Annotated in this window: 107 protein-coding genes and 2 tRNA genes (2 of these 109 only partly in view); 59 read left to right on the top strand and 50 right to left on the bottom strand. The window is 67.2% G+C overall.

Translation table 11 applies throughout. From position 1 onward, the window contains the following. Positions 1-382, bottom strand: the 5' portion of a protein-coding gene (locus ACF66B_RS06970; protein ID WP_111430838.1) for an aminotransferase class I/II-fold pyridoxal phosphate-dependent enzyme. 827 nt of this gene lie to the left of the window's left edge; only the first 382 of its 1,209 coding nucleotides appear in the window; it begins with the start codon at positions 380-382; its stop codon lies off the left edge, out of view. A 224-nt stretch (positions 383-606) separates the two neighbouring features. On the opposite strand from ACF66B_RS06970, the gene cynS reads away from it, so the two are divergent. After that, on the top strand, positions 607-1,059 hold the full coding sequence (gene cynS, locus ACF66B_RS06965; RefSeq protein ID WP_392664455.1) for a cyanase: 453 nt from the start codon (positions 607-609) through the stop codon (positions 1,057-1,059). A 102-nt stretch (positions 1,060-1,161) separates the two neighbouring features. Here the strand turns inward: cynS and ilvD are convergent, their stop codons facing one another. Together ilvD and ACF66B_RS06955 are read right to left on the bottom strand one after the other, a co-directional pair. Next, the gene (gene ilvD, locus ACF66B_RS06960; RefSeq protein WP_111430839.1) at positions 1,162-3,012 is read right to left on the bottom strand and encodes a dihydroxy-acid dehydratase; all 1,851 of its coding nucleotides are present in this window, start codon (positions 3,010-3,012) and stop codon (positions 1,162-1,164) included. A 115-nt stretch (positions 3,013-3,127) separates the two neighbouring features. Continuing rightward, positions 3,128-3,955: a methyltransferase domain-containing protein gene (locus tag ACF66B_RS06955; RefSeq protein ID WP_111430840.1), complete on the bottom strand. Its 828-nt coding sequence runs from the start codon at positions 3,953-3,955 to the stop codon at positions 3,128-3,130. Between the two features lie 126 nt (positions 3,956-4,081). Here ACF66B_RS06955 and ACF66B_RS06950 point away from each other — a divergent pair, with 126 nt between their 5' ends. Continuing rightward, complete coding sequence (locus ACF66B_RS06950; RefSeq protein WP_162683344.1) at positions 4,082-4,765, top strand: helix-turn-helix domain-containing protein; 684 nt, start codon at positions 4,082-4,084, stop codon at positions 4,763-4,765. 6 nt (positions 4,766-4,771) lie between these two features. On the opposite strand, the gene ACF66B_RS06945 is transcribed toward ACF66B_RS06950, so the two are convergent. From ACF66B_RS06945 to ACF66B_RS06910, 8 genes are all read right to left on the bottom strand, one after another. Beyond that, a complete protein-coding gene (locus ACF66B_RS06945) occupies positions 4,772-5,842 on the bottom strand; it encodes a 2'-deoxycytidine 5'-triphosphate deaminase (protein ID WP_111430842.1) in 1,071 nt (356 codons plus the stop codon). A gap of 26 nt (positions 5,843-5,868) precedes the next feature. Then, a tRNA-Pro gene (locus tag ACF66B_RS06940) sits at positions 5,869-5,945 on the bottom strand. A 65-nt stretch (positions 5,946-6,010) separates the two neighbouring features. Beyond that, positions 6,011-6,613: a MerR family transcriptional regulator gene (locus ACF66B_RS06935; RefSeq protein WP_111430843.1), complete on the bottom strand. Its 603-nt coding sequence runs from the start codon at positions 6,611-6,613 to the stop codon at positions 6,011-6,013. Between the two features lie 16 nt (positions 6,614-6,629). Further along, positions 6,630-6,932 (bottom strand): integration host factor subunit alpha, encoded by a 303-nt coding sequence (ihfA, locus tag ACF66B_RS06930; protein WP_111430844.1) that lies wholly within the window; start codon positions 6,930-6,932, stop codon positions 6,630-6,632. Between the two features lie 106 nt (positions 6,933-7,038). After that, positions 7,039-8,016, bottom strand: a complete 978-nt coding sequence (locus ACF66B_RS06925; RefSeq protein ID WP_111430845.1) for a beta-ketoacyl-ACP synthase III — start codon at positions 8,014-8,016, stop codon at positions 7,039-7,041. Beyond that, on the bottom strand, positions 8,013-9,104 hold the full coding sequence (gene plsX / locus ACF66B_RS06920) for a phosphate acyltransferase PlsX (protein ID WP_392664448.1): 1,092 nt from the start codon (positions 9,102-9,104) through the stop codon (positions 8,013-8,015). The genes ACF66B_RS06925 and plsX overlap by 4 nt, the downstream gene beginning before the upstream one ends. A 63-nt stretch (positions 9,105-9,167) precedes the next feature. Next, positions 9,168-9,374 (bottom strand): 50S ribosomal protein L32, encoded by a 207-nt coding sequence (gene rpmF, locus ACF66B_RS06915; RefSeq protein ID WP_111430847.1) that lies wholly within the window; start codon positions 9,372-9,374, stop codon positions 9,168-9,170. A 172-nt stretch (positions 9,375-9,546) separates the two neighbouring features. Then, the gene (locus tag ACF66B_RS06910; RefSeq protein ID WP_392664445.1) at positions 9,547-10,155 is read right to left on the bottom strand and encodes a YceD family protein; all 609 of its coding nucleotides are present in this window, start codon (positions 10,153-10,155) and stop codon (positions 9,547-9,549) included. A gap of 72 nt (positions 10,156-10,227) precedes the next feature. On the opposite strand from ACF66B_RS06910, the gene ACF66B_RS06905 reads away from it, so the two are divergent. The 15 genes from ACF66B_RS06905 to ftsH all read left to right on the top strand — a co-directional run bounded on the left by ACF66B_RS06905 (position 10,228) and on the right by ftsH (position 22,657). Next, positions 10,228-10,683, top strand: a complete 456-nt coding sequence (locus ACF66B_RS06905; protein WP_111430848.1) for an outer membrane protein assembly factor BamE — start codon at positions 10,228-10,230, stop codon at positions 10,681-10,683. A gap of 34 nt (positions 10,684-10,717) precedes the next feature. Further along, positions 10,718-11,134 carry a tol-pal system-associated acyl-CoA thioesterase gene (gene ybgC, locus ACF66B_RS06900; protein ID WP_111430849.1) on the top strand — a complete coding sequence of 139 codons (417 nt, stop codon included), beginning with the start codon at positions 10,718-10,720 and terminating at the stop codon, positions 11,132-11,134. Between the two features lie 88 nt (positions 11,135-11,222). Continuing rightward, positions 11,223-11,531, top strand: a complete 309-nt coding sequence (locus tag ACF66B_RS06895; RefSeq protein ID WP_111430850.1) for a hypothetical protein — start codon at positions 11,223-11,225, stop codon at positions 11,529-11,531. Between the two features lie 2 nt (positions 11,532-11,533). Next, positions 11,534-11,788, top strand: coding sequence for a hypothetical protein (locus ACF66B_RS06890; protein ID WP_111430851.1), 255 nt, complete (start codon positions 11,534-11,536; stop codon positions 11,786-11,788). Continuing rightward, the gene (locus ACF66B_RS06885; protein WP_111430852.1) at positions 11,789-12,070 is read left to right on the top strand and encodes a hypothetical protein; all 282 of its coding nucleotides are present in this window, start codon (positions 11,789-11,791) and stop codon (positions 12,068-12,070) included. Further along, positions 12,070-12,618 (top strand): phospholipase D family protein, encoded by a 549-nt coding sequence (locus tag ACF66B_RS06880; RefSeq protein WP_162683345.1) that lies wholly within the window; start codon positions 12,070-12,072, stop codon positions 12,616-12,618. Before ACF66B_RS06885 ends, ACF66B_RS06880 begins: the two co-directional genes overlap by 1 nt. Continuing rightward, positions 12,608-13,876 (top strand): phospholipase D-like domain-containing protein, encoded by a 1,269-nt coding sequence (locus ACF66B_RS06875; RefSeq protein ID WP_162683346.1) that lies wholly within the window; start codon positions 12,608-12,610, stop codon positions 13,874-13,876. Before ACF66B_RS06880 ends, ACF66B_RS06875 begins: the two co-directional genes overlap by 11 nt. A gap of 295 nt (positions 13,877-14,171) precedes the next feature. Beyond that, positions 14,172-14,876, top strand: a complete 705-nt coding sequence (tolQ, locus tag ACF66B_RS06870; RefSeq protein ID WP_111430855.1) for a protein TolQ — start codon at positions 14,172-14,174, stop codon at positions 14,874-14,876. Between the two features lies 1 nt (position 14,877). After that, positions 14,878-15,357, top strand: coding sequence for a protein TolR (gene tolR / locus ACF66B_RS06865; protein ID WP_111430856.1), 480 nt, complete (start codon positions 14,878-14,880; stop codon positions 15,355-15,357). Further along, positions 15,357-16,532: a hypothetical protein gene (locus tag ACF66B_RS06860; RefSeq protein WP_111430857.1), complete on the top strand. Its 1,176-nt coding sequence runs from the start codon at positions 15,357-15,359 to the stop codon at positions 16,530-16,532. Before tolR ends, ACF66B_RS06860 begins: the two co-directional genes overlap by 1 nt. Then, positions 16,526-17,854 (top strand): Tol-Pal system beta propeller repeat protein TolB, encoded by a 1,329-nt coding sequence (gene tolB / locus ACF66B_RS06855; protein WP_111430858.1) that lies wholly within the window; start codon positions 16,526-16,528, stop codon positions 17,852-17,854. Before ACF66B_RS06860 ends, tolB begins: the two co-directional genes overlap by 7 nt. 53 nt (positions 17,855-17,907) lie before the next feature. Continuing rightward, positions 17,908-18,435, top strand: a complete 528-nt coding sequence (gene pal / locus ACF66B_RS06850; RefSeq protein WP_111430859.1) for a peptidoglycan-associated lipoprotein Pal — start codon at positions 17,908-17,910, stop codon at positions 18,433-18,435. A gap of 32 nt (positions 18,436-18,467) precedes the next feature. Further along, a complete protein-coding gene (locus tag ACF66B_RS06845; RefSeq protein WP_111430860.1) occupies positions 18,468-19,361 on the top strand; it encodes a tetratricopeptide repeat protein in 894 nt (297 codons plus the stop codon). Beyond that, positions 19,358-20,647 carry a tRNA lysidine(34) synthetase TilS gene (gene tilS / locus ACF66B_RS06840; protein WP_392664439.1) on the top strand — a complete coding sequence of 430 codons (1,290 nt, stop codon included), beginning with the start codon at positions 19,358-19,360 and terminating at the stop codon, positions 20,645-20,647. The genes ACF66B_RS06845 and tilS overlap by 4 nt, the downstream gene beginning before the upstream one ends. Positions 20,648-20,728: 81 nt before the next feature. Continuing rightward, positions 20,729-22,657 carry an ATP-dependent zinc metalloprotease FtsH gene (gene ftsH / locus ACF66B_RS06835; RefSeq protein ID WP_111430861.1) on the top strand — a complete coding sequence of 643 codons (1,929 nt, stop codon included), beginning with the start codon at positions 20,729-20,731 and terminating at the stop codon, positions 22,655-22,657. Between the two features lie 196 nt (positions 22,658-22,853). On the opposite strand, the gene ACF66B_RS06830 is transcribed toward ftsH, so the two are convergent. Further along, positions 22,854-23,615: an SDR family oxidoreductase gene (locus tag ACF66B_RS06830; RefSeq protein WP_111430862.1), complete on the bottom strand. Its 762-nt coding sequence runs from the start codon at positions 23,613-23,615 to the stop codon at positions 22,854-22,856. A gap of 249 nt (positions 23,616-23,864) precedes the next feature. On the opposite strand from ACF66B_RS06830, the gene ACF66B_RS06825 reads away from it, so the two are divergent. From ACF66B_RS06825 to ACF66B_RS06775, 11 genes are all read left to right on the top strand, one after another. Then, complete coding sequence (locus ACF66B_RS06825; RefSeq protein WP_111430863.1) at positions 23,865-25,241, top strand: GntP family permease; 1,377 nt, start codon at positions 23,865-23,867, stop codon at positions 25,239-25,241. After that, positions 25,238-25,747, top strand: coding sequence for a gluconokinase (locus ACF66B_RS06820; RefSeq protein ID WP_392664436.1), 510 nt, complete (start codon positions 25,238-25,240; stop codon positions 25,745-25,747). The genes ACF66B_RS06825 and ACF66B_RS06820 overlap by 4 nt, the downstream gene beginning before the upstream one ends. Before the next feature lie 253 nt (positions 25,748-26,000). After that, on the top strand, positions 26,001-26,609 hold the full coding sequence (locus tag ACF66B_RS06815; RefSeq protein WP_111430865.1) for an MOSC domain-containing protein: 609 nt from the start codon (positions 26,001-26,003) through the stop codon (positions 26,607-26,609). A gap of 59 nt (positions 26,610-26,668) precedes the next feature. Further along, the gene (locus tag ACF66B_RS06810) at positions 26,669-27,001 is read left to right on the top strand and encodes a chorismate mutase (protein WP_111430944.1); all 333 of its coding nucleotides are present in this window, start codon (positions 26,669-26,671) and stop codon (positions 26,999-27,001) included. Next, the gene (gene folD / locus ACF66B_RS06805) at positions 26,991-27,887 is read left to right on the top strand and encodes a bifunctional methylenetetrahydrofolate dehydrogenase/methenyltetrahydrofolate cyclohydrolase FolD (RefSeq protein WP_111430866.1); all 897 of its coding nucleotides are present in this window, start codon (positions 26,991-26,993) and stop codon (positions 27,885-27,887) included. Before ACF66B_RS06810 ends, folD begins: the two co-directional genes overlap by 11 nt. 65 nt (positions 27,888-27,952) lie before the next feature. Next, the gene (locus ACF66B_RS06800) at positions 27,953-29,329 is read left to right on the top strand and encodes a replication-associated recombination protein A (RefSeq protein WP_111430867.1); all 1,377 of its coding nucleotides are present in this window, start codon (positions 27,953-27,955) and stop codon (positions 29,327-29,329) included. Positions 29,330-29,422: 93 nt separating this feature from the next. Beyond that, positions 29,423-29,809, top strand: a complete 387-nt coding sequence (crcB, locus tag ACF66B_RS06795; protein WP_111430868.1) for a fluoride efflux transporter CrcB — start codon at positions 29,423-29,425, stop codon at positions 29,807-29,809. Next, on the top strand, positions 29,806-30,852 hold the full coding sequence (locus ACF66B_RS06790) for an RluA family pseudouridine synthase (protein ID WP_111430869.1): 1,047 nt from the start codon (positions 29,806-29,808) through the stop codon (positions 30,850-30,852). Before crcB ends, ACF66B_RS06790 begins: the two co-directional genes overlap by 4 nt. Continuing rightward, positions 30,849-31,529, top strand: a complete 681-nt coding sequence (locus tag ACF66B_RS06785) for an HAD-IA family hydrolase (RefSeq protein ID WP_111430870.1) — start codon at positions 30,849-30,851, stop codon at positions 31,527-31,529. The genes ACF66B_RS06790 and ACF66B_RS06785 overlap by 4 nt, the downstream gene beginning before the upstream one ends. After that, a complete protein-coding gene (locus ACF66B_RS06780; RefSeq protein ID WP_111430871.1) occupies positions 31,526-32,230 on the top strand; it encodes an ATP12 family protein in 705 nt (234 codons plus the stop codon). The genes ACF66B_RS06785 and ACF66B_RS06780 overlap by 4 nt, the downstream gene beginning before the upstream one ends. A gap of 144 nt (positions 32,231-32,374) precedes the next feature. Further along, a complete protein-coding gene (locus ACF66B_RS06775) occupies positions 32,375-33,160 on the top strand; it encodes an amino acid ABC transporter ATP-binding protein (RefSeq protein WP_111430872.1) in 786 nt (261 codons plus the stop codon). 140 nt (positions 33,161-33,300) lie between these two features. Here ACF66B_RS06775 and ACF66B_RS06770 read toward each other — a convergent pair whose 3' ends face one another. After that, positions 33,301-34,362: a glycosyltransferase family 2 protein gene (locus tag ACF66B_RS06770; RefSeq protein ID WP_392664433.1), complete on the bottom strand. Its 1,062-nt coding sequence runs from the start codon at positions 34,360-34,362 to the stop codon at positions 33,301-33,303. A 273-nt stretch (positions 34,363-34,635) separates the two neighbouring features. On the opposite strand from ACF66B_RS06770, the gene ACF66B_RS06765 reads away from it, so the two are divergent. Next, positions 34,636-35,622, top strand: coding sequence for an NAD-dependent epimerase/dehydratase family protein (locus ACF66B_RS06765; protein ID WP_111430874.1), 987 nt, complete (start codon positions 34,636-34,638; stop codon positions 35,620-35,622). Positions 35,623-35,710: 88 nt separating this feature from the next. Beyond that, positions 35,711-37,426 (top strand): ABC transporter ATP-binding protein, encoded by a 1,716-nt coding sequence (locus tag ACF66B_RS06760; RefSeq protein WP_162683348.1) that lies wholly within the window; start codon positions 35,711-35,713, stop codon positions 37,424-37,426. Positions 37,427-37,493: 67 nt separating this feature from the next. Here the strand turns inward: ACF66B_RS06760 and ACF66B_RS06755 are convergent, their stop codons facing one another. Genes ACF66B_RS06755 through ACF66B_RS06745 form a run of 3 tightly spaced genes read right to left on the bottom strand, consistent with a single transcriptional unit; the run spans position 37,494 to position 41,117 of the window. Continuing rightward, complete coding sequence (locus ACF66B_RS06755) at positions 37,494-38,414, bottom strand: DMT family transporter (protein WP_111430876.1); 921 nt, start codon at positions 38,412-38,414, stop codon at positions 37,494-37,496. A gap of 44 nt (positions 38,415-38,458) precedes the next feature. Next, positions 38,459-39,721, bottom strand: coding sequence for a DUF2254 domain-containing protein (locus tag ACF66B_RS06750; RefSeq protein ID WP_162683349.1), 1,263 nt, complete (start codon positions 39,719-39,721; stop codon positions 38,459-38,461). Positions 39,722-39,731: 10 nt separating this feature from the next. Then, positions 39,732-41,117, bottom strand: coding sequence for an aminotransferase (locus ACF66B_RS06745; RefSeq protein WP_111430878.1), 1,386 nt, complete (start codon positions 41,115-41,117; stop codon positions 39,732-39,734). Between the two features lie 178 nt (positions 41,118-41,295). Here ACF66B_RS06745 and ACF66B_RS06740 point away from each other — a divergent pair, with 178 nt between their 5' ends. Next, a complete protein-coding gene (locus ACF66B_RS06740; protein ID WP_111430879.1) occupies positions 41,296-42,906 on the top strand; it encodes a 5'-nucleotidase C-terminal domain-containing protein in 1,611 nt (536 codons plus the stop codon). 2 nt (positions 42,907-42,908) lie between these two features. On the opposite strand, the gene ACF66B_RS06735 is transcribed toward ACF66B_RS06740, so the two are convergent. The 5 genes from ACF66B_RS06735 to ACF66B_RS06715 form a co-directional block, all read right to left on the bottom strand. Next, on the bottom strand, positions 42,909-43,250 hold the full coding sequence (locus ACF66B_RS06735) for a hypothetical protein (protein WP_111430880.1): 342 nt from the start codon (positions 43,248-43,250) through the stop codon (positions 42,909-42,911). Between the two features lie 53 nt (positions 43,251-43,303). Then, positions 43,304-44,308 (bottom strand): DUF6492 family protein, encoded by a 1,005-nt coding sequence (locus ACF66B_RS06730; protein WP_111430881.1) that lies wholly within the window; start codon positions 44,306-44,308, stop codon positions 43,304-43,306. Then, complete coding sequence (locus ACF66B_RS06725) at positions 44,308-44,967, bottom strand: GcrA family cell cycle regulator (protein ID WP_111430882.1); 660 nt, start codon at positions 44,965-44,967, stop codon at positions 44,308-44,310. Before ACF66B_RS06725 ends, ACF66B_RS06730 begins: the two co-directional genes overlap by 1 nt. A gap of 201 nt (positions 44,968-45,168) precedes the next feature. Next, complete coding sequence (gene rlmJ / locus ACF66B_RS06720; RefSeq protein ID WP_111430883.1) at positions 45,169-45,948, bottom strand: 23S rRNA (adenine(2030)-N(6))-methyltransferase RlmJ; 780 nt, start codon at positions 45,946-45,948, stop codon at positions 45,169-45,171. A gap of 57 nt (positions 45,949-46,005) precedes the next feature. Next, positions 46,006-46,431 carry an EF-hand domain-containing protein gene (locus ACF66B_RS06715; protein ID WP_162683350.1) on the bottom strand — a complete coding sequence of 142 codons (426 nt, stop codon included), beginning with the start codon at positions 46,429-46,431 and terminating at the stop codon, positions 46,006-46,008. Positions 46,432-46,634: 203 nt separating this feature from the next. On the opposite strand from ACF66B_RS06715, the gene ACF66B_RS06710 reads away from it, so the two are divergent. Then, positions 46,635-46,958 carry a 2Fe-2S iron-sulfur cluster-binding protein gene (locus ACF66B_RS06710; protein WP_111430884.1) on the top strand — a complete coding sequence of 108 codons (324 nt, stop codon included), beginning with the start codon at positions 46,635-46,637 and terminating at the stop codon, positions 46,956-46,958. 38 nt (positions 46,959-46,996) lie between these two features. Here the strand turns inward: ACF66B_RS06710 and ACF66B_RS06705 are convergent, their stop codons facing one another. Together ACF66B_RS06705 and ACF66B_RS06700 are read right to left on the bottom strand one after the other, a co-directional pair. Continuing rightward, positions 46,997-47,632, bottom strand: coding sequence for a DUF1109 domain-containing protein (locus ACF66B_RS06705; protein WP_111430885.1), 636 nt, complete (start codon positions 47,630-47,632; stop codon positions 46,997-46,999). Continuing rightward, positions 47,629-48,177, bottom strand: coding sequence for a sigma-70 family RNA polymerase sigma factor (locus ACF66B_RS06700; RefSeq protein ID WP_111430886.1), 549 nt, complete (start codon positions 48,175-48,177; stop codon positions 47,629-47,631). Before ACF66B_RS06700 ends, ACF66B_RS06705 begins: the two co-directional genes overlap by 4 nt. Before the next feature lie 240 nt (positions 48,178-48,417). Between ACF66B_RS06700 and ACF66B_RS06695 the strand changes: the two genes are divergently transcribed. The 10 genes from ACF66B_RS06695 (at position 48,418) to ACF66B_RS06650 (ending at position 60,019) form a co-directional block, all read left to right on the top strand. Further along, a complete protein-coding gene (locus tag ACF66B_RS06695; RefSeq protein ID WP_111430887.1) occupies positions 48,418-49,266 on the top strand; it encodes a YiiX/YebB-like N1pC/P60 family cysteine hydrolase in 849 nt (282 codons plus the stop codon). Between the two features lie 99 nt (positions 49,267-49,365). Next, complete coding sequence (locus tag ACF66B_RS06690; protein WP_111430888.1) at positions 49,366-50,130, top strand: NAD kinase; 765 nt, start codon at positions 49,366-49,368, stop codon at positions 50,128-50,130. A 105-nt stretch (positions 50,131-50,235) separates the two neighbouring features. Further along, positions 50,236-50,703: a carboxymuconolactone decarboxylase family protein gene (locus ACF66B_RS06685; RefSeq protein ID WP_111430889.1), complete on the top strand. Its 468-nt coding sequence runs from the start codon at positions 50,236-50,238 to the stop codon at positions 50,701-50,703. Then, positions 50,693-51,598 (top strand): sigma-70 family RNA polymerase sigma factor, encoded by a 906-nt coding sequence (locus ACF66B_RS06680; protein ID WP_111430890.1) that lies wholly within the window; start codon positions 50,693-50,695, stop codon positions 51,596-51,598. The genes ACF66B_RS06685 and ACF66B_RS06680 overlap by 11 nt, the downstream gene beginning before the upstream one ends. A 177-nt stretch (positions 51,599-51,775) precedes the next feature. After that, the gene (locus tag ACF66B_RS06675; RefSeq protein ID WP_111430891.1) at positions 51,776-52,903 is read left to right on the top strand and encodes an AI-2E family transporter; all 1,128 of its coding nucleotides are present in this window, start codon (positions 51,776-51,778) and stop codon (positions 52,901-52,903) included. A 5-nt stretch (positions 52,904-52,908) separates the two neighbouring features. Continuing rightward, positions 52,909-53,598, top strand: a complete 690-nt coding sequence (locus ACF66B_RS06670) for a DnaA/Hda family protein (RefSeq protein ID WP_111430946.1) — start codon at positions 52,909-52,911, stop codon at positions 53,596-53,598. Positions 53,599-53,683: 85 nt separating this feature from the next. Then, positions 53,684-55,912 carry an RNA degradosome polyphosphate kinase gene (locus tag ACF66B_RS06665; RefSeq protein ID WP_111430892.1) on the top strand — a complete coding sequence of 743 codons (2,229 nt, stop codon included), beginning with the start codon at positions 53,684-53,686 and terminating at the stop codon, positions 55,910-55,912. 86 nt (positions 55,913-55,998) lie between these two features. Continuing rightward, positions 55,999-57,525 (top strand): Ppx/GppA family phosphatase, encoded by a 1,527-nt coding sequence (locus ACF66B_RS06660; RefSeq protein ID WP_162683351.1) that lies wholly within the window; start codon positions 55,999-56,001, stop codon positions 57,523-57,525. Between the two features lie 439 nt (positions 57,526-57,964). Next, positions 57,965-59,305, top strand: coding sequence for a proline--tRNA ligase (gene proS, locus ACF66B_RS06655; RefSeq protein ID WP_111430894.1), 1,341 nt, complete (start codon positions 57,965-57,967; stop codon positions 59,303-59,305). A 180-nt stretch (positions 59,306-59,485) separates the two neighbouring features. Beyond that, positions 59,486-60,019 carry a CBS domain-containing protein gene (locus ACF66B_RS06650; protein WP_111430895.1) on the top strand — a complete coding sequence of 178 codons (534 nt, stop codon included), beginning with the start codon at positions 59,486-59,488 and terminating at the stop codon, positions 60,017-60,019. A gap of 29 nt (positions 60,020-60,048) precedes the next feature. Here ACF66B_RS06650 and pcaD read toward each other — a convergent pair whose 3' ends face one another. Beyond that, positions 60,049-60,840: a 3-oxoadipate enol-lactonase gene (pcaD, locus tag ACF66B_RS06645; RefSeq protein ID WP_111430896.1), complete on the bottom strand. Its 792-nt coding sequence runs from the start codon at positions 60,838-60,840 to the stop codon at positions 60,049-60,051. A 197-nt stretch (positions 60,841-61,037) separates the two neighbouring features. On the opposite strand from pcaD, the gene ACF66B_RS06640 reads away from it, so the two are divergent. After that, positions 61,038-61,967: an AEC family transporter gene (locus tag ACF66B_RS06640; protein WP_162683352.1), complete on the top strand. Its 930-nt coding sequence runs from the start codon at positions 61,038-61,040 to the stop codon at positions 61,965-61,967. Positions 61,968-61,984: 17 nt separating this feature from the next. Here ACF66B_RS06640 and ACF66B_RS06635 read toward each other — a convergent pair whose 3' ends face one another. Further along, the gene (locus ACF66B_RS06635; RefSeq protein WP_111430898.1) at positions 61,985-62,278 is read right to left on the bottom strand and encodes a hypothetical protein; all 294 of its coding nucleotides are present in this window, start codon (positions 62,276-62,278) and stop codon (positions 61,985-61,987) included. A gap of 112 nt (positions 62,279-62,390) precedes the next feature. Next, positions 62,391-62,804: a 30S ribosome-binding factor RbfA gene (rbfA, locus tag ACF66B_RS06630; RefSeq protein ID WP_111430899.1), complete on the bottom strand. Its 414-nt coding sequence runs from the start codon at positions 62,802-62,804 to the stop codon at positions 62,391-62,393. A gap of 59 nt (positions 62,805-62,863) precedes the next feature. Here rbfA and dapB point away from each other — a divergent pair, with 59 nt between their 5' ends. The 3 genes from dapB to ACF66B_RS06615 all read left to right on the top strand — a co-directional run bounded on the left by dapB (position 62,864) and on the right by ACF66B_RS06615 (position 65,962). Beyond that, on the top strand, positions 62,864-63,703 hold the full coding sequence (gene dapB / locus ACF66B_RS06625) for a 4-hydroxy-tetrahydrodipicolinate reductase (RefSeq protein WP_111430900.1): 840 nt from the start codon (positions 62,864-62,866) through the stop codon (positions 63,701-63,703). 91 nt (positions 63,704-63,794) lie between these two features. After that, a complete protein-coding gene (locus ACF66B_RS06620; protein WP_111430901.1) occupies positions 63,795-65,051 on the top strand; it encodes a multidrug effflux MFS transporter in 1,257 nt (418 codons plus the stop codon). Then, positions 65,048-65,962: a DMT family transporter gene (locus ACF66B_RS06615; RefSeq protein WP_111430902.1), complete on the top strand. Its 915-nt coding sequence runs from the start codon at positions 65,048-65,050 to the stop codon at positions 65,960-65,962. Before ACF66B_RS06620 ends, ACF66B_RS06615 begins: the two co-directional genes overlap by 4 nt. A 6-nt stretch (positions 65,963-65,968) precedes the next feature. On the opposite strand, the gene ACF66B_RS06610 is transcribed toward ACF66B_RS06615, so the two are convergent. From ACF66B_RS06610 to ACF66B_RS06600, 3 genes are all read right to left on the bottom strand, one after another. Continuing rightward, on the bottom strand, positions 65,969-66,340 hold the full coding sequence (locus ACF66B_RS06610; RefSeq protein ID WP_111430903.1) for a DUF4870 domain-containing protein: 372 nt from the start codon (positions 66,338-66,340) through the stop codon (positions 65,969-65,971). 51 nt (positions 66,341-66,391) lie between these two features. Beyond that, the gene (locus tag ACF66B_RS06605; protein ID WP_111430904.1) at positions 66,392-67,243 is read right to left on the bottom strand and encodes a universal stress protein; all 852 of its coding nucleotides are present in this window, start codon (positions 67,241-67,243) and stop codon (positions 66,392-66,394) included. 127 nt (positions 67,244-67,370) lie between these two features. After that, on the bottom strand, positions 67,371-68,852 hold the full coding sequence (locus ACF66B_RS06600) for a SulP family inorganic anion transporter (protein ID WP_111430947.1): 1,482 nt from the start codon (positions 68,850-68,852) through the stop codon (positions 67,371-67,373). A 288-nt stretch (positions 68,853-69,140) separates the two neighbouring features. On the opposite strand from ACF66B_RS06600, the gene ACF66B_RS06595 reads away from it, so the two are divergent. After that, positions 69,141-69,779: an MSMEG_1061 family FMN-dependent PPOX-type flavoprotein gene (locus ACF66B_RS06595; RefSeq protein ID WP_111430905.1), complete on the top strand. Its 639-nt coding sequence runs from the start codon at positions 69,141-69,143 to the stop codon at positions 69,777-69,779. A 168-nt stretch (positions 69,780-69,947) separates the two neighbouring features. Here ACF66B_RS06595 and ACF66B_RS06590 read toward each other — a convergent pair whose 3' ends face one another. Then, entirely contained in the window at positions 69,948-70,811 is an 864-nt protein-coding gene (locus ACF66B_RS06590; RefSeq protein WP_111430906.1) for an NAD(P)-dependent oxidoreductase, read from the bottom strand. Positions 70,812-70,908: 97 nt separating this feature from the next. On the opposite strand from ACF66B_RS06590, the gene ACF66B_RS06585 reads away from it, so the two are divergent. Then, positions 70,909-73,368, top strand: a complete 2,460-nt coding sequence (locus ACF66B_RS06585; RefSeq protein WP_111430907.1) for a penicillin acylase family protein — start codon at positions 70,909-70,911, stop codon at positions 73,366-73,368. Between the two features lie 46 nt (positions 73,369-73,414). On the opposite strand, the gene ACF66B_RS06580 is transcribed toward ACF66B_RS06585, so the two are convergent. The 3 genes from ACF66B_RS06580 to hemB all read right to left on the bottom strand — a co-directional run bounded on the left by ACF66B_RS06580 (position 73,415) and on the right by hemB (position 75,840). Then, complete coding sequence (locus tag ACF66B_RS06580) at positions 73,415-73,975, bottom strand: YSC84-related protein (protein WP_162683353.1); 561 nt, start codon at positions 73,973-73,975, stop codon at positions 73,415-73,417. Between the two features lie 163 nt (positions 73,976-74,138). Then, positions 74,139-74,795 (bottom strand): LysE family translocator, encoded by a 657-nt coding sequence (locus tag ACF66B_RS06575; protein ID WP_111430909.1) that lies wholly within the window; start codon positions 74,793-74,795, stop codon positions 74,139-74,141. A 49-nt stretch (positions 74,796-74,844) separates the two neighbouring features. Next, positions 74,845-75,840 (bottom strand): porphobilinogen synthase, encoded by a 996-nt coding sequence (hemB, locus tag ACF66B_RS06570; protein ID WP_111430948.1) that lies wholly within the window; start codon positions 75,838-75,840, stop codon positions 74,845-74,847. 181 nt (positions 75,841-76,021) lie between these two features. Here hemB and ACF66B_RS06565 point away from each other — a divergent pair, with 181 nt between their 5' ends. The 4 genes from ACF66B_RS06565 (at position 76,022) to ACF66B_RS06550 (ending at position 79,323) form a co-directional block, all read left to right on the top strand. Beyond that, on the top strand, positions 76,022-76,438 hold the full coding sequence (locus ACF66B_RS06565) for a CopG family transcriptional regulator (RefSeq protein ID WP_111430910.1): 417 nt from the start codon (positions 76,022-76,024) through the stop codon (positions 76,436-76,438). Positions 76,439-76,464: 26 nt separating this feature from the next. After that, positions 76,465-77,559, top strand: a complete 1,095-nt coding sequence (locus ACF66B_RS06560; RefSeq protein ID WP_111430911.1) for a PHB depolymerase family esterase — start codon at positions 76,465-76,467, stop codon at positions 77,557-77,559. A gap of 1 nt (position 77,560) precedes the next feature. Then, the gene (locus ACF66B_RS06555; protein ID WP_111430912.1) at positions 77,561-78,715 is read left to right on the top strand and encodes a C45 family autoproteolytic acyltransferase/hydolase; all 1,155 of its coding nucleotides are present in this window, start codon (positions 77,561-77,563) and stop codon (positions 78,713-78,715) included. Between the two features lie 110 nt (positions 78,716-78,825). Continuing rightward, complete coding sequence (locus ACF66B_RS06550; RefSeq protein ID WP_111430913.1) at positions 78,826-79,323, top strand: hypothetical protein; 498 nt, start codon at positions 78,826-78,828, stop codon at positions 79,321-79,323. A 10-nt stretch (positions 79,324-79,333) separates the two neighbouring features. Here ACF66B_RS06550 and ACF66B_RS06545 read toward each other — a convergent pair whose 3' ends face one another. Genes ACF66B_RS06545 through ACF66B_RS06535 form a run of 3 tightly spaced genes read right to left on the bottom strand, consistent with a single transcriptional unit; the run spans position 79,334 to position 85,991 of the window. Beyond that, positions 79,334-80,224 carry a transglutaminase family protein gene (locus tag ACF66B_RS06545; protein ID WP_111430914.1) on the bottom strand — a complete coding sequence of 297 codons (891 nt, stop codon included), beginning with the start codon at positions 80,222-80,224 and terminating at the stop codon, positions 79,334-79,336. 4 nt (positions 80,225-80,228) lie between these two features. Further along, a complete protein-coding gene (locus tag ACF66B_RS06540) occupies positions 80,229-82,631 on the bottom strand; it encodes a circularly permuted type 2 ATP-grasp protein (RefSeq protein ID WP_111430915.1) in 2,403 nt (800 codons plus the stop codon). Between the two features lie 3 nt (positions 82,632-82,634). After that, positions 82,635-85,991 carry a transglutaminase family protein gene (locus tag ACF66B_RS06535; protein WP_111430916.1) on the bottom strand — a complete coding sequence of 1,119 codons (3,357 nt, stop codon included), beginning with the start codon at positions 85,989-85,991 and terminating at the stop codon, positions 82,635-82,637. Positions 85,992-86,235: 244 nt separating this feature from the next. Between ACF66B_RS06535 and ACF66B_RS06530 the strand changes: the two genes are divergently transcribed. The 4 genes from ACF66B_RS06530 (at position 86,236) to argF (ending at position 92,224) form a co-directional block, all read left to right on the top strand. Continuing rightward, positions 86,236-87,348, top strand: a complete 1,113-nt coding sequence (locus ACF66B_RS06530) for a DNA repair exonuclease (RefSeq protein WP_111430917.1) — start codon at positions 86,236-86,238, stop codon at positions 87,346-87,348. After that, positions 87,345-89,993, top strand: a complete 2,649-nt coding sequence (locus tag ACF66B_RS06525) for an AAA family ATPase (RefSeq protein ID WP_111430918.1) — start codon at positions 87,345-87,347, stop codon at positions 89,991-89,993. The genes ACF66B_RS06530 and ACF66B_RS06525 overlap by 4 nt, the downstream gene beginning before the upstream one ends. A 123-nt stretch (positions 89,994-90,116) precedes the next feature. Then, positions 90,117-91,301, top strand: coding sequence for an aspartate aminotransferase family protein (locus ACF66B_RS06520; RefSeq protein ID WP_111430919.1), 1,185 nt, complete (start codon positions 90,117-90,119; stop codon positions 91,299-91,301). Continuing rightward, the gene (argF, locus tag ACF66B_RS06515; RefSeq protein WP_111430920.1) at positions 91,298-92,224 is read left to right on the top strand and encodes an ornithine carbamoyltransferase; all 927 of its coding nucleotides are present in this window, start codon (positions 91,298-91,300) and stop codon (positions 92,222-92,224) included. The genes ACF66B_RS06520 and argF overlap by 4 nt, the downstream gene beginning before the upstream one ends. A gap of 54 nt (positions 92,225-92,278) precedes the next feature. Here argF and ACF66B_RS06510 read toward each other — a convergent pair whose 3' ends face one another. Beyond that, positions 92,279-92,806 carry an NADPH-dependent FMN reductase gene (locus tag ACF66B_RS06510; protein WP_111430921.1) on the bottom strand — a complete coding sequence of 176 codons (528 nt, stop codon included), beginning with the start codon at positions 92,804-92,806 and terminating at the stop codon, positions 92,279-92,281. 114 nt (positions 92,807-92,920) lie between these two features. After that, positions 92,921-93,070, bottom strand: coding sequence for a hypothetical protein (locus ACF66B_RS06505; RefSeq protein ID WP_162683354.1), 150 nt, complete (start codon positions 93,068-93,070; stop codon positions 92,921-92,923). Positions 93,071-93,205: 135 nt separating this feature from the next. Between ACF66B_RS06505 and ACF66B_RS06500 the strand changes: the two genes are divergently transcribed. Beyond that, the gene (locus ACF66B_RS06500) at positions 93,206-93,970 is read left to right on the top strand and encodes an HAD family acid phosphatase (RefSeq protein WP_111430922.1); all 765 of its coding nucleotides are present in this window, start codon (positions 93,206-93,208) and stop codon (positions 93,968-93,970) included. Positions 93,971-94,031: 61 nt separating this feature from the next. On the opposite strand, the gene metG is transcribed toward ACF66B_RS06500, so the two are convergent. Further along, positions 94,032-95,747, bottom strand: a complete 1,716-nt coding sequence (gene metG, locus ACF66B_RS06495) for a methionine--tRNA ligase (RefSeq protein ID WP_111430923.1) — start codon at positions 95,745-95,747, stop codon at positions 94,032-94,034. 279 nt (positions 95,748-96,026) lie between these two features. Between metG and ACF66B_RS06490 the strand changes: the two genes are divergently transcribed. Continuing rightward, the gene (locus ACF66B_RS06490) at positions 96,027-96,920 is read left to right on the top strand and encodes a c-type cytochrome (RefSeq protein ID WP_111430924.1); all 894 of its coding nucleotides are present in this window, start codon (positions 96,027-96,029) and stop codon (positions 96,918-96,920) included. Between the two features lie 78 nt (positions 96,921-96,998). Here ACF66B_RS06490 and rpoC read toward each other — a convergent pair whose 3' ends face one another. From rpoC to tuf, 11 genes are all read right to left on the bottom strand, one after another. Further along, positions 96,999-101,231 (bottom strand): DNA-directed RNA polymerase subunit beta', encoded by a 4,233-nt coding sequence (gene rpoC / locus ACF66B_RS06485; protein WP_111430925.1) that lies wholly within the window; start codon positions 101,229-101,231, stop codon positions 96,999-97,001. Between the two features lie 48 nt (positions 101,232-101,279). Beyond that, complete coding sequence (rpoB, locus tag ACF66B_RS06480) at positions 101,280-105,413, bottom strand: DNA-directed RNA polymerase subunit beta (RefSeq protein ID WP_111430926.1); 4,134 nt, start codon at positions 105,411-105,413, stop codon at positions 101,280-101,282. A 230-nt stretch (positions 105,414-105,643) separates the two neighbouring features. Then, a complete protein-coding gene (gene rplL, locus ACF66B_RS06475; protein ID WP_111430927.1) occupies positions 105,644-106,027 on the bottom strand; it encodes a 50S ribosomal protein L7/L12 in 384 nt (127 codons plus the stop codon). 87 nt (positions 106,028-106,114) lie between these two features. Next, on the bottom strand, positions 106,115-106,630 hold the full coding sequence (gene rplJ / locus ACF66B_RS06470; RefSeq protein WP_111430928.1) for a 50S ribosomal protein L10: 516 nt from the start codon (positions 106,628-106,630) through the stop codon (positions 106,115-106,117). Between the two features lie 280 nt (positions 106,631-106,910). Next, on the bottom strand, positions 106,911-107,609 hold the full coding sequence (rplA, locus tag ACF66B_RS06465; protein ID WP_111430929.1) for a 50S ribosomal protein L1: 699 nt from the start codon (positions 107,607-107,609) through the stop codon (positions 106,911-106,913). A gap of 4 nt (positions 107,610-107,613) precedes the next feature. Next, on the bottom strand, positions 107,614-108,042 hold the full coding sequence (gene rplK, locus ACF66B_RS06460) for a 50S ribosomal protein L11 (protein WP_111430930.1): 429 nt from the start codon (positions 108,040-108,042) through the stop codon (positions 107,614-107,616). Between the two features lie 194 nt (positions 108,043-108,236). Next, positions 108,237-108,770, bottom strand: coding sequence for a transcription termination/antitermination protein NusG (nusG, locus tag ACF66B_RS06455; RefSeq protein ID WP_111430931.1), 534 nt, complete (start codon positions 108,768-108,770; stop codon positions 108,237-108,239). A gap of 150 nt (positions 108,771-108,920) precedes the next feature. Further along, positions 108,921-109,118, bottom strand: coding sequence for a preprotein translocase subunit SecE (secE, locus tag ACF66B_RS06450; RefSeq protein WP_111430932.1), 198 nt, complete (start codon positions 109,116-109,118; stop codon positions 108,921-108,923). A gap of 24 nt (positions 109,119-109,142) precedes the next feature. Further along, positions 109,143-109,218, bottom strand: a tRNA-Trp gene (locus tag ACF66B_RS06445). A gap of 65 nt (positions 109,219-109,283) precedes the next feature. Further along, positions 109,284-110,138 (bottom strand): metallophosphoesterase family protein, encoded by an 855-nt coding sequence (locus ACF66B_RS06440; protein WP_392664402.1) that lies wholly within the window; start codon positions 110,136-110,138, stop codon positions 109,284-109,286. 138 nt (positions 110,139-110,276) lie between these two features. After that, positions 110,277-111,452, bottom strand: coding sequence for an elongation factor Tu (gene tuf / locus ACF66B_RS06435; protein WP_392664398.1), 1,176 nt, complete (start codon positions 111,450-111,452; stop codon positions 110,277-110,279). 665 nt (positions 111,453-112,117) lie between these two features. On the opposite strand from tuf, the gene rpsL reads away from it, so the two are divergent. Continuing rightward, positions 112,118-112,456: the 5' portion of a 30S ribosomal protein S12 gene (gene rpsL, locus ACF66B_RS06430; protein ID WP_111432137.1), read on the top strand. Its footprint extends 33 nt past the window's final position; only the first 339 of its 372 coding nucleotides appear in the window; its start codon is at positions 112,118-112,120; its stop codon lies beyond the right edge, outside the window.

Raw genomic sequence — 112,456 nt, 5'->3', positions numbered from 1 at the left:
AGAACGGGTTCGGCATCATGATCGCCGGCTGACTGCTCGATTTTGTTTCCGGGCAGAGTGCGATGGCGGCGTTAAATAATCCTTCACGGGTGCCGTTGAGCGGCACAACCTGCCGCGCCGGGTCGAGCGTCACGCCATAGCGCCGCCCGAACCAGCCGGTGATCGCGTCGCGCAGCGCGGGCAGGCCCTCGTTCGGCGGATAGCGCGAGAAGTCCGCGACATGCGCGGCAATGGCGGGGCCGACCATGGCCGGCAGCGGATGCCGCGGCTCGCCGATGGTCATGAGAATTTCTGGGCCGCCCGGGGCCACACCGGAAAGAAGCCTCCGCAGCCGCGGAAAGGCGTATTCCGGCAGCTCGGAGAACCGCTCTGGATACTGCATCTGTCGCCTCTGGATCGGGGTCTGTTGCTGCCCCGTTCTCCTTATCCTACCGGCGCGCGCCTGTCCGGTCCAGAGATTTGCGGCTTCCGGCGCGGCGCGGGTCGCCTCGGGCCTTGCGCGCAAGGCCCCGGCCCGGGTTAACATTGCACCTGCGAGCATCCCGGCGCGGCGCAGCGGCCGTCCGGAGCGCCGCTTGGAGATACCCCAGAAAGGATGGACTGCGCATGGCCGAAGACATGACTCGGGAAGACGTGACGGCAATGATCCTGTCGGCGAAGAAACAGGCGGGGCTCACATGGGAAGGAATCGCGGAGCGGATCGGCATGTCGCCGGTCTGGACCCATTCCGCCGCCATGGGGATGAACGCGATGCCGCCCGAAAAGGCGGATCTGCTCGTCACCGCGCTCGGCCTGCCGCAGGAGGCCGCCGCGATCCTCACCGAGAGCCCGACCAAGATCTGGTCCCAAACCGTGCCGACCGACCCCTGCATCTACCGCTTCTACGAAATCGTCGGCGTCTACGGGCCGAGCCTCAAGGCGCTCATCCACGAGAAGTTCGGCGACGGCATCATGTCCGCGATCGATTTCGATCTCGAGGTGAAGCGCGTCGAACACCCGAAGGGCGATCGCGTGAAGGTCGAGATGTCGGGCAAATACCTGAGCTACAATTCCTGGTAGGCCGCGCGGTCGCCACACCACGAAAAAAGGCGCCGCGCCGGAGCGTGGCACCTTTCCCCTGTTTCTCGCGCGATCCGGCGGGGGCGCGCTCGCCCGCCCGGATCAGTCCTCGAACCGGCTCAGGTCGCGCACCGCGCCACGGGACGCACTCGTCGTGAAGGCGGCATAGGCCTTCAGCGCGGTCGAGACCTTGCGCTCGCGCGACGCGGGCTTCCAGGCCTTGGGGCCGCGGGCTTCCATCTCGGCACGGCGCTCCGCGAGCTCGCTCTCGCTGATGCTGAGATTGATTGTCCGGCCGGGGATGTCGATGTCGATGACATCGCCGTCGCGCACCAGCGCGATCGCGCCGCCTTCGGCAGCCTCCGGCGAGACATGCCCGATCGAGAGCCCCGAGGAACCGCCCGAGAAGCGGCCGTCGGTGACGAGCGCGCAGGCCTTCCCGAGCCCCTTCGATTTCAGGTAGCTGGTCGGATAGAGCATCTCCTGCATCCCCGGCCCGCCGCGCGGTCCCTCGTAGCGGATCACCACCACGTCGCCCTCGACGACCTTGCCGGTCAGGATCGCGCTCACCGCCTCATCCTGGCTTTCGTAGACCTTCGCGGGGCCCGAGAAGGTCAGGATGCTCTCGTCCACACCCGCCGTCTTCACGATGCAGCCGTCGAGCGCGATGTTGCCCGAGAGCACCGCGAGCCCGCCGTCCTGGCTGAAGGCATGCGCCTTCTCGCGGATCACGCCGGTCTCCCGGTCGAGATCCACATCGTCCCAGCGCCGGTCCTGGCTGAAGGCGGTCTGCGTCGGCACGCCACCCGGTGCCGCGCGATAGAAGGTGTGCACACTTTCGGCGGAGGTCTGGCGCACGTCCCAGCGGGCGATCGCATCACCAAGGCTCGGCGCATGGATCGTCGGCGACTTGGTGTGGAGCAGCCCCGCCCGGTCGAGCTCGCCGAGGATCGCCATGATCCCGCCCGCGCGGTGAACGTCCTCCATGTGCACGTCCTGCTTCGCGGGCGCGACCTTGCAGAGGCAGGGCACATGGCGCGAAAGCCGGTCGATGTCATCCATGGTGAAGGGCACCTCGCCCTCCTGCGCCGCGGCCAGCAGGTGCAGCACCGTGTTGGTCGAGCCGCCCATGGCGATATCGAGGCTCATCGCGTTCTCGAAGGCCTCGAAGCTCGCGATCGAGCGCGGGAGCACGCTGGTGTCGTCCTGCTCGTAATAACGCCGCGCGAGATCGACCACGAGATGGCCGGCCTCGACGAAGAGCCGCTTGCGGTCGGCATGCGTTGCCAGCGTCGAGCCGTTGCCGGGCAGCGAAAGCCCCAGTGCTTCGGTGAGGCAGTTCATCGAGTTCGCGGTGAACATCCCCGAGCAGGAGCCGCAGGTCGGGCAGGCCGAGCGCTCGATGGTCGCGACGTCCTCGTCCGTCACCTTGTCATCGGCAGCGGCGACCATCGCATCGACGAGGTCGAGCGCGACCTCCTTGCCCTTGAGCACGACCTTGCCCGCTTCCATCGGGCCGCCCGAGACGAAGACGGCCGGGATGTTGAGCCGCATCGCGGCCATCAGCATGCCCGGCGTGATCTTGTCGCAGTTCGAGATGCAGACCATCGCATCGGCGCAATGGGCGTTGACCATGTATTCCACGCTGTCGGCGATCAGCTCGCGCGAGGGCAGGGAATAGAGCATCCCCGCATGGCCCATGGCGATGCCGTCATCGACCGCGATGGTGTTGAATTCCTTCGCCACACCGCCCGCGCTCTCGATCTCGCGCGCGACGAGCTGGCCGAGATCCTTGAGATGCACATGGCCCGGCACGAACTGCGTGAAGGAATTCACCACCGCAATGATCGGCTTGCCGAAATCACTGTCCTTCATGCCGGTCGCGCGCCAGAGTCCGCGCGCGCCTGCCATGTTGCGGCCATGAGTCGAGGTGCGAGAGCGATAGTGCGGCATGGTTCTTCCCGTTGCGTCTTGCCAGTGCGTCTGGCCGGTTCGGCTCAAAGATTGCACCTCATACGCGCTTGGCGGAAAAGAGTCCAACGCCCCGGTGTCCCGCAGCGCGCAAGCCTCACGCCGGCTTGACCGCCCAGGCCAGGTGGATCGGTGCCGCGAAGGCCACGGTACCGTCCGGCGCGGCGAACTCGGCCAGATCCCGCGCGGCCGCCTGCCGGAGCCGCGCGTAGCCCTCCGCGTCGATGAGGTCCGCCAGCGTCCAGCCCTTCACGTCGGTCCGCACCCAGTCCTCGATCGACGGAAAACGGGCGGTTCCGGGCCGCGTTTCCACCGTCACCTCGGCAATTCCTGCGGCCGGGAACAGGGCGGCGAATGCCGCGCGATCCCCCAGCACGAAGGGCGCCCGCAGCGCCGAAGCCGTCCTGGGGCCGAAGATCCGGGTCAGCAGGGCGAGCATGGCGGCATAGCCCGGCGAGGTCTCGACCGCGTCCCAGACCGCCACTGCAAGCCTGCAGCCGGGCGCGAGGACCCGCCACATCTCGCGGAGCGCGGCAACGCGGTCTTCGAAGAACATGATGCCGAACTGGCTCGCCACGGCGTCGAAGGCGGCGTCGGGGAACGGCAGCGCCTCTGCCCGGCCCTCGTACCAGTCGATCTCCGGCGCCCGGGCGCGGGCAACGGCGAGCATGCCCGGATTGCAGTCGAGCCCGGCGACGTGCGCACCGATCCCCGCCCGGCTCCGTGCCGCACGCGCCAGCACGCCGGTGCCGCAGGCGACGTCGAGGAAGGATTTCCCGGGCGCGGCACCGGCCGCCGCCGCCACCGGGTCCGCGAACTGGGCGAAGAGCGCGGGCAGAAAGAACGTCTCGTAGACCTCGGCGGCGCTGCCGGTGAGCTGGCCCCGGCGCGTCGTCTCGATCCCTGTCTCGGGTTCGGAAAGCATGGCATCCTCCGTGTCACGGCAATGGCGGGAGCCTGCGCCCGGCGGCGGGTGTGTGACTACTGCAGGAAGTGTAGTCCGATCCTGCCATCGGCGCGGCGTCGTGCTATCCTGTCGCAGGAGGTCGGGATGCGGAGCTATGGCCAGTTCTGTCCGGTGGCGAAGGCGTCCGAGCTGTTCTGCGAGCGCTGGACGCCGCTTATCGTGCGCGACCTCGCCGCGGGCGCGACACGGTTCTCCGAACTCCAGCGCGGCGTGCCGCTGATGTCGCCGACGCTGCTCTCGCGGCGGCTGAAATCGCTGGAGGCGGAGGGAATCCTCGAACGCCATGTGCCGGAAGGACGCCGGACCGCGACATACCACCTGACCGCCGCCGGGCGGGAATTTGTGCCGCTCGTCGAGGCGCTCGGCATCTGGGGGCGGCGCTGGACGCGGCGCGAACTGGAGGAGGGCGAGATCGACCTCGGGCTGCTGCTCTGGACCATCGAGCGCTTCGCCCGGCCCGATGCCTTCGGGCAGGAGCGGGCGGTCGTCCGGCTCGAACTGAGCGATCAGGCGGAGGGCAGGAACCTCTGGTGGTTCCTCAACGAAGGGGGGCGCTGCACGCTCTGCCTCGAGGATCCGGGCCATGAGATCATGCTCTATCTTTGCTGCGCGCTGCCCGACATCATCCATGTGATCCGCGGCGACGTGTCGGTGCGGCACGCCATCACCGAGGAGAGGCTGGAGGTGATCGGCAGCCATGCCGCGCGGGCTGCTTTCGAATCGTGGCTCAATCTCGGGCCGCTCGCGCAGGTCACGCCGGCGCGTTGAGGTGGCTCACGCCTCGCGGAAATGCTTCGAGAGCTTCAGCCCCTGGCCCTGATAGTTCGAGCCCATGCCCGCGCCATAGATCAGCTCCGGCCGCTCGGCCATGCGCTCGTAGACCAGCCGGCCCACGACCTGCCCGTGCTCGAGCGCGAAAGGAGCCTCGTGGCAGCGCACTTCGAGCACCCCGCGCGACCCGGTGCCGCCCGCCAGCCCGTGGCCGAAGCCCGGATCGAAGAAGCCCGCGTAATGCACCCGGAACTCGCCCACCATGGCAAGATAAGGCGCCATCTCGGCGGCGTAATCGGGCGGCACATGCACCGCCTCGCGGCTCACCAGGATATAGAAGGCGCCGGGATCGAGAATGATGCGCGTGTCGGATGAAGTGACCGGCTCCCAGAATTCCGCCGGGTCGTAATATCCGATCCGGTCGAGATCGATGAGGCCGGTATGCGGCTTTGCCCGGTAGCCCACGACGCCCTTCGCCCGCGGCAGGAGATCGACCGAGAAGGCGAGCCCGCCGTTGATATGCGCCGGGCCGTCCACCAGCTTCTCTTCCGCGTCGAGCTGGCGCAGCGCATCGTCGTCGAGGCGGCAGGAACCGGTGGAGAAGCGGATCTGGTTGAGCCGCATTCCCGGCCGCACCAGCACCGAGAAGGAGCGTGGCGAGATCTCGGCGTAGAGCGGCCCGGTGTAGCCCGGCTCGATCCGGTCGAATTCCGTTCCGCGGTCGGTGATGAGCCGGGTGAAGAGATCGAGACGCCCGGTCGAGCTCTTGGCATTCGCCGTTGCCGCCATGTCCTGGGGAAGCGCGAGGCTCTCGATGAGCGGCACCAGATAGACGCAGCCCTTCTCGAGCACCGCGCCGGCCGTGAGGTCGATCTCGTGCATGGAAAAGCTGCCGACCCGCTCCGCCACCGTGCGGCTTCCCGGCAGGAACGAGGCACGCAGCCGATAGGCGCGCGTGCCAAGACGGAGATCAAGGCTTGCGGGCTGGATCTGACCGGGGACAGGAGGCGTATCGGCGGCGATCCGGCCATCGGCCAGCATCGCCGCAATTCCCTGCGACGGGACAACGCCCATTCCCACCTGGGGCAGGGAATGGAGAATGGTCGGGCTAGCGAGATTCGAACTCACGACCTTTCGACCCCCAGTCGAACGCGCTACCAGACTGCGCTATAGCCCGACACGGAGCGCTTTATAGCCAGCCGCAGCGCGAGGGCAAGCGGAAAGCGCCACGCGGGCGCAGGTTCATTGCGGGAGGCCTTCGGCCATGCGGGTGCGCAGCGCCTGAAGCTCGGCGACGAGCGCCTTCAGAGCGGCCTTGCGGTCCGCGCGCGCGCTGGCCTGCGGCATTTCGTCCGGCCGTGGAGCGTCTTCGGTCCCGTCCGATTCTTCCATCCGCATCTCCCCCTTGGCGGATTGCGAAGCCCCTGCGGGCGCTTCGAGCGTCGCCGTGGTCTCTTCCGCAAACCCCGCCACCATCTGGGGGCGCTCGACGGCGCCGGAGGCATAGACCACACCCTGCGGCACGGACACGTCCTCCGTCTGGGTCTCGGCGATCTCCTCCGCGTCCTGCACTCTGGATCCGAGCCCCGCCACATGGCGCACGCCCTTCTCGCGCAGGATCTTCTGCACGCCCTTGATCGTCATCCCGTCATCATAAAGCAGCCCGCGGATGCCGCGCAGCAGGCTGACATCCTCGGGGCGGTAGTAGCGCCGCCCGCCCCCGCGCTTCACCGGCTTGACCTGGGTGAAACGCGTCTCCCAGAAGCGCAGCACATGCGGCGGCACGTCGAGCACGTCGGCCACTTCGCTGATGGTGCGGAAGGCTTCCGGAGACTTTCTTACCACAGGCCGTTCTCCGATCTCAGCGTTTGTTCCCCGCGTTCACGCGCTCTTTCATGATGTGCGACGGACGGAAGGTCAGAACCCGCCGCGGCTCGATCGGCACCTCTTCCCCGGTCTTGGGATTCCGCCCGACCCGCGCGGACTTGGCGCGCACACTGAAGGTGCCGAAGGAGGAAATCTTGACAGTCTCGCCCTCGACCAGCGCATCGGACATGTGGCGCAGAACGGATTCAACGAGTTCCGCCGATTCGTTGCGGGAGAGACCAACCGCGCCGAACACAGCTTCACTGAGCTCCATGCGGGTCAGTGTCTTGTCGCTCATGGACGTTCCCCTGTTGTACGTGGTCGTACAAGCCTATGGGAAAGAGGGAAAGCAAGTCAATAACATCATCTTGGAACAAGGACTTGGCGGAGCCCTCGCGGCGCTGTTACCACCGCATCACGGCCGCGCCCCAGGAGAGGCCACCGCCGATCGCCTCCATCAGCAGCACGTCGCCGCGCTTGAACCGGCCCTCGCCCGCGGCCACCGAGAGCGCGAGCGGGATCGAGGCGGCCGAAGTGTTGCCGTGATCCTGCACGGTGACCACCACCTTCTCGATCGGCATGCCGAGCTTGGCGGCGGTCTGGGTCATGATGCGCAGGTTGGCCTGATGCGGCACCAGCCAGTCCACGTCCGAGGTCTCGAGCCCGGCGCTGGCAAGGGCGGCCTCGCCGGCCTGGGCGAGCTTGATGACGGCGTGCTTGAAGACCTCGCGGCCCGACATGTGCACGACGCCCGCGGTGCCGGTGGAGGAGGGGCCGCCATCGACATAGAGGATGTCGGCGAAACGCCCGTCGGAATTGAGATTGGTGGCGAGGATGCCGCGATCCTGCGGCCCGCCGGCGCTCTCCTGTGTCTCGAGGATGAGCGCGCCCGCGCCATCGCCGAAGAGCACGCAGGTGCCGCGGTCGGTGAAGTCGAGAATGCGCGAGAAGGTCTCGGCCCCGATCACCATCACCCGCTTCGCCAGGCCCGCCCGCATCAGCGCATCGGCCTGGGCGAGGGCGAAGACGAAGCCCGCGCAGACGGCCTGGATGTCGAAGGCGAAGCCGCCCTCCATGCCGATCGCGGTCTGGACCCGCACGGCGGTGGCGGGAAAGGTCTGGTCGGGCGTCGCGGTGGCGAGCACGATCGCGTCGATGTCGGTCCCGCTCAGCCCGCCATTGGCGAGCGCGGCCTTTGCCGCGGCGATGGCGAGATCCGAGGTCGTCTCGCCCTCGGCCGCGAAATGCCGCCGCCGGATGCCGGTGCGGCTCGCGATCCACTCGTCGCTCGTATCGAGCGTCTTCTCGAATTCAGCGTTTTCTACGACGCGGGCGGGCAGGTAATGCCCGCAGCTGACCGGAACGGCACGAACAAGGCTCACGACCCCGAACTCCCCCGGAGCGCATCCTGCGCTCCCTCGACGTGACTCTCCTTCGCGCCCACCGCCACGCGCTTGACGAGGCGGTCGGTGAACCCGCTTTCGGAGAGGGAGAAGGCGAGTTTGATCGCGGCCGACACCCCGGTCGCATCGGCGCTGCCGTGCGACTTGATGACGGTGCCGTTGAGGCCGAGAAAGACGCCGCCATTCACGCGGCGCGGATCGATCCGCTTCTGGAACCGGCGGAGCGAGGTGAGGGCGAAGAGGCCGCCCAGGCGCGAGAGCGGGCTGTGGGTGAAGGCCTCGCGCAGGAGGCTCCCGATCATCCGGGCCGTGCCCTCGGCGGCCTTGAGCGCCACATTGCCGGTAAATCCGTCGGTGACGATCACGTCCACCCGGTCGGAGGGCATGTCCGTGCCCTCGACATAGCCGATATAGTCGAAATCCCCGGCCGGTCCGGCGGCCCCGATCATCTCGGCGGCCTGATGCAGCTCGGAGCGGCCCTTGTGCTCTTCGGTGCCGACATTGAGCAGCCCGACCCGCGGCCGCACCACGCCAAGCGCGTTGCGGGCATAGGACGTGCCCATCAGGGCATATTTCAGCAGATCGGCGGCATCGGCGCGGATATCGGCGCCCGCGTCGAGCACCACGTTGTATCCGGCAGGATTTCGGGAGGGCCAGAGCACGGCGATCGCCGGGCGGTCGATGCCGGGCGCCTTGCGCAGCGCGAGCATCGAAAGCGCCATCAGCGCACCGGTATTGCCGCAGGAGATGACGGCGGGCGATTCGCCGTCGCGAACGGTTTCGAGCGCGTTCCACATGCTCGATCCCTTCGCACTGCGCAGCGCGCGGGAAGGCTTGTCCTCCATGCCGATCACGCTCTCCGCATGGCGGATCTCGGTGCGCTCGGCGAGGGGGGTGCGGGCGCGAATCGCGCTCTTCAGCACGGCGGCGTCGCCGTGGAGGATGTAGCGAAGCCGCGGATTTTTCTCCAGCGACTTGCCCATGCCGCGAACGATGTCGGCGACACCCCGGTCGCCGCCCATGGCGTCGATCGAGATAACGATGTCGCCTGCGTCTGGAGCCGACATGCCGGTGGGGTGAGTCCGGGGAGCGTCCGTAGTCATACCGGACCTACCTCACACAGGCGTCGTTCAGGCGGCTTCGTCGTCGAGGTCGATTTCCTCAACTGCGGCAACGACTTCACGGCCGTCATAATGCCCGCAGGCGCCGCAGACGTGATGCGGACGACGCAGTTCGCCGCAGTTCGGGCATTCGTTCGGATTGCCGGCCACAAGCGAATCATGCGAGCGGCGCATACCACGCTTGGAGCGCGTGATCTTGCTCTTGGGTACAGCCATTTTTCAACCTCGATGTCACGCGGGCCCCGGCCCGGATCACCCTTGCATTTGCTGGGCACCCGATAACGAATGTTGCGCGACATGTCACGCCCCAGCTTTCGGGATGGCCAGGAAAACGAAGCGCGGAACATAGCGATTGCGCGCGCGTGCGCAAGGGCAAATGCAGGCAAGGTCATGAATTGTTGTCGAGCCTGTCCTTCAGGGCCGCGAGGGCGGCGAAAGGCTTCACGTCCTCGTCCTCGAGCGGCGTCACGCCGTCCTCGGCGAAGACCTGCGGGCCGAGGGCCGCGCCGTCCTTGCGCGGATAGGCCGGAAGCGCGAGGGCGAGGGTCTCGAGTGCCACGAGCCCGAGGTCGATCGTCGGGCGCAGCGGCTCGACATCCTCGTCGTCCTCGGCCGAGAGCATGATGTCGGTCGCGACCGGCTCGGTCATCGGCTCGTAGCGCCGGCGCACAGGCTGGTCGATCCGGGTGGTGACCGGCTCGAGCGTGACGACGCAGGTCTGGATCACCGTTGCGCCGAACGCGCCCTCGAGCTGCCAGCCCTTGCGCTCGAGCGGCGAGAGCCGCCCCTGGAAGCGGAGCTTGCGCAGCGCCTGGGCGCCCATGAGCCGCGCGATCGCCTGAGCCTCGGCCGGCTCGGGGCTTATGTCGAACGCGAAGTCGCCGCCGTCCTGGAGCCGCGCGAGCTCCACGACCCGCGCAAATTCCGGATTGTCAGGTGATGTTCTGGCCAGTTCCCGCATGATCCCCCCGTCAGGACGGCTGCGTGAGCCGATCATCCCAAGTTCCTTGAATTTAGACCATGTGCAGAGTAGGGGAGCAAGGAGTTTTGCTGTCATCAAGGGGATCGGATGCGCCCGACTTCGCTGCGCCGCGCACTTCTCGGCCTGACGATCGTGGGCGCGCTGGCTTCTGCCTGTGCGCCGACCGTCCGGGTGCATGGCTATGTCCCCTCCGAGGCGGACATCGCCACCGTCCGGCCGGGTGTCGACAATTACGAGAGTGTCGAGAAAGCCCTCGGCCGCCCGTCTTCCAGCGGTTTGCTGCAGGACCGCTCGTGGTATTATGTCGAGAGTATCGTCGAGAACTACACCTACCACGCGCCAAGGGTCGTCGACCGGACGGTGCTTGCGGTGAACTTCAACGAGAACGGTGTCGTCTCGGGGCTCACGAAATACGGCCTCGAGGATGGCCGAATCGTCAACCTCACCGCGCGCACCACCGAGACCGGGGGCCGTTCGATGGGCGTGCTGGAGCAGCTCTTCGGCAACGTGCTCAACATCGATGCGGAGCAGCTCAACCAGTGAGTTGGGCTGCCCTGCCGGCGCGGCGGAGGAAGCCATGGCACACGAGTTCCGTCTCAGGGTCTATTACGAGGACACCGATGCAGGCGGTGTCGTCTATTATGCCAACTACCTGAAATTCGCCGAGCGGGCCCGGACCGAGGCGCTGCTCGGCCTCGGCATCTCGCAATCCGAGCTGCACGAGCGGCTCGGCCTGCTCTTCGTGGTGAAGGGAATCGCCGTCGATTACCGCGCGCCCGCCCGGCTCGAGGACAGGCTGGTCGTCCGCACCCGGCTGACCGGGCTCGGGGCCGCGCGCATTCTCATGGAGCAGCAGATCCTGCGCGAGGCCGAACTGCTCGCGCGCTGCGACGTGGCGCTCGCCTGCATCGGACCCGAAGGCCGCCCGGCGCGCATGCCGGCGAGCCTGCGCGAGACGATCGCGAGCCTCAAGGCCGCCGAACCCCGCGACTGACACTGGCCACTGCCGCGGCATCTGCCGGATTGGAGCGCGCATTTTGGCGCATTCCGTGTTATGGTTGTCGCATAAAGAGTGTAAATCCATGACCGAACCGGGGGGTACCGTGGCCGTCGAATTTGACACCCATCTCGCGATCCCGCCCCTTCCGTCGGACTCCCGCCGCGCCGCCCGGACGGCCCTCAGGCTCTCGGGCAAGGTCGCGGCCGCGGGCGGCTTCGATGCCGCGATCGAGGCGGCGGTCGATGCGATATACGCCGCCGGCCCCGGCGATCCGCCGACGGAGCTCCACCGCCTGCGGATGATCTACCGGGATTTTCACACCCGCGACGAGCTCCGCGATCTCGCGCGCGCCAGCCTGCGGCAGTTCGGGATCGTGAAGGCGGGGGGCTAGCCATGTCCTATCCCGATCTCGGCTGTTTCGCGGAATGCCTCGAATGCGATCTCTGCGAGGACGCCAAGGACGACAAGGACGACATCGACCTCTTCGACATCCCCGACGACTTCTTCGATGACGGCACGCCCGACTGGCTCGACCCGGACTGGGGTCCGCCACCCGATCCCGATGACGGGCTGGATTTCGACTTCGACCTGCCGCCCGTCCGCCCGACCTGGGATCCCTGGGGCCTCGAATGGACTGGAGAGTTCTGAATGGCGATGACACGAGATGAAACCACGCGCGCCCTCCGTGCCGCCCGGCGCTACGTCGATCTCTGCGACGCCTACCGTGCCACGAGTGCGGCGCATGACATCGTGCTCGGCCGCATCGAGGCCGGGCTCCGGCGCCGCGCCGCCTCGATGCCGCCCGAGCTCCTGACCGAGCGCATGGGCGTGGTGGCCGAGCGCCGGCTCAACGCGCGCCAGACCCATGCCACCTTCGTCACCCGCCGCCTGCAGGCGCTCTCCCGCCTCGACGAACTCGGGGGCGGATGATGCCCGCCCCGCCCCGGTTCGACGGCATGGCCGCGATGGTCGATGCCCGGCTCTACCAGCCCTTCGCCCGCGAGAGCATCGAGCGTGCCACGACCCGCGTCTGGGTCTGCATGTTCATCTGCGACATCCGGCCCGGCCGCGATGTCGCGGGCCTCGTGCTCGACCTCCTGCTCGCCCTCGAGGCGCGCCGCAGGCTCGGGGTCGATGTGCGGGTGCTGCTCGCCTCGACCACGCGCACCGCCGATATCGAGACCGCGAACCTCGCCTCGGGCATCTTCCTCTCCGAGCGCGGCGTGCCGCTCCGCCGCATCTTCGCCGACGAGATCGACCCGGAGGCCGCGCTGCCGCCCGAACGGCTCGGTTCGCACGCGAAATTCGCCATTTTCGACGATCTCGCCCTCGTCGGCAGCGCGAACTGGACCGATGACGCCTTCCGCGAGAATTTCGAGGAAACGGTCGCGCTCACCGGCGGCGGGGTAGACCTGCTCTGCGCCGAGTTCCTCCGCCTCTGGCGCAATGGACGGGGGATGCCGCGCCATGCCGCTTGAGCCCGCCACCGTCGCCCCGCTCATCGCCCTCTGGTCCGCGGCGCTCGCCACCCCCTGGACCGCGGCGGAGAAGGATGCCGTCGCCGCCAGCCTCGGCGCGATCGCGGGCCATCTCGTGCCGCACCGCGTCGATGATGTCGCGCTCACGGAGCTGCGCTGGCAGGCCTTCCTCCTGCGCCGGACACTGGCCGCGGTCGAGGCGCCGCTCGTCACCGCGGCGGCGGGTCTCCGGCGCTATTACCGCATCACGCCGCCGAAACGCCGCGCCGACGGGGCGGGTCCGGCGATCGGCCTGCAATCGGCGACGCGCGCCGAGCTCGACACCCTGCCCGGCATCGGGGCGGCGCGGGCCGAGGACATTGCGCGCTATCTCGCCCGGCATCCGCGGCCCGACGGCATGGCGGAACTGGCCGCGATCCCGGGCATCGGCCCGGAGACGGTGGAGGGGCTCGCGGACGCGGCCTATCTCGAACCCGCCGTGCCGATGATCGTCATCGACGGTCTGGCCGATTTCGCGGAAGCCCCGGGCATCCCGGCGCTTCTGCGCCTGCTCGAGACGGGTGATGCCCATGTCTTCACCGGCGATCACACCACGCGCCTGCGCCGCGGCGCCCCCGGCGGCACCCCGGCCGCGCGCTTTCTCGCCTTTCTCGACGATGTCGCCGAGCGCGCCTGGCGGGCGGCCGTCCCCGCCGAGGGCATTCTGGCGAGCGATGCCGCCGCCGAGCTCGACCGCGGCGCGCTCCATGCCGCCCTCCGTCAGCAGATGCACCCGGCGCCCGGCACGCTGCTCGTCAATGCCGCGTATGCGGTCGCGGTCCGGGCCGCGCTCGAGGCCGCGCAGACACGCGTCGATCTGATGATGTTCGTCGCGACCGGTTCGGCCGGGGTGGATGGCGCGCCGGGGCCGAAGGATCTCGTCGAGGCGCTGCTGGCGGCCAACGCGCGCGGCGTCGCGGTGCGCGTGATCCTCGATCAGGACGACGACGGCTATCCCTACAACAGCGCACATATCAACGCCGGGCTCTTCAACCAGCTCAAGGCCGCGGGCATCGCGGTGAAGTTCGACGAGAAGGACGTGCTGCTCCATTCCAAGCTCTGCGTCATCGATGGCGCGACGGTCTTCGTCGGCGCGCACAACTGGACGCGGGCGGGGATCTTCGGCATCCACGATCTCAGCGTCGGGCTCGAAAGCCCGGCGCTCGCCCAGGACTATGCCGCCCGCTTCGAGACCGTCTGGGCCGCGCTGCCGGGCTGATCCGGCGCCCCGGCGCAGGGCAGGGCGCCTCTCACGAAGATGTGTCGCCGGCGCCTCCGGGGCGGCGCGCGGCCCCGAGATCCCGCGCGCCCGCCCGCGGCGTTGCAAAACAGGCCCCTGCCGGATGCGGGGCGCCCCGCGCACGCCCTCCGGGCCCGGAGGCGCCGCGTCGCTGCGTCAGGCTGGACAAGCCGCGGGTTTTTCTCCACAAGGCGCAAAATTCGGTTTAGTATGCCACCAAAGCGCCGGATCAACCGGCGGATGTGTTACAGGCAAGCATCAGCAGGCTCCCCTCATGGAAGATACTCTCGCCGCCGCGCAGCAGATCGACTTCTCGCTGTGGGCGCTGTTCCTGCGAGCCACGTTCTCGGTCAAGATCGTGATGCTCCTTCTGATCATCGCGTCCTTCTGGTCGTGGTCGATCATCATCCAGAAGATCCTCGACCTTCGCCGCGCCCGCGCGGATGCCGAGGCCTTCGAGGAAACATTCTGGTCGGGCGAGCCGCTCGACACCGTCTATGAGCGCATCGGCCCCGAGCCGCCCGAGGCGGCGGCGCGCGTCTTCGCCGCCGGCATGACCGAGTGGCAGCGCTCGCACCGCAAGGACGGCGGCCTCATCGCCGGCACCCAGGCCCGCATCGAGCGGGCGATGAACGTCGCGATCGGCCGCGAGGCAAGCGCGCTCGGCCGCGGGCTCAACTTCCTCGCGACCGTCGGCTCCGTCGCCCCCTTCGTCGGCCTCTTCGGCACGGTCTGGGGCATCAAGAACGCCTTCGAGGAGATCGCGCTCCAGCAGAGCACGAACCTCGCGGTCGTGGCACCGGGCATCGCCGAGGCGCTGCTCGCGACCGGCCTCGGCCTGCTCGCGGCCATTCCGGCGGTCATCTTCTACAACAAGCTCAGCCAGGAGACCGACGCGGTCATCGGCAGCTACGAGGGCTTTGCCGACGAGTTCGCGATGATCCTCTCGCGCCAGCTCGACCAGCAGGCCGGAGGCTGACATGGGCATGAGCGTGCAGACGGCCCGGGCGCGGAGGGGGGGATCCCGCCGTGGCGGGCGCCGGCCGATGGCCGAGATCAACGTGACCCCGATGGTCGACGTGATGCTGGTGCTGCTCATCATCTTCATGGTCGCCGCGCCGCTGCTCACCGTCGGCGTGCCGATCGAGCTGCCGAAGACCGCCGCCGCGCCGCTGCCCTCCGAGCGCGAGGAGCCGCTCACCCTCTCGCTCACCGCCGACGGCGGCATCCTCGTGCAGAATTCCGAGGTCGCGCGCGCGGAGCTCATCCCGCTGCTCCAGGCCGTCTCGAAGGAGCGCGACAGCGAGAAGGTCTACCTCCGCGCCGATGGCGCCATCCCCTATGAGGAGGTCATGCAGGTGATGGGTGCGCTCAACGCCAGCGGCTTCCACGACATCGGGCTCGTGACCGAGCAGGGCGGGCCCCGCTTCGACGGAAAGGACGGCTCGTCCGGGAATTGATGAAACCAGGCACGCTGATCTCGGGGGCGGCCCATGGCGCGCTGATCGCGGCTGCGATCTTCGGCCTGCCCTGGCTATCTCCCCGCGACCGGGAGCCGGTCTCCGTGACCTCGGTGAGCTTCGTGACCGATGCGGAGTTCGAGGCCGCGCAGTCGGCCGCCTCCGCGCCGCCCGGCGGCGGCGAGGTGGTCCTGCCGCCCGAGGTCGCCGAGGAGCCCCCGCTTCCCGTCATCACCCCGCCCGAGCGGCCCGCCGAGACGCCCGCACCGGCGCCGTCGGACGCGCCGGCCGAGGCCGAACGCGCGCCGCTCTCGCCGCGCTTCAACCCCGAGGCGCCGCTCTCGGCCCCGAGCACGGATTTCGCCGCCGTCTCGCCCGACCAGGTAAGCCCCGCTCCGCCGAGCGCCGTCGAGGCGCCGCGGCCGCGGCCGGTCGCGCGCATCGCGCCCGAACCGACCCCGCCGCCGCCCGACGCGCTGCCCGAGGCCGAGACCGTGCAGCGCGATACCGCGCCCGAGCCCGACATCGAGGTTGCCGTGCCGCAGGAGGAAGAGGCCGCGCCGCCCGAGACCGCGCCCGAGCCGGTGGCCGAGCCCGCGCCCAAGGCGCCGCTCGCGCTCGCCTCTTCGGCCCGGCCGCGCTCGCGCCCCGAAGCGGTCTCCCGCACCCAGCAGGCCACGCCGACGCCGCCGGCGCCCGAACCGCAGCGGGAAACCCCGCGCGAGACCCCGGCCGCACCCGCGCCGAGCCGCGAATCCCAGCTCGCCGATCTCGTGGCGCAGGCCACCGCGCCGACCCAGCCGAGCGTCACGCCGCCGACCGAGCCGACGCCGGGGCAGGGCGGTGTCTCCGGCCCGCCGATGTCGGCGGGCGAGAAGGAGGGGCTGCGCCTCGCGGTCCAGCGCTGCTGGAACCTGCCCGCGGGCCTGCGCGACGCCCAGGAGCTCAAGGTGACGCTCGCCGCCGAGCTCACCGTGACCGGCGACGTGATCAGCGGCTCGATCCGCCTCGTCGAGCCGAACCCGGTGCCGGACGCGCGCTACCAGAGCGCCTTCGACGCCGGCCGCCGCGCGCTGTTGCGCTGCGCCCCCTATTCGAACCTGCCCGCCGACAAGTATGGTCAGTGGCGCGACATTGAAGTCGTCTTCAATCCCGAGGGAATGGTCTCATGGTGAACAGCTTCCGGCGCAGCCTCGTTCTCGGCCTGCCCGCCAGCCTCGCGCTCCTGCCCTTCGCGGCCGCGGCCCAGTCGCCGCTCCGCATCGAGATCACCGAGGGCGTGATCGAGCCGATGCCCTTCGCGGCGCCGACCTTCGTTGCCGATACGCCGGAGGCCGCGCAGATGGCCGCGCAGATCACCCAGGTGGTCACGGCCGATCTCACCGGCTCCGGTCTCTTCCGCGAGATCCCGGCGGCGGCCCATATCGGCCGGATCTCGAATTTCGACGCGCCCATCCGCTTCTCCGACTGGAGCGCGATCAACGCGCAGGCGCTGGTGACCGGCGCGGTGCGCCAGTCCGGCGACCGCATCGCGGTGCGCTTCCGCCTCTGGGATGTCTTCGCCCAGGCCCCGCTCGGCGAGGGCCTGCAGTTCGAGGGCACCACCACCGCCTGGCGCCGCCTCGGCCACAAGGTCGCCGATGCGGTCTATGCGCGCCTGACCGGCGAGAGCGGCTATTTCGACAGCCGCGTCGCCTATATCGCCGCGAGCGGCCCGAAGGCGCAGCGCCGCAAGCAGCTCGCCATCATGGATTACGACGGGGCCAATGCGGTGACGCTGACCGACGGCAACGCCCTCGTGCTCACCCCGCGCCTCTCGCCCTCCGCGCGCCAGATCCTCTACACGAGCTACGAGAAGGGCGCCCCGATGATCTTCCTCATCGAGGCGAACGGCCGCCGCCGCCAGGTGCTGACGGATGTCCAGGGCATGACCTTCGCCCCCCGCTTCTCCCAGGACGAGAGCCGCGTGGTCTTCTCGCTCGCCACCGGCGCGGGCGCCAACATCTTCGTCGCCGATCTCTCGGGCCGCCGGCGCAGCCAGCTCACCGACACCTCCTCCATCGACACCTCGCCCTGCTTCTCGCCCGATGGCGGCCAGATCGTCTTCGAGAGCGATCGCGCCGGCACCCAGCAGCTCTACGTCATGGGCTCCACCGGCGGCTCGGCCAAACGCATCAGCTTCGGCGAGGGCCGCTACGCCACGCCCGTGTGGTCGCCCCGCGGCGACCGCATCGCGTTTACCAAGATCGTCGGCGGCCGTTTCCATATCGGCGTGATGAGTCCAGACGGCTCGAACGAGAAGCTCCTGACGGCAAGCTACATCGACGAGGGCCCGACCTGGGCGCCGAACGGCCGCGTGCTCATGTTCTTCCGCGAAACCCCGGGGGAGCAGGGCGGCCCGCAGATCTATTCGGTGGACATCACCGGCCGCAATCTCCGCCAGGTGCCGACGGCGGGCTTCGCCTCGGACCCCTCCTGGTCCGGTCTTCTCGCATGATCGCGCGCCGGGCCCGCTCCGGGCCGGCGCCAGAACGAAGGGACGTGACAAAGATGAAATTCCACACCGGCGGCCTCCTCGCCCTCTCGATCCTCGTCGCGGCCTGTTCCGGCCGGGGCGACGTGACCGTCCCCACGGGCACCGGCTTCAGCGGCACCGACGGCACGATCGGTGTCGAGGGCATGGGCGGGGGCTACGGCGCGGGCGGCGTCGGCAGCTCGACGCTCCCCGGCACCCAGATCAGCGACCGGGTGCTCTTCACCGTTGACCAGAGCTCGCTCAGCGCCGAGGCGATCGGCACCCTCAACCAGCAGATCTCCTGGCTGTCGCAGAATCCCGGCGCGCCGATCCTGATCGAGGGCCATGCCGACGAGCGCGGCACCGGCGAATACAACATGGCGCTGGGCGCCAGCCGCGCGAGCGCCGTGCGCAACTACATGGTGTCGCAGGGCATTCCCGACCAGCGGATCTCGATCATCACCTATGGCCGCGAACGCCCCGTCGCCACCTGCCCGAGCGAAAGCTGCTGGGCGCAGAACCGCCGGGCTGTCACGGTTGTGACTGGCGGCGCCGGGTCCTGATCCGCTATCAAGGCCGCATGAAAGTGAGCCCCATGCCCCGTTTCCGCCCTTTGCCCGCGCTCTGCCTCGCAGCCGTCCTCGCGCTGCCGGGGCTCGCGCAGGCCCAGACGGTCGCGGACATCCGCGCCGAGGTCGACGTGCTCAACGGTCAGGTGCAGCAGCTCCGCGACGAGCTCGTCCGTCAGGGGGCGGCGGGCGGCCTGCCGGTCGCGCCCGCCACGGCCCTCGAGCGCCTCGACCAGCTCGAGGCCGAGCTCCGGCAGCTCACCAACCGCGTGGACGTGCTCACCAACGACATCGACCGCATCGTCAAGGACGCGACCAACCGCGTGGGCGACATCGAGTTCCGCCTGACCGAGCTCGAGGGCGGCGACGCGAGCGCCGTGGCCGCGACCCCGGCGCCCGAGCTCGGCGGCGGCGTCACCATGCCCCGCCCGCGCCCCCGCACCGAGGGCGGAGCCGGCGGCGGCGGCGCGGCTGGCGCAGTGGCGGCCGGCGCGGCGGGCGGCGGTTTTGGCGGCACCACCGGCGATACCCAGCTCGCCGTCACCGAACAGTCGGATTTCGACGCCGCCATTGCCGCGGCCGATGCCGATCGTCTCGACGAGGCGGTCAGCAAGTTCGACAGCTTTCTCGCCACCTATCCCGGCAGCCCGCTCTCGAGCCGCGCGCAGCTCCGCCGCAGCGAGGTGCTGGCCGAACAGGGCAAGTGGCAGGCCGCCGCGCGCGGCTATCTCGACACGTTCAGCGGCGATCCGCAGGGCCCCACCGGCCCCGAGGCGCTCTTCGGCCTCGGCCGCAGCCTCGCGCGCATCGGCAAGACCTCCGAGGCCTGCCTCACGCTCGACGAGGTCGTGACCCGCTACCCCGGCGCGCCTGTCACCGCGCAGGTGCCGTCGGAGAAGGCCTCCCTGGGCTGCCAGTGAACACCACCCCCCTCCAGGACACCGCCGGGCCCTTCCTCGCCGCGATGGCGCCCGCGCTCGCCGCCCTGCCGCCGGGCGGCCCGCTCGGCGTCGCCGTCTCGGGCGGCAGCGACAGCCTCGCCCTTCTCCTGCTGCTCGAGCGCTGGGCCGCCGCCGCCGGCCGGCCGCTCCGCGTCGTCACCATCGACCATGGCCTGCGTCACGGCAGCGCCGCCGAGGCCGAGACCGTCGCCGGGCTCTGCGCCCTGCGCGGCCTGCCCCATGCGACGCTGCGCTGGCAGGACTGGGACGGCCGCGGCAATCTCCAGGCCAATGCGCGCAGCGCCCGGCGTCGGCTGATCGGGCGCTGGGCGGCGGGCGAGGGGGTCGAGGCGGTGGCGCTCGGCCACACGCTCGACGATCAGGCCGAAACCTTCCTCCTCCGGCTCGCCCGCGGCTCGGGCGTCGATGGCCTCAGCGCCATGGCCCCGGTCTCCCGCCTCGGCGGGCTCCTCTGGCTCCGCCCGATGCTCGGCCTGCGCCGCGATGCGCTGCGCCTCTGGCTCTCCGGCCTCGGCATGTGCTGGGCCGAGGATCCGAGCAATGCCGATCTCCGCTTCGACCGGGTGCGCACCCGCGCGGCCCTCGCCACGCTCGAGGGGCTCGGCATCGGCGCGGAAAACCTCGCGGCCACGGCGGCGCGCATGGCCCGCGCCCGCCTTGCGCTCGAAAGCGCCACCGGAGCCCTCGCCGGCGCCTGCGTTTCGGTGAGCGCGGGCGGCGAGGTCTCGCTCGCGCCCGCCGCCTTCGCCGCCGCCCCGGAGGAGATCCGCCTCCGCCTCCTCGCCGATCTGCTTTGCTGGGTCGGCGCCGAGAGTTACCGCCCGCGCCTCACCCAGCTTGCGCCCGTCGCCGCGGCGGTCGCCGGCGGCCACATCGGCGCGGGTCTGACGCTGCATGGCTGCATCCTGCGCGCCCGCCGCGGCCAGGTGGTCATCCGTCGCGAACCTGGCCGGGTTGCCGCACCCGTATCAGTTGAAAATGGGGTATGGGAGAAACGGTGGAAATTGGATATACTGCCGCCGCGAGCCGAAGGTCTGAAGATTGCCGCGCTGGGCCGTGAAGGGTTGTCACGGGTCCCGGACTGGCGGCAGACAGGCGCTGCCCGCGAGACACTGCTGACGACCCCCGCGATCTGGCGTGAGGATGATCTGGTTGCCGCGCCGCTGGCCGGACTTGGAAACGGGTTTTCCTTCCGGCTCTGTGGCATGCCCGCGGGGCTTGCAGCTGTGTCTCTATTGCATTGAATCCCGGCGGCCACTGCTTATGTTAGCGCAAAGGGGCCCGAGGCGGGAATAACGACGCCGGGACGTATGGGAGAGCTCGCATTGGGCAACACGAAGAACATAGCATTCTGGATCATTCTGTTCCTGTTGATGGTCGCGCTGTTCAACGTCTTTTCGAACGGCAGCCACACCAGCATGGGCCGCGAGATCAGCTATTCGGATTTCCTCGGCCGGGTTGATGACGGCCAGGTGGCGACGGTGAAGCTCGACGGCGAGCGCATCTACATCACCGGCACCGACGGGGTCTCGCTCCAGACGATCCAGCCGCGCAACACCGACGTCCTGCCCGAACTGCGCGAGAACAACGTCGAGATCCAGGCCGTCGCCCAGGAACAGTCGGGCTTCATGTCCGCCCTCGGCCTCTGGCTTCCCTTCCTGCTGCTGATCGGCGTCTGGATCTTCTTCATGAACCGGATGCAGGGCGGCGGCCGCGGCGGCGCCATGGGCTTCGGCAAGTCCAAGGCCAAGCTCCTGACCGAGAAATCCGGCAAGGTCACCTTCAGCGACGTCGCCGGCATCGACGAGGCGAAGGAAGAGCTCGAGGAGATCGTCGAATTCCTGCGCGATCCGCAGAAATTCTCCCGCCTCGGCGGCAAGATCCCCAAGGGCGCGCTGCTCGTCGGCCCTCCCGGAACCGGTAAGACGCTGCTCGCACGCGCCATCGCGGGCGAGGCGGGCGTGCCCTTCTTCACCATCTCGGGCTCCGACTTCGTCGAGATGTTCGTGGGTGTCGGCGCGAGCCGCGTGCGCGACATGTTCGAGCAGGCGAAGAAGAACGCGCCCTGCATCGTCTTCATCGACGAAATCGACGCCGTCGGCCGCCACCGCGGCGCGGGCTACGGCGGCGGCAACGACGAGCGCGAGCAGACGCTGAACCAGCTCCTCGTCGAGATGGACGGCTTCGAGGCCAACGAGGGCGTCATCATCATCGCCGCCACCAACCGCCCCGACGTGCTCGACCCGGCGCTGCTGCGCCCTGGCCGCTTCGACCGCCAGGTCCAGGTCACGAACCCCGACATCAAGGGCCGCGAGAAGATCCTCGGCGTCCATGCCCGCAAGGTGCCGCTCGCCGCGGATGTCGATCTCCGCATCATCGCCCGCGGCTGCCCCGGCTTCTCGGGCGCCGATCTCGCCAACCTCGTCAACGAGGCGGCGCTGATGGCCGCGCGCACCGGCAAGCGCTTCGTCACCATGGACGATTTCGAGAACGCCAAGGACAAGGTGATGATGGGCTCGGAGCGCCGCTCCATGGTCATGACCGACGAGGAGCGCAAGCTCACCGCCTATCACGAGGCGGGCCACGCCATCGTCGGCCTCAACGTCCCGCAGCACGACCCGATCCACAAGGCGACCATCATCCCGCGCGGCCGCGCCCTCGGTCTCGTCCTGAGCCTGCCCGAACGCGACCAGCTCTCGGTCACCATGACCAAGTACAAGTCGCAGATCGCCATGGCGATGGGCGGCAAGGTCGCCGAGGAACTGATCTTCGGCCCCGAGAACGTCACCTCCGGCGCGGCCTCCGACATCCAGCAGGTCAGCCGCATCGCGCGTGCCATGGTCACCCGCTTCGGCATGTCGGAAAAGCTCGGCAACATCGATTACGCCAACGAGCAGTTCTCCTACCTCGGGCCGCAGGGCGGCGGCGTCAACGCCGGCCCCGACACCCAGGAGCAGATCGACGAGGAAGTCCGCAAGCTGGTGGACGAGGGCTACGAGACCGCCAAGCGCATCCTCACCGAGAAGAACGGCGATCTCGACCGCCTCGCCAGGGGCCTGCTCGAATACGAGACCCTGACCGGCAAGGAGATCACCCGCGTCATCGACGGCCTGCCGCTCAACCGCGGCGACGGCGGCGGCGACGACCACGAGGACACCACCCCGGGCGCCTCCGGCATCGCCGCCATCCCCAAGACCGGCAAGTCGCCGCGTCCGGGCCGCGGCAGCGACATGGAGCCGAACCCGGCGGGCTGAGCCCGCGGAAAACCGGCCAGACCTCCGAAGGGCGCCCCCGCGGGCGCCCTTTTTGCATGTCCTGCCGCACTCGCGGACGAAAGCGCCTGTGGCGGCGGGGCCATGCCGGACGGAGGCGCGCGAAGACCGCGTCGGCCTTGCGACCCCTTGAGGGGCCTCCGGTTCGCGCAACGCGCGAACCGGAGCCCGTCGCCGGTCAGACCTTGCTGATCGAATTGCCCCCGTCGGCCAACATGGCCGATCCGGTCACGAAGCTGGAGAGGTCGGACATCAGGAACATCGCCGCATTCGCGATTTCCTCCGGTTTCGCGAGGCGCTTCAGCGCATGAAGACCCGCGATGAAGGCTTCGGTCTCGGGATTTGTCGCCGCATCCATCGCCATGGCCGTCAGCGTGCCGCCGGGCAAGAGCGCATTCGCGCGAATGCCCTGGCTGCCATATTCCACTGCCAGCGCCTGAACCAGGCCGATCAGGCCGGTCTTCGCGGCCGCGTAGGCCCCCATGCCCGGCAATGTCGCGGTGTGGCCGATAAAGGACCCCGTGAACGCCAGGGTTCCGCCCCCGCGCTCCAGCAGGGCAGGAATCTGCGCCCGGGCGGCATGAAACGCCGAGGTGAGATTGGTGGCGAGGATGTCCGACCATTCCTCGGGTGGCGTCTCGGCCACCATCAGGCCGGAGCCGACCCTGCCCGCATTGTTGAAGGCGCCGTCGAGACCGCCGAATTCCGATCTGGCGAGCGCGACGAGCTCGTCGGCATAGCCGGGGTCGGTCACATCCCCCGGCAAGGCCACGGCCGTCCCGCCGGACCGGTTGATCCGGCCGACAACCGCACCCAGCTCCTTCTCCCGGCGCGCTCCAAGAACCACCTGCGCGCCGTTCTTCGCGAAGAGAAGCGCCGCTGCCGCCCCGATGCCGCTGGACGCGCCGGTGATGATGATCGATTTCTTCTCAAGAAGCATGGTTGATCCTTGTTCAACGTTTTCTGCTCCTTGCGGATACGGTCTTGCGGCATCCCGTCCGACCCGGATCATGCGCATCGCCGACCCGGATCATGCGCTTTCATGCGTCTTTTTCCGTGCGGAAAATAATCGCCAACCGCATGGTTTTTCGCGCCCTTCACTTTACCTCCGCCCGGGCCTGCGTCAGGGTCGCCCTTGATTGCTTGGGGGAACAGGCCACCTTTCCCCGCAAAACATTGGGGGGACATCATGGAAACCATCGAGCCAGCCTACGGGACGGCTACGCTGCTGATTATCGCCGTGGGAGCCGTGCTCCTGCTTCTCACGCTCATCCTGCGCTTCCGCGTCCACGCCTTCGTGGCGCTGGTGCTGGTGAGCCTGCTCACCGCGCTCGTCACCCGCATACCCTTTGCCGATGTCGTGCCGACCCTGCTCCAGGGCTTCGGCTCCACGCTCGCCACCGTCGCCCTGCTCGTCGGCTTCGGCGCGATGATCGGGCGCATCCTCGAGGTGACCGGCGGCGCGCAGGTGCTCGCCGACCGCCTCGTCGATGTCTTCGGCGATCACCGCGCACCCTTCGCCCTCGGCGTCGCCTCGCTGCTCTTCGGCTTCCCGATCTTCTTCGATGCGGGCCTCGTCGTGATGCTCCCGATCATCTTCAGCGTCGCGCGCCGCTTCGGCGGCTCGGTCATCACCTACGCCTTCCCCTGCGCCGGGGCCTTCGCGGTGATGCATGCCTTCCTGCCGCCCCATCCCGGACCGGTCGCGGCGGGCGACCTGCTCGGGGCCGACATCGGCCTTCTCGTCTTCGTGGGCCTCGTCGTCGCGCTGCCCACCTGGTTCTTCGGCGCCTATCTCTACGCGCTCTGGGCCGGCAAGCGCTTCGTGCTGCCGGTGCCGGACCTGCTCGGCGGCGGCGAGACGGCGCAGGCGGAGGGTCCGCTCCCGAGCTTCGGCACCGTGATGTCGGTGCTGCTGCTGCCGCTCGGGCTCATCTTCCTCAACACCGGCCTCAACACGCTCGCGACCGTGGGTGTGGTGAACGGCGATGCGGTCTGGGTGAACATCCTGCGCATGATCGGCCAGACGCCGGTCGCGCTCCTCATCACCGTGCTGGTCGCGATGTGGAAGCTCGGCGCCGACCGCCCGGCGGGCGAGCTCGAGAAGATCATGGACCGCGCCCTCGCGCCGGTCTGCGCCATCATCCTCGTCACCGGCGCGGGCGGCATGTTCGGCGGCGTCCTGCGCGCCAGCGGCATCGGCCAGGCGCTCGCGGGCAGCCTCGACCAGCTCGGCATGCCGCTCATCGTCGCGGCCTTCCTGATCTCGACCGCGCTCCGCGTCGCCCAGGGCTCGGCGACCGTCGCGCTCACCACCACGGCGGGCCTGCTCGCGCCCACCGTGGCCGCAACCACCGGCCTCTCGTCCTTCGATCTCTGCTTCCTCGTCATCGCCATCGCCTGCGGCGCGACGGTGCTGAGCCATGTGAACGATTCGGGCTTCTGGCTGGTCGGCCGCTTCCTCGACATGGATGCCAAGACCACGCTCAAGACCTGGACGGTGATGGAAACCCTGCTTGGAACGATCGGATTCGGGATCTGCCTGATCGGATGGTGGCTGCTGTGAGCGCGGAACCGGACCTTCAGCACATCGTCGTCATGGGCGTCTCGGGCTCGGGCAAATCCACCCTCGGCGCCGCGCTCGCGGGCCGCCTCGGCTGGCGCTTCATCGAGGGCGACAGCTTCCACCCGGAGGCCAATGTCGCCAAGATGTCGGCGGGCACCCCCCTCGACGATGCCGACCGCAAGCCCTGGCTCGAGGCGCTGGCCGCCGAGATCGCCCGCAACGAGGCCGCGGGCCGCTCCTCCGTCATCGGCTGCTCGGCGCTCAAGCGCGCCTATCGCGACATCCTGCGCGGCGGGGCGCCGACGGTGCGCTTCTTCCACGTCCACGGCGACCGCGAGGTGCTGGCCGACCGGCTCTCGCACCGCCCCGGCCATTTCTTCCCGGCCAGGCTTCTCGAGTCGCAGCTCTCGACGCTGGAGCCGCTGGCCCCGGACGAGGATGGCGTGGTGATCGACGTGGCCCTGCCGCCCGACGCCCAGCTCGACGCCGCGATGAAGGCGCTCTGATCCGCCCGCCCGGAGCCTCTCCGGGCGGGATTTTCCCGCATCCCGAAACACGGGCCTCCCGCCCGCGATTTCGGGCGGGATTCATGATATGTTAACTACGAAAATTCAATGAATTCAAAGGCCGAATCCCCGTTTTCACGGTGAAAAGCCCCCGTTTCACGCCGGGGTTCACGCCCGCGCCGCCCCGCCTTTTCACCGCCCCGCCGCCGCTCTAGGCTGGGGCCGGACGAAGCGGCGCAAGGGGCGAATTTCCATGGCGATCCTCACACCCACCGAGCTGACCGGCCGGGTTGTCTTCCTCGGGCGCGTGCCCGATCGCGCGGCCGGGCCCGCCTCGGTTCCGGCCGACGAGCTCGCCTTCGGCTTCGAAGGCGTCGCGGGCGAAAGCCACGCGGGCCTCACCCGGGCCTCCTGCTCGCGCGTCACCGGCCAGTATCCGAAGGGCACCGAGATCCGGAACACCCGCCAGGTCTCGATCCTCTCCACCGAGGAGCTCGCCGAAACCGCCCGCCTGCTCGGCATCCCCGCGCTGCCGCCCGAATGGGTCGGGGCGAGCATGGTGCTCGAGGGCATCCCCGATTTCACCCTGGTGCCGCCGTCCTCGCGGCTCGTCTTCGAGGGCGGCGCCTCGCTCACCGTCGACATGGAAAACGCCCCGTGCCAGATTCCCGCCCGCGAGATCGAGGCGCGGCATCCCGGCGTCGGCCGGGGCTACAAGGCGGCCGCCCGCAACCGGCGCGGCGTCACCGCCTGGGTCGAACGCGAGGGCGTGGTCCGCCTCGGCGAGACCGTCCGTCTCCATGTCCCGCCCGTCCGCCTCTACCCCCCGCTCGCCGCCGGGGCGGGCGAGGGGCCGGGTTGAGCCCGGCCGCCCTCCGGCCCGCATTGCAACTCCCCCCGGCTCGCGCTATGGCCGCGCTCATGGCAACAGATCCCAAATCCTGCGCCGACATGGCCGACCTGAGGGCGCTGATCGATGCGCTCGACGCCGAGCTCGTCGCGCTGCTCGTCCGCCGGGCCGCCTGCATCGATCGGGCGGTCGAGCTCAAGCAGGCCGCGGGCTGGCCCGCCCGGATCGAGACCCGGGTGGAGGAGGTCGCGCTGAACGCCCGCATGCGGGCCGAGGCGGCGGGGCTCGACGGCGCGTTCGTCGAGGGTCTCTGGCGCCAGATCATCGAATGGTCGATCGCCCGCGAGGAGCGGGTGCTCGGCCCGGACCGGGCAGAGACCGGAGGAGAGGCTCATGAGCGCTGAGATCATCGACGGCAAGGCCTTCGCGGCCGGTCTGCGCGGTCGCGTGGCCGAAAAGGTGGCCGAGCTGAAGGCCGGCCACGGCATCACGCCCGGCCTCGCCGTGGTCCTCGTGGGCGAGGACCCGGCAAGCCAGGTCTATGTCCGCAACAAGGGCCGCCAGACGCTCGAGGCCGGCATGACCTCCTTCGAGCACCGGCTGCCCGCTGATGCGCCCGAGGCCGAACTGCTCGACCTCGTCGCCCGCCTCAATGCCGATCCGGCGGTCCATGGCATCCTGGTTCAGCTCCCGCTGCCCGGGCACATGAACGAGAACCTCGTCATCAACGCCATCGCGCCCGAAAAGGACGTCGACGGCTTCCATGTCATCAACGCCGGCCGCCTCGCCACCGGCCAGGACGCGATGGTGCCCTGCACGCCGCTCGGCTGCCTGATGCTGCTCCGCGACCGGCTGGGCGCGCTCTCCGGGCTCAATGCCGTCGTGATCGGCCGCTCCAACATCGTCGGCAAGCCGATGGCCCAGCTCCTGCTCCGCGAGAGCTGCACCGTCACCACCGCCCATTCCCGGACCCGCGACATCGCGGCGCTCTGCCGCAGCGCCGATATCCTCGTCGCCGCCATCGGCCGGCCCGGGACCATCACCGGGGAGTGGATCAAGCCGGGCGCGACCGTGATCGACGTGGGCATAAACCGCGTCGAGACGCCCGAGGGCAAGACCAAGCTGGTGGGGGACGTGGATTTCGAAAGCGCGCGGGAAGTCGCGGGCGCGATCACGCCCGTGCCGGGCGGTGTCGGCCCGATGACCATCGCCTGCCTGCTCGCCAACACGATCACCGCCTGCTGCCGGATCCACGGCCTGCCCGATCCCGAAGGTCTCACCGCGGGCTGATCCGCGCGCAATCATTGCACCCGCCCGCGCCGCGCGCTACTTGCGCGGGAGGGGGACCTTCCATCATGCCCGATCTCTTCGACAACCTTCCCGATCCCTCGGGGCCGAAGCCCCGCCGCCAGACCCGGCCCCGCCCGGCGCCGGGCGGGCAGTCCGAAGCGCGCGCCACCGAGCCCGCCGGGCCGCGCCCGCTCGCCGAACGGCTGCGCCCGCAGGTGCTGGCCGATGTCGTCGGGCAGGAGCACGTCCTCGGCCCCGACGGCCCGCTCGGGAACATGCTGGCGGCGCGCGAGCTCGGCTCCATCGTCTTCTGGGGCCCGCCGGGCGTGGGCAAGACCACGATCGCACGGCTGCTCGCGGATGCGACCGACCTGCGCTTCGTGCAGATCAGCGCGATCTTCACCGGGGTCGCGGACCTCAAGAAGATCTTCGAGGCCGCCCGCATCCGCCACGGCAACGGCCAGGGCACGCTGCTCTTCGTCGACGAGATCCACCGCTTCAACAAGGCGCAGCAGGATGCCTTCCTGCCGCTGATGGAAGACGGCACCATCGTGCTCGTGGGGGCGACCACCGAGAATCCCTCCTTCGAGCTCAATGCGGCCCTCCTGTCGCGGGCCCGCGTGCTCACCCTCAAGCGGCTCGACGAGGCGGCGCTCTCGAAGCTTCTCCTGCGGGCCGAGGCCGTGCTCGGCCACGGGCTGCCGGTCACGCCGGAGGCGCGCGACGCGCTGGTCAGGATGGCCGACGGCGACGGGCGGACGCTCTTCAATCTCGTCGAGCAGATCGCGGGCGAAAGCGAGGCGCTCGACCCGGAGGCGCTCTCCCGCCGCGTGACCCGCCGCGCGCCCGTCTACGACAAGGCCGGCGACGGGCATTACAATCTCATCTCCGCGCTCCACAAGTCGGTGCGCGGCTCCGACCCCGACGCTTCGCTCTACTGGCTCGCGCGGATGCTGCGGGCGGGAGAGGACCCGCGCTATCTGGCGCGACGGATCACCCGCATGGCGGTGGAGGACATCGGGCTGGCCGATCCCCGTGCGCAGCGGGTCTGCCTCGATGCCTGGGAGACCTTCGAGCGGCTCGGCTCGCCCGAGGGCGAACTCGCGCTCGGCCAGGCGGTGATCTATCTCGCGCTCGCGCCGAAATCGAACGCGGCCTATGCCGGCTACAAGGAGGCGATGGCCTCGGCCGCGGCCACCGGTTCGCTGGTGCCGCCCAAGCACATCCTCAACGCCCCCACCGGCCTGATGAAGGACGAGGGCTACGGCTCGGGCTATGTCTACGACCACAACACCGAGGCGGGCGTCTCGGGGCAGAACTACTTTCCCGAAGGCATGGAGCGCGAGACCTACTATCGCCCGACAGCGCGCGGCGAGGAGGCGGAGATCCGGGAGCGCGCGGCCAGAATCGCGCAGATCCGCCGCGATGCGGCGCCGGAGTGAACGCGCGGACGTGAGCCCTGCGGTGCCGCCCGGTCTTGACATTCGGCCTTCCGGGCCTTTGGAAGGTGTTTTCCCGTGTATCGAGGCTTCCACATGCCCGTTGTTCTGCAAGTCGCCCTCGGAGGCGCGCTCGGTGCGACATTGCGCCATCTCTGTGCCTGGCAGATCACCCGTCAGGTCGGCAATGCCTTTCCCTGGGGCACGCTCTGCGTCAACGTCGTCGGCTCCTTCATCATGGGGATTGCCGCGATGCTGCTCGTGCGCCGGTCCGACCTCGGGCTGCAGCACATGGCGCCCTTCTTCATGACCGGCATTCTGGGCGGTTTCACCACCTTCTCGGCCTTCTCGCTCGAGACCGTGCTGCTCGTGGAGCGCGGCCGGGCCGATCTGGCGTTTGCCTATGTCGCCGCCTCGGTGGTTCTCGGGCTCGCGGCCTTTGCCGGCGCGATCACGCTGCTCCGCGGCTGGGCCACGGCATGAGCGGGGTTCGTCAGATCAGCATCGGCGCAGAAGACGCCGACCAGAGGCTCGACCGCTGGCTCCGGCGGCTGGCGCCGCATGTCACCCAGGCGAGGATCGAACGGATGTGCCGCAAGGGCGAGATCCGGGTCGATGGCGGCCGGGTGAAGCCCGCGACGCGGCTCGCCGAGGGGCAGGTGGTGCGCGTGCCGCCGCTGCCCGAGACCGAGGCGCCGAAGGCCGAGGCCCCGCGGCCGAAGATCGCCGAGGCCGATGCCGAGATGATCCGGGCCTGTGTGATCTACCGCGACGACCAGATCCTCGCGCTCAACAAGCCGCCCGGCCTCGCGGTGCAGGGCGGCTCGGGGCAGACCCGGCATCTCGACATGCTGACCGAGGCGCTGCGCTTCGGGGCCGAGGACAAGCCGCGTCTCGTGCACCGGCTCGATCGCGACACCTCGGGCGTCATCCTGCTCGCCCGTTCGGCACGCGCGGCAGCGGGGCTCGCCAAGGCGTTCCAGGCGCGCGAGACGCGCAAGATCTACTGGGCCGCGGTGGCGGGCTGCCCCGCGCCGCGCGCCGGTACGATCCGTTACGGCCTGGTGAAGGCGCCGGGCCACGGGCCGGACGGGGCGGGGGAGAAGATGATCTGCATCCATCCCGACCGCGTCGCCGCGACCGAGGGCGCCAAGCGCGCGACCACCGACTACGCGGTGATCGAGGCGGCGGCGACCCGTGCGGCCTGGGTCGCGCTGGCCCCCATCACCGGGCGGACGCATCAGCTTCGCGCCCATATGGCCGAGATCGGCCATCCGATCGTGGGCGACGGCAAATACGGCACCAACGCGCAGGAAAACACCGGCACCGGCTGGGGGGCGCAGCTCGGCGGATCGGTGAGCCGCAAGCTCCATCTCCATTCGCGCAGCCTCACGCTGCGCCATCCGGCGACCGGCAAGCCGCTCCGGATCGCCGCCCCCCTGCCTGACCACATGGCGCGCACCTGGGATCTCTTCGGCTGGGATCCGGCGGAGGCGCCCGATGACCCCTTCCGGGAGGACACATGACCACGCCTCGTCTCGTCATCTTCGACATGGACGGCACCATCGTCGACAGCCAGCACGAGATCCTCGATGCCATGACGACGGCCTTCACCGCGGGCGGGCATCCGGCCCCGAGCCGGGAGGCCGTGCTCGGGATCGTCGGCCTGTCGCTGCCGCAGGCGATGACGGCGCTCGCGCCGCATCTGTCCGAGGCCGAAACCCTCGCGCTGGCCGATGGCTACCGCCAGTGCTTCCTTGCTGCCCGCAACGATGCGGGCTCGCACGCCCCGCTCTATCCCGGCGCGCTCGACGTGATCGAGGCGCTGGCCGCCGATCCCTGGACGCTGCTCGGCATCGCGACCGGCAAGGCGCGCCGCGGGGTCGACCGGTTCTTTACCATGCATCCGATCGAGGCGCATTTCGCGACGATCCAGACCGCCGACAACCATCCCTCGAAGCCGCATCCCTCCATGGTGGAAGCGGCGCTGAGCGAGACAGGCTGCGCGCCCGGCCGGGCCGTCATGGTGGGCGATACCGAGTTTGACATCGTCATGGGCCGCTCGGCGGGGGTTGCGACCATCGGGGTGTCCTGGGGCTACCACCCGCGCGCGCGGCTGGTCGCGGCCGGGGCGGATCTGGTGATCGACGATTATGCCGCCCTTCCCGCGGCGCTCCAGATGCTCTGGGACAAGAGCGCATGATCGGGCGCAAACGGTTCTGGGAGCGCGTTTCCGTCGAGGCGTGCGACGGCGGGTTCGGTGTCGCGCTCGATGGCCGCGTCCTCAAGACGCCGGCCCATGCGCCGCTCGTGGTGCCGACGGCGGCGTTCGCGCGCGAAATCGTGGCGGAATGGGAGGGGATCGAGAGCGAGATCCGGCCCGACGATCTGCCCTTCACCCGCACGGCCAACACGGTGATCGACCGCATCGCCGGCACGCCCGGCCCCGTGGTCGAGGCGCTCGCGGCCTATGGCGAGACCGATCTGCTCTGCTACCGGGCGGAGGGGCCGGATGCGCTCCGGCTCCGGCAGGCGGAGCTCTGGGACCCCTGGCTCGAGTGGTCCGCGCGCGAGATCGGCGCGCCTCTGCTTGCGGTGACCGGGATCATCCACCACGCTCAGCCCGAGCCGAGCCTTGCGGCGCTGCGCGCGGCGGTGGCGGCGCATGATCCCTTCGCCCTCGCGGCCCTCCATGAGCTCGTGACGCTCTCGGGCTCGCTCGTGCTCGCGCTGGCGGTGTCGCGCGGTGCGCTCGACGGCGAGAGCGCCTGGGCGCTGTCGCGGCTCGACGAGATCTGGCAGGCCGAGCAGTGGGGGCACGATCACGAGGCCGAGCAGGCCGCGGCGATCAAATGCGCGGTGTTCCTGCGCGCCGAGGATCAGCTCCGCTTGCTGCGCGTCTGACGCGCAGCTTCTGCCGCTTCGGGCGGCAGAGGTGCCGGATCGCGGCCTTCCGCACCGGGCCGCTGGACGCGCGCGCTTGACCTTTCGCGAATTCGGCCGAAGCTTGCGGTCTGCGGGCCGTTCCGGCCCCGGGGGGACAAGGCGATGCGCGAGCCAGTGCGGGATGCAGGCCGGGAGGAGGCGGCGGTCTCCGACGAGGTCGCGGTCGAGATCATCGGCATGAACAAGTGGTACGGCCAGTTCCACGTCCTGCGCGACATCGACCTCACGGTCTATCGCGGCGAGCGCATTGTGCTCTGCGGCCCTTCGGGTTCGGGCAAGTCGACGCTGATCCGTTGCATAAACCGGCTCGAGGAGCATCAGACCGGCCGGATCATCGTCGATGGCACGGAGCTTACCGGGGATCTCAAGAACATCGACCGGATCCGCTCGGATGTCGGCATGTGCTTCCAGCACTTCAATCTCTTCCCGCATCTCACGATCCTTCAGAACTGCACGCTCGCGCCCATCTGGGTCCGCAAGATGCCGCGGCGGGAGGCCGAAGAGCTGGCGATGCATTTCCTGCGCAAGGTGCGGATTCCGGAACAGGCGGGGAAGTATCCCGGTCAGCTTTCGGGCGGTCAGCAGCAGCGTGTGGCGATCGCGCGCGCGCTTTGCATGCGGCCGAAGATCATGCTCTTTGACGAGCCGACCTCGGCGCTCGATCCGGAGATGATCAAGGAGGTGCTCGAGACCATGATCGAGCTCGCGCTCGACGGGATGACCATGCTCTGCGTCACCCACGAGATGGGATTTGCGCGCAAGGTGGCGCACAGGGTGATCTTCATGGATGGCGGCCAGATCATCGAGCAGGCCCCGCCCGAGACCTTCTTCAACGCCCCCCGCTCCGAACGCACAAAGCTCTTCCTGGGCCAGATCCTCGCGCATTGAGCGATTGCGGGGCGGAGGCGCCGCAGTTCGACGCGCCGCGGATGTGTGTCGCTTGCTGCCCGAAAGGATCGCTCATGCGTCGAGAGCTGGCGGCTCGGTCGTCGGGCCGGCAGGCCTGGCATGCATCGTATCGCGATGATTCACGAAATCAGGGTCTGTCTCGGCATTTCCCGGTCAATCTCCTGCAGCCGGTCGATGAACTGGCGGTTTGGCAGCGCGTCCACCGGCAGGACGCCTTCCAGCGGATCCATTGCCGTGAACGGACGGCGGATCGGCGCTCTGCGGCGGAGGACGGGCAGCTTTCGCACCGACTTGCCCAGCTTGCCCTTGCTTCGTCTGAGCAGCATCAGTGCCGTTCTCGATGGCGAAGACGCGAGGCTGACCTTGAACGAGGTCCAGGCATTCTTCCAGTCGCCGGCCGCGAGGAAGTTGGTCAGTGCGTAGCGATGGGCACTTTCGAGCGCGAGGCGCTTCAGCTCGTCGCTCACGCGTTCGTCCTTCAGGAACCGCTCCGTGACGCTGATCTGGCCAAGCCCCATGCGGCTGCGGTTGGAGGACATGTTGCCTTCATAGAAGCGGTAGCCGACAAGGAACTCCGGGACAGCTTCCATGAGATAGCCCTGGCTCAGGATGCGGAGCTGGAAATCTCGATCCTCACAGCCGCCGACGCCGTGATCGGCGTATGACGGGTCGAATCCGCCGACTGCCAGGGCAACATCGCGCCGCACCATGACACTGCTGCCATTGCCGACGTGATTGACCACGAGGTGGCTTCCAAAAATCGCGCCTCGAGCGGGGTCGCAAGGGCCGGAGCCGAAGACGAAGCTCTCGTCATTGATGCCGCGGAAAAATGTGTAGACGGCCGCCCAGTCGCTTTGATGCCCATGGCGGGCGAGCGCAGCGACCTGCTTTTCGATCTTCGTGGGGTGCCAGAGATCATCCGCATCAAGATAGGCCACATAATGCGCTGTAGCGCGTTCCGTGCCGATGTTGCGCGCCCTGGCCACGCCGCCGTTCGGCACCGTCACGATTTTCAGTGTGTCAATTTCTTGCGAGAGGCGCTCGAGGATGCCACGGGTGCCATCTCTCGAGCCGTCGTTCACGGCTATGATCTCGCGCACCGGGTAGGTCTGGCGGGCGGCGCTAAGAAGGGTTTCCTCGATATAGTGTTCGGCATTGTAGACTGGAATCACGATCGCCACGGACGGCATTTCGTCAAGCTCACTTTGCACCCTACTGTTCCTTACTCCAGATGCCATATATGTCTCATCGCATTTCGTATTGGGTTTTATTGGCGTATTGCGTGTATTGTCGCGGCAGATTTTTGCCTACTTTAGGAACTTTCCCCGGATTTTGATTCGGTGTTCGGTGTATTCTCCAAAACAAATGGACGACTGTCAGAAAATATGTTCGATGATCAAGTATCGATTCGAATGTTTCTTTGGGGGCCATTATCGTTGGACAGGAGTGACGGGTTGAAGAGGGTACTCATTGCCGGAGGTTGCGGGTTTATTGGATCGCATCTGTGTGATCGCTTGCTCCAACGATCTGATGTCGAACGCCTCGTTTGTGTAGATTCGCTCTGGACCGGAACAACGGACAATATCGCGCATATCCGGGATGAGCGTTTCAGATACTTTCAGGGAAATGTCGAAGAATTCCAGTCCGATATCACCTTTCACGAGATCTACCACCTGGCTTCGCCCGCCTCGCCACCGTGGTACATGAAGGAACCCCGGCGTACCATTTCGGCGAACCTCCTAGGAGCGCTGCGTCTGCTTGATCTGCTGGAACCGAACGGACGGTTCGGGTTCATGTCGACGTCGGAGGTCTATGGCGATCCGCTGGTTTCGCCGCAACCCGAAAGCTACCGTGGATCGGTCGACTGCACGGGCCCCCGCTCCTCCTATGACGAGGGCAAGCGTGTGACCGAGTCGCTGCTCTTCGAAACGCGGCGGCTGCATGGCATCAATGTTCGAATTGCAAGGCTTTTCAATGTCTACGGGCCGCGGACCCGCGTCGACGACGGTCGGGCTGTTTCGAATTTCGTTTCTCAGGCTCTTTCCGGCAAACCGCTGACGATCTACGGTGACGGGATGCAGTCTCGGAGCTGGGGATATGTCGATGACATCGTCGAAGGGATTACCCGCTTCTTCTGGCGTGACAGTTTTGACTATCTCGGTCCGCTCAACATCGGCAACGATCGTGAAATTTCGGTGCTTGATGTTGCGAAATATGTCGCAGAACTCGCCGGCGGCTGCCCGATTGTGCATGTCGCGCCAACGCCCCATGATCCGACCAATCGGTGCCCGGACCTTACGATCGCGCGGCAGATCCTTCCGGGCTGGGACTGCAAGGTTCCCTATGAGGAGGGTGTCCGCATGACGTTCGAATGGTTCCGGGATCGGATGGACGCAGAACCAGCAAGACAGGGAATCCGTGTTCCGTTTGCCGGGGAATAAGGTCAACACATTCAACGACGAACCACAGTCCGACCTGAAGACCATCAGATCGCTTTTGGCGCTGATCTCGGTGGGCAGGGGGTCGGTTGTGGCCATCGTCGTGCTTGGCCTTCTGTCTTCCTTCTTCGAAGGGTTCGGTCTCTACCTCTTCCTCCCGTTGCTCGAGATCGTGACGGGCGGCAACGAGGCTGGCAGCTTGGCACTGCCCGGTTTCGTGCGTGCATTTCTGCCGGGAGACGGCGCGGCGCAGGCGGTACCAGTCATCATCCTGCTGGTCCTGCTCAGCATCGTGCTGAAGAATGTCGTCGCCTATGCCAATGCCGCGCTATTCGCCTGGGTGAACTGTTCTGCGGGCCACGAAGTCCGGACAACGTTCTACCGCAAGATTCTTTCCGCAAGTATCGGCCATGTCGAGAACGAGACATCCGGCAGGATTGCAAATGCCATGCTTTCGGAGAGCTGGCGGGCCGTCGAGGCCCTCGGCGTGCTCTTTCGGATCGTTGTGCAGGCCTGCGCGGCCCTCGTTCTTTTCTGCGTTCTCTTTCTGATTTCCTGGCAGGGAACGCTGCTCGTCATTCCTATCAGCCTGGGTATCTTTGCGGCGCTTCATCTCGTCACCCGGATGAACCGGCGTCTCGGGGCAGAGGCGGTCAAGGCGAACTCTGCCTTTGTTCGGCAATTCTGGGAAACAATGGAGGGTTTGCGAACCATCCGCAATTTCGGCGCGGCAGATCAGGAGCAGCGCCGGTTTTCCGCGATTTCCGAACGTACTCGAGACGTTTTCGCGAAACTTCAGCTTGCGGGAAACCTCTCTGGTCCTGTTTTCGAAATTCTCGCGGCGGCGGCATTGGCACTCTGGGTTGCCGTGCTGACATCGGTCGGAGCGAACATCGCAAACCTCGCGGTCTTCATGCTCGTCGTCTACCGGTTGCAGCCGCGGCTGCGCTTCCTTGCTGAATCCCGGGCGTCCCTGATGCAGCTCGGATCGTCGGTGCGGGAAATCGAGAATGTCGGTGCGGCCTGTCTCGCTTCGTCTATTCCGAGCGGTGCGCGGCACATTGAGGGCCTGAGTGAAGGGATCCGTTTCGAGAATGTGAGCTTCTCATACCCCGGTCGAACCGGTGAGGCGCTCGCCGGCATCGATCTCCTGTTTCGCAAGAACAGTTCCACTGCGCTGGTTGGCCCCTCGGGGGCCGGGAAATCAACGCTGATCGGGCTTCTCTGCCGCAACATGGACCCGATCGAAGGGCAGGTCCTCGTCGATGGCGTCGATCTGCGCGAGCTGGTGTCGGGAGACTGGCGCGCCCTGATCGGCATCGTGCCGCAGGAGGTACATCTTTTCAGTACCAGCATCGCGGAGAACATTGCCTACGGGATGCCGCAGGTCGTTGATGCCGAGGTCCGAGCGGCGGCGAAGCTTGCGCATTGTCATGACTTCATTTCGCTTTTGCCACAGGGCTACGAGACCGAGGTGGGCGACAAGGGCATCCGGCTTTCCGGTGGCCAGCGTCAGCGCATCGCGCTTGCACGGGCGCTGATCCGCAGGCCGGCTCTGCTCATCCTCGATGAGGCGACAAACGCGCTCGACAGCGAGTCGGAGGCCGCGATCCAGAAAGCGCTGCGAGATGTGGCGGCGCACGTCACGATGGTCACGATTGCGCATCGCCTGTCGACGATCCATTCGGCGGATAATATCGTCGTGCTCGCCGGAGGACGGGTGGTCGAGCAGGGCAATCTGCAGACGCTTCGCAACCTCGACGGCCATTTCGCCGCGATGGAAGACCTGCAGCTTTCGCATATCTGACGCGAGATTTCGGGCGCGTGAGCTTTTTCCGACACAATCCCGCAGAACCGCTCCAGCGGGTCAGCCTCTACCCCTGCGGCGTCAGGACGCGGCGGGCGCCGCGTTGGAGGCCGAGTTGGCGTTCGCGCCAGATGATGAAGAGGCCTGCGGCGACGATGAGCGCGGCGCCGGTGAGCATGGCGCCGGTCGGCACTTCTCCGAAGATGAGATAGCCGAAGGTGAGCGCGAAGATCATCGAAACATAGTCGAAGGGCGCGACCACGCTGGTCGGCGCGTGACGGTAGCTCTGGGTGAGCAGGATCTGCCCGAGCCCGCCGAAGATGCCCGCGCCGAGGAGGAGGGCCGCCTCGAGCGGGGTCGGTACCACCCAGCCGAATGGGAGGGTGAGGAGCGCAAGCAGGCTTGCGGTCAGCTGGAAATAGAAGACGATCGCGCCGGTCTTCTCGGTGCCCACAAGTTTGCGGACGAAGACCTGGGCGAGCGCCGTGAGCATGGCCCCCGAGAGTGCCGCGAAGGCGCCGACGGTCTCGAGCTTCGAAGCGGAGGCAAAACTCAGCATGGTAAGGCGCGGTGCAAGCACGATCACCACGCCGATGAGCCCGACAAACACCGCCGTGAGCCGGAAGATCCGCACCTCCTCGCCCAGAAACATCGCGGCGAAGATGACGGTGAGCAGCGGCGCGGCATAGCCGAGGGTCGTTGCCTCGGGCAGAGGCAGCAGGCCGAGCGCCATGAAGTTGAAGGCCATCGCCGCGGTGCCGACGAGGCCGCGCCAGACATGGCCCATGGGATAGCGGGTGGTGAGCCCTTCACGCAGCGTGCCGGTCGTGGCCAGCCAGCCCAGGATCAGCGGCAGCGCGATGAAGGCCCGGAAGAAGACGGTCTCGCCGGGCGGCACATGGGGCGCAACGGCCTTCACGCAGATCGCCATCAGGGAGAAGGCGAGGACGGAGAGGATCTTGAGCGTGATGCCGCGGAGCGGTGTCATGGCAGTCTGTCCGGGGGGAGGGGGGTGGCTGTGGCCGCGCGGTATCACAACCCGGCAGTGGACGCGACCCTTGCCGAGAGCGCCTGCAGCCTCTCGCGGTCGTCCGCCACCGGCAAGGCTTCGTCCGAATGGAGGATGGCACGGGCGGAGAAGCTCTGGGCCGCCCTGGCGTAATCCGCGGGGCCGAGGGCCGCGAGACTGGCGAGCGTTTTCTGGAGCCGCCCGCCCACCTCGACCATGCCGGCCGCGTCGCGCAGGAGCGGTCCGAAGGCGTCGTCGAAGAGATCGTCGGTCGATAGCCGTGGCGCCATCACGCGCGGACAGTCGGCGGGGAGCTTTTCACCCGCGATGCGCACTTCGCACCAGATCGCCAGCAGCCGCTGCTGCGCGGCGATGACGCCGATCGCGGTGCCGGGGTCGTTGATGCCGGGCGAGAGCGCGCGGGAGGCGATCTCGGTGAGCACCTGCAGACAGAAGCGTGGATCCTGGTCGAAGCTGCGCTCGAGCCCCAGGGTGAAGGCCGAGCGCATGGCCGTTATTTCGCCCTCGTCCGGAGCCCAGCTCGCCCAGAGCAACGGGGTGGTGGGATCGGCGAGATTGCCCGGCATGGAGTTGATGCGGATATGGCCCTCGGCCTTGGCGGCGATCTTCTGGAGCCGGAAGGGATCTACATGGCGTACATAGCCGGTGGTTTCCGGCCAGACCGCGGTGCCGTCACGCGAGCCTGCGGTTGGGGAGACGCCGCCGAGGCGCGGCGCGGCGGCACGTGTCCGCAGTACGGCCTCGGCGCGGGAGGAAACCTTGGCCATGGTCTCCCCGAGCCGGACGAGGTTGGCAAGGTGGTCGAGCCAGCCGAAGAGGCTCGTCAGAACGAGGGTGATGACGAGGCCGGAGACGACCACGAGCACGAACTCGCCGGCCCGACTGTAAAGGTCGAGGCTGAGCGCGATGAGCCCGCCCATGGCGAAGACGAAAGCGCCGAGAAAGGTCGAGATGACGTTCTGAGAGAAGGAATCGTCGATGAGGATCTGCGTTGCGCGCGGCGTCACCGATTGGGATGCCGCCGCATAGGCCTGCACCATGGAGCCAAGCGAGAAGGTCGCGACGACGAGCATGCTGGAGGCAAGGATCGAGAGAATGCTGCTGGCGGTGCCGTCGCCCACGCGGTTCGCGATCTCCTTCGGGACGAAGTCGGCAAGCACGCTCGCGACAAGCGCGGTGAGGATGGCCGCGAGCCCGTAGACCGAGACACGAAACCAGATCTGCCGGATGATCCGCCGAAGGATCCAGACGAGCTTGCTTGTCACCGGGCGCGCCTCATCCTGGCACGTGCCCCTCGGCACGCGCCCAATCGAGCACTTCGTCGAGGGCGGATTTCACCGGCGCAAACAGCGCGTCGATCTCCTCGGCGGTGATGATCATCGGCGGGCAGAAGATGATCGAGTCGATGATCGGACGGCTGATGACGCCGCGCGCGAGCAGCGCCTGGGCCATGCGCGCGCCGACCTTGCCGGGTTGGGTGAAGCCTGCGGGCGATTTCTCCGGTGCGAGCTCGATGGTGCCCACGAGCCCGAGATGGCGCGCTTCGCCGACGAGCGGGTGCTCGGCGAGACGGTCGAGATGTGCGCCGAACTGTGGGGCGAGCGCCTTCACCCGCGCGGTGATGTCGAGCCGCTCGTAGATCTCCAGCGCCTTCACCCCGACCGCGCAGGAGACGGGGTGGCCGCCATAGGTGAAGCCATGGCCGAAGGTGCCGATCTTCTCGGAATTGCCCTCGATGGCCTCGGCCATCTCGCGATTGATCGCGACCGCGGAGAGCGGCATGTAGCCGCCGGTGAGCTGCTTGGCCATCGACATCGAGGTCGGCTCGTAATTGAGTGTCTGCGCGCCGAACCATTCGCCGGTGCGGCCGAAGCCGCAGATGACCTCGTCGCTGATGCGGAGCACGTCGTATTTGCGGCAGACCGCGGTGATGGCCTCGAAGTAGCCGCGCGGCGGCACGACGCATCCGCCCGCGCCCATCACCGGCTCGGCAATGAAGGCCGCGACCGTGTCGGGCCCTTCGTCGAGGATCAGCGCCTCGAGCTCATGGGCGAGGCGGGCGGAAAACTCCTCCTCGCTCTCGCCGTCGCGCGCGTTCTTCCAGTGATGCGGCGTGCCTGTGTGCAGGATCCGGTCGACAGGCAGATCGAAATCGCGGTGGTTGTTGGCAAGCCCGGTCATCGAGGCCGAAACGATGGTGACCCCGTGATAGGCCCGGGCCCGGCTGATGATCTTCTTCTTGTCCGGCCGGCCCAGTGCGTTGTTGTAATACCAGGCGAGCTTCACCTGCGTTTCGTTCGCCTCCGAACCGCTCGACTGGTAGAAGACGCGTGCCATGTTGCCGGGCGCAAGCGCCTTGATCTTTTCGGCAAGGGCGATGGCGGGCTCGTGGCTCTTGCCGCCGAAGAGGTGATAATAGGGAAGCTTGCCGAGCTGCTCACGCGCCGCATCCGCGAGTTCGTCGTTGCCAAAACCGAGCCCCGCGCACCAGAGGCCCGACATCGCCTCGATATAGGGCCGCCCCGCCTCGTCGTAGACGTGGATGCCCTTCCCGCGATCGATGATCTGGACCCCGGCCTCGCGGATGACCGCGGCATTGGCGTAGGGGTGAAGCAGCGCCTCTGCGGCGCGCCGCTGGGAGTTCGAGAGGGGAGTGTTCATGGGGCTGGCATCCTGACGGCCGTTACCGGCGCACTCTAGGGCGAGCGCCGCGCGAGGGTCAATGCGGGGGGCAACGGGGTGTCTCATTCATCCGAAGGGGTTGCGCGGGGGGCGTGGGCATTGTCATCATGCGGCCATCACGCAAGGTGCGCCCGCACCCGTTCCGGGAGATCCGTCCATGTTCCTTCGCCGTTCCCTGCCGCTCGCCGCTGTCGTCGCGACGGGACTGGGCGGTCAGGCCGAGGCCTTCACGCTTCATGTGCTGCACTTCAACGATTTCCACAGCCGCATCGAATCGATCAACAAATACGATTCGACCTGCTCGGGCGAGGATGAGGCCGAGGGGGCCTGCTTCGGTGGCGCGGCCCGGCTCTATACCGCGATCCACTCGCTGCGCGACGATCTGAAGGCTGCTGGCGAAAACGTGATCGTGCTGAATGCGGGTGACAATTTCCAGGGGTCGCTGTTCTTCACGACCTATTCCGGCAAGGCCGAGCTGGAGTTCATGAACGCGATCGGTCTCGATGCCATGGTTCTCGGCAACCATGAATTCGATCTCGGGCCGGGGCCGCTTGGCGACTTCATCGAAGGCGCAGAGTTCCCGGTGATCTTCGGCAATGTCGATGCCTCGGCGGACAAGCAGCTCGGGCCGCTCGATCATGATCCGCTGCTGCTCGCGGTCGGCGACGAGACGATCGCGATCCTCGGGGCCCTCACCACCGATACGCCGCAGATCTCATCGCCGGGGCCGACGGTGAGCTTTGCCGATACGGCGGCCTATCTCGGGGCGGCGGCGCGGAACCTCGAGGAGCAGGGCGTCGACAAGATCATCGTGCTCTCCCATGTCGGCGCGGTCGCCGATCACCGCCTTGCCGAAACCGTGGCCGGGATTGACGCCATCGTCGGCGGCCACAGCCACACGCTCTATGCCAACGATCTCGACGGGGCGGCCTATCCCTATCCCGACATGGTAGCCGGGCCGGATGGCGCGGGTGTACCGATCGTGCAGGCCGGGGCATATTCGAAATACCTCGGCCATCTCGTGCTCGAGTTCGACGCCGAGGGCAACGTGATCTCGGCCACCGGTGCGCCGGTGCTGCTCGATGCGTCCGTCCTGCCCGATCCAGACATGCTGAAGCGCATCAAGTCGATGGGCGCGCCGATCAAGGAGCTGAAGGCGCGGGTCGTGGCGGAGGTTGCGGGCGATATCGATGGCAGCCGGGAAACCTGCCGGGCCGGGGAATGCGCGATGGGCGATCTGGTGGCGGATGCGATGCTCGACCGGGTGAAGGGGCAGGGCGTGACCATCGCGATCCAGAACGGCGGCGGCCTGCGCGCCTCGATCGGTGCGGGCAAGGTGACGATGGGTGATGTGCTCACGGTGCTGCCGTTCCAGAACACGCTCTCCACCTTCAACCTTTCCGGCGCCGGCATAATTGCGGCGCTCGAGAACGGTGTGAGCCAGGTCGAGGAGGAGGCGGGTCGCTTTCCGCAGGTCGCGGGCCTGCGCTTCACCTGGGACGCGGACATCGCGCCTATGGAGGGCCGTGTGACCGAAGTTCTGGTGCAGGAGGGCGGGGCCTGGGTGCCGATCAACCCCGACAAGGTCTATTCCGTCGCGACCAACAACTTCATGCGGAGCGGTGGTGATGGCTATGCCGTTTTCCGCGACGAGGGCCGGAACGCATATGACTACGGCCCCGGACTCGAGGACGTGCTCGCGGATTATCTCCAGAAGCATCCCGGCTATGCCCCGGTGGCCGACGACCGCATCACGCGGGTGAACTGACGTCAGGGGCAGACGAGATTGCCGAGCCGGTCGCTGCGGCAGGTGCCGCCGATGCCGCGCACCGGCTCGCCGGGAAGCGTGCTGCCGAGGCGGTTGCGCTTTCGGGCCGGGATGAGCTGCGGGCCGGTGTCGGCCGGGTCGCTCCGGGGAAGCTTTTCGGCATAGCCGCGCTTTTCCACGAGCCCAGCCGGTCGGGGCAGTGGCGGCGGTTCGTTGGCGCGAAGACAGGTTTCGCGGCCGAGCGCGTTCGGACGGCAGGTGGTTTGCGCGTGAGCAGCTTCGCTTGCCGTGCAGAGCAGGGCCGCGACCAGCGTGGCCCGCCATCCAGATGAGCGGAATGTCATGCGCGCCTGCCTCCGATCCTCATATTCAGGATGTGGGATGCGAGCAGCCGCAGTCAATCACCCTGACGGAAAAGGTCATCGGGCAGACCGCGCGCGCGCCAGATCGCGCAGAGCCTTGCCTGCACGCCCTCATCGAGCCGGTCCATCTGGCTGCTGTGGACGGAAAGGATCTCTGCCTCGCCCGTCTCGACCCGGTGCAGGGCCGCCTCGATCTGTTCCGGCGGGCTGCGGCGGAAGATGGTCGCGGCAGGGGGAAGATCCGGCTGGAAGAGTGCCGGCCAGGCGCCGCGCGCCTGCGTGACATGGGCGTAGATCAGCATGAATTCCGAGAGATCGCCCTTGGCGCGGGCAAAGAACCCCTCGACCGGGCCGACCCGCTGCTCGACCGCCTCGAGCGTGCCGAGAAGCATGTCGCGCGGCACGACGACGGGTGTCACGGTGACGGGCGCTGGCGCCTCGCGCTGTGGCGGGCTGGCACCGAGAAGGGCGAAGGCGCCGCGGATCCACGTCCAGTGTTTTTCGCCGGGCACCTTCATCGTGCTTCGGGCGCGGCCATCCGCCGCGAGGAAGGTGCCGGCGCGCACTGGTGCCACGAAGTGGTTCTTCGCGTCGAGAATGAGCAGCATCCGGCCCTCGCCACGGCGTGCGACGGCAAGCTTCAGCGCCTGCTGCACCGACCAGCCGCGATTGCCCCGCCAGCCGCGCTTCACGCCGAAGGGATAGATCCGCCGGTGCTGCGCGAACCAGAGCCGCAGCGCCTGCCTGATCCCGTGAGGCCCGGCTTCGGGAGGGCGCAACGCGAAAAGCGCGTCAGCCCCGATCACGTCGAGTCTCGCGGCTAGCGCACCATAGGCAGGTCGGAGCGCCTCGACTGCTGCGATGCACTCCGCCTCCGCGACATCATTGACGATGACGATGATGCGGCTGATGCCGGCCGGGTCGAGAAATTGCGCCACCGAGCACGCTTGCAGCCGCAGGAGCGGCAGCTCGCGCCGATAGACCACGGTGACGATGTCGAGATCCGGCGGCGGTGCGCCGCGCGGCCCGTTCGCGGGCATCAGCGCCCGCCGGAGGACCGTCGGTCGCGGCGGGAGGACATCGGCTGGAAGGCGACGCTCACATGGGTCTCGCAATAGGGCTTGCCCGGCGCCGAGGGCAGGCCGCAGAACCAGAAATCATCGGTCGCGGGATCGCCCACCGGCCATTTGCAGGTGCGCTCGGTGAGCTGCATGAGCGTGAGGCGCTTTGCCTTTTTCGCGGCTTCGGCAAGATTGGCGAGGGTTTCCTCGCTCATTTCGGCGCCGGAAGGCTGCGGCGGAAGCGGTTGGCCGTTGCCGGGACGCGGCGGGCGGGCGACCGGCGGTTGCAGCGTCGGGGCAGTGACGGAGCGGGGTGCGTCATCCGCCTCGTCCTCGTCGAGTGCCGCGGCGGGCGCGGGCTCTGCGGGCTGCGGCCGGATCTCGGCACGCTCCGGCTGGGGTGCGGCGGCGGCGCGCACGGGCTCCGCGGCCGGAGCCGCTTCGGCCGCAGCGCCCGCGCTCTCGGCCGACTCGCCCGCGGGTTCGCTGCCCGCCCGGTTCGAGAGGCCGAGGCGGTGGACCTTGCCGATCACCGCGTTGCGGGTAACGCCACCGAGTTCCTTCGCGATCTGGCTTGCACTCTTGCCTTCGGCCCACATCGACTTCAGGGTTTCGACGCGTTCATCGGTCCAGGACATGATCTCACTCTGCTCCGTGCATTCTTGCCGCCCCGCGGGTGTCGCCCGGTGCTCCGGGACCGGAAATCTCGCCCGCATTCTAGCCAGCCCTGCGGCGGACACAAGCGGCCTGCCATCACGGCCGCGATGCCGCCGTTCGGGAAAGGTGGTCATGTAGTGGCGCTGGTGCCCCGATGCAAGCGTTCGGCGTGGGTTTCGGGGTCAGCTCCGGACAGGGGCGAGGATGCCCTCCGTTGCGCGATGAACCGCGGCGAAGACGTGCTCCGTGCCGTAGGGTGCGTTGACGATCACCAGCCCCGAGCCGCTCATGCCGCGCGCGGGGGCCGGCAGGAAATCGACCTCGTCGCGCAGGGCCGCCAGCGGGCGCAGGCCTGCGAGAAGCTCGCGATGGCGCCCGGCGGACAGGATCGGATACCAGATCATCACACAGGCCTCGGGCCATTTCGCCACCAGCCGGCGCACGAAATCGGCCGCCCCGGCGTATTCGTCCTTCACCTCGTAGGACGGGTCGACGAGCACTAGCCCCTTGCGCGGCCTCAGGGGGGCAAGCGCCAGCAGGCCTTCGTAGCCGTCGCGCTGATGGATGGCGGCCTCGCTGCCGCGCATCGCCTGGCGCAGGGCTGGCGCCTCGGCCGGGTGAAGCTCCATGAGCGTCATCCGGTCCTCGGGGCGAAGAAGGGCGCGCGCGACGAGGGGGGAGCCGGGATAGGCCTCGGCGCCATGCTCCGCGCGGATCGCGGCGAGGGCCTTTCCGAAGGGGCTCTCCGGATCGGGCCGGACCCGGGCAATCCCGGTCGTGGCCTCGCCGGTCTTACGGCTCTCGGCGCCTGAAAGATCATAGAGGCCGCGGCCCGCGTGGGTTTCGGCATAGCTCAGGCCACGGCGTTTTGCCGTCAGCCGGGCGAGCAGCTCGGCGAGCGCGATATGCTTGTGCAGGTCCGCAGGACCGCCTGCGTGATAGGCGTGCTGATAGGAAAGCATGCAAGGCGCTTAGGGCTTCGCGCGCCGGAAGGCCAGAGCCTCCGGCGCGCGGGAGGCTCAGCTGCCGAAATCGACCTCGGTGATAACGCCGTCGCCATTGGTGTCGAAGCGCTTCATCCAGAAGCTCCCGGCATTGACGAACTCGCTCAGCGAGATCAGGCGGTCGCGATCGGTATCGACGATGCGCATCGCCTTACGCTGCTGGACGCCCGTTCCGCCCTGCCCGGCATCTTCGGGGCGCATCTCAGCACGGGTCTCGTCAATGGCAGCAAACTCCTCGTCATCGAGGTAGCCGTCCTCGTCGGTATCGAAGCCCGCGAAGATGTCGGCCCGGCGCTCGCGGATCTCGTCGAGCGTCACCGTGCCGTCGCCATCGAGATCCCACATCACCATGAACTGCTCGCCCGGCACCCGTCCCTGCGGCTGGGCTCCGGCGATCGAGGCCGCAAGGCAGGCGGCCAGCGTGAAGACTGCGGTTTTCATCGTTTCATCCTTTTCCCCGTGCCCGTTCTGCAGGTGACACGGCGCAGCCGCCGCATTCCGTCGCGGGGCTATATACATCGCCCGGCGCCGCCGCCAATGGCCTCCGCTGCCGGCGCGGTCCCGTCCGGGCAACTCGGGGCTGGCAGCGGCCGGGCCGGAGCATTAGATAGGCCGCGAAACGGAGCGCCCGAGGGAAGCATCGCATGGCAAAGATCACCTATATCGAGCACAACGGCACGTCACATGTGGTAGATGTCGCGAACGGCATGACGGTCATGGAAGGCGCGCGCGACAACAACATTCCCGGCATCGAGGCCGATTGCGGTGGCGCCTGCGCCTGCTCGACCTGCCATGTCTATGTCGATCCGGCCTGGATCGAGAAGCTGCCGCCGCGCGACGTGATGGAAGAGGACATGCTGGATTTCGCCTGGGAACCCGATCCCGCGACAAGTCGGCTTACCTGTCAGATCAAGGTTACGGACGAGCTTGACGGTCTCGTGGTGCGGATGCCCGAGCGCCAGATCTGACCTCGGGCTGCCCGCGCCGGGGCGTCCGAGTCGAATGCCTACCAGCGCAGGTAGCGCCGCCCGGCGAGCGCACCGAGGCCGGTGACGAGCAGGATGCCGACGCAGTACCAGACCGCGAAGAAGAGCGGCGCATCCTCGTCGCAGAAGAACGCATAGGCCGCCGCGGCCGCCCCCCCGCTCATCAGCCCCAGCACGGCGCCGCAAAGCCCGGGCCGGGTCGGCGCGCCGCTCCGGAGCGCCCAGAACGCCGCAACCGTGATCGGTGCGGCGATGAGCGGGATCATCGTGAGGCAGACGGGCAGGCTGTGCCCGATCAGCGTCGTCATCCAGAGGTTGGAAGGAAGCCTCACGAGCTCCGCCACCACCGCCGCGGTCAGGACGACGGGCACCGCGAGAAGAAGCCAGGGCCAAGCCCCTGGCCCTTCACCCGGCCGGCTCAGGCGCAGCGCGAGCCCGAGCCCGCCAACGGCGAGCACGACCGGGAAGATCTGTTTCAGCATCATCATGGCCTGGCCTGCCGCGGTGGCGAAATCAGGCCGGATGCCCGCCACGGCGAGATAGGTTCCACCGAAGACCAGTGTCGTGAGCACAAGCGCCAGGGGAAGACGCCGCTCGGGCCCGGGGCTCCGGTGCAGGTCCGCCGATATGGCCTGGATGAGATCTTCGGTCTTCATTCAATCATACTCTCGCGCAGCGCCGCGAGGCGCTTCAGCCCGCGGTGGAGTGCCACACGCACCGCGGTTTCGGTCATGGAGTGGTCCTCGGCGACCTGCGCCACACTCGCACCCTCGATCCCGATCGCCCGCACGATCCTGGCCGAGCGCGGGTCGAGCTGAGAGATCACCCTGTCGACATCGGCCATCAGAGTCGGATCGGTGCCGTCCTCGGCCGGGATCACATCGGCGAAATCTTCGATCGGCACATGCACCCGGTGGCCGCGCGCCCGGAAGGCGTCGATCACCTTGTAGCGCACGATTGCATAAAGCCAGGGCCGCACGGGAAGATCCTCACGCCAGGTGTGGCGCTTCTGGTGAATGGCGAGCAGGGTCTCCTGCACAATGTCCTCGCAGATATCCGTTCCCAGACCCGATCCCCGCGCACGCGCGATCCCCCGCATCAGCGGCGTGATCGACTTGAGAAAGGCAGCGTAGGCCCGCCGGTCCCCCCGGTTTGCCGCCCGGAGCAGGTCCTCGAGCGTCGGCGCGTTCGCCGGATCCATCTACCCTCCCATACGTGCGTCGGGGACGATCTGTTACAAGGGCCGGGGCGGCGTGTGCGGAAATCCGCCGCAGCGCGACGGGCTCACGCTAGCAGGAAACCCGTTGAGGTCCAGTCACCTTGAGCGCCCGCCTTAATCACGATCCGGAAGGCGGGGATGACTGGCCGCGGTTTTCGCGGCAGGATGCTCTCCGGGTAATGCAAGGTGGGGAGGCGCGGCGCAGTGCGTCCGCCTGACAAGATGGCTGAATTTCGCGATACGCTCATGGACCGCATCGGCAGGCACCTTGCCGCTCGTTTGCAGGAATCGTCCCCCGGCTTTCGGCCCTATACCCAGGCCAATACCGCGGCCTTGCGGCGGGTGCTCGAGCCCGGCGACGTGCTGCTTGTCGAGGGGCACGCAAGGGTCTCGATCGCGATCAAGTATCTCACCCAGTCGACCTGGTCCCACGCCGCCCTCTACGTCGGCAACGCGCTCGGCCAGGTCACGGCCTCCGGCGAGCCCCTCAGCCTCATCGAGGTCAATGTCGGCGATGGCTGCATTGCCGTGCCGCTTTCGAAATATGAATGCTTCAATACCCGGATCTGCCGGGCGAAGAGCCTCACGACCGAGGACCGGGCCCGGATCGTCGATTTCATGATCTCGAGTCTCGGGCTGCGCTATGACATGAAGAACATCTGGGACATGCTGCGCTTCTTCCTGCCGACGCCGCCCGTGCCGGTGCGCTGGCGCCGCCGGATGCTCTCGTTCGGTTCCGGCGATCCGACGCGCGCGATCTGTTCCTCGCTGATCGCCGAGGCCTTTGCCAAGGTCCGCTACCCGATTCTGCCGCGGATCACACGGGAATTTCGCGCCGACCGCCGGCTGCGCTCCCAGCGTCGTGAGATCCTGCATATCCGGCACCACTCGCTCTACGCGCCGCGCGATTTCGACCTCTCACCCTATTTCGAAATCATCAAGCCGACGCTTGTGGGAGGTTTCGATCACCGGGCGCTCGTCTGGGGCGAGCAGCCGCGGGAGGAGCCCGAGCTTCGCCAGGCTGCGGGGGCCGAGGTGATGATGCCACCGCGGCGACGGTGGTCTTCCTGAGCAACGAAGGCCGGTGACGGCGCCGGGCAAGGCCGGGCTTGAGTTTGCCCGGCCGGCGCGCAAGAGTGGCCGCGCTTTGTCAGAAGGGCGGGACGGGCCTTGGATTCCAGAAAGATCCACTTTCTTGCGAGTGACGGCGTACTCGCGCGCGAGGCGCTCACACGGCTCATCGCCCGCTACGGCCAGCGGCCCGCGGCGGGGGCGGACGTGATCGTCGCGCTGGGTGGCGACGGGCTCATGCTTGCAACCCTTCAGTCGGCGGAGGCGCGTGGTTTGCCGGTTTATGGCATGAACCGCGGTACGGTCGGCTTCCTCATGAACAACTACTCCGAGGAGCAACTCGACGAGCGGCTCGCCTCGGCCGAGGAGACGGTGATCCATCCGCTCCGGATGCGGGCCGAACGCGCGGACGGCGAGGTGGTGGAAGCGCTCGCGATCAACGAGGTTTCGATCCTGCGCGCGGGGCCGCAGGCCGCGAAGCTCCGCATCCTCATCGACGGCCGGGAACGCATGGCGGAGCTCGTCTGCGACGGCGCGCTGGTTTCGACCCCGGCGGGCTCCACGGCCTATAACTACTCCGCCCATGGCCCGATCCTGCCGATCAAGGCCGAGGTGCTTGCCCTGACGCCCATGGCCGCCTTCCGCCCCCGGCGCTGGCGCGGTGCGATCCTGCCCAAGGAGGCGCGTGTGACCTTCGAAGTGCACGAGCCGGAGAAACGCCCGGTTTCGGCGGCGGCGGACAGTTTCGAGGTGCGAGACTGCGAGCGGATCGAGATCGAGAGCGTCGCCGACATCGAACACCGCATCCTCTTCGACCACGGCCACGGTCTCGAGGAGCGCCTGATCCGCGAGCAGTTTGCCTGACGCGGCAGCATACCGGGCCAAGGCACCGAATTTTTCTCGCAGCCTGTCACGGATCGCCGGTCTGCATCGTCATGAGGTAGACGACACAGAAAACAGGACCATGACATGTCTTCTTCTTCCCGGCTGAACTACCGCGAAGCAGCCCCCGAGGCGATGAGACCCATGCTGGCGCTCGAGGAGAGCTTCGCCCATAGCATGATCCCTCTGGCGCTCCGCGAGCTCGTGAAGCTGCGGGCCTCGCAGATCAATGGCTGTGCCTATTGCCTCGACATGCACGCTCCCGCCGCCCGGCGGGCAGGCATCTCGACGCAGAAGCTCGACGTGCTGCCCGCCTGGCGGGAAAGCCCGGCATTCGATGCCCGTGAACGCGCCGCGCTTGGCTGGTGCGAGGCCCTGACCCGGATCGAGGCAAGCGGTGCGCCGGATGCGGAATATGCTGCACTCGAAGACGCCTTTAACGCGCGCGAATGCGTCGAGCTCACGCTCGTCATAACCACGATCAATGCCTGGAACCGTATCGCCGTCGGCTTCCGGAGCGTCCACCCGTTGCGCGAGCCGGTGGATGCCGCATAAGACGCATCTCGCGCTCTTTGAGACCGAGCGGCGGCGGCTGATGGGGCTTGCCTACCGCATGACCGGCTCGATTGCCGAAAGCGAGGATCTGGTGCAGCAGGCTTGGCTCCGCTGGGCGCGTCAAGATGTCGGCCAGATCGTCTCGCCGAGATCCTGGCTGAGCGCCACGGTCACGCGGCTTTGCCTCGATCATCTGCGCTCGGCGCGGGTCCGGCGCGAGCAATATGTCGGCGCCTGGCTGCCCGAGCCGCTGGTCACGGGCTGTTCCGAGGATGGTGAAGCGACCTGGATTCTCGAAGAGGAGGTCTCGGTCGCGCTGCTTCTCGTGCTGGACCGGCTTTCGCCCGAGATGCGGGCCGCCTTCATTCTGCGCGACGCCTTCGACTTCGGCTTCGATGAGATTGGCGCTGTCATCGACCGCGCGCCGGCGGCGTGCCGCCAGCTGGTTTCGCGGGCCCGGCGCCGGATCGCGGGCGCGGATCCCATTCCGGAAACCGAGCCTGAAGCCGCGGAAGAGCTGGTGCGGGCCTTCTGGCGCGCGAGCCGCGATGGAGACATGGCCGCCCTGCTCGATCTCTTCGCCGCCGATGTCGAGGTCCGGACCGATGGCGGCGGGCGGGTGCCTGCTGCGCTCAACGTAATCCGCGGAGCGCGCCGCGCCGCGGCGCTTTTCGCGGGCCTTGCTCGCAAGCGGGGCGGCAGCGCACCGCCGTGCCCACCGCTTTCGCGCATCAACGGCACGCCCGGTTTCGTGAGCCTCGAGGTTGGCGGCGTACTCCAGACCACAGCGCTCGGACTTCGCGATGGCCGGATTATCGCCGTCTGGATTGTCCGCAATCCGGAAAAACTCCGTCACATCGCGCCGCAGGGGTCGGCTGCGGCAGGGCAAGGTTGACGGCGGCGGTCGTCGCCGGGGCCACGCCCCGCGCTTTCCGGGTTGCCAGATCGGCTGCGCTGCGGCAACTCTCCGGCTGAAACGGAGCGGCTTGCGGGATTCGTCCCGGCAGGAGAGTCGTTCTCACGCGAACCCCCGGGCGCATTTCCCGGCGGTTCTCCTCGCAGGGATCTTTCGATGGTATCGCGGCGGAAGCAGTTGTGGTTCTGGGGTATCGGCCTCGTCATGTTCGTGGCGGTGCTCTGGACGCTCGGCAACACGCTGCTGCCCTTCGTGCTCGGCGCTGCCATTGCCTACTTTCTGGATCCGGTCGCAGACCGGCTCGAACGCCTGGGCCTGAGCCGCGTCATTGCTACCGCGATCATCAGCATCGTTGCCGTGCTCGGTTTCGTGCTGACGACCCTTCTTGTCGTTCCGGCCCTCGTCGATCAGTTCCGTCAGGCGGCAGACGCGATACCGGGGTTTATCGACTCCCTTCAGGCGCTGATCGCCGAGCGGTTCCCGCGCTTCAGTTCCGAGGATCAGCTCCTGCGGCGGGCCCTGCAGAGCCTTGAGGGCAGCCTTGCCAATATCGGGCCGGAAGTGGTGAATTCGCTGCTGACCAGCTCGCTGGCGGTGGTCGACTTCATCATCCTGCTTGTGGTCGCGCCGGTGGTAGCCTTCTACCTGCTCCTCGACTGGGACCGAATGATCGCGCGCATCGACAGCTGGCTGCCGCGCCAGCATGCCGGCACCATCCGTGGGATCGCCACCGAAATCGACAGGGTGCTCGCGGGGTTCGTGCGCGGTCAGTTCACCGTCTGTATGATCCTCGGCACCTTCTACGCGATCGGCCTCTCGCTCGTCGGGCTGCCCTTCGGCTTCCTTATCGGCATGCTCGCCGGCTTCCTTTCGTTCATCCCCTATGTCGGCTCTCTGACCGGTGGGGTGCTCTCGATCGGTATCGCGCTCTTCTCCTTCTGGGGGGAGCCAGTCTGGATCTTCGCGACGGCCGCGATCTTCGGCTTCGGCCAGTTTGTCGAGGGCAATATCCTGTCGCCGAAGCTGATCGGCAAGTCGGTCGGGCTGCACCCGGTCATCCTCATCCTCGCCCTTTCGGTCTTCGGCAAGCTCTTCGGCTTTGCAGGCATGCTTGTTGCGGTTCCGGCGGCGGCGGCCCTCGGCGTCGTCGGTCGTTTTCTCGTCGAGCAGTATCTCGAAAGCCCGCTTTACAGCGGCGTGCCGCAGATTCCCGACCCCAACTCGGTCGGCCTTCTGCCGCCGGAGGAAATAGACGGTGGGATCGAACCGCCGGAGGCGACGTGAGGCTCGTGCGCGCGCGCCAGCTTGTTCTCGACCTGCCCGCCCGTCCGGCCCTCGGACGGGCGGATTTCTACGTGTCGCCCGCGAATGCGCTGGCACTTGCCCAGGTCGATGCCTGGCCGGGCTGGCCCGACGGGCGCATTGCTGTGATCGGTCCGGAAGGCGCGGGCAAGACCCATCTCGTCCATGTCTGGGCCGCTCGTACCGGCGCACGGATTATTGCGTCCGCCGATCTCGCCGGGCTCGACGTGGCGGACGTGCCGGCCATTGCGGCCCTCGCCGTTGAGGATGCTGACGCCTTGCCCGACCTGCCGGACGGGCGGCGGGGCGAGGAGGCCCTTTTCCACCTCTGCAACCGTCTTCGCGCGGGCGGCGGCAGCCTCATGGTCACGGGCCGCGAGCCGCCCGCGCGCTGGGGGCTCAAGCTGCCCGATCTCGCGAGCCGCCTTGGCACCGCAGGTGTCGCGCGGCTTGAGGCGCCAGACGATGATCTGCTCTCGGCGGTGCTCGTAAAGCTCTTCGCCGACCGTCAGGTCGATGTTTCCCCCGAGATCATCGCTTATCTCCTGCCGCGGATGGAGCGCTCCTTCGCCGGTGCCGAGCGTCTCGTTGCCGCGCTCGATCGCGCCGCGCTGTCGCAGAAGCGTGCGATCACGCTGCGGCTCGCCGCGGAGGTTCTGCGGCAGGGCGGGCGCTGATACTTTCGGATCGGAAGAATGTGCTTTAGATTTGCCTGGTGCCGTGCCAAACGCGGCCAACAGGCGAATGCGAGGAGACGACGAAATGGGCGGGACGGTCGTGCGGGCCGAAGCAGTGGTCGAAACGGGAGAGGGGCGCGTGGATGCGGATTTCCTCAACTCGGAGCCCGGCCCCGGTCGCGAGGTGCCCGGTCTCGACATCACCAGCAAGTCCCGTTTCATCAACCGTGAGCTGACTTGGCTCGGCTTCAACTGGCGCGTGATGGCCGAGGCCGAAAATCCGGATGTGCCGCTTCTCGAACGTGTGCGGTTCCTCGCGATTTCCGGCGCCAATCTCGACGAATTCTACACGGTACGCGTTGCAGGGCTGCGGGCCATGGTGCGTCAGGGAGTGGGCACTCCCTCGACGGACGGGCTGAGCCCTTCCGAGCAGCTCGAGCGCATCGAGGCCGACGCCCGCAAGCTGATGGCGCGCCAGCAGACGGCGTGGAAGCATCTCAAGGCTCTGATGAAGGACGAGGGCGTCGTCGTTCTCGCGCCCGGAGACCTGCGTGCCGCCGATATCCGGCTGCTCGAAACCTATTTCTTCGAGCAAGTCTTTCCGATCCTGACCCCGCTCGCCATCGACCCCGCGCATCCCTTCCCCTTCATCGCCTCGGGCGGCTTTGCCATCGGGCTCAAGCTGCGGCGCGATGCGACGGGCCGCAACCTCGAGGCGCTCCTGCCGGTGCCGGCGCAGGTCAAGCGCTTCGTGACACTGCCCGAAGGTCCGAATGGCGAGATCCGCCTTCTGCCACTCGAAGGGCTGCTCGAGGTCTTCGTCGACCGGCTCTTCCCCGGCTACACCATGCTCGGAAGCTGCGCCTTCCGCGTGCTGCGCGACAGCGATCTCGAGGTCGAGGAAGAGGCCGAGGATCTGGTGCGCGAATTCGAGACCGCGCTGAAACGCCGCCGCCGGGGCGAGGTGATGCGCCTCAAGATGACTGCGAATGCACCGGAGGATCTGCGTGAAACCCTCGTCGAAGCCCTCGGCGTCGCTCAGGACGAGGTGGTCGAGATCCGGGGCATCATCGGCATTTCCAACCTCTCCGAGCTTTGCAGCATCGGCCGCCGCGACCTGCTCTGGACGCCGTTCACGCCGCGCGTCCCCGAGCGGGTGCAGGATTTCGACGGCGACATCTTCTCTGCGATCCGGCAGAAGGACATGCTGCTCCACCATCCCTACGAGACGTTCGATACCGTCGTGCGCTTTGTCCAGCAGGCGGCGCGCGACCCGGATGTGCTCGCGATAAAGCAGACCCTTTACCGCACGAGCCGCAACAGCCCGATCGTCGCGGCGCTCTGCGAAGCGGCAGAGGACGGCAAGTCCGTCACGGCGCTCGTCGAGCTCAAGGCCCGCTTCGACGAGGCCGCCAATATCCGTCTCTCACGTCAGCTCGAACGGGCCGGCGCACAGGTGGTCTACGGCTTTGTCGACTGGAAGACCCACGCCAAGCTTTCGACCGTGGTGCGCCGGGAGGGAGGCGAGCTCGTCACCTACAGCCATTTCGGCACCGGCAACTACCACCCGGGCACCGCAAACATCTACACCGATCTCTCGCTCTTCACCTGCAACAAGCCGATGGGCCGCGATGCGGGCAAGGTCTTCAACTACGTTACCGGCTACGTGAAGCCCGAGACGCTCGAGAACCTCTGCATCTCGCCGCACATGATCAAGCCGCGGATCCTCGAGAGCCTCGCTGCCGAGATCGAACATGCAAAGGCCGGACGCCCGGCGCAGGTCTGGGTCAAGGTGAACTCGATCACCGAGCCCGAGGTGATCGACGCGCTCTATGCCGCGAGCCAGGCGGGGGTGAAGATCGACATGGTGGTGCGGGGCATCTGCGCGCTGCGGCCCGGGGTTGCGGGGCTCTCCGACAACATCCGGGTGAAGTCGATTATCGGTCGATTTCTCGAACACAGCCGTATCGTCTGCTTCGGAAACGGCTATGGCTTGCCCTCGTCGGAGGCGCGGGTCTACATCAGTTCGGCGGACTGGATGGAGCGCAATCTCAACCGCCGCATTGAAGCGCTCGTCGAGATTACCAACCCCACGGTCCACGCGCAGATCCTCGATCAGGTCATGGCTGCGAACATGCACGACATGGCCCAGAGCTGGGTTGCCCAGCCGGACGGCACCTTCCTGCGCCACACGGCCGAACCCGGAGAGCAGCTCTTCAGCTGTCACCGGTTCTTCATGGAAAACCCCTCGCTTTCGGGCCGGGGGCGGGCCGGAGCGCGGGACGTGCTTCCGCTCGTCAGCGAACTGGAATGACCCGATGCTCCGGCGCCAGTTGGCGCGGGGGCAAGGCGGCAACGGAGACAGGCGATGACGGACAGATCGACCCCGAGGAGAAACCTGTGATCACGCGCCAGATCGAAGAGCATCTTCCGCTTGTGGATATCGACGAGGCCGTGAAGGCGCGGCTCTGCCGTATCGGTGTCATCGACGTCGGCTCGAACTCCGTGCGTCTGGTCGTCTTCGACGGCATGGCCAGAAGCCCCGCCTACTTCTACAACGAGAAGGTGCTCTGCGGTCTCGGCGCGGGGTTGAGCGACACGGGGCGCCTGAATCCGGAGGGCCGGACCAAGGCGCTGGGCGCCCTCCACCGCTTCTCGGCACTCGCCGCCCAGATGAACCTCTCTGGCATGATCGCGGTGGCGACGGCCGCAGTGCGCGATGCCGAGGACGGCCCCGCCTTCTGCGATCAGGTGGAGGCCGAGACCGGCCTTCAGCTCCACATCGCGAGCGGCGCCGAAGAGGCGCGGCTCGCGGCCATGGGCGTGCTGCTCGGCTGGCCTGACGCCGAGGGCCTCGTCTGCGACATGGGCGGCTCCTCGATGGAGCTTGCCGATCTGCGTGGAGGGCGGGTCCATGGCTGCGATACCGCGCCGCTCGGCCCCCTCAAGCTCAACGACATTCCCGATCCGGAAAAGCGCGAGAAGTTCATCCGCAAGCAGGTGAAGACACTTGTGAAAGCGGTGGATGCCGATGCGCCGAGCCTTTTCCTCGTCGGGGGATCATGGCGCGCGGTGGCGCGGCTCGACATGCTGCGCTCCGGCTATCCGCTCACGGTGCTCCATGGTTACGAGCCGCCGATGGAGCAGCTTCTCGAGACACTGGCCTGGATCCCGACCCAGGACATCTCCGAACTTTCCGCACGCACCGGCACCTCCACCGCGCGGCTCTCGCTCGTGCCTGTGGTTGCTCCGGTACTCGCCGAACTCATCCGCCGCCTCTCGCCCGGCCGCATCGCGATTTCGGCCTACGGTCTGCGCGAAGGGCTGCTCTATCGCCAGATGCCCGAAGCCATGCGCGAACGCGACCCGCTGCTCGAGGCTGCCCGGCACATGGAGCGTCACAAGGCCCGCGTGCCGGGCTTTGGTGCTGCGCTCTTCAAGTGGCTGATGCCGCTCAACAGCGACCGCAGCGAAAGCGATCTGCGCCTGATCCGCGCTGCCTGCCTGCTTCATGACGTGCACTGGCGCGCCCATCCCGACTACCGCGCCGAACATTGCTTTGCCTCGATCACCCGCGCCAATATCGGCGGGATCAATCATGAGGACCGCATCTTTCTCGGCTTTGCGCTGGTCAATCGTTACAAGGCAAGCGTGCCGGTGGTGATCCTCGAGCGCTACGCGCCGCTCATCCATCCCGACCGTCTTGCCGCCGCGGCCGTGCTGGGCCGCTCGATGCGGCTGGGCTCGATGCTCTCGGGTGCCGCAACGGAAGTGCTTGAGCATTCCGCGCTCGAGCTCGAGGACGGGATCCTGACGCTCACCCTCCGTGGGGTGGCCTGCGAATGCGCTGGCGATGCGGTGGAACGGCGCTTCCAGGCGCTCGTGAGCCGGATGGGCCTCAAGGGCAACATCGTCCTCGACCCCTGATATTCAGGCCGCATTGGGTCCTGCTTGCCGCATGTCAGCCGGCAGGCCGTCCGTGGCATGTGGTGATAAGCGCGGCTGGACGAGCATCCTTTGAAGACGACGAAGCGGCCTGCTGCGCAGGCCGCTTTGTATTCCCCCCCAGACTTGGGCCATTCCCAACTTTCGTTGGCATCGCCGGTCCATGCAGCCGATCTAGTTATATGGCGCCAGTTTCTCCCCAGTCGCCTTAGTGTCGGCCCGGGCAGTATAGATCAGCTTTATGCGTAGAATGCAATCCTGAATATCTCTTGGCGCATGGCTCCGTCGCCCGGGAACGCTCCGAATTCCGGCAAAGCAACATCAAGGACTTGTGCCGACTTGTGCATAAAGGCCTTTTCAGTGCCGCCGCTCATGCTCTAGACGGGCGTGACCGCCGAGACAGCCGGAGTGTTCCGAATCCATGCGCCTGACCCGCTATTTCCTGCCCGTCCTGAAGGAGAATCCCGCCGAGGCGCAGATCGCTAGCCACCGGCTGATGCTGCGCGCGGGCATGATCCGCCAGGCCAGCGCCGGGATCTACTCCTGGCTTCCGCTCGGCTTCAAGGTGTTGAGCCGCCTCGAGCAGATCGTGCATGAGGAACAGCAGCGCGCCGGGCATATCCCGCTGCTGATGCCCACGCTCCAGCCTGCCGATCTCTGGCAGGAAAGCGGCCGCTACAATGCCTACGGGCCGGAAATGCTCCGGATCCGCGACCGTCACGAACGTGATATGCTCTACGGGCCGACGAACGAGGAAATGATCACCGACATCTTTCGTTCGGCGGTGTCGAGCTACAAGGAGCTGCCGCTCACGCTCTACCACATCCAGTGGAAGTTCCGCGACGAGGTGCGCCCGCGATTCGGCGTGATGCGTGGCCGTGAGTTCCTGATGAAGGACGGCTACAACTTCGACCTCACGATGGAAGATGCGCTCCACGCCTACAACCGCCACCTCGTGAGCTACCTTCGCACTTATGAGCGCATGGGGCTGCAGGCCTTTCCGATGCGTGCCGACACCGGCCCGATCGGTGGCGACTACAGCCATGAGTTCCTGGTGCTCGCGCCGACCGGCGAGAGCGAGGTCTTCTATGATTCGGATGCGACTGGTCTTCGCTTTGGCGACCGCGACATCGACTTCACCGACCGTGCCGCGCTTCAGCAGGTCTATGACGACTGGACGGCGATCTATGCCCGCACCGACGAGACCCATGACGAGGCGGTCTATGCCGAGCGGGTTCCGGAGGAACGCAGGCGGACGGCACGCGCGATCGAGGTCGGCCAGATCTTCTATTTCGGCACCAAGTATTCCGAGCCGATGAAGGCGCTGGTGGTGAACGAGCAGGGCGAGCGGGTTCCGGTGCACATGGGCTCGCACGGCATCGGCGTGAGCCGTCTGGTCGGCGCTCTGATCGAAGCCAATCACGACGATCGCGGCATTATCTGGCCCGAAGGCGTCACGCCCTTCCATGTCGGCATTGCCAATCTCAAGCAGGGCGATGGCGCAGCCGATGCGGCCTGTGATGCGCTCTATGCCGGCCTGAAGGCGCGCGGTCTGGATCCGCTCTACGACGATCGGTCCGAAAGGGCAGGGGCGAAATTCGCGACGCTCGACCTGATCGGCCTGCCCTGGCGGATCACCGTCGGGCCGCGCGGTCTGGCAAACGGTGTGGTCGAGCTCACCTCCCGGCGCACCGGCGAGAGCGAGGAGATGTCGCCCGAGGCAGCCATCGACCGCGTGGCGCAGATCTACGCAAAGGTCTGATGCAGGAGCGACCCGGCTGGCAGTCCGGCCGGGCCGGCCCCGCACACGATGATGTCACCCGGCCTCCGCGCCGGGGGGCTGGAAACTTGTGGCAATCCCGCAAGCCCGCGCTAGACTGATTCCCGAAACCATCGAACGACCCGCGCAGGCGGGCACCCAACCGGTGAGGAAAGGAAAGAGATGTCCTTTGTGGAATCCTATCGTGGTCATCTGAAAGCCGACGACGAGGGGCAGAAATCCCATTCCCAGTCGCTCGAATCAAATCTGGCGTCCTCCGAAAGCGCGATCACGGTCGCGGCGATCCTTGAGGACAAGGGCCATGTCGTGTTTTCGGTCGGGCCGTCGGATACGGTCCGCGATGCGGTGCAGGTCCTGCGTACCAACCGGATCGGCGCGGTGCTAGTGCTGGGCGCCGACGGCGGCCTGCTCGGGATCCTCTCCGAGCGCGACGTGGTGCGTGAACTGGCCGATACCGGAGAGCGGGTGATGACCTCGCCCGTCACCGATCTCATGACCGCAAATCCCATCACCTGCCATCCGGGCGAGCGGTTGATCGAAATGCTGCGCCGCATGACCGAGGGCCGCTTCCGCCACCTGCCGGTGATGGACAACGACAGGCTCGTTGGCGTCGTGACCATCGGTGACGTGGTGAAACACCGCCTGCGCGAGCTCGAATATGAAGCGCTCAAGATGAAGCAGATGATCGTCGGCTGATCCCGCCGGGCGAAGCCGGCCGGCCGGGCTCAGCCGAGTCCGGCCACAAAGCTGCGCACCAGCCCAGCCAGGATCTCGGGATTGTCGATGCAGGGCAGGTGCCCCGACCCGGCAATCGTCTCGAGCCGCGCGCCCGGTACGAGAGCTGCAAGCCCCGCCACCACATCGGGCGGGGTTGAACCGTCTTGCTCCCCGACCACGCAGAGCGTCGGCACGTCGATGCGGCTGGCTGTTTCGGTCAGGTCGGCATCGCGAAGCGCCATGCATGTCCCCGCATAGCCCTCACCGTCTGTCCTGAGCAGCATGTTGCGGTAGCCTGCATGGGCGGCGGCTTGGGCGGCCTTGAACTCCGGGGTGAACCAGCGCTCGAGGATCGGGTCGGCCAGCTCCGCAATCCGGCCCGAACGCGCTGCCTCGATCCGGGTGTTCCACATCTCTGTCGTGCCGATCTGGTGCGCGGTATCGCAAAGGATCAGCCCGCGCACGAGATCGGGCCGCATCCCCCAGAGCGCCTGCGCGACCATGCCGCCGACCGATACGCCGCAGATCACTGCGCGCGTTATCCCGAGGTGATCGAGCAGCCCCGCGAGATCGCGTGCGTGATCGTCCATGCTCTGCGGCATCGCTCCGGTATCGGAAAGCCCGTGGCCGCGCTTGTCGTGCAGGAGTAGCGTGAAATCACCCGCAAGCCGCGTGACCACGTCCTCCCAGATCCGGAAGTCGGTTCCGAGCGAATTGACGAAGACGATCGCGGGAGCCTGGCCGGGCCCTTCGGTCAGCCGGTAATGCAGCGTGAGACCGCCGATCATGGCAAAGCTCATGGAGTTCCTCCCCCTGGCAACGCGATCCCGGTCTCCGGGGCCGGGCCCGAGAGTGCGTCATCCGGCGCGCGGCGTCGAGACCTCCCCTTGCCATCACCGCAAAAGGGTGAAACGACCAGCAGAACCACACCATCTTCCGTTCCGGACCTTGTATCCCCCTCGTGCTCGGCGTTTTCTCCACCACTGGCGTTGTCTTCATGCTGATCGGCCTCGGCTATGCCGCCGTGTTCAAGGGCATGTTCACGCCCGCCGACCTCCGTATCCTCGGCCGCTATATCGTCAATCTCGCCTTGCCAGCGCTGGTCTTCCGCGCCGTCACTGGCCCCGATCTCGGCGAGATCCTCGAATTCGGCTACCTCTTTCCCTATGCTGTCGGATCGCTCCTGGCCTTTGGCGCCGCATACGCGCTCGGCCGCGTGGTCCTGCAGCTTCCCTCGCTCACCGCGACCTTCCAGGCCATGGGATCCTCCTGCTCCAACAGCGGCTTCATCGGCTATCCGATCATGCTCATGGTGCTGCCCCCTGTCGCACCGGCGGTGGTGGCGCTCAGCATGACCGTCGAAAATCTGGTGATGATCCCGATCGTGCTTATCCTGGCCGAGCGTGCGCGCGGCGAAGGCGTGCGGGGCTGGGCACTCGCCGCGCGGATCTTCGGCCGTCTGCTCCTGGGCAATCCGATCGTGCTCGCCCTCATCGTCGGGCTCGTGGTGGCGCTCAGCGGTCTGGAACTGCCCGCGCTCGTCAGCCGGCCGATCGGCCTCATCGCTGACTCGAGCGCGGCCGTCTCGCTCATCGTGATCGGAGGCACGCTGGTGGGCCTGCCGCTCGGCGCGGTCGATCGCGGTGTGATCTCGGTTGTCGCGGGCAAGCTCATCGGGTTTCCGCTTGCCGTCGCGTTCGCCTTCCTGGTCTTTGGCGCGGTTGGTCTTGGTCCCGGCAATCCGGATCTGGCCAGAGCGGCCATCCTCAATGCGGCGATGCCTGCGGCGGGGATCTATCCGATTCTCGCGCAGCGCTATGGCGAGGAGGCGCGCGCCGCGCTCGCCATGCTCGTGATGACGGTGCTCTCATTCTTCACCATGAGCGCAGTGATGCTCATCCTCGGGCTCGGCGTCCCCGCTGCCTGAGGCGCAGCGCATGCATGTTACGGCTCGGGCTGGATCAGCCCGGCCGAGAGAAGCCGCTGGTTCAGAACGAAGTTCTCGACGCTGAGTTTCACGATGGTGCTGAGCGCGATCGCCATCTGCGGATCGCGCCCGATGCCCTGCATCTCGTAGTCGCGGAACATCTCGGCGATCTGCGAGGCCATGATCTCGTAGGCCGCACTCCGGTCGATATCGACGCCCGACCAGTCGATCGGGTCAGCAGTCTCGGCCTCCTTTGCGAAGGTGGCCAGAAGGCGGTGATCGAGCGGGGTCTGCTCTCTGTCCTGGGTCATACCGTCTCCGTTGCCGCGCAACAAGGATGGCGCAACTCTCCCGGAAGACAAGCTCGACCTTTCGATAAGATCCGAAAAATCCGTGTGGTTTCGCGTTGCCGCCGATGCGCGCCTAGTCCTCGTCGAGGTCGCGCTTCACCTCGGGCGAGGACAGGATCTCCCGGGTGCGGTCCATCCTGTCGAAGCTCTCGTCGGCAAGGAAGCTCAACTCCGGCGAGAAGCGTAGGTCGATCTGGCGGGTAACGAGCCGCCGGATCTCGGCGCGGTTCCGGGTGAGCGCCGCAAGCACCGCCTCGGTGTTCACGCCCCCGAGCGGCAGCACGAAGGCGGTCGCATGCCGCAAGTCCGGCGAGCAGCGCACTTCAGAGACCGTGACCGAGGTATGCGCCAGATCCGCGTCATGCACATCGCCGCGCGAGAGAACGTCGGAAAGCGCCCGACGGATCACTTCGGCCACGCGAAGCTGCCGCTGCGACGGAGCGCCGCTGCCCTGATGACCGGAGGAATGGGGTCTTGTCTTTGCCATTCGCCTCACATCCTATCGCGCGCAGATGAAGTCAAGGGCCAGAGATGGGGAGAATCGGGATGAGTGAACCGGTCGGAATTGCCGTGACGGGAGCCTCGGGCCGGATGGGCCGCATGCTGATCCGTGCCGTCGAGGAGACACCGGGCGCGAAGATCAGCGGCGTGACGGAGCGGCCCGGGCATGACTGGATCGGCCGCGACCTCGGCGAGGCGCTCGGCGGTGCGCCGACGGGGGTGACCGTATCCGATGATCCGCTGGAGGTCTTTGCCCGCTCGCAGGCCGTGCTCGACTTCACTGCGCCCGCGGCCACCGTCGCCTATGCCGAGCTTGCGGCCCAGGCGCGTCTTGTCCATGTGATCGGTACGACCGGTCTCGAGCGGGAGGACCTGGAGAAGATCGCCGCCGCCGCCCGCCATGCCGTCATCGTGCGCGCGGGCAATATGAGCCTCGGGGTGAACCTTCTCTCGGTCATCACCCGCCGCGTCGCCGAAGCGCTCGGGTCGGAGTTCGACATCGAGATCGTCGAGATGCACCACCGCCACAAGGTCGATGCGCCTTCGGGCACCGCCCTCATGCTGGGCGAGGCGGCTGCCGCGGGGCGCCGGATCAACCTTGCCGATCACACCGAAAGCGGGCGCGATGGTATCACCGGCCCGCGTGCCGAGGGCGCCATCGGCTTTGCCGCGCTCCGCGGCGGCGATGTGGTCGGCGAGCACGAGGTGATCTTCGCCGGGGCGGGCGAGCGCATCGTGCTCAAGCACATCGCCACCGACCGGATGCTCTTTGCCCGCGGCGCGGTGCGCGCTGCGCTTTGGGGGCAGGGACAGCCGCCGGGTCAGTTCAACATGCTCGACGTGCTCGGGCTGCGCGATCCCGGAGCGGAGCTTCCCGACCGCTGAACGGCGCCGGCGCGCGGGGGTGGATTTCGCGCCGCGCTTCGGATAGGTCTTGGGGCCCGGCAATTCCGCCGACCCTTCCGACTCGTGTCCCATGCAAGCCCCATCCCCCGAGAAGGCCGAGCCCGTCTGGCTCGACCGCCGTTCGCCGCCCGCGCTCCTGACGCTCGTGCTCGTCACCGGGCTGGCTGCGCTCAACATGAACGTCATCCTGCCTTCGCTGCCGAAGCTCGCGACCCATTTCGGCGCGGATTATGCGCTCGTGCAGCTCACGGTCTCGGGCTATCTGGCGGCGACGGCGGTGCTGCAGCTTCTCATCGGCCCGCTGTCGGACCGTTTCGGGCGGCGGCCGATCATCCTCATCTCGCTCGCGATCTTTCTCGCCGCAACGCTTGGCTGCCTGTTCGCGCCAAGCTTCGGCGCTTTCCTCTTCTTCCGGCTGCTGCAGGCGAGCGTGGCCTCGGCCATTGCGCTCAGCCGCGCGGTGGTGCGCGACATGGTTCCGTCCGAACAGGCAGCCAGCATGATCGGTTATGTCACGATGGGCATGGCGGTCGCGCCGATGATCGGGCCGATGATTGGCGGTCTTCTCGACGAGTGGTTCGGCTGGCAGTCGGTCTTCTGGATGACGCTCGGCTGCGGCGTCGCGGTCTTCGCGCTCGCCTGGGCCGACCTGGGTGAGACCAATCTTGCGCCGAGCACGGATTTCGCCGCCCAGTTCCGCGCGCTGCCCGAGCTTGCGCGCTCTCGCCGCTTCTGGGGCTATTCCGCGACCGCAGCCTTCGCGTCCGGCGCCTTCTTCGCCTTTCTCGGCGGCGGTCCGTGGGTCGCGATGCATGTGCTTGGCATGACCTCCGCCGAGCTCGGCCTCTATTTCGGCTTGATCGCGCTCGGCTACATGATCGGCAATTACGGAGCCGCGCGCATCACGGTGCAGGTCGGCATGAACCGCATGATGCTGCTCGGCTCGCTCATCGCCGTGCTCTCGATCGCGCTTGCAGCACTTGCCTTCGCCGCCGGGCTTGGTCACCCGCTCGGGTTTTTCGGCGCGATGTTCTTCCTTGGCTTTGGCAACGGTCTCGCGCTGCCGAGCGCGAATGCGGGCATGGTCTCCGTTCGCCCCCACTTGGCGGGCAGCGCCTCGGGCCTTGGTGGGGCGATGATGATCGGTGGCGGAGCGGCGCTCTCGGCCATCGCGGGCGCGCTGCTCGGCCCGGGGACCGGCCCGTGGCCGCTCCTCATCATCATGGGGCTCTCGGTCTGCGGCTCGGTGCTCTCGAGCCTCGATGTTATCCGCACCGCGCGCCGGCGTGGCGACAACCCGCTCGGAAGCGTCACGAGGACGTCATGATCCGCCATCTCGCGGGTCTGGCGCCCAACATGCGGGGCGCCCTCTTCATGGTGATCGCCATGGCCGGGTTTTCCTGCAACGATGCGATGATCAAGCTCCTTGCCCTCGATCTCGACCTCTATCAGGCGATATTCCTGCGCGGGATGGTCGTCACCACCGCCTTTGCCGCCTTGGCTGCCGCAACCGGCGGACTCCGGCGGCGGATTGGTGCCCGCGATCGCCGCGCGCTCACCGGCCGCACGATCGGCGAGATCCTCGGCGCCTTCTGCTTCCTGACCGCGCTCACACAGCTTCCGATGGCCAATGCCACCGCAATCCTGCAGAGCATGCCGCTGGCCATTACGCTTGCGGCGGCCTGGATGCTGAATGAACCCGTTGGCTGGCGCCGTTATGCCGCCATTGCTGTAGGTTTTTTCGGTGTGCTCGTGATCGTCCGGCCGGGCTCGGAGGGCTTCAATGCCTACGCGCTTCTCGCGCTTATTGCCGTCGGTCTCTTCTCGCTGCGCGACCTCTCGACGCGGCTGATTTCGCCCGATGTGCCGACCTTCCTCGCCGCCGGCATCACTTCGGCCTTCACGACGCTTGCCGCGGGCATCGTCTCGATCTTCACCGGCTGGCACCCGGTGGCGCCAGAACATCTGCTCATACTCGTCATCGGCTCGGCCTGCCTGATGATCGGCTACAGCTTCTCGATCATCGCGATGCGCACGGGCGATGTCGCGGTGATCTCGCCCTTCCGCTACACCCTGCTGATCTGGGCCATGCTGCTCGGCTGGGCGGTCTACGGCGACATCCCGGATGTGTGGATGGTTGTCGGCGCTCTGATCGTCGTTGCCTCAGGGATCTACACCTTCAACCGCGAGCGCCGTGCCGCCCGCAACCTGACGGCACGCACGGCGCAGACGCGGTAGACACGCTCAGATGAGCCAACTCTGCGGGTTCGCGATCGGCTCGCCCCGCCCGATCTTCTGCAAGCCGATCACGCAACGCACGATCATCCAGACCGCGGTGGCGATGAAGCCCAGCACGCCGATCACCACGAGGCTCAACAGCGCCGAGATCAGCGCATAGAGGAGTGCGATCCAGAAGGTGCGGATTGCCCAGGTGTAATGGCTGTCGAGCCAGGGCGCGGCCTTGCCGCGGTTCACATAGGCCATCACCACCCCGATCACCGTGGTGATCGCGAAGATGAAGCCGAGGAGATAGAGCACGTAGATCGCCTGAAGGTTCGACTTGCCCGGATCCATGATCCCGGGGTCGCCCTGCGGGAGCCTCTCCAGTTCCGACATTGTTGCCTCCGTTTCGGTCAGTGCAAGTATAGGTCCGCTCGGGCCCGGGCGCTAACGGAAGATCACCACCGGAACCTTGCAGAGCTGCGCCATGCTCGCCGAGGTCGACCCGAGAAAGAGCCGGCGGATCGGCCCGTGTCCGGACGCCCCCATCACCAGAAGATCCGCGCCGCCCGCCTCGATCCGCTCCGAGATCGCCCGGTCGGGCTCGCCGGAAGCGAATTCGATTGCGACCGGGCCGGCCTTCGGTGCGATCAGCGCGGCGGCGGCCTCCATCTTGGCCCGGATCGTCGCGGCATCCGCACCCACATGGAGCAGGGTGCAGGCAAGCCCGTCGAGCATGCTGCCCTGTGCAATCCGCTCGATCGAACGCATCACACCGGCGCTGCCGTCGAAGGCGATGAGATAGCGCTCGATCGGCTTGAAGGCGCGGCTTGCCACCAGCACCGGCCGGGTTGCGGCACGCAGGATGCGCTCGAGATTGGAGCCGAGATGATCATGGGCGAAGGCCGAGGCTTCGCCCCGCTTGCCGACGACCGTCAGCCGCGCGTCCGGCTCGAAATCGGCGATGGTGCGGAGAATGTCGTCATGCCTCAGCCGCTCCTCGACCGCCTCCACTCCGTCGGCCCGCACCCGCTCGGCGGCGGTCTCGAGGATGAGCCGCCCGCGGGCGTGCGAGAGCTTGGCGCGCTCCTCATCGGCCCGTGAAAGCTCCTGGAGCAGGCTCGATCGCGCACCGAGCGAGAGGTTGCCGCTGAGATCCGCCGGCACGCTCGAATGATCCCGCCGGCCGAGCACATGCACCAGCTCGACCCCGAGCCCGATCCGCTTCGCAGCCCAGGCCGCATGATCGCAGACGCTCGCGGAATAGGTTGATCCATCCACCAGGGCGATGATCTTCATGGTATCTTCCTCCGCGCAGGTGTCAGAAATCTTGCAATCCGGCGGCACCCGGGTCCGTCTTCGGTGGTGCCTGTCCGCCCGGCATCCGGGCCGGGCCGCGTCTGTCGCGGTGTCATCCCGCGCCTCCTCAATGGCCCAGAAGCCGTTCCATTGCACCGGGCTTGTCATGCTCGCCCAGCTCGTCGACGATGGTCTCCGAGGCTGTGTTCATGCCGATGAGGCTTACCTCCGTGCCCTCGCGGCGGAATTTCAGCACGACCATGTCCACCGCCGCAACCGAGGAGATGTCCCAGATATGGGCCTCGCTCACGTCGATCGTGACCTTGTCGAGGGCCTCGCGGAAATCAAAGGACTTCGAGAATTGCTCGGCGCTCGCGAAGAAAAGCTGTCCCTCGACCCGGTAGACGCGCTCGCGCCCATCCGGGCTTGCGGTGCTCGAGACGCGGAAGATCTGCGCGATCTTGCCTGCGAAGAATATCCCCGAAAGCAGCACGCCCACCAGCACCCCGATGGCGAGGTTGTGGGTATAGACCACCAGCGCGACCACCGAGAGCATGACGATCGAGGATGAGCGCGGATGGGTCTTCAGCGTCTTGATCGAGGACCAGGAGAAGGTCCCGATCGACACCATGATCATGATTGCAACCAGCGCCGCCATGGGGATTTGCTTCACCCAATCATTGAGCACCAGCATCATGAGCAGGAGCCCCATGCCCGCCGTCAGCGTCGAAAGCCGCCCGCGGCCGCCGGATTTCACGTTGATGATCGACTGCCCGATCATGGCGCAGCCCGCCATCCCACCGAGAAAACCGGTGGCGGTATTGGAAATGCCCTGGCCGACGCATTCGCGATTCTTGTCGGACTCGGTGTCGGTGAGCTCGTCGATGATCTGCGCCGTCATCAGGCTTTCAAGCAACCCCACGGCCGCAACCGCAATGGCATAGGGAAAGATGATCTGCAGCGTCTCGAAGCTGAGCGGAATGTCGGGGATGAGGAAGATCGGCAGTGTATCGGGCAGTTCGCCCAGATCCTGCACCCGGCGGACATCGAGATCGAGGGCCAGGCTGAGGATGGTGAGGATGATGATGCAAAGCAGCGGCGAGGGGATCGCCTTCGTCACCCGTGGCGCGAGATAGATGATCGCGAGTCCGCCCGCGACCAGGACATAGGTGAGCGGAGGCACGCCGGTGAGCTCGGGAAGCTGCGCAAGGAAGATGAGGATCGCCAGCGCATTGACGAAGCCCGTCATCACCGAGCGCGACACGAAGCGCATCACCCGCGCGAGCCCCAGGAAGCCGGCAACGATCTGGAACAGGCCCGCCAGAACCGTGGTCGCGAGCAGATATTGCAGCCCGTGGTCGCGCACCAGCGTCGTCATCAGCACCGCTGTCGCCGCGGTCGCCGCCGAGATCATGCCCGGACGGCCGCCCGTGAAGGCAATGAGCGTCGCGATCGAAAAGGAGGCGTAGAGCGCAACCTTCGGGTCGACGCCCGCAATTGTGGCAAAGGCTATGGCCTCGGGGATCAGTGCGAGTGCCACGACGATTCCGGCGAGCATGTCGCCGCGCGGATTGCCGAGCCAGTCTTGGCGGAGCTCGGAAAGGTTCATGAAAAGTGCCTCGTGTCCGGGGTGCGGCAGGAGCGCGGCAGAGGGTCCGCACATGCTGCGGTGCCACAAGCCTCCTTTCAAAGCGGCCGGGTCGCGCCTGTCAACCGCCGCAGGAGCATTTGAGGCCGATTGTGGCCGGTTTGGATACGAAATGATGCAGGGCTTCGTGCTGGCGGCGGCGTGGCGCAAGCTGCCTTGTAGCTGTTGTCGACGTGTTGACGAGACACGGGGCGGGGTCACCGGCTACACTTCCGGTCGCGGCAACAATGCCTGGGACAGGAGGGCACCATGGAAGACCGCCAGGACCATTTTGCCGATACGATCGAGACCGAGGCCGAACTCGAGGCGGTGATCGGCCATCCCTTCCAGCCTGCGGTCGAGAAGGTCGTGGATCATCTGGACCCGATCTGCAGGGCATACATCGCGCGATCTCCATTCCTGCTGATCGCTTCCGCGGACAGAACGGCGGCGCCCGAACTGTCGCCGCGCGGAGATGCCGCCGGTTTCGTCGCTGTGCTCGACGATCACACGATCGCGCTGCCGGACCGGCCGGGAAACCGCCGCGCGGACACCTTCTGCAGGGTGCTTCGCAACCCGGAGGTGGCATTGCTGTTTCTCGTGCCGGGAATGGGCGAGACCCTGCGTGTCTACGGGAGCGCGCGCCTCGTGACGTCCCTGTCCTTGCGACAGCGCTTTGCCGTCAACGGTCGGCTCCCGGCGCTCGTGATGGTGGTCAGGGTCGAGCGGGCGATGGTTCACTGTCCGAAATGCGTCATTCGCTCCGGCCTTTGGGATCCAAAACGCTGGCCGTCGATCGAGGGGCTTCCGACAATCGGCCCGGTGATGAAGGCGCATGCCCGGCTGAAGGGCACTCAGGAGGACCTGGACGAAGAGGCGCGGCGCGCGGGGATGCTCGAGCTCTACTAGAGCGAAAACGGTTCAGGCCAATTCGGTCTGAGCCCAGGATTTCGCTCTGACATGTTGAAGCACAGCAAACGGTGCGGGCCGAACCACTCCGATGCGGGATCTCGCTCCGACTTCTTGAGCCGGAGCAAGGTCGTCCCCCTTTGCTGCCGCGAAAAGCGAACTCGGCCGCTATCTCAACCGGCGGATGAGGCTCGAGGTGTCCCAGCGGTTGCCGCCCTTGCCCTGCACCTCCTTGTAGAACTGGTCGACAAGGGCCGTCACCGGCAGCGGCGCCCCATTGGCATTCGCTTCCGCGAGGCAGATCCCGAGATCCTTGCGCATCCAGTCCACCGCAAATCCGAAGTCGAACTTGTCGGCCAGCATGGTCGAGCCGCGGTTCTCCATCTGCCAGGACCCTGCCGCCCCCTTTGAAATCACGTCGAGCACCAGCTCGCCGTCAAGCCCGGCGCGTTCGGCGAAGGCAAGCCCCTCCGAGAGCGCCTGCAGGAGCCCCGCGATGCAGATCTGGTTCACCATCTTGGTGAGCTGACCCGCTCCCGCCGGGCCCATCAGGCGGCAGGATTTGGCATAGGCTGCGATCACCGGCTCGACGCGTGCGAAGTCGGCCTCCGATCCGCCGCACATGACGGTAAGCACCCCGTTCTCCGCCCCCGCCTGGCCGCCCGAGACCGGCGCATCGACAAAGCCCGCACCCTGGGCTTGGGCCGCCTCGTTCAACTCCCGCGCGACTTCCGCCGAGGCCGTGGTGTGATCGACCAGGATTGCGCCTTTCGCGAGGCCGGAAAATGCGCCGTCTGCGCCGAGCGTGACCGCCCGGAGGTCCTCGTCATTGCCGACGCAGGCGAAAACGATCTCCGCCCCGTCGGCCGCCGCGGCGGGGGTTTCTGCCCGCGCACCGCCATGCTGGGCCGTCCAGGCCTCCGCTTTTGCGGCTGTCCGGTTGAAGACGGTCACCTCATGGCCCTTTGCCGCAAGATGTCCCGCCATCGGATAACCCATGACCCCGAGTCCGATGAATGCCACACGTGCCAAGCGCTTTTCCCCCCTGCTTCAAGTGTGCCGTTGTTTCGGTTTTAGTGGCCTGCTATCGGATCAGGGTCAACCCGGCCGGAAAGGGGACAATCTGCGAATGGCGTTCCTGTTTCGCTGGTTCATGCGACTGTTCGTGACGCTTGCCCTCCTTGCTTCTGCCGCCGCCGGACTGGCCTACTATCTCGCCGATCAATCGCTTCCCGATTACGATCATGAGTATGCGGCTGAGGGGGTGGAGGCCGGCTTCGAGATCGTGCGCGATCGCTATGCCGTGCCGCATATCCTCGCCCATAACGATCATGACGCCTTCTTCGGCCTCGGGTTCGCCCATGCCCAGGACCGGCTCTGGCAGATGGTTCTGATGCGCCGCACCGCGCAGGGCCGACTTTCCGAGATCTTCGGCCGCGACACGCTCGAGATCGACGAGCTGATGCGGGCGCTCGACATCTACGGCCTCTCCCGCCAGGCCGCCGCGGCGCAGACCGAGCAGACCAAGGCCGACCTCGAGGCCTATGCCGACGGGGTGAATGCATGGCTCCGCATCGTCCAGAAGGATGCGCTCGGCCGGGGCGCGCCGGAGCTCTTCCTCTTCGACAGCGCCATCGCGCCCTGGATTCCCGCTGATTCGATCGCGGTCCAGAAGCTCATGGCGCTTCAGCTCACCGACAAGGCGGCGCGTGAGACGCTGCGCGCCCGGCTCTCGTTGCGCATCCCCGAGGCGCGGCTGCGCGACATCCTGCCCGAGGCGCCGAACGAACCCGTGATGGGCCTGCCGGAGTATTCCGACCTCTTTCCCGATCTTGCGCCCGATGATGGCCGAAACCCGGTCCGCCACGCGCTCTATCCGCTCGCCCCCATCGGTCAGGCAGGCGCCTCCAACGCCTTTGCCGCCGCCGCGAGCCGCACGGCCGCGGGCGCGCCGCTGCTCGCGACCGACCCGCATCTCGCCCTCACCGCGCCCTCGATCTTCTATCTTGCCCGCCTCGATCTCGAGAGCGGCCCGGTCATCGGCGCCACGGTGCCCGGCATTCCTTCCATTATCATCGGCCGGAACAGAAATCTCGGCTGGGGCCTCACCTCGAGCTATCTCGACGATCAGGACGTCTTCATCGAGCGGCTCGATCCGGAAAACCCCGGCCGCTACCTCACCCCCTCGGGCTTCGAGCCCTTCCGCACCCGCGACGCGGTGATCGCGGTGAAGGACGCCGAGCCCGAACGCCTGCTGCTGCGCTGGAGCCGCCACGGGCCGGTGATCCCGGGCGATCATTTCGGGGCTGCCGCCGTGACGCCCGAGGGCCATGTCGCGACGCTGGCCTGGACCGGCCTCACCGCGCAGGATCGCTCCATGGGGGCTGCCATCGGCCTCATGCGCGCCCAGTCGATCCGCGAGGCCCGCGCGGCGGCGCGCGATCTCGTCGTGCCCTCGAACATGATAACCCTCGCCGACCGCGAGACCGTCGCGCTCCAGATGGCCGGGGCCGCGCCGCGCCGCGATGCCGCCAACACCAGCAAGGGCCGCATCCCCGCGCCCGGCTGGCTCGCGGTCAACGACTGGCAGGGCACACGCCCCTTTGCCGAGAACCCCTGGGTCATCAACCCGCCGAGCGGGATCGTGGTGAACACCAACAACCGCATCACCGACGCGCTCTTCCCCGACAACCTCAGTTTCGACTGGGGCGACACGCTTCGCATCGTGCGGGCCGCACATCTGCTGAACGCCCGGCAATATCACACGCTCGACAGCTTCATCGAGATCCAGACCGATGTCGTCTCCGAAGGCGCCCGCACCCTCCTGCCGCTCATCGCTCGCAATCTGTGGTATTCCGGCGAGGCAGCGGAGGAGGGCAGCCCTGAGGCGCGCCGCCAGATTGCGCTCGAGCGCCTGGCCGACTGGAATGGCGCCATGACGGAGCATGACCCCGAGCCGCTTATCTACGCGGCCTGGCTCCGGGCGCTCCAGCGCCGCCTTGTCATCGACGAGATCGGTGCGCTCGACGACCTGCTGCCGCGCCCCGAGCCGGCCTTCATCGAGCGCGTCTACCGCAACATCGACGGCGCGGGCGTATGGTGCGACGTGATCCAGACCTCGGAGGTCGAGACCTGCGCCGAGATGTCACGGCGGGCACTCGACGATGCGCTGACCGAGCTCATCGCCCGCTACGGGCCGAAGATCGAGAGCTGGCGCTGGGGGGACGCCCATCAGGCGGTGCACCGGCACGAGACGCTCTCGACCATCCCCGGCCTAGGCCTGCTGGCCAACATCTGGCAGAGCACGGCGGGGGGCGACCAGACACTGATGCGCGGCCTTACCACCGGCACCGAGCCCGACCCCTATCTCAGCGGCCATGCCTCGGTCTTTCGCGGCGTCTATGATTTCTCGGATCCCGACTCGAGCGTCTTCATCATCTCGACCGGCGAGAGCGGTCACCTGCTCTCGCGCCACTACGATGATCAGGCGGTGCTCTGGCGCCGGGCGGAATACATACCGATGTCGCTCGATATCGAATTTGTCCGTGCCGGCGCCGAAGGCGTCACGCGCCTCACTCCGGCGCCCTGACGGAGCGGGGGGCTGCGCCTGGCAGCCGCCGCGCCCCGTCCCCGGATCAGCGGATGATCCGGCTGTATTTCGCGCCCGCGAAGCTTGCGTCGGCAATGAGGCCGCGCTGGCCGTAAACCACCTCGACGATCGGGCGATTGATGCGCATCGAGCTGATGCCTGCCGCCGCGCCGCCGGCCTTCGGTACCGTCACCGCGGCATCGGCGCCAAGCTCCCAGCCGTCGGCGAGCCGGAAATCCTGCAGCGCCTGGGATGTGAGGAAGAAGAGCGTCTGGTTGTATTCCGCGGCCCCGAAGGTGAAGCCAAGGCCCGCCGAACTCAGCGAATAGTACTCGACCTTGGCCGGGCCGATCACGAGCGCGCCCTCGCCGTAGGCGCCGCTGGCGAAGAAGCCTGCCTTGCGGATCTTGGGAATGACGAGAATACCCTGCGAGCGCGCACCGAGTTCGGACGCGCCGGGTACGGTCTGGTAGAGCTCGGCGAGCGCCTCGTCGACCTGGCGGTCGATCCGCTCGCGCGGGCTTTCGGGAATGCTCGGCTGCGAGGTGCAGGCCGCGAGCCCGACACCTGCGGCGGCCAGAAAACTGCGACGGGTCCAGTCAGTCATCGACGGCTCCTTGGATGCGATCGGATACATGCCTCTTGGCCGGTCAGAGCGCCGGCTTGCTCCTGCGTTAGCACGCTCCGTCCAGCCCTTCCAGCTTGGAGGCGGCCGTGCCGGGGCAAGGAAGGGGAAAATCCGGCCGTACCGGCCCCTTCTGGCGCGAAATTCACCGAACCGTGCGCGGTCCGGCGAGGGCCGTGAAGAGGCCGAGCCCGATGAAGGCGCCACCACTCAGGATCCGAGACCCGCGCTGCAATGCGCCCGACCGGGCCAGAAGCCGTGCGGCGCGCCCGGCCGCGAGCGCATAGGCCGTGTCGGTGAGGGCGGCGATCGCGACGAAGAGTGTCCCGAGTGTCATCGCCTGAGCGGCGTGCGGCCCGCCTGGGCTCATGAACTGAGGCAGGAAGGCCGCGAAGAAAAGCGTCGTCTTCGGGTTCAGCAGCGCTACGAGGAACCCGTCCCGAAAGATCAGGCCGAGGCTCCGCGCCGCGACCCCGCCGGCATGCGCCGTCCCGCTGCCGAAGAGAGCCCGGAGCCCGAGCCAGACGAGATAGGCCGCGCCCGCCCATTTCACGACGGTGAAGGCAATGGCGGAAACCGCGAAAAGTGCCGCGAGCCCCAGCCCCGCCGCAATGGCATTGGCGAGATTTCCCACCGCCACACCGGCAACCGAGACCAGCCCGTGCGCGCGCCCCTGCAGGAGGCTTCGCGTCACGATGTAGAAGACCCCCGGCCCGGGCGTCACGGCCAGCACGACGCTCGCCGCCAGAAAGGCGCCAAGCAGCGGGGCAGGTGGCAGGAAAGATGCGGCAATCGGGTCCATAAGGCCACTCTGGGGCGGATTTTTCCCGCGCGCAATGGCGGCGCGCCGGTCAGCCGAAGAGTTCCGCCGCGAGCGGGGCATGATAGGTGAGAATCCCGTCGCAGCCGGCACGCTTGAAGGCGCCGAGGGTCTCCAGAACCGTCCGCTCCCGTTCCAGCCAGCCATGGCCGAATGCCGCCTCCAGCATCGCGTATTCCCCCGAGACCTGATAGGCGAAGACCGGCACGTCGAACTCGCGCTTCACCCGCCCGCAGATATCGAGATAGGGCAGGCCGGGCTTCACCATCACCATGTCCGCGCCCTCCGCGAGATCGATCGCCACTTCGCGCATCGCCTCGGCGCTGTTGGCCGGGTCCATCTGGTAGGTCTTCTTGTCGCCCTTGAGCGCGCCGGTCGCGCCCACCGCGTCGCGGAACGGCCCGTAGAAGACGGAAGCGTATTTCGCGGCATAGCTCATGATCAGCGTGTCGGGAAAGTCATGGGCCTCGAGGGCCGACCGGATCACCCCGATGCGTCCGTCCATCATGTCCGAAGGCCCGAGGATGTCACAGCCCGCCTCCGCCTGGCAGAGTGCCATCTTCTCGAGCGCGATCAGCGTCTCGTCGTTGAGGATCGTGCCGTCGCGCACGATCCCGTCATGTCCGTCGGAATTGTAGGGATCGAGCGCCACGTCGAGCAGGACGCCGATGCCGGGAACGGCTGCCTTGATCGCCCGTGTCGCGCGGTTGACGAGATTCTCCGGGTTCCAGGCCTCGGTGGCCTCCGGGTTCTTGTCGGCTGCGTCGGTGTAGGGAAAGAGCGCAAGGCAGGGAATGCCGAGATCGGCCGCGCGCTGCGCCGCTTCCACCGCCCGGTCGACCGAAAGCCGCGAGACACCGGGCAACGAGGCCACCGGTTCCTCCATGCCCTCACCCTCGCGCACGAAGAGCGGCCAGATCAGGTCCGACACCGAAAGCCGCGTTTCGGCCACCATGTCGCGGATCCAGGCCGTGCGGCGCAGGCGGCGTGGGCGGCAATGCGGGAAGGGGGCTGCGAGCGGCGTCATCATCGTCGGATCCTCAGGCTGGCAATGACCCGGTTTGGCACGCAGGCGCGGTCCTCTCAAGACCTGAAGGCGCCTCCGCCGCCTGCCTCCGCGCACGCCGGCGCGATCGAATTATTTCTTCAATGGACTTGTGACGGCTCATATGTCATCCATATACCATCCACACGGATGGAGAAACGTGATGAGCAACGTGAGACCGCTGCGGGACAAGGCGCCCGACAGCGAAAAGATCACCATCAACCTCGGATATGTCGATCTCGGACGGATCGATCTTCTGGTGCAGGAGGGCTTCTACTCCAACCGAAGCGACTTCATCCGCACCGCGATCCGGCGTCAGCTCGACACCCATGTCGAGGCCGTCAACCAATCCATCGAACGCCATACGATGGAACTGGGCCTGCGTGACTACAGCCGCGCCGATCTGGAGACGCTCCGGGCGGCTGGCGAGGTCCTGCATGTCAAGGTTGTCGGGCTCGCGCGGATCGACTCCGACGTGACGCCCGACCTCGCCCGGGCAACCATAGGCTCCATCACGGTACTGGGCGCGCTTCAGGCGAGCCCGGAAATCAGAAAGGCGCTCGCTGACCGCATCCGGTAGCACGCGCTCCCAGAAGGACTGAAAACATGATCTCTTTCAACGTTGGCGCCCTGCGCCCGGCGAACGGCGCCGCACGTCCCGACTACATGTCGTTTGCAAACGATCTGGTGCGCCAGACACTTGCCCGCCACGGACTGGCCGGCGATGTCGAGGCGCTGCCGAATGGCCCCGCCCCGCATACCATGCCGCTCCTCGAGGAGATGATGGCGCGGCTGCACTCTCCGGGCCCGCTGTCCCGTGCCCTGATGCCCGAGTTGCCCGAAGGCGCGGAGTTCGTTTCGGACCATTTCGAATGCGAAGCTGGCAGTCGCCGCTTCATGACCTACATTCCCTCGACCGCCGCGGAAGGGGTGAGCGGCATCGTCCTGATGCTGCATGGCTGCACCCAGACGCCCGAGGATTTCTCGGTCGGCACCGGCATGAATGCCCTTGCCGAGGAACATCGCTTCGTCGTGATCTACCCACATCAGTCGCGCGGCGACAATGCGCAGTCCTGCTGGAACTGGTTCAGCCGCGGTGACCAGCGGCGCGACCGCGGTGAGCCGGCCATTCTTGCGGGGCTGACCCGTCAGGCGATGGAACGATATGGCGTCTCGCGGGAGGAAACCTTCGTCGCCGGTCTCTCGGCCGGGGCCGCGATGGCACTCATCCTCGGCGAGACCTATCCGGATGTCTTTGCCGGTGTCGGCGCGCATTCCGGCCTGCCATACGGCGCCGCGCGCGACGTACCCTCCGCCTTTGCCGCGATGGCGGGCCAGGAAGGCAACTTCACCACGCCGCGATCCGACACAACGCCGCCTCCCACCATCGTCTTTCATGGTACCGCCGACAGCCTTGTCCATCCTTCGAACGGCGACCGCATCGCGCGGCAGGTGACCGATCGCGCCGCGCGCGAGACGATCATCACCGAGGAAAGCGGCACGGCCGGTGGCCGCGCGTTCGCCCGCACGGTGACCATGCGCGACGACAGGACCATCCTCCTGGAGCAATGGCAGATCGACGGGCTTGGCCACGCCTGGTCCGGCGGCAATGCCGCAGGCTCTCATACCGATCCGGCCGGACCCGACGCGAGCGCCGAGATGATCCGGTTCTTTTTCGAAACAACAGCGGGAGCGCACTGATATGACTGGCATGTCCCTCACCTTCGATGCCGTCCGCGAAGAAAAGCCGGGCCCGAAATGGGCGGCGCGCTGGCGGCGGTCCTGGCCGGCCTACGAGGCCTGGTTCGTGGCGCGTGGCGGCGATTCAGGCCCGACCCGGCAGGAAAGCCGGGCGGCCCTCCTCCACTGGATGCCGGAGCTGGTCCCGGTCTACGACCGGCTGGTCCTGATCGCCGGCGGATCGGATCGTGCCGCGCGGTTCCTCGCCACGTGGTCACCGCCGCGCTATCTCGGGGGCTGTTCTCTGGCGGCCCGTGCCGAGGGGGGCGAGGTCCGGTTGGTGCGCAATTACGATCTTTCTCCGGACCTGAACGAGGGCCTGCTGCTCCACAGCCGATGGACCGGCCGGCGGGTGATGGGGATGATCGAGTTCCTCTGGGGCCTGTCGGACGGCATCAACGACGCGGGCCTTTCGGTTGCGCTGGCCTATGGCGGGCGGGGAGAGACGGCCGCTGGTTTCGGCGTGACGACGATCCTCCGCTATGTGCTGGAGACCTGCGAGACCGTGGAGGAGGCGCTCGCGGTGCTGCGCCGGGTGCCGTCGCACATGGCCTACAATCTGGTCCTGGCGGATCGCACCGGCCGGACGGCGGGTGTCGAACTATCCCCCGGCGGCGGCATCCGGATCCTTCCGCAAGCCAATGCGACGAACCATCAGAGCGGGCCCACGCGGGCCGACCGGGCGGCCTTCACCCGGAGCCACGAGCGCCTCACCCACCTGAACGGGCTGGAAGTCGCGCCTGATGCGCTCACCCGGTCGTTTCTGGCCGAGCCGCTGTTGCAGGACCGCTATTCGGAGGGGTTCGGAACGCTCTTCACCGCCGAATACGATCCGAACGAGCGCTCCATCTGCCTGCATTGGCGTGATGAGAAATGGCAGCAGTCGCTCGACGCGTTCGTGGAGGGGCAGCGCGTCGTCCGCTATCCGTCCGGGGCCACGCTGGCCGGATCGCAGGCGCACCCCTGGCCCGCGCCCGACACCATCGACTGGAGCCAGGCCGCGCAGATCGACTGGCTTGCCGTTGCGGCCGACTATGCCTCAGGGCGCGGACAGCCCATCCACTGCTATCTGCCGCACCATTCCTCCGGAGCGGCGGTCCCTGCCGCCTGCGGGTAGGGCCAACCCTCAAGGCGGGCGAGACGCACTGGCGTCCGCCCGCGACTTGACCTCCGCGGCCGCCCGTGGCCTTTGTTGCGTCCTGCACTCGCCATGACAGGTAGGATTCCTTGGCCGCATTCGGAGTATCGAGTTTCCAGAGCATCTGGTACTGGGTCCTGCACATTCTCGTCTGGACGCTGGTCACCCACCGCACGCTCGGCGTGCCCTACGACATGTTGCTCCGCGCCCGGCGCCTGCCGGAGGTCACCGCCCAGACCGAAACCCTGGCCGTTGTCCAGTGCGGGCGGATCGTGGCCGTCTACCGGAAGCTCGGCATTCCGATCGCACTCCTTGGCGGCTTCCTGCTCGCAGGTCTTGCCGTCGTCGGCTTCCTCAATGGCGTGGAACTCGCGCAGGCGGCCTTCCTCCTGCTCTTTCCGCTCGCCGTCATCGCCTATTCGACGCTCGCGACAGCCCTCATGATCACCGAGCGGCGCTTCCGCGGCGATGTGCTGGTGCGCATCCTTTCGCGGCGGCATTTCTGGCACCAGGTGGTGGCGGTCACGGCGCTCTTCGCCGCCCTTGCGGTCGCGGCCTCGCGCCATGCCCGGATCGTGCTGCTCTGAGGCGGCAGCCTCAGGCAACCACCTCCGGCACCGGCAGGACATCCACCGCCTGCTCGCTTTTCTGATCGCCCGCGATCTTCAGCACGCCCTTCACCGGCGAGACATCGCCATAATCGCGCCCGCGCGCGATCAGGATGTGATCGGCGCCGACGATGAGCGCGTTGGTCGGATCATATTCGATCCAGCCGGTTTGCCAGCCGCACCAGGCGCGCACCCAGGCATGCATCGCGTCCGCCCCCTCGAGCCGCGGCTTGCCCGGCGGCGGGTTGGTGCGGAGAAAGCCGCTCACATAGCCCGCCGGAATGCCGATCCCGCGCAGGCAGGCGATCATGATCTGGGCAAAATCCTGACAGACTCCGTGGCGGCGGGCGAAGGCCTCCTCGGTCGGCGTGTCCACATCGGTCGCCTCCGGGTCATAGGTCATGTCGCGGTTCAGCGCCTCGCCGACCGCGCAGACGGCGCTGAAGGCGGTGATCCCCGGCCGGATCGCCTCCTCGGCATAGGCGGTCATCGCCGAGCTCGGTGCGGTGCGCGGGCTCGCGCCGAGAAAGTGGTGCGGCGCCTGCGCGTCGAGCCCGCGATAATCGGCGATCTCGCGCGCGAGTTGCGGCAGAGGCGGCGAGATGTCGAGGCTCGGCGCCTCTGCCACCCGCTCGACCCGGCTCTTCACCTCGAAGACGATCTCGTCATGCGCCTCGCGAAAGGCGATCTCGACGCCGGCATTCTGGAAGAAGTCGAGCATGTCCCGCCGCTCGGCAGGGTTCGGCTCGATGGTGAGCGCCCCGCTGATCCGCCGCTGCACGCCCGGCAGATCCGCCGGCATTAGCCGCAGGATATGCCGCCCGGCGATGGCGGGCCGGTCGTAGCTGTAGGTGATCTTCAGGCGGATGTCGTAGAGCATGGCCTCAATGTATGTAAGTCGCGCCGATCAGGTCCGAAAGCGCCTCGATCTCGGCTCTTAGCACGTTCAGCATGAGCGCATCGAGCGTTCCGGGTGTCTGTACCGCCAGCGAGGTATGCACCTGAAGGACGGCGCGCGAAAGCTCCGAAAGCTGGCCATGGGATTCGGCGTTGGGCAGGAACGAGATGTGGTTCCGGAGCTCGGTCAGCTGGTAGAGCACCGAGCGCGGGTTGAGGCTGTCGAGCCCCAGCAGATCCAGCACCGTTTCGCGGCTGGTGAAGACGGAGTAGCGCCGCCGGTGCGACATCACGCTGTCACCGACCTCCACCGCCAGGTCGAGCGCGCCCTCGGGTGCCTCGGCGTCCGCGAGGCAGGAGAGCAGGCTTGCCATCGAGATGCTGCGCTCCAGCGAGCGGCCGATCGAGAGGAACCGCCAGCCGGTGAAGCGATACATGTTCTCGTGCACGAGGCCGGCAAATCCGGTGATCTTGCGCAGGAGCACGCTCATCGCCCGTGCCGTGTCGTCGCCCGGCGAGAGCGTGCGGCTGAACCGCCGCGAGGTCTTGGCGAGATCGGCCAGCGCGGCCCAGCCGTCGGTCGAGAACTGATCGCGCACCTTGCCCGCGCTGTTGATCGCCCCGTCGAGCGAGGAGAGCAGACCCGCAGGCACGCAATGCGCCGCATCGAGCCCCACGGTCTTCAGATGCTCCTCGAGATGGACGAGCAGCGGCGAGTCGGGGTCCGCAGTTTCGGCCAGGCGTATGTGATAGGCGCGCATGAGCCGCAACGCGCCCTCCGCCCGCTCGGTATAGCGCCCGAGCCAGAAGAGATTGTCGGCCGCCCGGCTCGGCAGCACCGCCGGCATCGGCCGGGTATAGGGGCGTCCGCTGCCGCCCTGGACCGTCTCGGTATCGACCGGCCGATCGCTCACGATCCAGACGTCCGCCGCCGAGCCGCCGCGCTGCATCGCGATCGCCGAGGCATCGTCGCTGCGCCCGATGCGGGCAAAGCCGCCCGGCATCACCTGCCAGCCCTGCTGGGTGCGGGCGAGATAGACCCTGAGGCTCATCGGTCGCGGCACGAGCCGGCCGTCTTCATAGGCGGGCGTCGTCGAGAGGGTGACGGCTTCCTGGCCCACCAGATCCGCGCCGTCCTTCTCGAGCCAGGCCGCGACCGAGGCGCCCGCCTGGCCGTGGAACTTCCGGCCGAGCACCGTGGTCTCGTCGGATTCGAAGGGCAGCCGCGTGGAGAGGGCAGGGCCGATCATCATCGTCTCGAGATTGGCCTGCACATGCGCGCGCTCGGCGGGCTGGCCGCACCACCAGGTGGCGATGTTGGGCATCTCCAGCGGCTGGCCGAGCAGCTCCCGCGAGATCCGCGGCATGAAGGCGAGCAGCGCGCGGGTCTCGAGCACGCCGGTGCCGAGCGCGTTCACCAGCGTGACGCTTCCCTGGCGCACCGCGCTCACGAGGCCGGGCGTGCCGAGGCGGGAATTGGCGTCGAGCTCCAGCGGGTCGGCGTAGGCGCTGTCGAGCCGCCGCCAGAGCACGCTCACGGGCTCGAGCCCCGCGACCGTGCGCACCATGACGCGGCCGTCCTCGACCACGAGATCCTCGCCCTCGAGAAGCACGAAGCCGAGATAGCGCGCGATATAGGCGTGCTCGAAATAGGTCTCGTTGAGCGGGCCCGGCGTCAGAATTGCGAGCCGGCTCTCCGGCCCGCTCGACAGTCCGTGCAGCGTGTCGCGGAAGGTGCGGAAGAAGCCGGCGAGCCGGTGGACATGGGACTCGGTGAAGAAATCCGAATAGACCCGGCTCGTCGCAACCCGGTTTTCCAGCGCGAAGCCCGCGCCCGAGGGGGCCTGCGTCCGGTCGCCCAGGACCCACCAGGTGCCGTCCGGTCCGCGCCCGATCTCGAAGGCGATGAAGTGCAGGTAATTCCCGCCCCGCGGCGGCACATGGACGAGGGGACGGAGCCACTCGCGGCTGCCTGCAATCAGACTTGCGGGCAGATGGCCGCCTGCGACGAGCCGGTTCGGCCCGTAGAGATCGGCCGCAAGCGCCTCGAGCAGCTCGGCACGGTGGCGCAGGCCCGCGGCGATGTGGTTCCACTCGGCCTCCTCGATGAGCACGGGAATGCGCGCCATCGGCCAGCCGCGCTCGGTCGAGCCATGCGGGTCGTATTGCCGGTAGAACACCCCGGCGTCGCGCAGATACTGCTCGCCGCGCCCGAAACGCAGGGCGAGATCATCGGGCGAGATCCGGGCGAAATGCTCGATGAACCGGGTCCAGACCGGCCGGATCTGCCCGTTGCCGTCGAGCAGCTCGTCGGGCACGCCGGGCAGGGCATGGTAATCGGCGATCAGCCGCGCCGCCGGTCCTTCTTTCCACACGTTGCGTGCTTCCATGCCTCAGAGTCCGGATGGCCTCCTGAGATCGAGGGTCATCGGAAACTCGGGATGCGGCGTTTCGCTGACCGGAATATAGAGCCCTGGCGTATGCCCGTGCGGCTCGAACCGCGCGAGGCGGCGCGCCTCGGCCTCGTTGCCGTTGACCGGGAAGGTGTCGTAGTTCCGCCCGCCCGGATGGGCGACGTGGTAGACGCACCCCGCGAGCGCCCGGTTCGTCCATGTGTCGAAGATATCGAACACGAGGGGCGTGTGGACAGGCACCACGGGATGCAGCGCCTCCGCCGGCTGCCAGGCCTTGTAACGCACGCCCGCCACCGCCTCGCCGCCGGTGCCGGTCTTGCGGAGCGGCATCTTGCGGCGGTTGCAGGTGACGATGTAGCGGTCCGGGTCGGTCGTGGTGAGCTTCACCTGCAGCCGCTCGGTCGAGCTGTCGGTATAGCGCACCGTGCCGCCGATGGCGCCGGTCTCGCCCAGAACATGCCAGGGTTCGAGCGCCTGCCGGAGCTCGAGATGGACGCCGTCCGTCTCCACCTCGCCGCAGAACGGGAAACGGAACTCGGCGAGCGCCTGGAACCACTCGGGCCGCATGTCGAAGCCATGCCGCCCGAGATCGCCGAGCACGTCCATGAAGTCTTCCCAGACGAAATGCGGCAGCATGAAGCGGTCGTGCAGCGTCGTGCCCCAGCGGGTGAGCTGGCCCGAGACCGGGCTGTGCCACATCCGCGCGATGAGGGCCCGGATGAGGAGCTGCTGGGCGAGGCTCATCCGCGGCGAGGGCGGCATCTCGAAGCCGCGGAACTCGACGAGGCCCAGCCGCCCCGTCGGCCCGTCCGGGCTGTAGAGCTTGTCGATGCAGATCTCCGCCCGGTGCGTGTTGCCGGTCGAATCCGTGAGGATGTTGCGCAGGAGCCGGTCTACCAGCCAGGGCAGCGGCGCCTCGCCCTCTCCCGGTGCCGGGATCTGCGACAACGCGATCTCGAGCTCGTAGAGCACATCGTTGCGCGCTTCGTCGATGCGCGGGGCCTGGCTCGTCGGCCCGATGAAGAGGCCGGAGAACAGGTAGGAGATCGAGGGGTGGCGCTGCCAGTGGAGCACGAGGCTCCGCAGCAGATCCGGCCGGCGCAGGAACGGGCTGTCGAGGGTCGTGGCCCCGCCGACCACCACATGGTTGCCGCCGCCGGTGCCGGTATGCTTGCCGTCGATCATGAACTTGTCGGTGCCGAGGCGGCTCAGGCGCGCCTCCTCGTAGATCCCCTCGGTGATCGAGCGGCACTCCTCCCAGGAATGCGCCGGATGGATGTTCACCTCGATCACCCCCGGATCGGGGGCGACGCGGATCACGTTGAGCCGCGGGTCATGGGGCGGCGCGTAACCCTCGATGTGGATCGGCAGGTTCATTCCCGCCGCCGCACTTTCCGCCGCCGCGATCAGTTCGAGGTAGTCCTCGATCCGCTCCACCGGCGGCATGAAGACACAGAGCCGTCCGTCGCGCGGCTCGACCGAAAGAGCGGTGCGCACAGCGCCTCCCGGCGTGTCGTCGAGCTCCTGCTCCACGCGCTCCTGCTGCGGCGCCGCGTCGGCGGTGAAATGCGCCATCGGCTGGGCGCGGCCGGCATGGATCGGGATCGGCCCGTCCCCTCCGCGCGCCCGGCGCCGGAAATCGGGCAGATCGCCCGAGATCGTCGTCGGATCCGCCACGTTGGTGTAGGGATAGGCCGAGGGCGTGACATAGGGCAGCGTGCTGAGCGGCAGGCGGAAGCCCACCGGGCTGTCGCCGGGGATGAGGAAGAGATAATCGCGCCGCAGCTTCCATTTCTCCGACCGCCAGCGATGCCCGCTCGCCTTCGACTGCCACCGCTGGACCGGCAGCACATAGCCCGAGGGCGTGGTCAGCCCGCGCGCGAAGACCTTGGCGATGCGGTGCCGCTCCTCGGCATCCTTGAGCTTCGAGTTCTTCGGCGTGACGTTCTCGGGGAGGTTGCCCTCCTTGATGATCCACTCCGCCGGATCCTCGAAGGCCGGCACGACATACTCGGGCTTCACCCCGAGCTCCGTCGCAATCCCCTGCAGCAGCCGTTCGGCCTCCGCGGGCCCGGCTCCGGTATCGGTCGCCTCCTCGGCAATCAGGTCCGCATCCTGCCAGATCGGCTTCTCGTCGCGCCGCCAGTAGAGCGAGAAGGTCCAGCGCGGCAGGCTTTCGCCCGGATACCATTTGCCCTGGCCGTAATGCAGGAAACCGCCCGGCGCGAAGCGGTCGCGCAACCGCCGGATGAGCTTGTCGGCGAGCCCGCGCTTCGTTGGCCCGACCGCTGCGGTGTTCCACTCCGCGCTCTCGAAATCGTCGATCGAGACGAAGGTCGGCTCGCCCCCCATGGTGAGCCGCACATCGCCCGCCGCGAGCGACTGGTCGACCTTCTTGCCGAGCGCGTTCAGCGCCGCCCAGCTCTCGTCGGAGAAGGGCTTGGTGATGCGCGGATGTTCGGCAACGCGCGTCACCTTCATGTCGAAGCCGAAATCCACCTCCGCGTAGCTCGCAAGGCCGCTGATCGGCGCGGCATTGCGGTAATGCGGCGTCGCGGCCAGCGGGATGTGGCTCTCGCCGGTCAAGAGGCCGCTCGTCGGATCAAGCCCGATCCAGCCCGCGCCGGGCATGAACACCTCGGCCCAGGCATGCAGGTCGGTGAAATCGTGATCCGTGCCCGGAGGCCCGTCGAGCGAGACCAGATCGGGTTTGAGCTGGATGAGGTAGCCCGAGACGAAGCGCGCCGCGAAGCCGAGATTGCGCAGGATCTGCACGAGCAGCCAGCTCGAATCCCGGCAGGAGGCGGTGCCGCGCTCGAACGTCTCCTCGGGCGTCTGCACGCCCGGCTCCATGCGGATGACATAGCCGATTTCTTGGCTCAGCCGGGTGTTGAGCCCGACGAAGAAATCGACCGAGCGGGCCTTGTCGCGCGGGATCGTGTCCATGAAGGCCTTGAGGCGCGGCCCCATCGGCTCGGGCGTCATGTAGATCGACAGATCCTCGCGCAGATCGGCGGGATAGTCGAAGGGCCACTCCTCCGCCTCTTCCTCCACGAAGAAGTCGAACGGATTGTAGACCGTCATGTCCGCGACCAGATCCACCTCGATCTTCAGCTCCCGTACCGGTTCGGGAAACACGAATCGCGCCTGCCAGTTGCCGTAGGGGTCCTGCTGGTGATTCACGAAATGCCCCGAGGGGCTCACTTTCAGCGAATGCGACAGCACGCGTGTGCGCGAATGCGGGGCAGGACGAAGGCGAATGACCTGTGGCCCGAGCGTGACCGGCCGGTCGTAACGGTAGTGGGTGAGGTGATAGATACTGGCTTTAATCGACATGCAGAACCCGCTCCAGAACTGATCCAGAGCGTTAACGTTTCATAGTTTGTCGGGACTATCCATGGATTTGTTGGAACCCCGGCTCAAATCACGAGCAGAAATGACGGGCTGCAATCTTTTGTGGCGGATCGGCTTCGCGCCAGGGCCGGGAGGGGCGCGGGCAGATGGTGGAGCGCTTGATCTCGGGCCCGCCACCGGGCTAGGCTCCGCATCCTTGAGTTGAAGATATTGGCGAATTCGTTCCGTGTTCCGCTTTCTCCACGCCTCGGACCTGCATCTCGGGCGCCGCTTCGGCCGCTTTCCCGAGGCGTTGCGCAACCGGCTGACCGAGGCGCGGCACGGCGCCATCCCCCGGCTTGCCGCCGCGGCGCGCGCGGCGGGGGCGGCCCATGTGCTTGTCGCGGGCGATCTCTTCGACAGCGAGACCCCGGCCACGGCCACCCTGCGCCAGGCGCTGGCGGCGATGCGGGCGGAGGAGGGCATCGCCTGGGTTCTGCTTCCCGGCAATCACGACTCGCTTGCCGCCGACGAGCTCTGGAGCCAGCTCGCCCGCCACTGCCCGCCCAATGTGATCCTCGCGACTCGGGCCGAGCCGCTCGCGCTCGCGCCCGGTGTCACGCTCCTGCCTGCGCCCTGCACCCGGCGGCGGCCGGGCCGTGACCTCACGGCCTGGATGGATGCCTGCGCGAGCCCGGAGGGTGATCTGCGCCTCGGGCTTGCCCATGGTACGGTGCAGGACTTCGGCGAGGAGGGGGGCCACGATGTGATCGACCCCCGCCGCGCCGACCTCGCGGGGCTCGCCTATCTGGCGCTGGGCGACTGGCATGGCCAGAAATGCATCGGTCCGCGCCTCTGGTATTCGGGCACACCCGAGCCCGACCGTTTCAAGCATGGCGCCCCGGGGCGCGCCCTTGCCGTCGCGCTGGCCGCGGCTGGCGCACCGCCCGAGGTCACGCCGGTCGAGACCGGTGCCTTTCGCTGGGAAACCCGCGCCCTGCCGATGGTGACGGGCGAGGATCCGCGCGCCCGGCTCATGGCGGCGCTTCCGCCCGCCGGCCGCCGCGAGACGCTGCTCCGTCTTCGCCCCGAGGGCCATGTCCGTCTCGCGGGCCGCACGGCGCTGGCCGAGGCGATTGCCGAGGCCGAGCCCGAGTTCGCCTGGCTCGAATGGTCCGGCGAGGGGCTGCTGGTCGAATGCGGCGCGGGTGATCTCGACGCGATCGACCGGGCGGGTGCGCTCCGCGCCGCCGCCGAGGCGCTGCTGGCGGAATCGGACAGTCCCGAGCTTTCGGCCGCAGACCGCGACGTCGCCCGCGCCGCGCTCACCCGGCTCCATGCCTATGCGGCTGACGCATGAGACTGCGCGCCCTCCGCCTCTGGAATCTCCGCCGCTTCGCCGGCTCGGGTGTGGCGCTCGAAGGCATTGCCGACGGGGTGAACGTGCTCGCCGCTCCCAATGAGGAGGGCAAGTCGACCTGTTTCGATGCGCTCCACGCGCTGTTCTTCCTGCCTCACGGCAGCGCGGCCAAGGCCGCCAAGGCGCTCCGCCCCTATAGTGGCGGAAGTCCGCGGATCGAGGCCGATCTCGAGACGCCGGAGGGCCGCTTCCGGCTCCGGAAGCAGTATTTCGGCGGCGCGCGGGCCGAGGTCATCGATCTCGCCACCGGCCGCCTCATCGCTCAGGCGGATGAAGCCGAGGCCTGGATCGCGCATCTGATGGAGGCCGCGCCCGCCGGCGGCCCGGCCGGCCTGCTCTGGGTCCGTCAGGGCGCGATCGAGTTCGGCATGGGGGGGAAGGCCGAGACGGACGCGGAGCATGCCGCGCGCGAGGATGTGCTCGGCTCGGTTGCGGGCGAGGTCGAGGATCTGACCGGCGGCCGCCGCATGGCCGCGATCCTCGCCCGCGTCGAGACCGATCTCGGCGTCAATGTCACGGCCACCGGGCGCCCCCGGACCCACGGTCCCTACGCCCGTGCGCTTGCCGAGGTCGACAGTCTCGAGGATGATCTCAAGCGCCACGAGGCCCAGCTTGCGGAGCTTCGCCAGGCGCTCGAGACCCGCCGCGCCAAGGCCGCCCGCCTCACCGAGCTCGATGCGCCCGATGCGCGCGCGGACCGCGCCGAAGCGCGCGAGGCCGCGGCCCGTGCGCTGGCCGCGGCCCGCGCGAGCGCGAGCCGTCTCGATGCCGCAAGGGCCGAGGCCGAGCTTTCCGCCACGCGTGCGCGCGCCGCGGCCGAGGCGCTGGAACGCTTCCGCGTAGCGCTCGAGACCGCTGCCGATCTTGCCACCCGCGACCGCGAGGCCCGCGCCCGCGCCGAGGATGCGGCCGCTGCCGTCAGCGAGGCCGCCGCTGCCGAAACCCGCGCCACCGCGGCCCGGGAGGCGGCGGCGCTGGCGCTCCAGGCGGCCCGTGACAGGCAGACGCGCGCCACCGAAGCCCTCCGCGCCGCCGAGCGCGCCGCGCGCCGCGAAACCCTCGCCGCAACGCTTGCCCGCGCCGAGGCCGCCCAGAAGCGGCAGGAGGAGGCCGAGGCCGAGCGGGCCGCCGCCGCGCTTCCGGCCGGGACAGTCGCCGGGCTCGAACGCGCCGAAGCCGAGATCCGCGAACATGCCGCGCGGGCGCGTGCCGAGGCCGCGACGCTCACCCTCGAATATGGCCGCGGCGCGCCGCGCATCCTGCGCGACGGTGCGCCGCTCGAGGGCGGGACGCCGCATCTCGTCGTCGCGCCGCTGCACCTCGACCTGCCGGGGATCGGCCGGCTCACCGTCACGCCGGGCGCCGGCGCCTCGGGCGCCAATGCCGAGGCGCTCGCGAAGGCCGAGGCCCGCCGCGCCACGCTGCTCCGGGCCGCCGCCGTCGAGAGCCTCGCGGCCGCGCGCAGCCGGGAGGAACGCGCCCGCGATGCCGCTGGAGCCGCGGCGCTCGCGGCGAGCGAGGTGAAGATCCTTGCCCCGGATGGCCTCGCCGCCCTGCGTACGGCGCTCGCCCGGCTTGGGGACGACACGCCCACCGCCACGGCAGAGGATGAGCCGCCACCCGATCCGGCCGCCGCCGAAGTGGCGGTGCAGGCCGCCGAGACCGCGCTTGCCCGGGCGGAGGCTGCGCGCGACGCCGCCCGGGCCGGGCACGGCCGCGCGCGCGAGACCCGGATCGCCGCCGAGGCCGCGGCGGAGACCGCCCGCGAGGCCCATGCCCGCAGTGCCGCCGAGCTCGGCCCGGAGCCGGATCGCGCCGCCCGTCGCGCCGCCCTCGCCGCCGCATCCGCCGAGGCCACAGCCGAGGCCGCCGCGCGGGCCGAGGCGCGGGCCGCCCTCGAGACCGCCACCCCCGATCTCGAGGTGGCCGAGGCCGCCTTCCAGCGCGCCGAATCCGTCCAGCGCCGTGCCGAGAGCGAAGCGCGCGATCTCGAGGTCGCGATCTCCGGGCTCACCGGCCGCATCCAGTCCCAGGCCGACGAGGGTCTGGAGGAAACCTGCACCGAGCTTCGCGGCGAGCTCGATGCCGCCCGCGCCCGCCTGGCCGCGATCGAGGCCGAGGTCGCCGCGCTCACCCGGCTCCGCAGCGCGCTCGAAGCCGCCCGCTCGGCGGCACGCGAACAGTATTTCGGCCCGGTTCTCGAAGAGCTCCGCCCGCTCCTCGGGCTTCTCTTCGACGAAGCCGCGGTGCGCTTCGGGGAAAGCAGCCTCCTGCCCGAGACGCTGACCCGGGAGGGCCAGGACGAGAGCGTCGAGATCCTCTCGGGCGGCATGCGCGAACAGCTCGCGATCCTCACCCGGCTCGCCTTCGCCCGCCTGCTGGCGCGGGGCGGCCGCCCGGTGCCTGTGGTGCTCGACGATGCCCTCGTCTTCACCGACGATGCCCGCATCGAGCGGATGTTCGACGCGCTCCACCGCCAGGCCCGCGACATGCAGGTGATCGTGCTCACCTGCCGCCAGCGCGCCTTCGAACGCCTCGGGGGCGAGGGCCTCGCGCTCACCCCTTGGCGTCCCGACGACCTCTGATCCCGGCGGCGATTTGTTGACTTGGCGCCCCCGTTCGGGCAAGAGGTCGCCTCGCCCCGCGTCCCGGCCGCCCGTGGGGCTTTTTCCGTTTGCAAGCGGCGGCCCACTGAGGAGTCAGATCCCGTGATTTCGCCCGTCCTTCCAGCCTATGCGCGGGCGCCGCTCTCCTTCGTCGAAGGCGAGGGCGCCTGGCTCGTTGAGGAAAGCGGGGAGCGTTACCTGGACCTCGGCGCCGGCATCGCCGTCAACGCCCTGGGTCATGCGCATCCCGCACTCGTCAAGGCCGTGGAAGAGCAGGCCCGACGCCTCTGGCACACCTCCAACCTCTACCGCGTGCCGAACCAGGAGGCGCTCGCCGAGCGGCTCGTGGAGCACAGCTTTGCCGACACCGTGTTCTTCACCAATTCGGGCACGGAATCGGTCGAATGCGCCTTCAAGATGGCGCGGCGGTATTTCCACGTCACCGGGCAACCCGAACGGCACCGGATCATCGCCTTCCACGGCTCGTTCCACGGCCGCTCGATCGCGCCGATCTCGGCGGTGAACTCGCCCAAGCTCGCCGAGGGCTTCGGCCCGCTGCTGCCGGGCTTCGATCAGGCGCCCTACGGCGATCTCGACGCCGTGCGCGCCCTCGTCGGCCCCGAAACTGCGGCGATCATCATCGAGCCGATCCAGGGCGAGGGCGGCATCGTCACGCCGCCCGAAGGTTTCCTCAAGGCGCTGCGCGAGCTCTGCGACGCGAACGGCCTGCTGCTGATCTTCGACGAGATCCAGTGCGGCATGGGGCGGACGGGCAAGCTCTTCGCCCATGAATGGGCCGGGGTCACGCCCGACATCATGTGCGTGGCCAAAGGTATCGGCGGCGGCTTCCCGCTCGGCGCCTGCCTCGCCACCGAAGAGGCGGCGCGCGGCATGACCGCCGGCACCCACGGCTCGACCTATGGCGGCAACCCGCTCGCCTGCGCGGTCGGTTGCGCGGTGATGGATATCGTCGCAACGCCCGAGTTCCTCGACCATGTCTCGCGCACCGCGGGCCGGTTCCGCCAGGGGCTCGAGGGTCTCGTCGCCGCGCATCCGGATGTCTTCGAGAGCGTGCGCGGCGAGGGGCTGATGCTCGGGGTCAAATGCCGTGCGACGAATACCGATGTCGTCGCGGCGGGCTACGGCGCGCATGTGCTCGTGGTTCCCGCGGCCGACAACGTCATCCGCATCCTGCCGCCGCTCAACCTGACCGACGTCGAGGTGGACGAAGGTCTCCGCCGCCTCGAAAGCGCTGCGGCGGCCGTGGAGAAGGGAGCGACCGCATGAGACATTTTCTCGACCTTCACACCCTCCCGCCCGAGGAGCTGCGCGGCATCCTGACCCAGGCCGCGGCGATGAAGACGGCGCGCACCGGCCTGCCGAGAGGGACGGTCGACGACGGCGCGCCCTTCGAGGGCCGCATGGTCGCGCTCATCTTCGAGAAACCCTCGACGCGCACCCGCGTGAGCTTCGATGTCGGCGCCCGCCAGCTTGGCGGCCAGACGCTGGTGCTCTCCGGCAAGGACATGCAGCTCGGCCATGGCGAGACCATCGCCGACACCGCCCGCGTGCTCTCGCGCTACGTCGATCTCATCATGATCCGTACCTTCGAGGAACAGACGCTGGTCGAGCTCGCCGCGCATTCTGCCGTGCCGGTCATCAACGGCCTGACGGATGCAAGCCACCCCTGCCAGATCATGGCCGACATCCTCACCTTCGAGGAACATCGCGGCCCGATCACCGGCGCCAAGGTGGTCTGGGCGGGCGACGGCAACAACGTCTGCACCTCCTTCCTGCATGCCGCGGGCCAGTTCGGCTTCGACCTCACCTTCACCGGGCCCGAGGTGCTTGACCCGAACCCGGACGCGGTGGCCTTCGCCCGCGGCCGTGGCGTCACCGTCACGATCGAACGCGACCCGCTGAAGGCCGCGGAAGGCGCCGATCTCATCGTCACCGACACCTGGCTCTCGATGCATGACCCGGAAAGCGCGCGTCAGCGCCGCCATGCGCTGCTGCGGCCCTATCAGGTCAACAACGCGCTGATGGCGGCAACCGGGCGCGAGACGCTCTTCATGCATTGTCTGCCCGCCCATCGCGGCGAGGAGGCAACCGACACGGTGATGGACGGCCCGCACTCGGTGATCTTCGACGAGGCCGAGAACCGTCTGCACGCCCAGAAGGCGATCATGCGCTGGTGCCTCCGCCTCTGAGGCCGGCCACGACGCACGAGGCTCTGCCCGCCGATCCCGGCGGGCGGGGCGCGCTCACCGGCGGCAGTAACTCGCGAAGCCCTCGAGATACGCTGCCACTGCGGCGCGGTTTTCCGGCCGTGCCATGCGCTCGGCGATATCGTCCGGCGCGAGCTTCATGAACGCGAACCTCAGGAACAGATCCGTGGCGAAGCGCTGGCTGACGGTCGAGAGCACCAGCCGCAGTTGCGCCAGCATGTCGTCGCCGCGATGCGAGGCATGGAGGAGCGCGATGGGCTTGGCGACGATCTCGTCGCGCGACACGAGCCAGTCGATCGCATTCTTGAGCCCGCCCGGAATGGCCCGGACATATTCCGGGCTCGACAGGATCACCCCGTCGTTCGCCCGGATCAGGTCGGCAAAGGCCTGTACACGAGCGGGCAGGGGCTCCGCCTCGCGGTCGGGCGAAAAGACCGGCAGATCCGCGAGCCTGGAGAAGACCGTCACCTCGTGTGCGGGCCGTGCAAGCTCCGCCACCGCCGCGAGCAGCGCCGTGTTGGTCGAGGCACGCCGGGCGCTGCCCGAGATGGCGAGAAATCTCATGTGTCATGTCCCGTGCTGCGCGCGGCAAGCAGCGCTTTAGGCCGGCTGCGGTTGCATGGCAAATTGCCATATAAATTCCATACGGATTCCATATCGATTCCAGACAGTCCGAAATCACCATTTCCGGTCCCGCCGGACCTCCGGGATCGGCGTCTTCCGCCACCGGATCCCGACCGGGAGGGTGAGCCGGAAGGCCCCGGCATTCGCCCCGATCATCCCCCAGGACGCCGTGAGGAACGGATCGTGGTCGCGGATCGGAAACATGCGCGTCCTCCAGTCTCGCGCCCCGGACCGCTGATCAGGGGGCGCTGTCTCTCGGGCGGTATGGGGCTTTCCGCCGCCGCCCTGTCTCTCTATCGTCGGGCGTCCGTGAAAGACTTCAAAGGGGTAGGGAGCACCATGAACATCTGTCTCAAGTCCGCAACGATCGCCGGAGCCCTGCTGGCCGCAGCGCCGGCCTTCGCGCAGGAGGCCGAAGGCGACTGCCCGGTTGCCGAATTCACCATGGCCCTGCGCTACCAGCAGCAGTCCGCCGAGGTCCGCGCTCTCCAGCTTCAGGCCTACAACATCGCCACGGAACGGCTCGATGCCGCCGTGGAGGGCGCCGAGGACCCGGCAAGGCTCGCCGTCGTCACCGATCTCGACGAGACGGTCATCGACAACAGCGCCCTTCTCGCCCGTGATCTCGCCAATTGTCACATGTATGATGCCTGGGACACCTGGCTGCCCTGGGAGCGCGACGGGCATCCCGGTCTCATTCCCGGCGCCAAGGCCTTCCTCGATCACGCGGACAGCCTCGGCGTGACGATCCGCTACATTTCAGACCGCTCGGACGAGCAGAAATCCCACACGCTTGAAACGCTCGAGGAGCTCGGACTGCCACAGGTGAGCGAGGAGTCCGTCCTGCTCCTCGGGCCGCCCAAGGTCGAGCGCCGGGAGATCGTCAGCGCCGATCACGAGATCGTCCTGCTGCTCGGCGATACGCTTCACGATTTCGACGGGCGCTTCCGCAAGACCCCGCTCGATGCGCAGAAGGAAACCGTGGACGCCGAGGCGGCGAAATGGGGCAAGGAATGGATCGTATTCCCCAACGCGGGTTACGGCACCTGGTCCGAGGCGCCGCTCGACGCCTGGGACGCCGAAACCGTCATCGAGGAATGGTAGGCCGTTCCGTCTGAGCCCGGCGACAGACGAGAGAGCGGGGCCCGCTCTCTCATGCCCGCGATCAGGCCGTGCCGGCGAATTGCGCGGCAAACCCTTCCCGCGCCTCGTCGGTGATCTTGGCAAAGAGCACCTCCGGCGTGGTGAAGGCCTGACCCGGCTTCAGGGCGCCGAGCGCCTCGGCGACGGAGCCCGGCCAGCCGGCCGTCTCGAGCCCGAAGGTCGCCAGCATCGCTTTCGAGGCGTCCGGAATGAAGGGCCGCGACAGCACGGCGTAGAGCCGCACGAGATTGAGCGAGAGCCGCACGATCGCCGCTGCCCGCTCCGGCTCGGTCTTGAACGCGGCCCAGGGCGCGGCCGCCTGGAGATATTCGTTGCCCGCTGCCCAGATCGCGCGGAGCTCCTGCGCCCCCTTGCGAAGCTCGATCGCCTCCATGTAGCCCTCATAAGCCCGGACGCGGGTCTCGAGCTCGGCGATCAGCGCCTCTTCCGCCGCGCCGTAGGCGCCGCCCTCCGGCACCTTCTCCTCGAAGCGCGAGCGGGCGAATTTGGTGACGCGGCTGACGAAATTGCCGAGCACATCGGCGAGATCCTTGTTCACGCCCGCCTGGAAGCCTTCCCAGGTGAAGTTCGAGTCCGAGGTCTCCGGCACATTCGACATCAGCCACCAGCGCCAGTAGTCGGAGGGCAGGATGGCAAGGGCCTGGTCCATGAAGACGCCGCGGCCCTGGCTCGTTGAGAACTTGCCGCCGTCGTAATTCAGGTAATTGAAGGACTTGATGTAGTCGACGAGCTTCCATGGCTCGCCACTGCCGAGGATCGTCGAGGGGAAGGAGAGCGTGTGGAAGGGCACGTTGTCCTTGCCCATGAACTGGACGTAGCGCACATCGTCCGCGCCCTTGTCGGTCCGCCACCAGCGTTCCCAGGCGGCATCGGTCTGCCCGGTGGCCTCCGCCCATTCCCCCGAGGCGCCGATATATTCGATGGGCGCGTCGAACCAGACGTAGAACACCTTGCCTTCCATGCCCGGCCAGTCCTCGGTCCCCTTGCGGACCGGAATGCCCCAGTCGAGATCGCGGGTGATGCCTCGGTCCTGCAGCCCGTCGCCGTCGTCGAGCCATTTCTTCGCGATGGATGTGGTCAGCACCGGCCAGTCGGTCTTCGACTCTATCCAGTCGCGCAGCTTGTCGCGCATGGCGGACTGGCGCAGGTAGAGATGCTTGGTCTCGCGAACCTCGAGATCGGTCGAGCCGGAGATCGCCGAGCGCGGGTTGATGAGGTCGGTCGGATCGAGTTGCTTGGTGCAGTTCTCGCACTGATCGCCGCGGGCCCGGTCGTAGCCGCAGTTGGGGCAGGTGCCCTCGATGTAGCGGTCGGGCAGGAAGCGGCCGTCGGCGTTGGAATAGACCTGCTTTTCGGAGACTTCCTCGATCAATCCGGCCTCGGCCAGCCTGCCCGCGAAATGCTGCGTGAGCCGGTGGTTGTAGGGGCTCGAGGAGCGGCCGAATTGGTCGAAGGAAAGGCGGAAGCCGTCCGCGATCTCCTTCTGCACGCCCCACATGCGCGCACAATAATCGGCGACCGGCTCGCCGGTCTTCGCCGCGGCAAGCTCGGCGGGTGTGCCATGTTCGTCCGTCGCACAGACGAAGAGCACCTCGTTGCCACGCGCGCGCTCGTAGCGGGCGTAGACATCGGCCGGAAGCTGGCTTCCGACCAGATTGCCGAGGTGCTTGATCCCGTTGATGTAGGGCAGGGCGGAAGTGACGAGAATCCGGGCCATGACATCTCCTTCAGTCTTCCCGCCCCCTTAGGGCATTCGCAGCCGGAGGACCAGCACGGACGTCGCCATGGATCGTCCCGCGCGCGCTTTCCGGGGCTGATGACGGATTTCGTGAAATTGCGCGAAGAGATCAGTTGCAAAATACTGAATAGTGGCTCCTACTCAAGTTGGTGATGCGACCTGAATCGTCATCGAGCCAGCTGGTCCTGCAAATGATCGGTCTCCCTGAACCCTTCCGGTCCTGTTTCCAAACAAGAAGAAAATCAGGGAGGACATGAAATGTCCGTATACTCGGTGTCTGCAATCGCGGTGGCGATTTCTGCCGGCTTGTTCTTGCCTGCAACTGCTGAGGACAGTGATCCCGTCTCCCGCGGCGCCTATCTCGTGAACGGGCCTGCGGCCTGTTCGAACTGCCATGGCACGCGGAACGAGAAGTTCGAGATCGTCGAAGGAATGGAATTTGCCGGCGGCTTCCATATCGTCGATCCCGCCTTCGACGTCTACGCCAGCAATATCACGCCCGACACGGAAACCGGCATTGGCGGCTGGAGCGATGAAGAGGTCGTCAAGGCCATCCGGGAAGGCGTCTCGCCCGATGGGGAGATCATCTTTCCCCCCATGCCGGTGCCAACCTACAACAACATGTCGGATGCGGATGTGACGGCCATCGTCGCCTATCTGCGCACGATTCCGGCGGTGAAGCATGCGGTGGAGGAGTCGCACTGGAACATTCCGCAGCAGGCGATGCCGCCCGCCGCGGGCACCCCGGCGCCGCCTGCTTCCGACCAGATCGCCTATGGCGGCTATATCGTGAATGCCGTTGCGCATTGCTTCGAATGTCATACGCCAATGGGCCCGGCCGGGCCTGACATGTCGAAGCTGGGGGCGGGCGGGATGCAGATCACGCTTGCGCCCGGCATGGAGATTGTCACCTCCAACATCACCCCCGACCCGGAGACCGGCATCGGCAACTGGACCGACGAACAGATCGCGGAGGCGATCACCGGTGGGGTGAAGGCGGACGGCGGGCTCATCTCGCCGCCGATGCCCTATCCGTGGTTCGCCAACATGACGCAGGAGGATCTCGACGCCGTCATCGCCTATCTGCGCACCATCCCGCCCGTTTCAAACAAGGTCGCGCGCACGGAATTCCAGCAGAAGAACTTCCCGTAGGCCCAGCGGGCCCTGTGAAAGCCAAGAGGGGCGCGGTTTCCCGCGCCCCTCTTCCTGTCTTTCGATCCGGACGACGCCTTAATCGACGTCGAAACCCATCGGCTCGGAGGTTTCGCCCATCACGTCGAAGGCATTGTCCTCTCCTGCCACGTCGATCACGCCCGCCGCCTCGTCGCGGCGCTGGGCGAGGATCGCGTTGTCGCGGTCGGTTGCGATGCGCTTGACCTTCTGGGTCGCGGCACCGGTGCCCGCCGGGATCAGACGGCCGACGATGATGTTCTCCTTGAGGCCCACGAGCTTGTCGCGCTTGCCCTGCGTTGCCGCTTCGGTGAGCACGCGCGTGGTCTCCTGGAAGGAGGCCGCCGAGATGAAGCTGCGGGTCTGCAGGCTCGCCTTGGTGATCCCGAGCAGGACAGGAGCACCCTTCGCGGGCTCGCGGCCCTGGGCCAGCGCTTTCTCGTTCTCTTCGTCGAACTCGATCTTGTCGACCTGCTCGCCCTTCAGAAGCGTGGTCCCGCCGGAATCGGCGATCTCCCACTTCTGCAGCATCTGCCGGACGATCACCTCGATGTGCTTGTCGTTGATCTTCACGCCCTGGAGCCGGTAGACCTCCTGCACTTCCTCGATCAGGTAATCGGCCAGCGCCTCCACGCCCATGATGGCGAGAATGTCATGCGGCGCGGGGTTGCCGTCCATGATGTACTCGCCCTTGGAGATGTAGTCGCCCTCCTGGACCGGGATGTGCTTGCCCTTCGGCACCATGTATTCGACGGGCTCCAAGCCATCTTCGTTCGGATCGATGGTGATCCGGCGCTTGTTCTTGAAGTCCTTGCCGAAGCGCACATAGCCCGAGATTTCCGCGATGATCGCGTGATCCTTCGGACGGCGCGCCTCGAAGAGTTCGGCCACACGCGGCAGACCACCGGTGATGTCCTTCGTCTTCGCACCCTCGCGCGGAATACGTGCAAGCACGTCGCCGGCGCGGACATCCTGACCATCCTCGACCGAGAGGATCGCGTCCACCGACATCGCATGGGTCTCGGGGTTGCCGTTGTCGAGCCGCACGGGTTCGCCGGTGAGCGGATCCATCACGATGATCTCGGGCTTGAGCTCGTTGCCCTTCGGGGCCGCGCGCCAGTCCGACACGATCTTCTGGCTGATGCCCGTCGCATCGTCGGTGTCTTCGCGGACGGAGATGCCCGCGGTGAGATCGACGAACTTCGCGACGCCGGCCTTTTCGGCGATGATCGGCAGCGTGTAGGGATCCCATTCGGCGAGCTTGTCGCCGCGCGCGATCATTGCGCCGTCCTTCTGCAGCAGTTTCGTGCCGTAGCCGAGCTTGTGCAGCGCGCGCTCCACGCCATTCTCGTCGAGGATGGCGATCTCCATGTTGCGCGCCATGACGATCTGCTCGCCGTCGGCGTTGGTCAGGAGGTTCGGATTGCGCACAGTGAGCCGGCCGCCATGGGCAGCTTCGAGGAACGACTGCGAGCCGCCCTGCGCGATGCCGCCGATGTGGAACGTACGCATCGTGAGCTGCGTGCCCGGCTCGCCGATCGACTGCGCCGCGATGATGCCCACGGCCTCGCCCGGGTTCACCTTGGTGCCGCGGGCCAGATCGCGCCCGTAGCACTGGGCGCAGATGCCGTCATCGGCCTCGCAGGTCAGCGGCGAACGGATCTGCATCTCGAGCACGCCCGAGGTTTCGATCATGTCGGCCGCACGCTCGTCGATCAGGTCGCCTTCATGGAAGATCACCTGCTGCGTCTTCGGATCGAGCACGTCCTCCGCGGCCACGCGGCCGAGGATCCGTTCCGCGAGCGAAGAGACGACCTCGCCGTCCGCGATCGCCGCGCGGGCGGTGATAGACTTGTCGGTGCCGCAATCGTCGATCTTGACGATGCAGTCCTGCGCCACGTCCACCAGACGGCGGGTGAGATACCCCGAGTTCGCCGTCTTGAGCGCGGTATCGGCCAGACCCTTCCGGGCGCCGTGGGTCGAGTTGAAGTACTCGAGCACGGTCAGGCCTTCCTTGAAGTTCGCGACGATCGGCGTCTCGATGATCTCGCCCGAAGGCTTGGCCATCAGGCCGCGCATGCCGCCGAGCTGCTTCATCTGGGCAGGCGAACCACGTGCCCCGGAGTGGGACATCATGTAGACCGAGTTGGGCTCGAGCTCGCGGCCCGCATCATCCACGCGCACGGCCGAGATCTCGGCCATCATCGCGGTTGCGACCTCGTCCGAGCAGCGCGACCAGGCGTCGACAACCTTGTTGTACTTCTCGCCCTGGGTGATGAGCCCGTCCATGTACTGCTGCTCGAATTCCTTCACCTGATCGCGGGTGTTGTTCACGATCGTCCACTTCGATTCCGGAATGACCATGTCATCCTTGCCGAAGGAGATGCCGGCCTTGAAGGCCTCGGTGAAGCCGAGCGACATGATCCGGTCGCAGAAGATCACGCTCTCCTTCTGACCGCAGTGGCGGTAGACGGTATCGATGACCTCGCCGACTTCCTTCTTGCGCAGGAGCCGGTTCGCGATGTCGAAGGGCGTCTTGAAGTTCTTCGGCAGCAGCGCGCCGATCCGGAGACGGCCGGGCGTCGTCTCGAAGCGCTTCAGGACGAAGTTGCCCTCATCGTCGATCTGCTCGATGCGGGCGGTGATCTTCGAGTGCAGGTTCACGACGCCGGCGTGCAGCGCGTGATCCACTTCCTCGATCGAGCTGAAGACCATGCCCTCGCCGGGCTGCCCTTCGCGCATGATCGAGAGATAGTAGAGCCCGAGAATCATGTCCTGCGACGGCACGATGATCGGCTTGCCGTTGGCGGGCGAAAGCACGTTGTTCGTGGACATCATCAGGACGCGGGCTTCGAGCTGCGCCTCGAGCGAGAGCGGCACGTGCACGGCCATCTGGTCGCCGTCGAAGTCGGCGTTGAAGGCCGAGCAGACGAGCGGGTGCAGCTGGATCGCCTTGCCCTCGATCAGCACCGGCTCGAACGCCTGGATGCCGAGGCGGTGGAGCGTCGGCGCGCGGTTCAGGAGCACCGGATGCTCGCGGATCACCTCGTCGAGGATGTCCCAGACCTCTGGACGCTCCTTCTCCACGAGCTTCTTCGCCTGCTTGACGGTCGAGGAGAGGCCCTTCGCGTCGAGCCGCGAGTAGATGAACGGCTTGAAGAGCTCGAGCGCCATCTTCTTCGGCAACCCGCACTGGTGGAGCTTCAGCTCCGGACCGGTCACGATCACCGAACGGCCGGAGAAGTCGACGCGCTTGCCGAGCAGGTTCTGCCGGAAGCGGCCCTGCTTGCCCTTGAGCATGTCGGAGAGCGACTTCAGCGGGCGCTTGTTGGTGCCCGTGATGACGCGGCCCCGGCGGCCGTTGTCGAAGAGCGCATCGACCGATTCCTGCAGCATCCGCTTTTCGTTGCGGATGATGATGTCAGGCGCGCGCAGTTCCAGAAGCCGCTTCAGACGGTTGTTCCGGTTGATGACACGACGGTAGAGGTCGTTGAGGTCCGAGGTCGCGAAGCGGCCGCCGTCGAGCGGCACCAGCGGGCGCAGTTCGGGCGGGATGACCGGTATCACGGTCATGATCATCCACTCGGGCCGGTTACCGCTTTCGCGGAAGCTCTCGACGAGCTTCAGCCGCTTGATGATCTTCTTGGGCTTCAGCTCGCCGGTGGCCTCGGCGAGATCGGCACGCAGCTGCTCGGCCTCGGCATCGAGGTCGATGGCGGCCAGCATCTCGCGGATCGCCTCGGCGCCGATCCCGGCCCGGAAGGCGTCCTCGCCATACTGGTCCTGCGCATCAAGGAACTCCTCCTCGGTCATGAGCTGACCGTGGGTGAGGTCCGTGAGGCCCGGTTCGATGACGACATACTGCTCGAAGTAGAGGATGCGCTCGAGATCGCGCAGCGTCATGTCGAGCATCAGGCCGATGCGGGAGGGCAGCGACTTCAGGAACCAGATGTGCGCGACGGGCGAGGCCAGTTCGATGTGACCCATCCGCTCGCGGCGCACCTTCTGGAGCGTCACTTCCACGCCGCACTTCTCGCAGACGACGCCGCGGTACTTCATGCGCTTGTACTTGCCGCACAGGCACTCGTAGTCCTTGATCGGACCGAAGATACGCGCGCAGAAGAGACCGTCACGCTCGGGCTTGAACGTGCGGTAGTTGATGGTCTCTGGCTTCTTGATCTCGCCATAGGACCACGAGAGAATCCGTTCCGGGCTCGCGAGACCGATCTTGATCTCGTCGAAGGTGCGCATCGGCTGGACCGGATTGAACGGGTTGGTGATTTCCTGGTTCATGTAAATGACCTCAATCGCGTTTCAGGGAAGGGAGGGCGCGGGGCGCCCTCACTCCACTTCCGAGTCCAGGAGCTCGATGTTCAGACCGAGCGAACGGATCTCCTTGACGAGAACGTTGAACGATTCCGGCACGCCGGCCTCGAAGTTGTCCTCGCCCTTGACGATCGACTCATAGACCTTGGTCCGGCCGGCAACGTCGTCGGATTTTACGGTGAGCATTTCCTGCAACGTATAGGCTGCACCGTAGGCTTCAAGGGCCCAGACCTCCATTTCCCCGAAGCGCTGGCCGCCGAACTGGGCCTTGCCGCCCAGCGGCTGCTGGGTAACGAGGCTGTAGGGGCCGGTGCTCCGCGCGTGGATCTTGTCGTCCACGAGGTGGTGCAGCTTGAGGAGATACTTCACGCCGACCGTGACGGGCCGTGCGAACTGCTCGCCGGTGCGGCCGTCGAAGACGATGGACTGACCGGAGGTGTCGAAGCCCGCGCGCTGGAGCGCGTCGTTCACATCCGCTTCCTTCGCGCCGTCGAAGACCGGCGTCGCGATCGGAACGCCCGCCGTGACGTTGCCCGCCGCCTCGAGGAACTCGTCGCTGCTCATCTCGGCGAGGACATCGTTGTAGATCTCCTCCCCATAGGCGATCTTCATCGCCTCCTTGAGCGGCGTCATGTCCCCGGTGCGGCGATACTCGCCGAGGCTCGCATTGATCGCGTTGCCGAGGCCGCGCGCGGCCCAGCCCATGTGGGTCTCGAGGATCTGTCCGACGTTCATGCGGCTCGGCACGCCGAGCGGGTTCAGCACGATGTCGACGGGCGTGCCATCCGCGAGGAACGGCATGTCCTCCTCGGGCACCACGCGGGATACGACACCCTTGTTGCCGTGACGGCCGGCCATCTTGTCGCCCGGCTGAAGCTTGCGCTTCACCGCGATGAAGACCTTGACCATCTTCATCACGCCCGGGGGCAGGTCGTCGCCGCGGCGCACCTTCTCGACCTTGTCCTCGAAGCGGCGGTCGAGCGCCTTCTTCTGGACGTCGAACTGCTGGTGCAGCGCTTCCTGCGCCTGGGCATCGGCATCGTCGCCGAGGGCGAGCTGCCACCACTGGCCGCGCGAGAGCGTGCCGAGCAGCTCCTCGGTGATTTCCGAACCGGCCTTGACGCCCTTCGGGCCCTTCACGGCAGTCTTGCCGAGCAGCAGATCCTTGAGGCGGGCGTAGATGTTGCGCTCGAGGATGACGAGCTCGTCGTCCCGGTCACGGGAGAGGCGCTCGACCTCCTCGCGCTCGATCTGCAGCGCACGTTCGTCCTTGTCCACACCATGACGGTTGAAGACGCGGACCTCGACCACGGTGCCGTAATCCCCCGGCGGCAGGCGCAGGGAGGTGTCACGCACATCCGAAGCCTTCTCGCCGAAGATCGCGCGGAGGAGCTTTTCTTCCGGCGTCATCGGGCTTTCGCCCTTGGGCGTGATCTTGCCCACGAGGATGTCGCCCGGGCCCACTTCGGCACCGATATAGACGATGCCTGCCTCGTCGAGATTGCGGAGCGCTTCCTCGCCGACGTTCGGGATGTCGCGGGTGATTTCCTCAGGCCCGAGCTTCGTGTCGCGGGCGGCAACTTCGAATTCCTCGATATGGATCGAGGTGAAGACGTCGTCCTTCACGATGCGCTCGGAGATGAGGATCGAGTCCTCGTAGTTGTAGCCGTTCCACGGCATGAAGGCGACGAGCACGTTCTTGCCGAGCGCGAGCTCGCCGAGATCCGTGGACGGGCCGTCGGCGATGAACTCGCCCTTGCGCACGATGTCACCCACCTTCACCAGCGGACGCTGGTTGATGCAGGTGTTCTGGTTCGAGCGCTGGAACTTCCGCAGCCGGTAGATGTCGACGCCCGGATCGCCCGGCGCCACGTCTTCCGTTGCGCGGATCACGATACGCATCGCGTCGACCTGGTCGATGATGCCCGCACGCCGCGCGGTGATCGCAGCCCCGGAATCGCGCGCCACGATCTGCTCGATGCCGGTGCCCACGTAAGGCGCATCGGCACGGAGAAGCGGCACGGCCTGACGCTGCATGTTCGAGCCCATGAGGGCGCGGTTCGCGTCGTCGTTCTCGAGGAACGGGATGAGCGAGGCCGCAACCGAAACGAGCTGCTTCGGCGAGACGTCGATCAGATCCACGTTCGCCGGCGGGTTCAGCATGAAGTCGCCGGCCTTGCGGGTCGAGACGAGATCGTTCTTGAACCGGCCTTCCTCATCGAGGTTGGCGTTCGCCTGGGCAACCGTGTGGCGCATTTCCTCGGTCGCCGACATGTAGATGACCTCGTCGGTCACCTTGCTGTCGATGACGCGACGGTAGGGCGTCTCGATGAAGCCGTACTTGTTCACCCGGGCAAACGAGGCCAGCGAGTTGATGAGACCGATGTTCGGGCCTTCCGGCGTCTCGATCGGGCACATGCGGCCGTAATGGGTCGGATGGACGTCACGGACCTCGAAGCCCGCACGCTCGCGGGTGAGACCGCCCGGCCCGAGCGCCGAGAGACGCCGCTTGTGCGTGACCTCGGAGAGCGGGTTGGTCTGGTCCATGAACTGCGAGAGCTGCGAGGAGCCGAAGAATTCGCGCACCGCCGCCGCCGCCGGCTTCGCGTTGATGAGATCCTGCGGCATGACCGTGTCGATCTCGACCGAGCTCATGCGCTCGCGGATCGCCCGCTCCATCCGCAGGAGGCCGACGCGATACTGGTTCTCCATGAGCTCGCCCACCGAGCGCACGCGCCGGTTGCCGAGATGGTCGATGTCGTCGATCTCGCCGCGGCCGTCGCGCAGGTCGACCAGCGCCTTGATGCAGGCGATGATGTCCGCGTTGCGGAGCGTGCGCATGGTGTCGGGCGCGTCGAGGTCGAGGCGCATGTTCATCTTCACACGGCCGACCGCGGAGAGGTCATAGCGCTCGCTGTCGAAGAACAGCGACTGGAACATCGTGTCGGCGGCGTCGAGGGTCGGCGGCTCGCCGGGGCGCATCACGCGGTAGATGTCCATGAGCGCCTGTTCGCGGTTCATGTTCTTGTCGACCGCGAGGGTGTTGCGGATGTAGGCCCCGACGGTGATGTTGTCGATGTCGAGCGTCGGGATCTCGGTGATGCCGTTGTCGATCAGGGTCTTGAGCGTGCCGCCGTTGATGTCGCCGGTCTTGGAATCGATCTCCCAGGTGAGCTCGTCACCCGCCTCGACCCAGATCTCGCCGGTGTCCTCGTTGATGATGTCCTTGGCCGAGAAACGGCCGATGACGGCATCGAAGGGAACGAGGATCTCGGTGACGTTCGATTCGTCCACCCACTGCTTGACCATGCGCGGGGTGATCTTCTTGCCCGCCGGCGCGATCACCTCGCCATCGGCTGCATTGACGATGTCATAGGCCGGCTTGGTGCCGCGAATGCGGTCGGGGAAGAACTTCGTCGCCCAGCTGTTGCCTTCCTTCCGGTAGGTCACAGTGTCGTAATAGGCGTCGCAGATGCCTTCCTGATCGAGTCCGAGCGAATAGAGCAGGGTCGTCACCGGAAGCTTCCGGCGCCGGTCGATGCGGGCGTAGACGATGTCCTTGGCATCGAATTCGAAATCGAGCCAGGAGCCGCGGTAGGGGATGATGCGCGAGGTGAAGAGCAGCTTGCCCGAGGAATGGGTCTTGCCGCGGTCATGGTCGAAGAACACGCCGGGGGAGCGGTGCATCTGGCTCACGATCACCCGCTCGGTGCCGTTCACGATGAACGTCCCGTTCGGCGTCATGAGGGGCATGTCGCCCATGTAGACGTCCTGTTCCTTGATGTCCTTGACCGAACGCGCGCCGGTTTCCTCGTCGACCTCGAAGACGATCAGGCGCAGGGTGACCTTCAACGGCGCGGCATAGGTCATGTCGCGCTGCATGCATTCGTCGACGTCGTATTTCGGCGCCTCGAGCTCGTACTTCACGAATTCGAGTACAGCAGTCTCGTTGAAGTCCTTGATCGGAAACACGGACTGGAAAACGCCCTTCAGACCCTCGCCGTCAAGCGGCAGGGGCTCGTCACCGGACTTGAGGAACAGATCGTAACTGGATTTCTGAACTTCGATGAGATTCGGCATTTCCGCGACTTCGCGGATCTTGCCATAGAATTTACGAATGCGCTTGTGACCGGAATGCCTCAGAGCCATGCTCAACCTCTCGTTTGCACGCGAACCACCCGGCGGGGAACGGGGGTTCGGCTTTGCCGGACGCTGGGATCCAATGCCTGTGTGACTTCCCACATCACACGCCCGGATCACCAAGTTATGCGTCTTTGGAAAGATCCGGCCCGCGGGCCCTTCCAGAGACGCATTGAACTGGAGCCGCACGCCGTGCGGCCCCAGCCCAAACTGTTAACGCAACCTTAAGTTGCGTTCAATCACTTAACCTCGACTTCCGCACCAGCGGCTTCGAGCTTCTTCTTGATTTCCTCGGCTTCGTCCTTGGAGACGGCTTCCTTGACGGCCTTGCCGCCCGCCTCGACGAGTTCCTTGGCTTCCTTGAGGCCCAGGCCGGTGATGGCGCGGACTTCCTTGATGACGTTGATCTTCTGGGCGCCAGCGGCCTTCAGGATCACGTCGAACTCGGTCTTTTCCTCTTCGGCAGCGGCGGCTTCGCCGGCAGCCGGGCCAGCAGCCATCATGACAGCGCCGCCAGCAGCGGGCTCGATGCCATACTCGTCCTTGAGGATGTTCTTCAGTTCAGCCGCTTCGAGGAGGGTCAGCCCCACGATTTCTTCGGCGAGTTTCTTGAGGTCAGCCATTTGTTTCGTTCCAATCAGGTATCAGGTTTGTGTTGTCCGGCGTCATGCGGGTGTCTTGCACGTCTCCGGCCATCCATTGCTTCGCGTTCAAGCCGCCTCACGCTCTTCAAGCGTCTTGAGGATACCCGCGATATTCGCGGCAGGCGCGCCAATCGCCGAAGCGATGTTCGCGGCGGGTGCCCCGATGCAAGCCACGACGGAAGCGATGAGCTCCTCGCGCGACGGCATTTCGGACACGGCCTTGACACCGGCTTCGTCGAGCGGTGTGCCACCCATTGCACCCCCGAGGACAACAAGCTTCTTGTTGTCCTTGGTGAAGGCCTGCACGGCTTTCGCCGCTGCGACCGGGTCCTCTGAATAGGCGAGCACCGTCATGCCCGTAAGCAGGTCGCCCATCTTTTCAGACGGGGTGCCCTGCAGGGCGATCTTGGCGAGCTTGTTCTTGGCAACGCGAACCGAACCGCCGGCATTCTTCAGCTGAAGCCGGAATTCGGTCATTTCCGCAACGGAAAGGCCTTCGTAGTGCGCGACCACGACGACACCAGAGTCCGTGAAGATCTGGCCGAGTTCCGCGACCACAGCTTCTTTCTGGGCTCTATCCACAGTGTTGCTCCAAGTTTGGCTTCCGGGGTCACCCCCTTCGGCCGGCTCGTTTTCGCGGGCGCGGAGCCTTGCAGCCCCTGTCCCGCGTCTCGGGTCCTTAACTCCGGGTCCCGCCAAGACGCCCGGGGACGAACCCCGCACCGATCCTGATCGTTCCCCGTCTCAGGCAGGAATTACCGGGCGTCCGGATCTCTCCTTCGGCCCAACCCACCGTCTCGGACAGTCGGGCGAGAGGAGGCCCCCCGCCCGGAACATCCCCGGCGCCCGCCGGGGAATCTCGTTATTCCGCGACCGCGTTCGCGACGCTGACCGTCACGCCCGGACCCATGGTCGAAGACAGCGCGATCTTCTTCACATAGGTGCCCTTGGCGCCCGCCGGCTTGGCCTTGTTCACCGCGTTCACGAAGGCCTTGACGTTCTCGACCAGCTTGCCCTCGTCGAACGAGGTCTTGCCGATGCCGCCGTGGATCACGCCGGCCTTCTCGACCTTGAACTGCACTTCGCCGCCCTTGGCCGCCTGCACCGCAGTCGCGACATCCATCGTCACCGTGCCGACCTTCGGGTTCGGCATCAGGTTGCGCGGGCCGAGGATCTTGCCCAGCCGGCCGACGATCGGCATCATGTCCGGCGTCGCGATGCAGCGGTCGAACTCAATCTTGCCGCCCTGGATGGTTTCCATCAGGTCTTCGGCGCCGACGATGTCCGCACCCGCGGCCTGGGCTTCCTCAGCCTTGGCACCGCGCGCAAACACGGCGACGCGAACGGTCTTGCCCGTGCCGTTCGGCAGGGCGACGACGCCGCGCACCATCTGGTCGGCATGACGCGGATCGACGCCGAGGTTCATCGCGATCTCGAGCGTCTCGTCGAACTTCGCCGAGGCATTCGCCTTGACGAGCGCAACGGCCTCCTCGACGGAAAGGTCGGTCTTGCCTTCGAACGCGGCCCGAGCGGCCTTCAGTCTCTTTGCAATCTTTGCCATCAGCCTAGCCCTTCACCTCGATGCCCATCGAGCGAGCGGAGCCGGCGATGATCTGCATCGCGGCCTCGATGTCGTTCGCGTTCAGATCCTTCATCTTCGCTTCCGCGATTTCCCGGACCTGCTTGATCGTCACCGAACCGGCCGACGCCTTGCCGGGGGTCTTCGACCCGGACTTGAGCTTGGCCGCCTTCTTCAGAAGGAAGGACGCCGGCGGTGTCTTCACTTCCATGGAGAAGGATTTGTCGGTATAATAGGTGATGATCACCGGCGTCGGGCTGCCCGGCTCCATCTCCTGCGTGCGGGCGTTGAACGCCTTGCAGAATTCCATGATGTTGATCCCGCGCTGACCCAGTGCGGGGCCGACGGGCGGCGACGGGTTTGCCTTTCCGGCGGGCACCTGCAGCTTGAGCTGCCCGGCTACTTTCTTGGCCATCGGGCCTTCCTTTCTCTCCTGCACCGGGGGACGCGTCCGCCCGGGCGTTCACCTGGATGTGGTCCGGTCCGGACGGCGCGCCGTCCTCGCCTCCCACGAAGCGCCCGTTTCCTTGCGGTCACGGGCCGCTCTGGCGGCAGAGCACGATCAGGACGGTTTGGCTTGCGCCACCTTTCCCGACCGCGCAACCTGCCTCACGAGGCCTTGGCGACCTGCGTGAATTCCAGCTCGACCGGGGTCGCCCGGCCGAAGATCGATACCGACACCTTGAGCCGGCTGTTGGGCTGGTCGACTTCCTCGACGAGCCCGGAAAATCCTTCGAACGGACCGTCGGTCACGTTCACCTGTTCGCCGGTCTGATAGGTGATGATGGAACGCGGGCGTTCCATGCCTTCCTCGACGCGGTTCACGATGCGGGCAACCTCGGCGTCGCGCATCGGCGTCGGCTTGCCCTGGGGGCCCAGGAAGCCGGAGACGCGGTTGATCGAGTTCACCAGATGGTAGGCACGGTCGGTCATTTCCATGCGCACGAGCACATAGCCCGGCATGAAACGCTTCTCGGTCTGGACCTTCTTGCCGCGGCGGATCTCGATCACTTCTTCCGTCGGCACGAGTACTTCGGAGATCTCGTCCTGAAGCTCCTGCTGCTCAACCGCTTCGCGAATCGCTTCGGCGACCTTCTTTTCGAAGTTCGAGAGAACGCTCACCGAATACCAGCGCATCGCCATCTGTTCGTTACCCCAGTTCGGAACGGTGCGGCCCGTCCCCTTTGTTTTGGTCCGCGCAGCCCGCGCGAAATTGCAAGAGGCGCGCAACCGAATCGATGCACGCCCGAGCACGTCCAAGAGGCGGTGCCATACCGCCGGTTGACGCCGGGATCAAGAGGCGAGGCTGAGAATTGTCTCCAACCCGAAGCGTACGCCCAGATCGACCAGGAAGAAGAAGACCGCAAAGAGCGAGGCCATGATGAGGACCATCATCGTCGTCAGACCCACCTCGCGGCGGTTCGGCCAAACGACCTTGGCAGCCTCCGCCCGGACCTGCTGGGCGAACTGGAATGGATTGGTCTTGGCCATCGAGCTCTCCGTGGATTGGCATGCTGGCAGGGGCGATAGGACTCGAACCTACGACCCTCGGTTTTGGAGACCGATGCTCTACCAACTGAGCTACACCCCTAAGGTGCCGGCATGCAGGGGCTCAGATACGTTGCCTTGGCGGCCGATGCAAGAGCTAGAACGCATTCAGGAGCGGCGAAAAAGATCGCGAAGTCCATTTCTTGCAGCCGGCTGCGCCGGTTCGGGTAGTCCCGCGCCGGGAGGAAGCGGGGCAGGGCCGTCTTCGGAGAGAATCGCGACCGTGCTGTCTTCCAGCAAGAGGCAGGTGAGCAGGTTGCTCGCATAGGCTCCGGTGTCGATCGCGATCCGGTTCGGGTGATGCTCGGGCGTCTCGACGATCGTGTGACCATGAACGACCTTGACGCCGAAGTCGCGGGTCGAGGAGAGGAACGGCTCGCGGATCCAGATCAGGTCCTCGCGGAGCTGGCGGTCAAGCCGCACGCCCGGTCGGATGCCGGCATGGACGAAGAGATAGCTGCCGATCTGCTGCTGCAGGTCGCAGCCGTCGAGAAAGGCCATGTGCTCCGCCGGAAACGCCGCGCGGAAGGCCTCCATCGTCGCCGTCGGGTCGTGCTCGCTCGCGTCCGGCACGCCGTAGGAGGCGAGGGTGGTGTTCCCGCCCATCCGCGGATTGAGCCAGTGGATGCTGCGGTCATACCACTCCGGGTCGCGGAAATATTCCTCGATGTAGCTGTCGTGGTTGCCGAGGATGAAGGTCGCAGGCATCTCCGAGGCCTGCACCGCGATCAGCGTCTCGATCACGCCGCGGCTGTCGGGGCCGCGGTCGACATAATCGCCGAGGAAGATGAGGCGCGGGGCCGGATGCGGCCGCGCGGCCAGATCTCCGCGGATCCGGGCGAGCATCGCGGACAAAAGATCGCTCCGTCCATGGATGTCGCCGATTGCATAGAGCCGCTGGCCATCGGTCGTCGCGGTCATGTCGTGGGGTCCGCCGGTTTCGGGTGTGCTGCTGTCGGTCATGCCTCTTTCTATTTCCGAGCGATGCGGGCTTGTCCAGTGGCGCTCTCGGCGACGGGAACGGGCCGGCCCCCGAAGGAGACCGGCCCGCAGAGATGCATCGCAAAGGACCGGGCGCCCCTGTCGGGGCGCCCCGCCCTCTTACTTGATGATTTTGGAGACGACGCCTGCGCCGACGGTGCGGCCGCCTTCACGGATGGCGAAGCGGAGCTTTTCTTCCATGGCGATGGGGGCGATGAGTTCGACGTTGAACTTCAGGTTGTCGCCCGGCATCACCATTTCGGTGCCTTCCGGCAGTTCCACGGTTCCGGTCACGTCGGTGGTGCGGAAGTAGAACTGCGGGCGGTAGTTGGCGAAGAACGGGGTGTGCCGTCCGCCTTCTTCCTTGGTGAGGATGTAGGCTTCCGCCTCGAAGTTGGTGTGCGGGGTGACCGAGCCGGGCTTGGAGAGCACCTGGCCGCGCTCGATGCCTTCACGCTCGACGCCGCGCAGCAGGAGGCCGACGTTGTCGCCCGCCTGGCCCTGGTCGAGCAGCTTGCGGAACATCTCGACACCGGTGCAGGTGGTCTTCTTCGACGGACGGATGCCGACGATCTCGATTTCGTCGCCCACCTTCACGATGCCGCGCTCGATGCGGCCCGTCGCCACGGTGCCGCGGCCGGAGATCGAGAACACGTCCTCGACCGGCATCAGGAAGGGCTGGTCCACCGGACGCTCGGGCGTCGGGATGTATTCGTCGACCGCCGCCATCAGTTCGCGGATCTTGTTCTCGCCGATTTCCGGATCACGGCCTTCCATCGCCGCCAGCGCGGAGCCCGCGATGATCGGGATGTCGTCGCCCGGGAACTCGTAGGAGGTCAGAAGCTCGCGCACTTCCATCTCGACGAGCTCGAGAAGCTCCTCGTCATCGACCTGGTCGACCTTGTTGAGGAACACCACCATCGCCGGAACACCGACCTGCTTGGCCAGCAGGATGTGCTCGCGGGTCTGCGGCATCGGGCCATCGGCCGCGTTCACCACCAGGATCGCGCCGTCCATCTGCGCCGCGCCCGTGATCATGTTCTTCACGTAGTCCGCGTGGCCGGGGCAGTCGACGTGGGCGTAGTGACGCGCGTCCGTCTCATACTCCACATGCGCCGTCGAGATCGTGATCCCGCGCGCCTTTTCCTCGGGGGCCGCGTCGATCTGGTCATACGCCTTGAAGTCACCGAAATACTTCGTGATCGCCGCCGTCAGCGTCGTCTTGCCGTGGTCAACGTGGCCGATCGTGCCGATGTTAACATGCGGCTTCGTGCGCTCAAACTTTGCCTTCGCCATGGTCCCTTTTCCTAAGGTCTGCGGGGGATGCGTCTCGGCGCCCCGGTTGAGTGCGCGCTCGCATAGTTGCAATCGCCTGAAAAGGCAAGACTGCTCGACGGCGCTGCCGGGCGCGCGGGAAGATATGATCGCCTGCGCAGCGATTTCAAGCCTCTCATGCGCGGGGGTATGCTCTGCCTGACACCAGATGCCTCACTATATATCTCTCCCGCTCCCTGCTGCGCTGCACATGCGTATGGTGTAGTAGGGCGCGCCCCGAATTCGGGAACGCTGCCCCGGCGCGGAGAGCCGCCCCGATTCCGGCCATGGCGTCCCGGGCACGGGAGCGGATGTGGCGGCGGCTGGTCGGGCGCCGGGAGGCGCGCCCGGATTCCCGCTTCCGTTTCAGAGGCTTGGCCGGAACCGGGCTTTTGTCCTCTTTCCGGGCGGTAATCGGTTGACAATGATTCCGTCTGCGCCTAGTTTCCGCCCGCTCTGGAAGGGGGTATGCCCTTTCAACTTGAAGCCACAATTGGGCGGTCATGACTCGGGTTCACAACCCCAGTCCTCTGGAATTTCGCCGCGACGGGTCCGAAGGCGGAGCCGGCCGCGGTACTTTTGGCATTGTGCGCAACTGCGTGCGATGCCGTTGACATATGAACGGTGTAGACGGGGTTGATACTCGAATGCCAACGATCCAGCAGCTGATCCGCCATCCGCGGCAGCCGAAAGTGAAGCGCCAGAAGTCGATGCATCTGCAGGCCTGCCCTCAGAAGCGCGGCGTCTGCACGCGCGTCTATACGACCACGCCGAAAAAGCCGAACTCGGCCATGCGTAAGGTCGCCAAGGTGCGGCTGACGAATGGTTTCGAGGTCATCAGCTATATCCCGGGTGAGAGCCACAACCTTCAGGAACATTCGGTTGTCCTGATTCGCGGCGGCCGCGTGAAGGACCTTCCGGGTGTGCGCTATCACATCCTGCGCGGCGTGCTCGATACCCAGGGCGTGAAGAACCGCAAACAGCGC

The sequence above is a fragment of the Amaricoccus sp. B4 genome (genome assembly GCF_043226085.1).
In the GTDB taxonomy this organism is placed as follows: domain Bacteria; phylum Pseudomonadota; class Alphaproteobacteria; order Rhodobacterales; family Rhodobacteraceae; genus Amaricoccus.
The sequence above is the reverse complement of the archived record's forward strand: the minus strand, read 5'-3'. Positions and strand labels throughout refer to the sequence as shown.

Excerpts from the sequence above, each read along its gene's own strand:
- cynS (WP_392664455.1), top strand. The coding sequence starts at position 607 with ATGGCCGAAGACATGACTCGGGAAGACGTGACGGCAATGATCCTGTCG.
- ilvD (WP_111430839.1), bottom strand. The coding sequence starts at position 3,012 with ATGCCGCACTATCGCTCTCGCACCTCGACTCATGGCCGCAACATGGCA.
- ACF66B_RS06955 (WP_111430840.1), bottom strand. The coding sequence starts at position 3,955 with ATGCTTTCCGAACCCGAGACAGGGATCGAGACGACGCGCCGGGGCCAG.
- ACF66B_RS06950 (WP_162683344.1), top strand. The coding sequence starts at position 4,082 with ATGCGGAGCTATGGCCAGTTCTGTCCGGTGGCGAAGGCGTCCGAGCTG.
- ACF66B_RS06945 (WP_111430842.1), bottom strand. The coding sequence starts at position 5,842 with ATGGGCGTTGTCCCGTCGCAGGGAATTGCGGCGATGCTGGCCGATGGC.
- ihfA (WP_111430844.1), bottom strand. The coding sequence starts at position 6,932 with ATGAGCGACAAGACACTGACCCGCATGGAGCTCAGTGAAGCTGTGTTC.
- plsX (WP_392664448.1), bottom strand. The coding sequence starts at position 9,104 with ATGTCGGCTCCAGACGCAGGCGACATCGTTATCTCGATCGACGCCATG.
- rpmF (WP_111430847.1), bottom strand. The coding sequence starts at position 9,374 with ATGGCTGTACCCAAGAGCAAGATCACGCGCTCCAAGCGTGGTATGCGC.
- ACF66B_RS06910 (WP_392664445.1), bottom strand. The coding sequence starts at position 10,155 with ATGATCGGCTCACGCAGCCGTCCTGACGGGGGGATCATGCGGGAACTG.
- ACF66B_RS06905 (WP_111430848.1), top strand. The coding sequence starts at position 10,228 with ATGCGCCCGACTTCGCTGCGCCGCGCACTTCTCGGCCTGACGATCGTG.
- ybgC (WP_111430849.1), top strand. The coding sequence starts at position 10,718 with ATGGCACACGAGTTCCGTCTCAGGGTCTATTACGAGGACACCGATGCA.
- ACF66B_RS06895 (WP_111430850.1), top strand. The coding sequence starts at position 11,223 with ATGACCGAACCGGGGGGTACCGTGGCCGTCGAATTTGACACCCATCTC.
- ACF66B_RS06890 (WP_111430851.1), top strand. The coding sequence starts at position 11,534 with ATGTCCTATCCCGATCTCGGCTGTTTCGCGGAATGCCTCGAATGCGAT.
- ACF66B_RS06885 (WP_111430852.1), top strand. The coding sequence starts at position 11,789 with ATGGCGATGACACGAGATGAAACCACGCGCGCCCTCCGTGCCGCCCGG.
- ACF66B_RS06880 (WP_162683345.1), top strand. The coding sequence starts at position 12,070 with ATGCCCGCCCCGCCCCGGTTCGACGGCATGGCCGCGATGGTCGATGCC.
- ACF66B_RS06875 (WP_162683346.1), top strand. The coding sequence starts at position 12,608 with ATGCCGCTTGAGCCCGCCACCGTCGCCCCGCTCATCGCCCTCTGGTCC.
- tolQ (WP_111430855.1), top strand. The coding sequence starts at position 14,172 with ATGGAAGATACTCTCGCCGCCGCGCAGCAGATCGACTTCTCGCTGTGG.
- tolR (WP_111430856.1), top strand. The coding sequence starts at position 14,878 with ATGGGCATGAGCGTGCAGACGGCCCGGGCGCGGAGGGGGGGATCCCGC.
- ACF66B_RS06860 (WP_111430857.1), top strand. The coding sequence starts at position 15,357 with ATGAAACCAGGCACGCTGATCTCGGGGGCGGCCCATGGCGCGCTGATC.
- tolB (WP_111430858.1), top strand. The coding sequence starts at position 16,526 with ATGGTGAACAGCTTCCGGCGCAGCCTCGTTCTCGGCCTGCCCGCCAGC.
- pal (WP_111430859.1), top strand. The coding sequence starts at position 17,908 with ATGAAATTCCACACCGGCGGCCTCCTCGCCCTCTCGATCCTCGTCGCG.
- ACF66B_RS06845 (WP_111430860.1), top strand. The coding sequence starts at position 18,468 with ATGCCCCGTTTCCGCCCTTTGCCCGCGCTCTGCCTCGCAGCCGTCCTC.
- ACF66B_RS06830 (WP_111430862.1), bottom strand. The coding sequence starts at position 23,615 with ATGCTTCTTGAGAAGAAATCGATCATCATCACCGGCGCGTCCAGCGGC.
- ACF66B_RS06825 (WP_111430863.1), top strand. The coding sequence starts at position 23,865 with ATGGAAACCATCGAGCCAGCCTACGGGACGGCTACGCTGCTGATTATC.
- ACF66B_RS06815 (WP_111430865.1), top strand. The coding sequence starts at position 26,001 with ATGGCGATCCTCACACCCACCGAGCTGACCGGCCGGGTTGTCTTCCTC.
- ACF66B_RS06810 (WP_111430944.1), top strand. The coding sequence starts at position 26,669 with ATGGCAACAGATCCCAAATCCTGCGCCGACATGGCCGACCTGAGGGCG.
- folD (WP_111430866.1), top strand. The coding sequence starts at position 26,991 with ATGAGCGCTGAGATCATCGACGGCAAGGCCTTCGCGGCCGGTCTGCGC.
- ACF66B_RS06800 (WP_111430867.1), top strand. The coding sequence starts at position 27,953 with ATGCCCGATCTCTTCGACAACCTTCCCGATCCCTCGGGGCCGAAGCCC.
- crcB (WP_111430868.1), top strand. The coding sequence starts at position 29,423 with ATGCCCGTTGTTCTGCAAGTCGCCCTCGGAGGCGCGCTCGGTGCGACA.
- ACF66B_RS06790 (WP_111430869.1), top strand. The coding sequence starts at position 29,806 with ATGAGCGGGGTTCGTCAGATCAGCATCGGCGCAGAAGACGCCGACCAG.
- ACF66B_RS06785 (WP_111430870.1), top strand. The coding sequence starts at position 30,849 with ATGACCACGCCTCGTCTCGTCATCTTCGACATGGACGGCACCATCGTC.
- ACF66B_RS06780 (WP_111430871.1), top strand. The coding sequence starts at position 31,526 with ATGATCGGGCGCAAACGGTTCTGGGAGCGCGTTTCCGTCGAGGCGTGC.
- ACF66B_RS06775 (WP_111430872.1), top strand. The coding sequence starts at position 32,375 with ATGCGCGAGCCAGTGCGGGATGCAGGCCGGGAGGAGGCGGCGGTCTCC.
- ACF66B_RS06755 (WP_111430876.1), bottom strand. The coding sequence starts at position 38,414 with ATGACACCGCTCCGCGGCATCACGCTCAAGATCCTCTCCGTCCTCGCC.
- ACF66B_RS06745 (WP_111430878.1), bottom strand. The coding sequence starts at position 41,117 with ATGAACACTCCCCTCTCGAACTCCCAGCGGCGCGCCGCAGAGGCGCTG.
- ACF66B_RS06740 (WP_111430879.1), top strand. The coding sequence starts at position 41,296 with ATGTTCCTTCGCCGTTCCCTGCCGCTCGCCGCTGTCGTCGCGACGGGA.
- ACF66B_RS06735 (WP_111430880.1), bottom strand. The coding sequence starts at position 43,250 with ATGACATTCCGCTCATCTGGATGGCGGGCCACGCTGGTCGCGGCCCTG.
- ACF66B_RS06730 (WP_111430881.1), bottom strand. The coding sequence starts at position 44,308 with ATGCCCGCGAACGGGCCGCGCGGCGCACCGCCGCCGGATCTCGACATC.
- ACF66B_RS06725 (WP_111430882.1), bottom strand. The coding sequence starts at position 44,967 with ATGTCCTGGACCGATGAACGCGTCGAAACCCTGAAGTCGATGTGGGCC.
- rlmJ (WP_111430883.1), bottom strand. The coding sequence starts at position 45,948 with ATGCTTTCCTATCAGCACGCCTATCACGCAGGCGGTCCTGCGGACCTG.
- ACF66B_RS06715 (WP_162683350.1), bottom strand. The coding sequence starts at position 46,431 with ATGAAAACCGCAGTCTTCACGCTGGCCGCCTGCCTTGCGGCCTCGATC.
- ACF66B_RS06710 (WP_111430884.1), top strand. The coding sequence starts at position 46,635 with ATGGCAAAGATCACCTATATCGAGCACAACGGCACGTCACATGTGGTA.
- ACF66B_RS06705 (WP_111430885.1), bottom strand. The coding sequence starts at position 47,632 with ATGAAGACCGAAGATCTCATCCAGGCCATATCGGCGGACCTGCACCGG.
- ACF66B_RS06700 (WP_111430886.1), bottom strand. The coding sequence starts at position 48,177 with ATGGATCCGGCGAACGCGCCGACGCTCGAGGACCTGCTCCGGGCGGCA.
- ACF66B_RS06695 (WP_111430887.1), top strand. The coding sequence starts at position 48,418 with ATGGCTGAATTTCGCGATACGCTCATGGACCGCATCGGCAGGCACCTT.
- ACF66B_RS06685 (WP_111430889.1), top strand. The coding sequence starts at position 50,236 with ATGTCTTCTTCTTCCCGGCTGAACTACCGCGAAGCAGCCCCCGAGGCG.
- ACF66B_RS06680 (WP_111430890.1), top strand. The coding sequence starts at position 50,693 with ATGCCGCATAAGACGCATCTCGCGCTCTTTGAGACCGAGCGGCGGCGG.
- ACF66B_RS06675 (WP_111430891.1), top strand. The coding sequence starts at position 51,776 with ATGGTATCGCGGCGGAAGCAGTTGTGGTTCTGGGGTATCGGCCTCGTC.
- ACF66B_RS06665 (WP_111430892.1), top strand. The coding sequence starts at position 53,684 with ATGGGCGGGACGGTCGTGCGGGCCGAAGCAGTGGTCGAAACGGGAGAG.
- proS (WP_111430894.1), top strand. The coding sequence starts at position 57,965 with ATGCGCCTGACCCGCTATTTCCTGCCCGTCCTGAAGGAGAATCCCGCC.
- ACF66B_RS06650 (WP_111430895.1), top strand. The coding sequence starts at position 59,486 with ATGTCCTTTGTGGAATCCTATCGTGGTCATCTGAAAGCCGACGACGAG.
- pcaD (WP_111430896.1), bottom strand. The coding sequence starts at position 60,840 with ATGAGCTTTGCCATGATCGGCGGTCTCACGCTGCATTACCGGCTGACC.
- ACF66B_RS06640 (WP_162683352.1), top strand. The coding sequence starts at position 61,038 with ATGCTGATCGGCCTCGGCTATGCCGCCGTGTTCAAGGGCATGTTCACG.
- ACF66B_RS06635 (WP_111430898.1), bottom strand. The coding sequence starts at position 62,278 with ATGACCCAGGACAGAGAGCAGACCCCGCTCGATCACCGCCTTCTGGCC.
- rbfA (WP_111430899.1), bottom strand. The coding sequence starts at position 62,804 with ATGGCAAAGACAAGACCCCATTCCTCCGGTCATCAGGGCAGCGGCGCT.
- dapB (WP_111430900.1), top strand. The coding sequence starts at position 62,864 with ATGAGTGAACCGGTCGGAATTGCCGTGACGGGAGCCTCGGGCCGGATG.
- ACF66B_RS06620 (WP_111430901.1), top strand. The coding sequence starts at position 63,795 with ATGCAAGCCCCATCCCCCGAGAAGGCCGAGCCCGTCTGGCTCGACCGC.
- ACF66B_RS06615 (WP_111430902.1), top strand. The coding sequence starts at position 65,048 with ATGATCCGCCATCTCGCGGGTCTGGCGCCCAACATGCGGGGCGCCCTC.
- ACF66B_RS06610 (WP_111430903.1), bottom strand. The coding sequence starts at position 66,340 with ATGTCGGAACTGGAGAGGCTCCCGCAGGGCGACCCCGGGATCATGGAT.
- ACF66B_RS06605 (WP_111430904.1), bottom strand. The coding sequence starts at position 67,243 with ATGAAGATCATCGCCCTGGTGGATGGATCAACCTATTCCGCGAGCGTC.
- ACF66B_RS06600 (WP_111430947.1), bottom strand. The coding sequence starts at position 68,852 with ATGAACCTTTCCGAGCTCCGCCAAGACTGGCTCGGCAATCCGCGCGGC.
- ACF66B_RS06595 (WP_111430905.1), top strand. The coding sequence starts at position 69,141 with ATGGAAGACCGCCAGGACCATTTTGCCGATACGATCGAGACCGAGGCC.
- ACF66B_RS06585 (WP_111430907.1), top strand. The coding sequence starts at position 70,909 with ATGGCGTTCCTGTTTCGCTGGTTCATGCGACTGTTCGTGACGCTTGCC.
- ACF66B_RS06580 (WP_162683353.1), bottom strand. The coding sequence starts at position 73,975 with ATGACTGACTGGACCCGTCGCAGTTTTCTGGCCGCCGCAGGTGTCGGG.
- ACF66B_RS06575 (WP_111430909.1), bottom strand. The coding sequence starts at position 74,795 with ATGGACCCGATTGCCGCATCTTTCCTGCCACCTGCCCCGCTGCTTGGC.
- hemB (WP_111430948.1), bottom strand. The coding sequence starts at position 75,840 with ATGACGCCGCTCGCAGCCCCCTTCCCGCATTGCCGCCCACGCCGCCTG.
- ACF66B_RS06565 (WP_111430910.1), top strand. The coding sequence starts at position 76,022 with ATGAGCAACGTGAGACCGCTGCGGGACAAGGCGCCCGACAGCGAAAAG.
- ACF66B_RS06560 (WP_111430911.1), top strand. The coding sequence starts at position 76,465 with ATGATCTCTTTCAACGTTGGCGCCCTGCGCCCGGCGAACGGCGCCGCA.
- ACF66B_RS06555 (WP_111430912.1), top strand. The coding sequence starts at position 77,561 with ATGACTGGCATGTCCCTCACCTTCGATGCCGTCCGCGAAGAAAAGCCG.
- ACF66B_RS06545 (WP_111430914.1), bottom strand. The coding sequence starts at position 80,224 with ATGCTCTACGACATCCGCCTGAAGATCACCTACAGCTACGACCGGCCC.
- ACF66B_RS06540 (WP_111430915.1), bottom strand. The coding sequence starts at position 82,631 with ATGGAAGCACGCAACGTGTGGAAAGAAGGACCGGCGGCGCGGCTGATC.
- ACF66B_RS06535 (WP_111430916.1), bottom strand. The coding sequence starts at position 85,991 with ATGTCGATTAAAGCCAGTATCTATCACCTCACCCACTACCGTTACGAC.
- ACF66B_RS06525 (WP_111430918.1), top strand. The coding sequence starts at position 87,345 with ATGAGACTGCGCGCCCTCCGCCTCTGGAATCTCCGCCGCTTCGCCGGC.
- argF (WP_111430920.1), top strand. The coding sequence starts at position 91,298 with ATGAGACATTTTCTCGACCTTCACACCCTCCCGCCCGAGGAGCTGCGC.
- ACF66B_RS06510 (WP_111430921.1), bottom strand. The coding sequence starts at position 92,806 with ATGAGATTTCTCGCCATCTCGGGCAGCGCCCGGCGTGCCTCGACCAAC.
- ACF66B_RS06505 (WP_162683354.1), bottom strand. The coding sequence starts at position 93,070 with ATGTTTCCGATCCGCGACCACGATCCGTTCCTCACGGCGTCCTGGGGG.
- ACF66B_RS06500 (WP_111430922.1), top strand. The coding sequence starts at position 93,206 with ATGAACATCTGTCTCAAGTCCGCAACGATCGCCGGAGCCCTGCTGGCC.
- metG (WP_111430923.1), bottom strand. The coding sequence starts at position 95,747 with ATGGCCCGGATTCTCGTCACTTCCGCCCTGCCCTACATCAACGGGATC.
- ACF66B_RS06490 (WP_111430924.1), top strand. The coding sequence starts at position 96,027 with ATGTCCGTATACTCGGTGTCTGCAATCGCGGTGGCGATTTCTGCCGGC.
- rpoC (WP_111430925.1), bottom strand. The coding sequence starts at position 101,231 with ATGAACCAGGAAATCACCAACCCGTTCAATCCGGTCCAGCCGATGCGC.
- rpoB (WP_111430926.1), bottom strand. The coding sequence starts at position 105,413 with ATGGCTCTGAGGCATTCCGGTCACAAGCGCATTCGTAAATTCTATGGC.
- rplL (WP_111430927.1), bottom strand. The coding sequence starts at position 106,027 with ATGGCTGACCTCAAGAAACTCGCCGAAGAAATCGTGGGGCTGACCCTC.
- rplA (WP_111430929.1), bottom strand. The coding sequence starts at position 107,609 with ATGGCAAAGATTGCAAAGAGACTGAAGGCCGCTCGGGCCGCGTTCGAA.
- rplK (WP_111430930.1), bottom strand. The coding sequence starts at position 108,042 with ATGGCCAAGAAAGTAGCCGGGCAGCTCAAGCTGCAGGTGCCCGCCGGA.
- nusG (WP_111430931.1), bottom strand. The coding sequence starts at position 108,770 with ATGGCGATGCGCTGGTATTCGGTGAGCGTTCTCTCGAACTTCGAAAAG.
- secE (WP_111430932.1), bottom strand. The coding sequence starts at position 109,118 with ATGGCCAAGACCAATCCATTCCAGTTCGCCCAGCAGGTCCGGGCGGAG.
- ACF66B_RS06440 (WP_392664402.1), bottom strand. The coding sequence starts at position 110,138 with ATGACCGACAGCAGCACACCCGAAACCGGCGGACCCCACGACATGACC.
- tuf (WP_392664398.1), bottom strand. The coding sequence starts at position 111,452 with ATGGCGAAGGCAAAGTTTGAGCGCACGAAGCCGCATGTTAACATCGGC.